Raw genomic sequence first — 112097 nt, 5'->3', positions numbered from 1 at the left:
TTCATTCAAGACAGGCCCCGACGAAGAGGGCATGTTCGGCATTTTCGGCGGACGGTTCGTTGCCGAAACCTTAATGCCGCTCATTCTTGAATTCCAGCAGGCCTATTATGGCGCAATGAATGATCCGTCCTTCAAGGCCGAGCTTCAGGAACTCTCGACCCACTATGCCGGACGGCCCTCAAAGCTCTATTATGCGGAAGGCCTGACCAAACATGTGCGTCAGCTGGCCAAAGATCAGGGTCTGGATGGCGGCGCCAAGATTTACTTCAAGCGCGAAGACCTGAACCACACGGGTAGCCACAAGATCAATAATTGCCTCGGCCAGATTCTTCTTGCCAAGCGTATGGGCAAGACCCGTATCATTGCCGAAACTGGCGCTGGTCAGCACGGCGTTGCTTCGGCGACCGTGGCCGCGCGGTTCGGCCTGCCTTGTGTGGTGTATATGGGCGCGACCGACGTTGAGCGTCAGAAGCCAAATGTCTTTCGCATGAAACTGTTGGGCGCCGAGGTCAAGCCCGTATCATCAGGTCATGGCACGCTGAAAGATGCGATGAATGAAGCCCTGCGCGACATGGTCTCCAATGTCGATGACACCTATTACCTGATCGGCACTGCGGCAGGTCCCCATCCCTATCCCGAACTCGTGCGCGACTTCCAGTCGGTTATCGGCACAGAAGCCCGCGAGCAGATATTGGAGCGTGAAGGCCGCCTTCCCGATACGATTATCGCAGCTGTTGGCGGTGGTTCCAATGCAATCGGGCTGTTTCATTCATTCCTTGACGACAAGAGCGTTGAGATTATCGGCATTGAAGCAGGTGGGCGCGGATTGGACGGCGAAGAACATTGCGCATCAATGAGCGCAGGCCGGCCGGGCGTCTTGCATGGCAATCGCACCTATCTGTTGCAGAACGCCGATGGCCAGATTCTCGATGGCCATTCGGTTTCCGCCGGTCTCGATTATCCGGGCGTTGGTCCTGAACATTCATGGCTGCGTGATACCGGCCGGGTTTCCTACGTTCCGATCCTCGACAATGAAGCGCTGGACGCCTTTACGCTGACAACCCGGACGGAAGGCATTATTCCTGCGCTGGAATCGGCGCATGCGATTGCCCATGCGGTGAAGATTGCACCCAAAATGGCTCAGGATAAAATCATGATCGTCAATCTTTCGGGCCGCGGCGACAAGGACGTGCATACTGTCGGCCAATTGCTTGGATTAGAGTGGGGGTATAGGCCACGGTGAGAGGGGCCTCAAGCGCGGGAACGTGGCTGGCGGCCGAGGTCAAGGCCATGGTCATGTCGTTGATGGAGCGGATGCTGGCCATGCCATAGCTGCGCGGACAGCAAACTCTCTGTGTTCGCAAAATGGATAAAATGTTCGAGATGGACGAAGTCTTGCCAGACGCTGGCTGTTGGCTCGGCCGAATAATCAGCCACATGCGCTACTCCGTGGCCTCGCATGTGAAGTAGATCAAATCCTTTTTTGTGATAGCTCTGCGACAGCTCCCCTGCGAGGAGAGATCGACATGTCTTCATCTTCTGGATCGGTCTCCAGTCCCTGTAATATCGGACAATGCGGGCGGCGGTCACCATGACAAGCATTCACCAGCATTGTGAGCGTGTTGGACATCTCCTGGAGACCCCTTATCTTCTTTTCCAGTTCTTCGATGTGACCTTGCGCCAAGCGTTTTACTTCTGCGCTTTGCCGGGTATCGTCACGCCACAGCCCGAGAAGATCGCTGATCGCGGCAACCGAAAAACCGAGGTCTCGCGCCCGGCGGATGAAGCGCAGCATATGGACATCGGTGCTCGAGTAATCGCGATAGCCGGAAGACTTTCGGTCCGCCGCCGGAATGAGGCCTGTCTGTTCATAATAACGAATCATCTTGGCCGAGACGCCCGATGCTTTTGATGCCTGTCCGATATTCATAAATTCTCTCCTTTAAAGAGCCGCGGTCGATCAAGATATGGGATCGACCGCTGTGGTCTGTTAGTCAGCCACTTTGAACGTGCGCAACCGAAGCGCATTGCCCAGCACGAACACACTCGAAAAGGCCATCGCGCCTGCGGCAAAGACTGGCGACAGCAAGATGCCATAGGCCGGATAAAGAAGACCCGCTGCAACCGGAATCAGGGCCGTGTTGTAGGCAAACGCCCAGAACAAATTCTGCCCGATGTTGCCGATCGTCGCCTTTGACAGCGCGATCGCGTTCGGTACTCCCTGCAGGCTGCCCGACATCAGTACGACATCCGCCGCCTCGATCGCAATGTCCGTACCCGTGCCGATGGCAAGCCCCACATCAGCCTCCGCCAAAGCCGGGGCGTCGTTGATGCCGTCGCCGACAAAGGCGACCTTGCCGTACGTCTCCCTCAGGCGGCCGACCGCATCGACCTTGCCGTCAGGCAGTACTTCCGCCACCACTTCATCAATGCCCAGCCGAGCCGCTATAGCCTTGGCCGTGCGGGTATTGTCGCCGGTGATCATCGCTACCTTGAGGCCGAGATCATGCAGGGCCTTGATTGCCGCAGGCGTGCCGTCTTTGATCGGGTCGGCAACGGCGATGATCGCCGCGAGCTTGCCGTTGATTGCGGCATACAGGGGCGACTTGCCCTCGTTGCCCAGACGCTCGGCAACCTTGGCAAACGCTGCCACGTCATAGCCGAGTTCGACCATATAGCGGTCTGCGCCGATCTCGACGCGTTTGCCGTCGACCTTGGCCTTGACGCCGAAGCCCGTCACCGATTCGAAGTTCGTCACGGCCGGCAGCGAAATACCTTCCCTGGTGGCGGCGTCCACGATCGCGCTGGCAATCGGGTGTTCCGACTTGGCCTCGACAGCAGCGACAAGACTAAGAACAATCGAGCGATCGAAGCCGGCGGCCAGTTCCAGATCAGTCAGGGCAGGCTTGCCTTCGGTCAATGTGCCGGTCTTATCTAGCGCCACAACCTTGGCGTCCTTCAGCAACTGGAGCGCTTCACCCTTGCGGAACAGAACACCAAGTTCCGCACCGCGGCCGGTTCCCACCATGATCGAGGTCGGCGTCGCCAGACCCATGGCGCACGGGCAGGCGATAATTAAAACAGCGACAGCATTGACCAATGCGAAGGTGAGCGCGGGAGACGGACCGAAGGTGAGCCATGCGGCAAAGGTCAGCGCCGCTACCGCGAAGACGGCCGGTACAAACCACATGGTGACCTTGTCAACCAGCGCCTGAATTGGCAGTTTGGAGCCTTGAGCTTCTTCAACCATGCGGATGATCTGCGAAAGCACAGTATTGCCGCCGACCGCCGTTGCGCGAAACGCGAATGCGCCCTTCTGGTTGACTGTCCCGCCGACGACTTCACTACCCACCGACTTTGAAACCGGAACCGGCTCCCCTGTGATCATCGACTCGTCTACATAGCTGTTGCCTTCGACCACCTCGCCATCGACGGGCAGACGTTCTCCGGGGCGAACCTCGACTATATCGCTGGTAACGACCGAGCCAATAGGCAGGTCGACCGTCTTTCCCTCCCTGCGGACGCGCGCTGTCCTGGCTTGAAGGCCTGCCAGGCGCTTTATCGCTTCTGAAGTCCTTCCTTTGGCACGTGCCTCAAGCAGGCGGCCGAGCAGAATAAGCGTAACGATGACCGCGGCTGCTTCAAAATAGACGTTGATCGTACCGGCTGGCAGAAACCCAGGGGCAAAGGTTGAGACCAGTGAATACCCATAGGCAGCAAGTGAGCCAACGGCCACAAGTGAGTTCATGTCAGGGGCAAGACGCCAAAGCGCCGGGAGGCCCTTTTCATAGAAACGAATGCCTGGAATGAAGAGCACAAGCGTTGTCAGTGTAAACTGGATGTACCAGCTCCACTGCATGCCGATCGTTGATTCGATGAGGCCATGCACGCCAGGAATGAGATGGGACCCCATCTCAATCAGAAAGATCGGCGCGGTAAGCACTGCAGCGATAATGAAGTCACGGGTCAGCTCGCGGCGCTCTGTTTCTTTCTTCTCTGCGCGGTCCGCGTTATCGTCTTCACCGCTCTTGCTGTCTGTTCCGCCGATGACCTGCGCCTCGTAACCAACAGCCTGGATCGCCGCGATCAGGTTCGCTGTATCTGCTGTTCCCTTGACCGTCGCGCGCTCCGTCGCCAGATTGACCACAGCCTCAGTCACGCCGGGAATAGCCTTCAGCGCCCGCTCGACCCGGCCGACGCAGGATGCGCAGGTCATGCCCTCAATGGATAGCTCTATCGAACCAGCCAAACTTAATGACTTTTCCGGCACGGAATAACCAACGTTTTCGATAGCCTCGATAAGCTTTGCGCGAGGGACGGCTGATTCGGTTGTGATGCTCGCACGTTCCGTCGCCAGGTTGACCGACGCGGCATCTACACCGGGGACTGCTTTCAAGGCTCTTTCGATACGGCTGACGCAGGACGCGCAGGTCATACCCTCGATAGGTAGCGAAATCGTCCCGGATAAGTTGGTCGTTCGAACGGGGGCATTCATAGCCGCCTCCTTTTTGTTCCGAAATTCAGGTTCGGACTCAAGATGGGGCTTCCAACCATGGGAAGGTCAATAGCAAAAATTCGACGTCGGTGCCCTTGACCTTGCCATGGTTGGAAGCCCCATTTCATGATCATGGCACTCAGGCCAAGGAGAACTTCTATGGAACTCAGAATTGAAAGTATGACTTGCGGGAGTTGCGCAAAATCCGTCACCAAGGCGATTCAGTCAGTCGATCCCGATGCCAAAATCGAGACCAATCCCGGCGCGCGCCTGGTCAAGGTCGAAACGTTTGCTACTTCGGCTGCCCTTCTAAGCGTTCTCGAAGAAGCTGGCTATCCAGCAGTCGTGAACTGAAGCGAAGCGCGATCATGAACAGGCTCACCCCCATCTTCATCGCCGGAGCGCTCGCCATCAGTGCCAGCCTAGCGATCGCACAAAGCCAAATGAAAAAGGACAATGCCATGCAAGATCATAATATGCCGGGAATGAACATGTCGACCTCCGGCAATCCGTCGACGAAAGCTTACATAGCCGTCAACGACGGAATGCATAAGGACATGATGGTCGAGTACACCGGCGATGCCGACATCGACTTGATGCGCGGCATGATTCCGCACCATCAGGGCGCGATCGATATGGCAAAAATCGTGCTTGAACATGGAAAGGATCCCGAGGTTCGCAAACTAGCCGACGAAGTAATCAAGTCCCAGGAAGGCGAGATCGCCATGATGAAGAAATGGCTCACGGCACGCGACGAGTAAGATCCGACATGTGACTATCAGCGTCGCGTTTGACAAAGAAAAACCGAAAGACATCGTCGAGCGGTCTCGCCGTAGACGGTCGAATAACTGAGAGGAAGAGGACAAATGCATCGGCGAACTTTTCTGGCGAGCCTTACGGGACTCGTTGTTGCCGGGCCTGCGACTGCCCAGATGAAGCATGATGTGGGTGGCATGAGCGGCCATGGTGATCACAATATGCCCACAACGGTCGCCAATCCCGTTTTGCCGGAGGGGCAGGCGCTGAAGGAGTTGCCACGTCTGGTCAATCAGTCGGGTGTGCCCGGACTATTCAAAGCTGAGCTCGTAGCAGAACCAGGCGTGATGCGGTTCGTTGAAGGACTTGATACGCCTGTTCTTCTTTATAATGGTACAAACCCTGTCGTCGAGGCAAATGAGGGCGATAAAGTCGAGATCATCTTCAAGAACAGGATTCCTGATCAACCCACAACGATCCACTGGCATGGCATGCCGGTCCCAGCCGATCAGGATGGTAATCCCGGTGACCCTGTTACCTCTGGTGGTGAGCGCATCTATGCGTTCGAACTGCCAGAGGGCAGCGCAGCTTCTTATTGGTTTCATCCCCATCCGCATGGTTTTACAGCCGAGCAGGTCTATCGCGGACTTGCCGGTATCTTTCTGGTCAAACCAATGGATGATCCTGTCCCGCCGCACTACGGCGACACGATCCTTATGCTCACCGACCTGAGGATCGCCGCGGACGGAACAATGCCGGATAGTACCATGGCCGATTTTATGAATGGCCGCGTCGGCGACCATGTGCTGGTAAACGGACAGAAGAACCCGACGATGACCGTAGCGCTTGGCGAAAAGCGCCGCTTGCGTCTCTTTAATGCGACGAATGCCCGGTTCCTGCGGCTCAAGTTCGAGAACGCCAGCATGACCATTATTGGAACAGATGGCGGCCTCATCGAAATGCCTGTCGCCGTCGACGAACTGCTGCTCACGCCGGCCGAACGCATTGAATTGATCGTTTCCTTCGACAAACCGGGAGCAGCAAAGCTCACTACGCTCGAATATGAGCGCGGTTGGATGGGATCCGGCAAGCCGAATGAGGCCGGCATGATCCTGCTGACGGCCAACGTATCAAATGAGGCGGTGGCTGCGACGCCGGCCATACCGGAAAAGCTGCGCTCGATCGAATTGCTCGGAAGCCCCGTTGTCACACGCCGTTTTGCGCTGACGGAAACGATGGGCGGAATGGATCATGGCAGCATGCCGATGCAGGGGATGGATCACTCCAACATGTCTATGCCTTCCGACAGCATGGAGATGAAGTTCCTGATCAACGGTGTCAGCTTCGACATGAACCGCATAGACGAAGTATCAAAAGTCGGGCAGGTCGAGCTCTGGGAAGTCGTCAATCAGGCGGATATGGATCATCCATTCCATGTGCATGGGACGCAGTTTCAGATCATGGAGCACGAAAAGGATGGGAAGGTCACGAAGCCATCCTATCGCGCGTGGAAGGATACTGTAAACATCGTGGCTGGCGAAACGGTGCGGATACTGCTTCGTCAAGACCTGCCGGGGCCGCGCATGTATCACTGCCACATCCTTGAGCACGAACAGCTTGGTATGATGGGTACGGTCGACGTGCAGGCCTAGTCTGTATCAGGCAATGAAATAAAGGCCCGCCGCGATTATATTCGCGGCGAGTCTTTGTCATTCCGCTCGAGTAAGGACCTTATTGCCCGGGGGCAGCACTACTAGGCCGGAATTGGCGTCGGCAGCTATTCCGGGGTAAAGAACACGTCGGCATGCATGTCTTCCTTGCGCAATCCGCGCGCAAAAGCGACCTCCATTGCCGCGTCTACCATCGGTGGGGGACCAGAAACGTAGGCCTTCCAGCCGTCGAGATCGGAAAGATCTTCTGCCACGGCCTGCGTGACGAACCCTCTTCTGAATTGAGTGGACTGCGCCTCGGACAGTACGGGTGCGAAGGTTAAGTTGGGATGCCGTCTGGCGAGGGCGGTAAAATGCTCGACAAGATAGAGATCGCGCTCGGCCCGGACGCCGAAGTAGGCATGGATTGGTTGCTTCATGCCATGGGCGAGAGCAGTTTTCACAATTGATTTAATTGGCGCTATCCCGGAGCCCCCCGCGATGCACAGGATCGGGCCGGAATGATGCTGGCGTAGGAAAGAAGAGCCAAGGGGGAACTCAAGCGTTGCTTTATCGCCGATAGTCAACGCGCTATGCACATGCTCCGAGGTGATGCCGCCGGGAACACGCCGAATGTGGAACTCCAAGCCATCATCGCCATGGCAGTTGGCCATGGAGTAGCTGCGGAGAGGGACTCCACTGAATCCCACCTGGGCATACTGGCCGGCGACAAACAGCAAAGGAGCGCCATCTTCGGGCGCAATCCGGACCAGTTTGATGTCGTGGGTGAGATCATCAAGGCAGGTCACAACGCCGTTAAGGCGTTGTGGAGGCGGGACCTCGTCGTCGTTGCCGAGCCATGCAACCGCCGCATCAGTCTGAGGCAACGCTCGGCAAGCCAGGATAAACCCGTCTTTTTTGTCCTCATCGGTTAGCGCGAAGCGCGAATGCTGAAGCAGTTCCACAGAACCCTCGATCAACCGGGACTTGCAGGAGCCGCAGCGTCCGGATCGGCATCCATCCGGATAGGGAATGCCGGCGGCAAGTGCTGCGTCAAGGATGGTCTGACTGTCCTGGACTCCAAAGGTGATTCGAGACTGGCGGATCTGAACGAGTTTGGCGGTCATGCCCGCTTCTCCACACGTCCTTGCGTCAATCCAAGCGCTCTGATGATACCCGGCTTCTGATTCTGGAATGTTCCGTAAAACATTTCGGAACCGACGATTGTGATCGGCGCTACCCGCACGCCAGTCCGCTCTTTTGCCTCCGCGGCGATCTGCGGGTTGGTAAGATCGCGTTCCTCGTAGGCGATTTCTTGCTGGTTAAGCCACTGCTTGAGTGCATGGCAATCTGGACAAGTTGGGGTCGTATAGATGAGAATGCTCCGTATGCTGACTTCCGTCATGTTCTTGCCTTCTATGAAACTGATGCGGGTTCACTCGCGCCGACCGTGTGGAGATCTGCCGGGTAGAGCACAGTGACTAGAGGGTGCGGCTTCCAGCGCTTGTAAGGTCAAGGGCTGTTTCAAAAGGCATTTGGCCAGTCCGGGAATATCGGGAGTGAATCGAGAGCTGGCCGGCCGGGAGGCACTTGCTGACGCATTGCGATTGCTCGTTCTTCCTGTAATGGTATTTCATTATCATGGTGGGCTGCGTCTCACTGTGAACAATTCAGCGAGCATCTTTTCTGTACAGGTAGTTTGAGCCCCATGACACCTCTTAAGCCTAAAGCCCACAAAGTGAAACAGAACGACATTGAAAGCTCCGCGACCGCCGGGGTGCCCGTTCAGTCGCTGGATCAATCCTCTTTATCTCCGAACGAAATTACGATTCTGGCGGAAACCTTTCGCCTGCTCGGCGATCCGTCTCGTTTGAAGATAATTTTGAGCTGTCTGGCCGGCCCGATATCTGTGAGCGAGATTGCAGAAAGATTGGATCTGTCCTTATCCCTTGTCAGCCATCACCTTCGCCTTTTGCGGGGAGCACGTCTCGTCAGCGGCGTACGTCAGTCAAAGCAGATTTTTTACGAGATAGCCGACCAGCACGTCAGCCAGGTGCTACAGGACATGGCGACGCACATCTCGGAAGATCATGCGGACGAGTGATCAGGGCGGACACCTGTGCTTGGGGCTTGACCTATTCCTGAACAGTCTGCGAACGTCATTCTCGATCGTGGGGTGCTGTCCAGACATACACGCGGACAGACCAGAGATATTTCGAATACCAACACTTGAATAGTTATTCATGTGTTGGTATTGATTCCCATTGAAGCCATGCAGGTCCCTAAAGGCGATACGCCCGACTGCTCCGGCGAGAAGGAGAATCAGAATGACGAAAAAACTTTCAACGGCGGGAGTAGGGGAACGGCTCGGCTTTCACGTCGACGGCATGGATTGTGCAAGTTGCGTCGGGAAGATTGAAACTGCGTTGGGTCGTATGGGTGGAATTTCAGACGTGGCCGTCAACTTCGCCACCGAGACATTGTCTTTTTCGCGAGACCCTGCCAGCAAGACGACAGCGAAGGACATTGCCAAGAAGATCCGTTCGCTGGGATTTGACGTTACGGCATTGCCGGCATCCGCCACGCCTTTAATGCAAGCCGAGCGCGGACACTCCCATGCCGGAGGATGCTCCGGCAACCATGATCATGACCACGACCAGGGAAAGAAGGACCCATCGTCCGGGTGTGGAACCGACGGCCACAAGCACGACCATGATCACAACCACGAGCATGACCACCACCATGGGCACGATCATGATCATGATGGGGGTGACTGCAGTGGACACAGTCACGCTGCGCAAGCACCCGTTCCTCACACGGACGCGAACTCCCTGCCCAATGTTTCGATGCGGATCGAGGGTATGGATTGCGCCAGCTGCGTCGGCAAGATTGAGGTTGCGCTGGCCCGCATCAACGACGTTTCGGACGTTCGCGTGAATTTCACGACAGAGATGCTTCAGCTTACGCTTGCTACCAATTCGGTCACGAAAGTCTCCGACATTGAGAAGATGATAAAAAGTCTCGGCTTCGGGGTGTCGGAAACACGCCAGCTATCATCATCATTTGATGCCGGCCACGACGTCGAACTTGAGGCGGCCACTGTACCGCCGATGCGCAATCAAAGCTGGTGGCAAACGCGTAAGGGCAGGCATGTTGTCGCTCTCGGCCTGCTGATGGGCTCAGCTTATGCGATCGCCCAGTTCATCCCGCTCTATGCTGAATGGATTTTTGCCGCTGCCGTCGTCGCAGGAGTCATCCCGTTCGCCCGCAAGGCTTTCGCGCTCGCAGTCTCCGGATCTCCGTTCTCGATAGAAACACTGATGTCGGTAGCTGCCGTGGGCGCTCTTGTTATCGGTGAAGCGGAAGAGGCGGCCGCGGTGGTATTTTTGTTCGCCGTCGGCGAGCTTCTTGAAAGTGTAGCGGCAGGTCGGGCGAGGGCAGGCATCAAGGCACTTGCGTCACTCGTACCCAAGACAGCGGTTCTACTCGACCCCAACGGCGGCCAGCGCGGCATTGCTGCGGCTTCCCTCCGCGTGAACGATCTTGTGCTGGTGCGTCCGGGCGATCGCGTACCCGCTGACGGGCAAATCATTCTGGGAACTTCCAGCCTCGACGAGTCTGCTGTTACCGGAGAATCCATGCCGCGGGAAAAAGCAAAGGGCGACAGCATATTCGCTGGCTCTATCAACGTCGACGGTGTCCTCCAGGTTCGCGTCGAGAAAACGGCGGCCGACAACACGATCTCGCGTATCATCCATCTCGTTGAACAGGCTCAATCATCCAAGGCACCAACGGCCCGATTTATCGAGAAGTTCAGTCGCTACTATACGCCTGCGGTGATGCTGATGCTGCTCTGATCATCACAGTGCCACCAGTAGCCATGGGAGAAGATTGGTACACCTGGCTTTATCGCGGTCTCGCGCTTCTGCTGATCGCCTGCCCCTGCGCGCTGGTCCTATCCACGCCAGCCGCGATTGCCTCTGGTCTGGCGGTCGGCACCCGCCGCGGCCTCCTTATAAAGGGAGGCCATGCGCTCGAAATTATAGGCAAGGTGACTGCCATAGCCTTCGACAAGACAGGCACGTTGACCGAGGGGAAGCCGCGCGTAACAGAAGTGTTTGCATTCGGGAAAGGTGACGAGATGAACGTCCTTGCCCTCGCCGCGGCAGTGGAGAGCGGTTCGAATCACCCGCTCGCGAAAGCGATCATAGGACATACGGAAGCCGCCGGGATCGCTATCCCACCCGCAACCGACGCTTCCGCCACAGCTGGCAAGGCGGTGCATGCCACAGTGAAAGGCCTCCGCCTGGCGGTCAGTTCGCCTACCCATGCCGCACAAGTGGCAAACCTCGGACCATTGGAACGCAAGACCATCGAGAAGCTCGAGGAAAGCGGAAATACCGTCGCCGTTCTGTTTGACGAACAGGCGAGGGAGGTGCTCGGCCTCGTAGCCTTGCGCGACGAACCCCGACGTGATGCGCGTGAAGGTGTTGCCCAACTCAAGGCAATGGGGATTCGCTCCGTCATGCTGACCGGCGACAATCGCCGAGCCGCGCAGTCCATCGCCAAGGATCTTGGGATCGACTGGAAAGCTGAGTTGCTGCCACAGAACAAGCTCGATCTCGTCAATGAGATGAAGCGGAAGGCCAAAGTGGCAATGGTTGGCGACGGCATTAACGATGCACCTGCTCTTGCGACCGCGGATGTCGGCATCGCTATGGGCGGTGGAACCGATGTGGCTATCGAGACGGCGGACGCTGCCCTGCTGAAAAGCCGCGTCACCGATGTCGCTCACCTGGTGGCACTTTCGCGCGCTACAATGGCCAACATTCACCAGAATGTTATTTTTGCGCTGGCGCTCAAAAGCCTGTTTCTCATCACAAGCATCCTCGGGATCACGGGGCTGTGGATCGCCGTGCTTGCCGACACCGGCGCGACGGCCCTCGTGACGCTGAACGCGCTACGACTACTCCGCTTTAAAGGCGCGAAACAGACCGGCAGTGGCACGGACGAAGGCAAGTCTTCGCGCCCCTTGGTTCCAGCCGAGAGCCATTGATTGGAGCCGATAAGCCCGGCTGCTCCCTCATTGCTGGTTCAGGGAACACCAATTCACGGTGTTCCCTGACACGAACTTCCTCGAACCGTATTGGCGAAATGGGTCACGTGCCGTCCGCTGCCGCGCATGACGACGTGTAAGGGTACCCTGTGGGAAAAAAACTTCTCAATGGGCTTGACCTTTCCATCGTTGGAAACCGCACCTTCGCAATAACCGAGCGCACTATCTCCCGCAAGTCTGGATCGCGCGCCTCCTACAAAGGTAAACGAAATGAATAAGAAAGCCGCCCTCCTTCTGGCGGGTGTTGTCATTGCCGCCGGCACTCTTGCCTACGTATATCGCGACGAAGTGGAGCCTTATACCAGCCGTACTCTGGGGCATGAAACGAAGGAACCCGTGTCCAAAGCTGCTGCCTCACCAGGCGAAATGCCAGCCCCGCAGGTGCCGGTGGCAGAGGTCGTCACGCGCAAAGTGGCGCTTGCCAGAGAGTTCACGGGTCATTTCAAAGCAACCAAGTTTATTGAACTTCGTCCACGGGTCGGAGGGGTTATTGACACGGTGACGGTTCCTGAGGGCGGACTGGTGCGCGCAGATCAGCTCTTGTTCCAGATTGATCCCCGACCATTTCAGGTTGCCGTGGACGCGGCAAAAGCTCAGTTGCAGCAGGCGGCTGTCATGCTCGATCAGGCAAAGATTGATTTCAAGCGCGTCGAAACACTGGCACCTAACGGGACGGTATCACGCAAGACTTTTGATGATGCCCAAACTGCGCGCCAACAGCGCCAGGCCCAGGTTGAGATAGCGGCCGCGGCGGTGGCCGCTGCCGAGCTCGATCTTTCCTTCACGCGCGTCACTTCTCCGATCAGCGGGCGAGTCGATCGTGTGCTCGTCAATGAAGGCAACCTTGTCGCGGGTGACAAGGCTGGAGCGGCGACAATACTCACCACGATCGTCTCGACCGATCCTCTTTATGTCTATTTTGATATTGACGAAGCGACCTATCTGGACCTCGTGGTACGGGCGCGGTCAATCGAAACCGGAAAGACTTCCGGCAAAATGCTGGTGCATGTGGGGCTGATGACCGACGCCGGTTTCCCGCATTCCGGAGAATTCGATTTTCTCGGCAACCGCGTAGACCGGAGCACCGGAACGATTCGCGCTCGGGCTGTGGTAAACAACCCTGATGGTCGTTTGGCACCTGGTCTTTTTGCACGCGTTAACCTCGTTACCGCCGAACCGGCCCAGACGGTGCTCGTCGATGATCAGGCGATCGGCAGCGATCAGGGACGCCGTTACGTGCTGGTACTCGGAGCTGATGACAAGGCTGAATACCGCCCGGTGGAAATCGGACCCATGATTGATGGTCTGCGTGTTGTGTCAGCCGGGCTTAATCCAGGAGACAAAATCATCGTCAAGGGGCTCGTCCGTCCAGGTATGCGAGTGGTGCCGCAAATAATTTCGATGGTGACGGGGCAATCCGCCAGTGTCGAACCATCCGCGACGATTACGCAGGAGGCGCGTCGATGAATATTCCTCGGTTTTTCGTCGACCGGCCGATTTTTGCGGTTGTTTTGTCTGTCCTGATGCTGATTGCCGGCGGTCTGACACTTTTGAAGCTGCCGCTGAGCGAATATCCACAGGTTACACCGCCAACCGTGCAGGTTACGGCGAGTTATCCGGGAGCAAATCCCGAGGTGATCGCTGAAACAGTTGCTGCACCGCTCGAGCAGGCCATCAACGGCGTTGAGAACATGCTTTACATGAGCTCGCAGGCTGCGACGGACGGACGTATGACACTTACGGTGACTTTTCAGCAGGGCACCGATCCTGACATGGCGCAAATCCAGGTACAGAACCGCGTCTCGCGGGTTCTCCCGCGGCTTCCGCAGGAAGTGCAGCGCATCGGCGTTGTGACCCAGAAGACATCACCCGACATTCTGATGGTCGTGCATCTCGTCTCGCCGGACGAACGCTACGATCCTCTCTATCTTTCCAACTATGCCCTTCTGCAGGTGCGCGACCAGCTCGCACGCTTGCCGGGTGTAGGTGACGTGGTGATTTGGGGTGCTGGGGAGTATTCGATGCGGATCTGGCTTGACCCGGCCAAGGTGGCGGCGCGCGGTTTGACAGCTTCCGATGTGGTGGCGACGATCCAGGAGCAGAACGTTCAGGTGGCCGCCGGCTCGGTCGGTCAGCAGCCTGATACCTCGGCAGCATTCCAGGTCACGGTTAACACCCTTGGCAGGCTTTCAAACGAAGAGCAGTTCGGCGATATCGTCGTCAAGACGGGAACCGACGGCCAGGTCACCCGTTTGCGGGATCTTGCCCGGATCGAACTTGGCGCGGACGCATACGCTCTTCGCAGTCTTCTTGATGGCAAGCCGGCACTGGCGATCCAGATCATCCAGAGCCCGGGTGCGAACGCGCTCGAAGTTTCCAGCGCCATTCGCGACACCATGGAAGAGCTACAGAAAGGTTTTCCTGAAAGTATAGAGTACCGCATTGCCTACGACCCGACGGTATTCGTCGAGGCTTCCCTCGAAGCCGTGGTCATCACACTGCTCGAGGCTATCGTACTCGTCGTGATCGTTGTCGTCCTCTTCCTTCAGACCTGGCGTGCTTCCATCATTCCTTTGGTTGCTGTGCCGGTGTCGTTGGTCGGCACATTCGCCCTGATGTATATGTTCGGGTTTTCGCTGAACACGCTGTCATTGTTCGGGCTCGTGCTGTCGATCGGTATCGTGGTTGACGACGCTATCGTGGTCGTTGAGAACGTAGAGCGTCATATTGCACTCGGCGAAACGCCAAAGGAAGCAGCACGCAAGGCCATGGATGAAGTGACCGGACCGATTATCGCCATTACGTCGGTGCTGTCGGCCGTGTTCATTCCGTCAGCTTTCCTGTCCGGTTTGCAAGGAGAGTTCTACAGGCAGTTCGCCCTGACCATTGCAATCTCGACCATCCTGTCGGCGATCAACTCTCTCACCCTTTCTCCTGCGCTTGCGGGCGTACTCCTGAAACCGCACCATGGCGACGTGAAGCGCGATCTGCTGACCCGCCTGATTGACACTCTGTTCGGATGGTTCTTCCGATTGTTCAATCGTTTTTTCGACAGCGCCTCGAATGCCTATGTCCGGTCGGTGCGCCGGGCTGTCAGGTTCAGCGGGCTCGTCTTGCTCATCTATGCCGGTCTGGTCGGAATGACATGGATGGGTTTCCAGGCTGTCCCCAACGGGTTCGTACCGGCTCAGGACAAGTATTATCTTGTAGGTATCGCTCAACTGCCGAGCGGAGCCTCGCTTGATCGCACGGAGGCGGTCGTCAAGAAAATGTCGGAGCTCGCGCTTGCCGAGCCGGGCGTAGAAAGCGTCGTCGCGTTTCCGGGCCTCTCGGTTAATGGCATGGTCAACATCCCCAACGCTGCCGTAATATTCACGATGCTCAAGCCGTTCGATGAGCGTAAGGATCCTTCCTTGTCCGCCTTTGCGATTGCAGGTCGTTTGATGGGCAAGTTCAGTCAGATACCCGACGGTTTTGCCGGCATCTTCCCGCCACCACCTGTTCCCGGCCTTGGTGCAACGGGCGGGTTCAAGTTCCAGATCGAGGACCGGGCGGGGCTAGGCTTCGAGGCACTCGCGCAGGCGCAGGGCGCATTTATGGCCAAAGCCATGCAGGCACCCGAACTCGCTGGCATGCTTGCTAGCTTCCAGGTGAATGCGCCCCAGGTGCAGGTGGACATTGACCGCGTTAAGGCGAAATCGCAGGGCGTGCCGCTCAACACGATCTTCGAGACCTTGCAGGTCAATCTTGGCTCACTTTATGCGAATGACTTCAATCGGTTCGGTCGCACCTACCGCGTGATGGTCCAGGCGGACGCGAAGTTTCGAATGCAAACGGAGGACATAGGGCAACTTAAGGTGCGGAATGCTGCGGGTGAAATGATCCCGTTGTCAGCCTTGCTGACCATCAAACACAGCACGGGACCAGATCGGGTCATGCATTATAACGGTTTTCCGTCGGCCGATATCAGCGGTGGCCCGGCAGCCGGATATTCGTTCGGGCAAGCGACGGCAGCTATAGAACGGATCGCTTCGGAGATATTGCCACCCGGAATGGCTTTCGAATGGACGGACCTCGCATATCAGGAGAAACAGGCGGGGAATACGGCCATGTACGTCTTCCCGCTGTCAGTCCTGCTCGCGTTCCTAATTCTTGCTGCGCAATACAACAGCTGGTCGTTGCCGTTCGCGGTATTGCTGATCGCGCCGATGGCGTTGCTTTCCGCAATCGCAGGTGTCTGGTTTACGGGAGGCGACAACAACATTTTCACGCAGATCGGCTTCGTCGTGCTTGTCGGTCTCGCCGCCAAAAACGCGATCCTGATTGTCGAGTTTGCGAGAGCGAAAGAAGATGAAGGTATTGACCCGCTGAAAGCCGTACTTGAAGCGGCCCGGCTTCGCCTGCGGCCAATCCTGATGACCTCACTTGCCTTTATCGCCGGTGTTGTCCCGCTTGTAATCGCTACCGGAGCGGGGGCAGAGATGCGCCATGTGATGGGTATCGCCGTGTTTGCCGGAATGCTCGGTGTCACTTTGTTCGGCCTCGTGCTGACGCCGGTGTTCTACGTTCTGGTGCGCCGCATGGCGATAGCTCGCCAGAAGCGGAGCGAAACCGCAGCTTTGGGATCATCACCCATGGCAGAGTGATGGAAGGCGGTGGCGCAGAGGAGACAATCTTCGCCACCGGTCGACGCGACCTGATCAAATGACAGGCGCTCTCCCTGTAGGGGATGGTGACAGAGCGTCAACACCGACGCGAATGGCTTGTATTGAAATTACAACGTCGAACCGATTGGTTCGGTCTGATATTGAGACATGAAGGGGTTTATAGTGTTCATAGCGGGTAAGCGATTACTGACCGCAGCGCTGATGTCAGCCACGGTACTATTGTCTTACCGACTGTTGTGAGGGACCAGTTATCACGAGCGTCCAGAGAAGCCTCCAACTGGATTTGCACGGATGCCTTATTGGTTAATTTGCATTAACTATAAAGTCCTTGACGCGACTCGGATATTCCAGCACCCTTGTTACGGTTTTTAGGGGTTTGCGGCAAAATAAACGTTACCAAGTCTATGCGGTGTTAGTGCTGGCTTACAACGTTATTTCTCTAACTGGCGTTACCCCTTTGGTTTTTATGTCGAATCGGCGCATGTTGTTATTGCGCTGAGGAATGACCTAGCGGGCGTACAGGAATATCACCTTGACTATGATGCATGCAGCACAGGCAAATCACCCCGACCCATCTTTGGTGGGCGATGCTTCCTTGCCTGTTGCTTTGCCAGCCGACAGGGCAATCGCTGCCGATGCGGAAATGCTTTCTGCGCAGCTTCAGGCCATGCGCAACCGGCTTTTCCCGCCGACCGCCATGAAAACATTGCGCAAATTCACCAGCGGCGAGGCTGCAAAGCTGATTGGTGTTTCCGATGGCTATTTGCGCCAGCTTTCAATAGCAGGTGAGGGGCCGCAGCCGGAGACGGGTAGCGGCGGGCGGAGGCTCTACTCGCTTGCCGAGATCAATGCATTGCGTCGTCATCTGGCTGAAGCCGGTGGTGCCAAGGCAAAAACCTATCTGCCGCATCGTGATCCTGCCGCCAATGAACATATGCAGGTCATCGCGGTTACCAATTTCAAGGGCGGCTCCGGCAAAACGACGACCAGCGCGCATCTGGCCCAGCATTTGGCTATGTCCGGTTTTCGTGTGCTTGCCGTTGATCTTGATCCACAGGCATCCATGTCGGCACTGTTCGGCTATCAGCCGGAGTTGGATTTGACCGGCAATGATACGCTCTATGGCGCAATTCGCTATGATGGCGAGCGGCGTCCGCTGCGTGATATTATTTGCAAAACCTATTTTGACGGATTGGATCTCATTCCCGGCAATCTGGAATTGCAAGAATTCGAACATACAACGCCGCAAATGCTGGCGGACCGGCAGCATGGGGCGGCGCAGACTGTCGAACAGCAATTGTTCTTCGCCCGCGTTCAGGCAGCCCTTGATACGGTGTCTGATGATTATGATGTTGTGGTCATCGATTGTCCGCCGCAACTTGGCTTTCTGACTCTCTCGGCGCTTTGTGCGGCAACGTCGGTGCTCGTGACGGTTCATCCGCAAATGCTTGATGTTGCCTCGATGAGCCAGTTCCTGTTCATGACGGCGGATCTGCTTGCTGTCGTGCGTGAGGCTGGCGGCGAACTCAATTTCGATTTCATGCGCTATCTGATTACACGCTTTGAGCCGAACGATGCGCCCCAGCAGCAAATTGCCGGGTTTCTGCGTTCGCTGTTTGGCGACCGGGTGCTGACTTCATCGGTGGTCAAATCCACGGCGTTTTCCGATGCTGGCCTCACCAAGCAAACACTTTACGAAGTTTCCCGTGACAGCTTCACCCGCGCGACCTATGACCGCGCGATTGAATCGCTGACTTCCGTCAACTCCGAAATCCAGGGCTTGATCTACAAGGCCTGGAAGAGGCCGGTGTGAGGGCGCGATGATGACTGGCAATAATCGCAGAGATCAGCTCAAGGCACTGTTCGGAACGGTGGAAAACATTCCGGTTCCCGAGCAAAAACCAATTGAGCCCGTAGCGCAACCGATCATCGGCAATGAGGCAAACAAGCCCCGCGCGGCATCAGGCGCAGTCAAGGCTATGGGGCTTTCGCTCGGTGGCATGTCGCGCGAAATTGAGGATGCGCGCCGCCTGAAGGAAAGTCTGGAAGGTGTCGAGCGTGTGGTCGAACTTGATCCTGCGCTGGTCGAGACCTCATTTGTTGAAGATCGGCTGAGCCATGCGACGGGGCTCGATGAGGATTTTGAAAATCTCGTGGAAAGCATCCGCCAGAATGGCCAGCAGGTGCCGGTTCTGGTGCGCCCACACCCGGAAAAGCCGGGACACTATCAGACGGCCTATGGTCATCGCCGTCTGCGTGCCGCTCAGCGCATAGGCAAGCCGGTCCATGCCATTGTGCGTGAACTCAGCGATGTGCAACTGGTGCTGGCGCAAGGCAAGGAAAACACCGAGCGCCGCGATCTTTCCTTTATTGAGCGTGCATTCTTTGCACGAAATCTTGTTGAGCGCGGCTTTGAGCGCGGGCTCGTTCAGGATGCGTTGTCGATCGACAAGGCTGAAATGACCCGCTTCCTGCAAGTTGCGGCCGCGGTGCCCTATCCAATCGTTCGGGCGATTGGTCCGGCCCCGAAGATTGGACGGCCGCGTTGGGTGAGGTTTGCGGAACTTCTCAAAACCAGCGAAGCACAGGCCGCCGCACTTAATGAGATTACGCTGGAGCCATTTGGAACAGCGGACAGCAATATGCGCTTCAATCGTATTTTCGAGCGATTGCTCAAGCGCGTAGAGCCGGTTGTTCTGGCTCCGCGCAATGCTGCGCCTGCTGTGGATAAAAAGAATACTGGTGCAAGCGCGATTGCACATCTGGATTCGAGTGATGGAAAGCAGGTTCTGACCTTCGCCGATCATATACCGCAAGGGTTTGCGGCATTTGTGACGGAGGAGCTGGAGACCTTGCTCGCCCGTTACAACAGCCGGACAAGTGAGAAATAACGTGGTGACTTATCCACGTGTCCACAAAGCCGGATAGTGTGCGTAAGCGTTAAGTAAGCCGGTTCGTAGCGAGCCGTACCAAAGGACCGAAAGAGAAGGAAACAGCGGCAAGAAAAAAGGCCCCCAGAACGTCACCGCCCCGGAAGCCCTCTTCAATGTAGCAATTTTAGAGAATCACTTCCACCCTGACTTGTCAAGAGTCGGACGCGTTCCGGCATACCTTTTCATTGCCTCAAATTGAGGTGAAAGAACATGACCGATCGTTTTGCAACGTCGCCATTTGGCGGGCGATCGCTGTCGCATGCCATATTTGCAGTGCAGGAAAAGACAGCGCGAGCCCGAGAGAAACTGAACGAAACCGGCGGAAGTCTACCGGAAAAATGGGCGCTTTTGCGCTCATTAACCGAGGCGCGTGCAGCGTTTTTCCTTTCAGACCGCACGATTGCAGTGCTGGAAGCGCTGCTGAGCTTTTACCCGGAAACCATGCTTGACGGCAGCGCGCCGCTGATTGTCTTTCCATCCAATGCGGAGCTGTCATTGCGCACACGCGGCATGTCTTCCGCGACAATTCGCCGACATCTGGCAGCCCTGGTCGAGACCGGATTGATCATTCGCCGCGATAGCCCAAACGGCAAGCGTTATGCCCGGCGCGGTGAAACCGGCGAGATCGAGCATGCGTTCGGCTTCGATCTGTCACCGTTGGCATTACGCGCCGATGAAATTGAAGCTCATGCGATTCAGGCACGCGATCTGGCGCGAGCGATCCACCGCGTTCGCAGTGAGATCACCATACATCTGCGCGATGTATCCAAAACGATCAATGCGGGGCTCAGCGAGGAGCGTCCAGGCGATTGGATGGGATATGCGGACGAGCTTGCGGCGTTGTCCGGACGAGTGAGCAGGCATTTGCCACTGGAGGTCCTCAAGGTGCGTTGTGATAGCCTGGCGAAGCTTCGTGCAAAGGTCGAAAAAGCCTATCTCGACACATTGTCAGATAAAGAAATGAGCGGCACTGACTCTCCTTTTGAGCACCATATTCAGAATTCAAATATAGACCCCAATATTGAAAGGGCCCAAGAAAAGGGCCAGCGGCAAAACCGCGAACCTGTGCTGGCAACCAATATGCCTGGACGAACGGTGGCAATGACGAAAATGCGGCAAAGGCTTGATAACGCCCGCCGGACTATGAAAACCGTCGGAACCGAGGGCGATTGGCCGAGGCTGGAAACGAAGTCGATCCCCATGCCGCTGGATGCCGTGCTGTCCGCCTGTCCGCAAATCCGCGATTATGCCCGCGACGGCATTCAGGACTGGCGTGATTTGATGCAAACGGCGGGATTGGTCCGCTCAATGCTTGGCGTTTCGCCCGATGCCTGGGAAAGAGCACGGGACGCCATGGGCGACATCAACGCTTCGATTACGATTGCTGCCATTTTGGAACGCGTCGGTGAAATCCGCTCGCCCGGTGGTTATTTGCGGGCTTTGACGGATCGCGCCGAGATTGGCCAGTATTCCGTCATTCCGGTGATCAAGGCATTAAACGGGGAGGGGCGAGCTTGAGCCGGGTCATTATGCTTGGGAATAGATGCAAGGTGCTTTCTGGCCGCATGATTGCGCTTGGCCAGCATCGATTTGTTCCGGATGGAAAAGGGCGCCGAAGCGCCCAATTGCTAGTGTTGAACAGGTTGTCCTACCTGGCAATCCAAGAGCACCGGTCCTTTTATGGTGATCATTTGTTGTATGGCATCGTCAAGAGCCTCTGGCGCATCGCAGCGAATGCCAATTGCACCAAAGGCTTCCGCCAGTTTAACAAAATCGGGAAGCGCTTTCGCATAGGAGCGGTAAACCGGGTGCTCACGATGCGCGCCGTGGATTAAACTCATTCGGCCAGTGTTCAGGATGAAAACTTTGACAGGAGCTTCATATTGAATTGCGGTGGAAAGCTCCTTCATGCTGGCCTGGGCGGATGACGCATCGGAAATGTCGATCACGAGACTTTCAGGATGAGCAATTTGCGTGCCGATTGCGGCCGGTAACCCATATCCCATAGTACCGAAGCCACTTGGTGCAATCCATCGGTTTGGATGTTCTACATTGTTGAACCGGGAAATCCAAATCTTATGCTGGTCCATATCCGTCGTTATAAAGGGCGAATGATTTCGGGTCAGGGCATGAAGGCGTTCAAGTGCATAGCGCGGGGAAATGGTCTTCTCGTCCATCTCTTCAGCAGGCATTTCGAATGATGGTAGATGATGATTTATTTCCTCGTGCCTCTCACTGTAGATTTCGCTCGAGGCAACAGCGCTTGGAGCCCTATAATAGCTGCTTTGAAGAAGTATATCCTTTGGCATGTCGACGAGAACCGGCCCGGGTCGGTCTGACTGCGCCAGATGAAACGCTTTGTGAATTGTGGCGGCGAGGTCCTTTACGTCTTTAACCAGCCAACTATGTTTGGTGCAGGGCCGTGTAATGCCAACAGTGTCGCATTCCTGGAAAGCATCCGAACCGATCAGATCGGTCGCGACTTGTCCCGTTAGGCAGACAATGGGAACGCAATCTGTCATGGCATTTTGCAGTGATGTCACCGCATTTGTTGCTCCGGGACCTGACGTGACCAGCATGACGCCGGTTTTGCCGGTGGAACGGGCATAGCCTTCAGCGGCGTGACCGGCGCCCTGTTCATGGCGAACCAATATGTGCTTTATATCAGTCTGCTGGAAAATTTCGTCATAGATCGGCAGCACCGCAGCGCCCGGATAGCCGAAAATGTGTTCTACGCCATTATCGCGTAGCGCCTGCAGAACGATTTCAGCGCCGGTGATTTCAAGACGTGCGGGTTCGTTAGTGTACTTGCCTGTCATGGCAGTTCCTTTGTGCAATGTTTGGAGTTGTGGTTGTGACGGAGCAGCGTGGGAACTAAATTCCGGGCATAAAAAAAGCTCCGTCAGGAGCTTGTTTTCCGCGCATGGGTGCTAATGCCGGATGGTTAAACCATCCTGCCCATGCGCGAACCCACCACCACGAGAACCATTGCAATTTTCATGACCGGATTCGTAACCGCTATTGATTGCCCGGTCAACACCATGATCCGCATAAGAAAAAGGGGCGCCAAAGCGCCCCGATCCTTCAAGCACTGGATTTTCGGATCAACGTGATGTGAGATCGTCCGGCAGGTCGCGGTGCTGATACTTGCGGAATACGTCGCGCAGTGTCCCATTGTCGAAATTGGTCTTCACCCATGTGTTGAGCCAATCCTGCAATGGCTTTTCGCCCTTTGGCAATGCAATGCCGAGATTGGTCTCGGCTTGCGTGAACTTCACCTCCAGCGGTTCCTTGCCTGCGCGTTTGGCATTGATGCCGCCAAGAACTGCCGACTGGCTGGAGATGATGTCGAGCTGTCCCGTAACCGCAGCAGTGATGAGCGTCGCGTCATCTTCGAAGCGGACGATCTGAGCGCCGGGCGCATTCTTGGTGATATCCATATCGTTTGTCGTTGCGCGCGTCACGCCGATGCGCTTGCCGGCAAGATCGTCATAGCTCTTGATTTCGATTTCTTTCGGCGCGATGACAATGATGCTGAGTGTTGCATAAGGCACGGTATAGTCGACGGCTTTCTTGCGCTCGTCGGTGATGCCGAGTGCCGAGACCAGAATGTCAGCCTTGCCGGTCTGAATGGTCGGAACGCGTGCGGCATTGGTAATTTCGATCAGGTCAAGATCGACGCCGAGATCCTTGGCGATGAGCTTTGCGGTTTCCACGTCCGAGCCTGTCGGTTTCAGGTTCTCGTCAACATAGGAATATTGCGGAATGCCCATGGCAACAGCAATGCGAACCTTGCCGGCCTTCTTGATGTTCTCAAGTGAATCCGCGTGAGCGGCCGATGCCAGCATGAGCAAGGCTGCACTTGCCGCGATGCCGAATTTTGTAAGAAGTCTCATTATTCTCTCTCCCTTTTTGATTATGAGATTGGTTGTCAGAGGTCGTTCGACAGAAAATCCTTCAGCTCCTGGGTTTGCGGACGAACGAGCATTTCTCCGGTTCCGGTCTCCCAGACCCGGCCGGTATTCATGTAGATGACGCGGTTTGCCACCTTGCGGGCAAAAGCCATTTCATGGGTGACGACGATCATGGTCATGCCGCCCTTGGCAAGATCTTCCATGACGCGCAGAACTTCGCCCGTCAGTTGGGGATCAAGCGCTGATGTCACCTCGTCGAAGAGCATGACCTTTGGCTGCATGGCGAGCGAGCGGGCAATTGCCACACGCTGTTGCTGTCCGCCGGACAATTGTTCCGGATAGGCATCAATCTTTTGCAGCAGGCCGACCTTCGAGAGCACTGCCTTGGCGGTTTCCATTGCTTCGCTGCGTCCGATGCTTTTGACGCGCCGCAGTGCCAGCATAATGTTTTCGGCGACATTCATATGCGGAAACAGATTGTAGCTTTGGAAAACCATGCCGACATCCTGCCGTAGCGCGCGGATGTCGAGGCTGGGCGAATCCACCTGGTGCCCGCAAACCTCGATTGTTCCGCCCTGAATGGTTTCGAGCCTGTTGATGCAACGCAGGGCCGTGCTTTTGCCGGAGCCTGATTGGCCGATCAAGGCCACAACTTCACCGGCTTCGATCTCAAAGGAAACGCCCTTGAGCACCTCGACAGTGCCGAAGCGCTTGATGACTTCATTGAGCTTAACGGCGGCCGACATTTAATTTCCTCTCAAGCGAACGGCTCCAGACCGAAAGCGGATAGCAGACGCAAAAGTAAAAGGCGGCTGCGATACCGAAGACGAGAAACGGCTGGAAAAGCGAATTGTTGATGACTTGCGCAGCGCGTGTCAGTTCGACGAAGCCGACAACGGAGGCAAGTGATGTGTTTTTGATAAGCTGCACCATGAAACCCACGGTTGGCGGTGTCGCAATGCGCAGCGCCTGCGGCAGGATCACGTCTTTCAGGGTCTGCCAACGGGTGAGGGCAAGGCATTCAGCGGCCTCGAACTGCGTGCGGGGCACAGACTCGACGCATCCGCGCCAGATTTCGCCAAGATAGGCGCTGGAATAGATCATCATGCCAATGCCGGCAGCCGCCAGCGGCGGAACCTCAATGCCGACCACGCCGAGGCCAAAATAGATGACAAACATCAGTATCAGCAGCGGCATGCCCTGAATGAACTGGACATAGAAAAGCGACACCCGCCGCAGCCAGCGCATGGTCGACGTGCGCGCCAGCATGACAAAGAATCCGGCAACACCGCCGAGAAGAAAGGCAAGTGCCGAGAGTATGACAGTCCAAAGCAGACCGTTGAGCAGATATACAAGATGATTTGTGGTGAAACCGCCGGTCATGTTCTCATCCTCACAAGGGTGTGCCGAGACGGCGGCGGCGTGGGAATATTCCAAGCGCAATGAGATGGAAACCGGCCCGTAAGAGATAGGTGATTGCGAGATAGAGCAGAGCGATGACGATGTAAGTTTCGAATGAACGGAACGTGTATGACTGGATATTGTTGGCGACGCCGGTCAACTCTTCTGCGGAAATCTGCGAGGTGATCGATGTCGACAGCATCATCAGAATGAACTGGCTGGTCAACGCCGGATAGACCCGCTCGATTGCAGGCATGAGGATAATGTCGCGATAGATCTGGAAGCGGGAAAGGCCAAGCGCTTCCGCCGCTTCGATCTGGCTTGGATGCACAGCTTCCATGCCTGCCCGAACAATCTCTGCCGTATAGGCTCCAACATTGATAACCATCGCGAAAACGGCGGCAAAGAAGACCGGCATAGTGATGCCGATGGAAGAAAGACCGAAGAAAATAAAGAAGATTTGCACGATGAAGGGCGTGTTGCGTACCATCTCGATATAGATGCCGACAATCAGGCGAAGCCATGCATAGGTGCTGCGCCGGGCGACAGCACAAAGCACGCCGATAACCAGTCCGATCGCCACCGCGACGACAGTCATTTGGACTGTTGTGATCGCCCCGGTAAGAAAATCTTTCCAATAAGGCAGGAGAGCAGCGAAATCGAATTGGTAATTCATGGCTTACCTATCGTAAGCACCAACTTACGCTCTATGCGGTTTTTCATCGTGCAAGCCAACCGCCATCGACAGGCAGAACTGTGCCGTGCACATAGTCGGAGGCTTTTGAGGCAAGGAAGACCGCAGCGCCGCCAATGTCAGAAGGCTCGCCCCAACGGGCTGCGGGAATGCGCGCCAGAATTTGCGCACTGCGGTCCTGATCTTCCCGCAAGGCTGTTGTGTTGTTGGTCACGAAATAGCCGGGCGCGATAGCGTTTACATTGACCCCCTTGGCGGCCCATTCGCAGGCGAGCAGGCGGGTAATACCGGCAAGTCCACTTTTCGATGCCGTATAGGAAGGAATGCGGATACCGCCTTGAAACGATAAAAGCGAGGCAATGTTGATGATCTTGCCTTGCCCCTTGCCGATCATGTGCCGTCCGGCTGCCTGCGAGAGAAAGAATGCTGATTTGAGATTGGTGTCGATCACCGCATCCCAATCCTCTTCAGTGAAATCCACGGCGTCATTGCGCCGGATAATTCCCGCATTATTAACGAGGATATCCAGACGTTCGAAGGATTGAAGCGTTTCTTCGATGATCCTGCCAACCGGCTCTATCGAGCCGAGATCGGCCTTGATCTCGATGAGTTGCGCACCCGCTGCTTCTATCAGATGGCGTGTATCATCCATGGAAGAACGCCCGACGGCGGCGATGGAAGCGCCCGCCTGTGCAAGCGCCAGGGCAATGCCTTGTCCAATGCCGGTATTGGCACCGGTGACAATTGCCACCTTGCCGTGAAGGTCGAAAAGATTGTTCATCGCAGCACACTCATCGGTACGTGATCCATGTCGGTAAAGCTCTTATTGTCGCCGCCCATTGCCCAGATGAAGGCATAATTGGCCGTGCCCACGCCGGAATGGATCGACCAGCCGGGCGAAAGGATTGCCTGTTCATTTGCCACGATCAGGTGGCGGGTCTGGGTTGGCTCGCCCATCATGTGAAAAATGCGGGTATCGGTGGCAAGGTCGAAATAGAGATAGGCCTCCGAGCGACGGTCATGCGTATGGCACGGCATGGTGTTCCACATATTGCCGGGTTCAAGCTGGGTCATGCCCATGACGAGCTGGCAGCTCTCGCAAATATCCGGGTGGATATATTGGTAAAGCGTCCGCTTATTGGCGGTCAGCTGATCGCCGAGAGTCAGTTTATTGGCTTGTTCAGGCTTGATAAGCACATTTGGATGTGAGGCGTGAGCAGGTGTTGAGAGCAAATAGAACTTGGCGGGATTTGCCGCGTCGACGCTTTCAAAGATCACATTGACGACGCCCTTGCCGATATAAAGACAGTCGCGGGTGGCGAGTTCATGCACAGTGCCGTCAAGTGATACGCGGCCAGCCCCGCCAATGTTGAAAACACCAAGTTCACGTTGCGCAAGAAAGAAATCCTGTCCCACGGCGGTCGGTGCCGTCAGCGTCAGGGGCATGGAGGCGGGCACTGCACCCCCAATGATCAATCTGTCAATATGACTGTAGGTGAGGGTGATCTCATCGACTTCGAAAAGATTTTCCAGCAGAAAATGACGACGCAAATCCTCCGTGTCAAAATTGCGTACGGCATCGGGATGGCAAACCTGTCTCACTTCGATCTTCATTTCAAAACCTTGCATGTCTGTGTTTTTGCCGCTTTGAAAGCGGTCGGTCAGTCGTCGTCGATGAAGAATGCCGGATCGACATTCTTTGCGTCTTTCACCTCGCTCAGCATTTGCCCGAGGTGAAAGCCCATTGCCTCTGTTGCATGCGCCACATCATGGCGGCGGATGCCATCAAGAATGGCTTCATGTTCGCTAATCACGCGGGTGAGGCGTCCGCTCATTGGCAATGTCAGCCGCCGGTAGCGGTCAATCTGCATCTTCACCTGCTGGATTACATTCCAGATGCCGGGAAATCCGGCGATTGAATTGATGGCCAGATGGAAATCAGTATCGGCGGCGTGAAAACGTTCATTGTCGCCAGATGCTTCGGCCGCCACGAGGTCAGCAATTGTTCGTTCAAGCTGGGCAATATCGGCTGCCTCAGCCTGTTCCGCAGCCAGCTTCACAGTTGTCTCTTCAAGAGATTTGCGAATGAGAATTGCTTCATAAAGCGCGCGTCGCGGTATGCGCGAAACGAAGGTTCCTGATTGCGGAAAAATATCGATCAGCCCGTCATCGGCGAGACGCAAAACCGCTTGATGGACAGGCGTGCGGCTGACGCCAAACTGCGCAGCGATTTCCTTCTCGAGGATGGGTTCCATTGGCTTGCGGCGCAGTGAAATGATGTCATCAAGCAGTTGCTTGTAAATATGGGTTGCAGCCCGGGGAGTGGCTGCCCGCTGCTGCGCGTAATCCGTATTGGATGTCGCAAGCGGATGCGTTCGGTCGCGCTTGCGCTCCGGGGAAATGGCAGGATTGTCTGTCACTGAAAGCTGCAATCGCCCGCAAGACGGGCTGTTTTCAGCGAAAACTGGAACTTTCGATATCTCATTGAAACCTCCTCCCAAAGGATTTGAAATATAAATATTCTAATATTTTAGTTTTGACAAGGGCTGCATTTGAACCTGATGCAAGGGTGCAGTATTGTTGTTGGAAAGGCGTTGCAATTATGCGTTGCACCGTTTACGCATATACACCGAAACGAGATTGTGGCCGGTTGTATTAACGATGAAGTACAATTTTTGGCTGCCACTGATATTTGACTTTATTGCAGCGTGCACGAGATTTCGATAAGAACGGGCAGGTCGTTCAAGACTGATAAAAAGCTTTGTGATATTAGGGCCAGAACCTATATGCCTTTAGGTTCATCATCAGGTAAGTATTGACGGCATTAGATTGCTCGTAGACCATTTCATTATCGATATTGTGCGTTTTTGGAAAGTTCCACGATTATGGAAACGGAATCTAGCAGATCACAGGATACAGCCCGTCAACGTATTTTTGGCGTTCCCGTGGTCGCGGTTATTGGCCTTCCACTTTTAACGCTTCTGATTGTGCTGTTCTTGGGGTTCGGGGTGATCCTGCAGAACCAACGTTCCGAATTGACAAAGACCTATGCGGAAAGGACAGCCGAATTTCTGGCCAGAGATATCGCCAATCAACTGGGCGATCTTGTCACACCGCTTGAGGACTATGCTGACAATCTGGCGGCGCGTGTAAAAGCTGCCGGATGCAACAATGCCGACTGTGTTTCTTCTTTTATCGAGGCGGATCAAGCCTCTGCCGACCGGATTCCCGAGCAGGTATCGGTTCTCCGTTTCGGTGCAACCAATGGCCACCTCTTCGGCATATTCAAAATTCAAGAAACGGATCGGGATTTCAAGGGCCTTGCGACCTCACAAGCGGATAACCCATCGCGTGTTGTTGTAAAGAGGCCTGACAGGCCCACCTATGAAATTGACTTCAATCTGTTTGAGCGAGGCTGGTATAAGGGTGGCATGATCGACAAGGCACCGGCCTGGAGCGCACCCTATGTGGTGAAGAGAACCAGCGATCTGTGCGCTTCCACGCAAGGCAGCGAATGGACCATGACCCGGGTGCTGCGCATTGATGGTCCCGATCGCAAGCCCTTAGGTGTCCTGTCACTGGACATGTGCATTAGTCGAATTGCTGCATTCCTGCAGGGGATGACAGGGAAAACTGTTCATGAAATCGGCATTTTCATGCCGTCGGGCGAAGAGCTGCTGGTTTCAGGTGGCCAGTTCAAGATGGCGTTTGATACCAGTAAAATCTCGGCGACGTTACAAAATGCCGTATCTCTGGACCGATTTGATCTTGCTGGCTGGCGTGTGGTCGCCAAGCTGGGCAACGAATTGTCAGCGCAGGCTGATTGGGACTGGTACTACACGGCAGTATGTCTCATTGGACTTCTGATCAGTATTGCCCTGACCGCCTGGGCCGCCAGTTTTGTCGTCAATCCTTTGATGCGGCTCTCAAAGGCTGTGACAGATGTTGGTAATCTCAACCTTGACAAACCGATCTCCGTTCCAACCGGCATCAAGGAAATTGGCCTGCTGGCCTCGGTGATTGAACGAATGCGTCTCGTCCTGCATCGCAATCAGACCCGGCTCGAATTTCTGGCCTATCATGATCCTGCCAGTGGTTTTCTCAATCAGGCAGGGCTGGCAAGAGAATATGACTTGCTGGCTGCCAGGGGAGGTCATATCGATCTCATTCTCATAAAAATATGCAATTATCATCAGATCGCCAGCATTTTTGGGGATGAGGTTCTGGCACGTTTGATGGCCAACAGGATCGAAACACTTCAAGCCGCGCTTGAAGGAGGGGTCGTTGGATGTCTCAACAATAATCTGATCGCCTATATCTACCCGAGCGATGAAGGCGTGGAAATCCCGCATATACAGAAGATGCTTGCAACAATACGATCGCCTTATGAAAATGAAGGCATCCGTATCTCGCCGGTCATTGCCTGCTCGGTCGCCCAGAAACAGGGGCAGATAGAGCAATTCGCATCACTGTTGCGCAGAGCCAACGGCGCCATGCATCATGCGGAGGACACGAAGAGCGAAGATGCGGTCTGGCACAATTCGGCGCTTATTCAGGATCTCCGCGCTACTCTTGATTTTGGCGGGGATATTACGCGAGCCATAGGGCGAGGCGAATTTTCAGTCAGATATCATCCGGTTGCAGACCTTCGGACAGGCCGGATTTGCGAGGCGCATTCGAGTGTTATCTGGCATCACCCGGAGTTTGGGGATATTAAATCCTACAGATTTACTCCAATTTTGGAACAAAACGGCTCGATTCGACATCTTGGACTTTTCATCATGTCCCGCTCATTCGAGTTTCTGCATCATTTCAAGGAGCGTTATCCCGACAATAAATTGCTGATCGGCGTCAATCTTTCCTTCGCACAGCTTATGGACCCGCTTTTCTTGGAACGGGTCAGGGAGTTACAAGCTGAATGGGGCGTCAATGCTTCGGATGTGAACTTCATCATTACGCAAAATGTTGCGATGCTTGAAGATCAGCAGATTTTCCGTGTCATGCGCAAGCTGCGCGAAATTGGCTACCGGCTGACGATCGATCACTTTGCCATGGCACATGCGACGGTAAACGGAGCAACCGCGCTGCAATATGATGCAATGATGATCGGGTCGGACGTATATCGGGGCATTGAACAGCCGGGCGTAGAGCGGATCATTCTGTCCGCGGCGTGCGAACTGGCGCGAAAACTGGGCATGGAAAGGATAGCCGTTGGAATTGATAACCATGCCATTATTGAGCCGCTTATAAAATGCGGCTGCAATTTTGGGCGAGGGCCATGGTTTGGCAAATCAGCGCACGAGCAGGAATTTTTGTCGCGGTATGATGAAAACGCTGCCATGTTCGAGCCCGCTAACGAGGAGATGCAGCAGCTCTAATCCACCCGCCCGCGTGCCGCCACAGGCGCAATCTCCACAACAGTGTCACCCGAAATCAGGACAACGCTATCAAAAAGGTTTGAGACGACACAAGCATGGTTGGGAATGATGCGAATGCGCTCGCCCACCTTTGGCTTTTTCTTGCATGAGGACAGGTCGATTGTGCCATGCTCTTCACTCAGCGAGGAAATGACGGCATCAGGATATTCGACCACCCGGCCGAAACCTTCCATGCCGAATGTGTCGCTTGAAAGCGCTTTTGAACCCGCATCAACAATGGCACGGTTTTCGGTGGGGCAGCTCACGACTGTGGCAAGAACTGTCAGCGCGCAATCATCCCAGGTTCCGGCGCCTTTAGCCACCTGAAAGCGGTCCATATAGATATAGGTGCCCGGCCGGTGTTCAGTCGCGCTTTTGACCTCATGCGCCCGCCACATGTCTGGCGACCCGCCATTGGAAATAGTGCGCGGATCAAGCCCTGCTGCAATCGCCAGCGTTTCCGCTTCCGCAAGAAAGGCCTCGGTAGCCTCGACTGCGCCAGTTTTTGGATAGGTCATGAAGCCGGCAAAGGTTAGCCCCTTTGACGCGTCGATCAACTTGGCCAGAACGACCGCTTCCTGCGGGGATTGAACGCCGCAACGGCCCATACCCGTATCGCATTCGACCAGAACGGTCAGCGGCTTGTCGCGCCCGGCAAAGGCTTCGGCATAGCCGCGAATGGCCGTTTCATTGTCAGCAGTCACGCTGACCGTGATGCGCTCATTAAGCTTGGCCAAGCGCTCCAGCTTGGCCTTGCCGATAATGTTGTAAGGAACAAAAATATCGCGCAGCCCTGCATCTGCCATAACTTCGGCTTCGCCAAGTTTTTGGCAGGTGATCCCGATAGCGCCCAGCTCCACGGCTCGTTTGGCAAAGCGCGGTAGTTTGTGCGTCTTGATATGCGGGCGCACGGTCAAGGAATGATTGTCGGCATAGGTCTGGAACTTCTGCAGATTGGCCTCGGCGCGGTCCGCGTCAATCAGAACAGCGGGTGTATCAATATCGTTCAGCTTCAATCTCAGTCTCCGAGCGGTAATGTTGTCGCGTTATTGGCATGCATGGCTTGCAGGTTCTTGATGCGGCGCATCCGCTCGACCGCTGGCGCGCCGATCTTTTCAGCAACAGTCATTGCCAGCATATCGGTGAGCGCGAGCAGGGCATAGCGGGCAGGCGAGGGCCGGTAGACATTGGTGCCTTCATCAATGTGAAAAGGCATGACAAGTTCTGCGGCGGCTGCCAGCTTGGTGCCGGGTGCCGTGAAGGCAATTGTTTTGGCGCCATAGCGCCGCGCGATCGTTACCGCCTCGATTAAGGGTTTGATCTCGCCGGAGAGCGAATAGGCGATGATGACCGTGTCCTGGTTGCTGGTCGCTGCTGTCATCTGCTGCATCTCGCCGTCAATATGCGATGAGGCGGCAATGCCCAGCCGGAACAGACGGTTTTCCATTTCGGTTGCTGCCATGGACGACGACCCGCCGGAGCCGAAGGCGCGCACCATGCCGGCCTTAACAATAAGCGAGGCGGCAAGTTCCAGATCGTCTCTGTTGATCAGATTGCACACCGTTTCGACCGCATCGATGGCACTGCGCGCGATGATCGATGTCACGCCGCTGCCGTTTTCATCCTGTGCAGGTCTCGGCGTTATGAATCGTCCGGCGATAGCCAATGACTGCGCCAGTCTTACCTTGAAATCCCGCGTACCCTCAAAACCGAGCATGCGGCAAAAACGGGTAATGGTTGGCTCGCTTACCCCTGCCTTTTCAGCCAGCTTGTTAATAGGCGCATGGGTAGCGAAATCCGCATCAGACAGGATCGCTGCTGCAACCTGACTGTCGGAGTGCTTGCCTGTATCGGCAACCTCTCTTAGCCTTGCAACGATGTCGAAATGCGGTGATGCCATCTGCGTGCTTTATCCAGTTTGTTTGCAATTCGAAGGACGAACCACGCACTATGTCAAATTCTGTTTCCGGTTTTAGCGTCAAAGACATGCACTTTTGACGGGTCAATCGTCAATGCCAATTGAGTCCCGGGCTCGGGGGACAGCCGGTCACGAAAGACACAGCGTACGCCGACACCGGAAATCGTGCCGAACAAATGCGTTTCAGAACCTGTGGGTTCCACAACCTCAACATTATAGGCAAATCCATGGCCGTCAGGTGCCAGGCGATAATGTTCCGGACGAATACCGATCTCGACAGGCTGGCCGGATGCCGCTGCCGTGTCGCCGACTTGTATGGTCACCCCGTCAGCCGTGCGAACCTTCGGGGGCCCATCGCCGCGCTCCAGAGTTCCGGGAATGAAGGTCATGGCAGGCGAGCCGAGGAAGCCTGCAACGAATTTGTTGACCGGCTTGTCATAAAGTTCAAGCGGCGAGCCTGACTGCTCGATACGCCCGCTATTCATCACCACGATACGGTCAGCCATGGTCATCGCCTCGATCTGGTCATGGGTAACATAGACCATCGTTGTCTTTAATTGCTGGTGCAACGCCTTCAACTCCGTGCGCATTTGCACGCGCAGTTTGGCATCCAGATTGGAGAGCGGCTCGTCAAACAAAAACAGATCCGGCTCGCGCACGATCGTACGCCCCATGGCGACACGCTGTCGTTGTCCACCGGAAAGCTGGCGCGGCACACGATCGAGATAGTCATGCAGGTTCAGCGTCTGCGCAGCCTTGCCCACTTTGGCGTCAATGGACGCTGTCGTTTCACGCCGGATTTTCGGGCCAAAACCAATATTTTTACGCACATTCATATGCGGAAACAGAGCATAGCTCTGAAATACCATCGAGATATTGCGCTGTTGCGGTGGCAGACCATTGGACAGGCGATCACCGATCCATAACTCGCCCGACGAAATATCTTCCAACCCTGCAATCATGCGCAGGAGCGTTGATTTTCCGCATCCGGACGGCCCGATCAGGACCAGAAATTCGCCGTCGCGCACGTCAAGATCGATCCCATGCAGGATATTCAGGGCACCATAGGATTTGACGAGTTGCTTGATCTGAAGTCCAGCCATATCACTTTTCTCCGGCAAGCACGTCATTGATGAAATGGAGATTGCCCGCCGTCAGTCCGCCATCGACGGTCAGCGTTGCGCCGGTAATTCCCGATGCAGCGGCGGAACTGAGGAAGAAGGCCGCTTGTGCCACTTCGCCGGGAGTGACGAGACGCCCGAGCGGATAATGCGGCAAAACCTTTGCCAGAAGCTCCGGGTGTTTTTCCAGACGATGATCCCAAGCGCGTGTGCGTACGGAACCGGGGCATACGGCATTGGACCGGATACCGAAGCGGCCGCGCTCGACTGCGAGTGCCTTCATATAGGCGATCATCCCGGCTTTCGCAGCTGAATAGGCAGGGTTGCCGAAATGGCTCAGCGCATTGACCGAGGAAATGAAGACGATATTGCCACCGCCTTTTGCGGCCATGGCATCGGCAATAGGGGCGGTGACGTGAAATGCGCCGTTTAGGTTGGTGGCAATCTCGCTTTCCCACACATCGCCATCCACCTGATCGAGGATTTCGCCACGGGTATAACCGGCATTGTTGATCAACACGTCCGGCGTGCCATGATCGGCTATAAATTTGCTGATTGCGTTGTTTGTCTGTGTCTTGTCGTTGATGTTGAAGACAAGGCCGTTTGCCAGAGGCAGTCCCGAAAGCAGGCTTTCATCCTGATCGGCGCCGGATACAACGGCACCCGCTGCATTGAAGGTTTCAATCAGCGCCTGGCCGATGCCGCCTCCTGCGCCCGTAATGAGGACCTGTTTGCCGTGCAAACCCAATACCCCGTACAATGTCTTGGAAGTCATATGGCGACCTTGTTTTGCAATGTTCCCGTATTTTCATTAAGAACGGTGTATGAAAAAAAGCAACATAAAACTGGCTTAACCCTTCATTTTTCGACTTGCATGAAATTAATTTACATAGAATGATGCTGAAGGTTTTAAAATTACGCCGGTGGGAAACAACGGCGTCTAAACAAGGGGAACATCATGACCATCAGCCGTAAACTGGGTCTGCTCGCGGGCCTTAGCCTTCTCGCTTTTTCAAGTGGCGCATTGGCCGATACCGTTCGCGTTACCATTGCGGAATACAGCAAGGGCACCGGGCCATATTTCGAAGAGGCGGCCAGAGCCTTCGAAACGGCGAACCCCGACACAAAGATCCAGATTGAAGTTGTCCCGTGGGACAACCTGCAGCAGAAGCTGACGACAGATATTTCCGCCGGTGCCAATGCCGACCTTTCCATCATCGGCACACGCTGGCTGCTCGATTATGTCAAGGAAGGCATTATCGCGCCGCTTGACGGGAACATCACGCCGGATTTCAAGGCACGCTTTATCGATACATTCCTGACCCCATCAATCATGGACGGCAAGGTCTACGGCCTGCCCATCGCTGCCTCAGCCCGCGCCATGTATTACAACAAGGACATCTTCGCCAAGGCTGGCATTGAGACGCCGCCAGCGACGTGGGCGGATTTCAAGACCAGTGCCGAGAAGATCAAGGCGCTCGGCACCGAGACCTATGGTTTCGGCTTGCAGGGCAAGGAGATCGAGACGGATGTCTATTTCTATTATGGTCTTTGGGCCAATGGCGGCGAGATCGTCAAAGATGGAAAATCCGGTCTTGATTCAAAAGCGGCCATTGATACGGCCACGCTCTACAAGAGCTTTATCGATGGCGGCCTGACCCAACCGGGTGTGACCTCCTACAGCCGCGAAGATGTGCAGAACCTGTTCAAGCAGGGCAAGGTTGCAACCGTCATCACCGCGCCATTCCTTTCCGGCCAGATCAAGACGGAAGCGCCAAATCTCAACTATGGCGTGGCACCTATTCCGGCTGGTCCTGATGGCGGCAAGGGCACGTATGGCGTGACAGACTCCATCGTCCTGTTCGAAAATTCAAAGAACAAGGAAGCGGCTTGGAAATTCCTCGACTTCCTCTTCACGACGGAACAGCGCACAAAATTCGACAAGCTCGAGGGCTTTCTTCCCGTCAATGCCGAAGAAGCCAAAGATCCGTACTTTGCCGATAATGCCGATCTGAAAGTGTTCACAAGCCTTCTTCCGGATGCGCGTTTTGCACCGGTCATTCCGGGCTGGGAAGACATTGCCCAGACAACCTCCAACGCCATCCAGAAGATTTATCTGGGGCAGGGCGAGATCGAGCCAACACTGAAAGAAGCCGCCGCCAGGATCAATGAAACTTTGAAGTAGTTTGTGGCAACTGCGCTCAGTTATCTCCCCCACAAGGGGAGAGATAATCGGCATGTTCACTCGAAGCTTCAATATTTGTGCTACCAAAGGTAATTCCATCGATGCAACGGGCTTCAGTCCCCTATTTCCTCATCTTGCCGAGCTTTCTTCTGGCGGCTGCCATCATCCTTTGGCCGCTAAAGGAGATCATCTCGCTATCGCTGCATGATGTGAACCGCTTTGGCATGTTGAAGGATTTCATCGGGTTTGAACATTATCGCAGTCTTTTCGCCAATGCGGACTTCATCGCTGCGACGTGGCGCACTCTGTTCTGGACTGCCGCCGTTGTTATCGGGACGTTGATTGTTTCCGTTCCTATCGCGCTCATTCTCAATGAGGATTTTTACGGCCGCGGCATTGCGCGCATTCTGATCATGCTGCCTTGGGCCATCTCGCTGACCATGACGGCGATTGTCTGGCGCTGGGCGCTGAATGGCGAAAGCGGTATGCTCAATTCGGCGCTGCGCGGTCTTGGCATTATCGACACCAATATTCAGTGGCTGGCAGAAGCCTCAACCGCCTTTCCCATGCAAATACTCATCGGCATTCTGGTCTCTGTGCCTTTTACGGTCACGATCTTCCTTGGCGGCCTGTCCTCGGTGCCGGAAGATCTCTATGAAGCCGCCGCAACAGAAGGCGCAGGGCGCTGGGACCAGTTCCGCCTGATCACGCTGCCCCTGCTCAAGCCCTTCATCAATATCGCCTTCGTGCTGAACACGATCTATGTGTTCAATTCCTTCCCCATCATCTGGGCGACGACACAGGGCGGCCCGGCCAATTCCACCGATATTCTTGTAACCTATCTTTATAAAACTGCTTTCCGCATGGGTAGGCTCGGCGAAGCCGCCGCCGTATCGCTGATCATGTTCGCGATCCTCATTGTCTTCACCATCATCTATGTGCGCCTCGCCATGCGGGAGGAAAAGCAATGAGCAAGAAACTCAAGCGCTCAATCCTGTTCTGGCTGTTTCTTTCGCCAATTGTCGTGGTGATCCTGTTTCCCTATGCGGTCATGGCCATAAGCTCGCTGAAATCCGCTACCGAGGTGCTCAACCCGACATGGTGGCCGGATGAGTTGCACTGGCAGAACTTTCCTGAAATGTGGCGCACCTCCGGCATAGCGCCGGCTCTGGCCAATTCGCTCTACGTCTCCGGCATGTCCACGGCCCTGACGATCCTCGTTTCCATTCCCGCTGCCTATGCGCTCAGCCGCTATCAATTTGCCGGACGCAATGTGTTCCGCCAGTTCCTGCTCATCTCGCAAATGCTCTCGCCCATTGTTCTGGTCATCGGGCTTTTCCGCCTCGTTGCCGGGGCGGGTATGATCGACAACCTCAATGTGCTCATCCTCATTTACACGGCCTTCAACATCGCCTTCAGCGTCTGGATGCTGCAAAGCTATTTCTCCACCATCCCGCGCGATCTGGAAGAGGCGGCATGGATGGAAGGCGCAAGCCGCACGCGCACGCTCTTCACCGTGTTTCTGCCGCTGGCTGTTCCGGCCATGGTGGTTACGGCGATTTTCACCTTCATTAATGCGTGGAATGAATTCGTTATCGCCCTGACTATGCTGCGCACGGAAGGCAGCTATACTTTGCCGATCCGCGTTTTCTCGCTCGTTGCGGGGCGCTATACGGTCGATTGGCACTATGTTATGGCCGCTGCCTTCGTGGCTTCGGTGCCGGTCGCCATACTTTTCGCCTGGTTGCAACGCTATCTGGTGCGCGGGCTTTCCATCGGCGCAGTGAAATGAGCAATTCCAGGAAAAGTGTGAAGCGGTTTTCCGTCCGGAAATGCGATAGAAAGGAAACAGACCATGACAAAACAGCATTTCGGCCAGTCGCATGTGCCATTATCGCCCGCTGTGCGGGCAGGGGATTTCATCTATATTTCCGGTCAGGTGCCGGTCGGCGCGGATGGGACTGTCATCATCGGCGGCATTGAAGCCCAGACGCGGCAGGTCATGGAAAATATCAAATCGGCGCTTGCTCTTGCCGGTGCCGAGCTTTCCGATGTGGTCAAGACATTCGTCATTTTGGAAGATGCACGCGAGTTCGCTGCCTTCAACAAGACCTATGCCACCTATTTCCAGCAAAACCCGCCCGCCCGCACAACAATTGAATCGCGGCTGATGATCGATATCAAGATCGAGATTGAAGCGGTGGCTTATAAGCCGCTTTAGCGCTGCCGTCTTTATCTCTCCCCCAGATAACCCGTATTGAACTGCCCTAACCACCCAACCGAAAGCATAAAATGCGCATTTTCACCGCGTCCTTCGCTACCGAAACCAACACGTCCTCGCCCGTGCCGACAGATCGCGCCAGCTTTGAGATGGCGTTTTATGCCGGCCCCGGCGAACACCCCGACACGCCGACATTATGCTCCGCGCCCATGGTGGTCCTGCGCCGCCGTGCGCGTGAAGAAGGTTTCGAGCTGATCGAAGGAACGGCAACCTGGGCAGAGCCTGGCGGCTTGTTGCAGCGCAAGGCCTATGAAGATTTGCGTGACGAAATTCTGGGGCAACTCAAGGCGGCAATGCCGGTCGATGGCGTTATTCTTGGCCTGCATGGTGCCATGGTTGCGCAGGGCTATGATGATTGCGAGGGTGATCTCTTGGAGCGCATCCGCTATCTCGTCGGGCCGGATGTACTCATTGCTTCCGAGCTTGATCCGCATAGTCATCTGACGAAAAAGCGCGTGGCCAATTCGGATATACTCGCGGCGTTTCTCGAATTTCCCCATACGGATTTCTACGAGCGCGGCGAACATGTGGTTGACCTTGCCCTGCGCACATTGCGCGGCGAGATCAAGCCTGTTATTTCAACTTTCGATTGCCGCATGATCGGCGTCTATCCCACAAGCCGCGACCCGATGCGCTCCTATGTGGATCGCATGAAAGCCCTCCACGGCAAGGATGGCATTCTTTCGGTCTCGCTCATCCATGGCTTTATGGCAGGCGATGTGCCAGAGCTGGGAACGCAGCTGATGGTGGTCACAGACAATGATCCGGCCAAGGGGGCTGAACTGGCGGAAAAGCTCGGCATGGAGCTTTTCGCCCTGCGCGGAACCACGGCCATGCCGATGCTCGATACGGAGGCCGGACTTGATGCAACCATGGCGCTTGTCGCCACGCGGCCAGGCAAGCCTGTCGTTGTTGCCGATGTCTGGGACAATCCTGGAGGCGGCGTCGCGGGCGATGGCACGCTGATCCTGCATCGTATAATCGAGCGCGGCATCGGCAATGTGGCCGTGGCAACCATATGGGACCCGATAGCTGTTACCTTTTGCCTCGCGGCAGGCGAGGGCGCGTTCATCCAGTTGCGGTTTGGCGGCAAAGCTGGGCCCGATGGCGGTGCGCCCATTGATGCGCGCGTTGAAGTGGTAAGAGCCGTCGAGGAAGGCTGGCAAAGCTTTGGTAAGAGCCGGGTTACGCTTGGACCGGCAGCGCTGATCCGTCTTGAAGGCACGGATATTGAGGTGATCCTCAACACAAACCGGACACAGACTTTCGAGCCTGACATCTTTTCCAATCTTGGCATTGATCCGTTGTCAAAAGATATATTGCTGGTCAAATCCACCAATCATTTCCATGCGGGATTTGTGCCGGTTGCTTCCGAGATCATCTATATTGATGCGGGCGCGCCCTATCCTTCAAACCCGAAAAAGACCGACTATCGCAAGCTCTCGCGGGAAATCTGGCCGAGAGTGGAAAATCCGTTCAGTTAGGCGGATATTTTGGTCGCTCATTTGTCTTCTCATCTGGAACCAAACGGGTAGTTCGCATGTTGGGTTGGGAAACCCGAAGCACCGGACCGAAAAGTGAATCCGATGCGAAGTCAAAAGATAGATCGCTTTTGCGCGCTTGAGGGTGTCTGGCGATCTGGAGCGAGGATTTCCCAATGGCGAAGAATGAAAGTTTCGATGTCAGTTATGGCAAGGGCGGCGAACTGCATCAAAAAGTCCCGCAAAGCGGAGCGATGAATCCGGAGGATACCCTGACCACAAATCAGGGTATTCGGGTCGTTGATAATCAGAACAGTCTGCGGAGCGGCGATCGCGGCCCGACACTGCTGGAAGATTTTGTTCTGCGCGAAAAGATCTTCCATTTTGATCATGAGCGCATACCCGAGCGTATTGTTCATGCACGCGGTTCTGCCGCGCATGGTTATTTCGAGCTGTATGAATCGCTTTCCGATATCACCAAGGCAGACATATTTCAGCGGCCCGGCGAAAGAACGCCGGTGTTCACACGCTTTTCCACCGTGGCGGGCGGTGCCGGTTCCGTTGATACGCCGCGTGATGTGCGCGGCTTTGCTGTCAAGTTCTATACAAAGGAAGGCAATTGGGATCTTGTCGGCAACAATATACCCGTGTTCTTCATTCAGGATGCCATCAAGTTTCCGGATCTCGTTCATGCGGTGAAGATGGAGGCAGACCGCGCCTTTCCGCAGGCGGCCACCGCTCATGATACATTCTGGGATTGGGCTTCGCTCATGACCGAAAGCACCCATATGCTCATGTGGGCCATGTCTGACCGCACCATTCCGCGTTCCTTTCGTATGATTGAGGGCTTTGGCGTTCACACATTCCGGCTTGTCAACGACGCGGGCAAATCCACCTTCGTCAAATTTCACTGGAAGCCGAAGCTTGGGCTTCAATCGACCGTCTGGGATGAAGCGCTCAAGCTTCAGGCAGCGGACAATGATTATCTCCGGCGCGATCTTTGGGAAGCAATCCACACTGGAAATTTCCCGGAGTGGGAACTGGGACTGCAGCTATTCGATCAGGAATTTGCCGATGCCCAGCCCTATGATGTTCTGGATGCTACAAAGATCATCCCCGAAGAGGTCATCCCGGTCCGGATCGTCGGCCGTATGGTCCTCGACAGAAACCCGGACAACTTCTTTGCGGAAACAGAACAGGCGGCCTATTGCCCTGCAAATATTGTTCCAGGCGTCGATTTCAGCAATGATCCCCTGCTACAGGGTCGGCTGTTCAGCTATCTCGATACACAAAAGTCCCGGCTCGGCACGGCCAATTTTCATCAACTGCCGATCAACGCCGCCAAATGCCCGGTGATGAACTTTCAACGCGACGGCCATATGCAGATGAATGTGCCAAAGGGCCGTGCCAATTATGAACCTAACAGTCTTGCTGCCCATGGCGAAGAGGGTGGGCCGAGAGAATGTCCCGTTACCGGCTTCAAGACTTTCGAAGGCAGACCAGACCGTGATGAACAAGGCGACAAGCTGCGCGTCCGTGCCGAGCTTTTTGCCGACCACTACAGTCAGGCGCGCTTGTTCTGGCGTTCACAGCAACCGGCCGAAAAGGCACATATCGCGTCGTCATTCGTGTTCGAACTGTCGAAAGTGGAGTTAGAGCAGGTGCCGCCGCGCATGGTGGCCAATTTGCGTAATGTCGATGAAGAACTCGCCAAGCGCGTGGCCGATGGTCTGGGTATTGAATTGCCTGCCAAGAGAGAGGCGGCCCGCGTGCCGTTTGACATGGAGCCATCTGCGGCCTTGAGCATCCATGCCAATATGAAAGCGACTTTGGAAGGCCGTAAGGTCGGTATTCTCATCGCCGACGTCAGCGATGCAGCCGCGCTGAAATCCCTGCAAAAAGACATTGCCGATGCGGGAGGCCAAAGCTTTATCGTTGCTCCGAAAGTGGGCGGGGCAAAGCTATCGGACGGCAAACTGTGCAAGGCCGATGGCCAACTGGCAGGTTCGCCTTCACAACTTTTCGATGCTGTGGCAATTCTCCTCTCGGCAGCTGCAACGCAGGCTCTCCTCAAGGAAGGGGCTGCTGTGCAGTGGGCGATGGATGCTTTCGGCCATCTCAAGGCGATCGGCTATAATGAAGAAGCAAAACCTTTGTTGGACAAGGCAGGGGTCGAACCGGATGATGGTGTTACGTTGCTAAGCGATAACTTCGTTGCAAAAGCATCCAGGCGCTATTGGGCGCGCGAACCAAAGGTGCGCATGCTCGCCTGATAGTGGCGTTGTGCGTGGTTCGCCCACCGACATGCTCAGGACGCTCACCATGAGGTAGGTGGGATTGTGCGGGAAAAATGATACATCGCCGTCACCCAAACTCTGCAACCCACACCCTCCCTCATTCTGAGCTTGTCGAAGGGCGTACGGCAGCGGCTCGGCCATCGAGATTATCCGTTGGGGCTGAATGCATTTGGAAAAAAACTTCAGGCCTAACCATGTAGTCCGACTCGATTGCGTGTGTTTCAATTCCAGCTCATGAAAACCCGCTTGCTTCCAAAAGCGGGTCGCCCAAGCGCAGTTCTTTTGAGCCAGACGGGCCAAAAAATCCCGAGAGGGTCAAGCGATTTCCCCGGGCCGGCAAAACCTCATGGACATTCGTGGATCTGAAGAGCAAGAGGTCGCCTTGTAGAGGAGCGTTGCGCGTGCTTTGTGTTGTGGTCGAAATGGCGTCCACATTGCTTTCATTATAAAAAATTGTCTCACCTCCCTCTTCACCTGACTTCAGATACACATTCCAGGCGAGTTGGTCTGTAATATTGTTTGCGAACGACAAGATGGTATTTTCGCCGGGCATCCAATCGCGATGGGGTGGTGCACTCGGCAGATCCCGAATGGTGCAGGACATCATTTGTTGGTGAGAACATCGACATCCTTTAAGATCAGGCTTTCAAATAAAACGATATCCACGCTTTGCCCTCTGGAAATATTCGTCAGGATTATCCTTGAATCGGAAAAAATTGGGGCAGATCTTGCCTTTTCGAGCTGATCGATCAAGCTTTGTCGAGGCTTGTCAAGTGCGCTGCGAAATCCTGACCGGCCTTATCATCTGACTTGACCGTGTCGATGCCTGCCCCGGGTTTGCGTGGTCTGAATCATCATCAAGCTAGATTGTCACGTCTGTTTCGGAGGCTTCGTTTACCCACGCGCTTCGATCAGGCAGTCAGCGAGCGCCTTGACGGCAATGTCGGGCCTTATTTTGCTCAGCATGCCGATCCCGCGGGTCAATCTGTGTTCTCCTATGGGGATCGTGCGCACGCCTGACGGTAGCGGCATATTGGATTCAGTAACAGGCAGAATCGCAACTCCCAGCCCCTTCTCGACAAGCGTGAGCATTGCCTGCAAGTCGTCGACCTCTATCGACTCCTGAACGGAGAAAGACTGCGACTTCAAGAATCGGTCCACCTGCCGTCCGCCAAAAGACGTTCGTTCGTAGCGGATGAACGGTTCCTGCTGAAGGATTGAAGTCCAGTCCTTGGTATCGAGCTCAAGGGGTACAGCCAAGACGTAGGGTTCCTCAACCAGTGGCGTCCACAGCAGCTCCTTCGGCACGCCATGGGAAGGTTTGATAACAACAGCAAGATCAAGCTCGCCGGCGTCGACCTGGTCGAACAGATTAAGCGATATACCTGGTTCGATATGAAGACGGTGCCTGGGGAAGCGAGCCCGAAACGCAACAAGAGCGCGGGCAAGCAGAGTCGACTGAACCGAGGCGATGGCGCCTATCCTAAGGTGGCCCGCCATCTCGTGTTCGCCGGGATTAGCAAGTTCGTCGAACATGGAGATAATTGCCTTGGCTTGTTCAAGTACCCGCAAACCTTCGGCGTTGATGACGGCGGATCGCCCGGTGCGTGTGAACAAGGCGATACCCACCTGCTCCTCCAGACGCTTAATCTGACCGCTCACTGCCGCTTGGGTAAGCCCTATTCGGTCACCTGCCGCCGAAAAGGTGCCGAACCTAGAGACTGCGACGAGAGTTTTCAGTTCCGGAATCATGATTCATAATTATTCCTGTTGCTCAGCCTCATATTATACAGTTTTTCATAATTTTCTACATGGCTTACATGTGGTTCGTCGCAGACAACCAATGGAGAACGACGAATGACCACTGCACCTCTTTACCCCTTCCATCTGGCTTTCCCCGTCAACGATCTCGCGGCAGCCCGCGCGTTCTATGGTGAGCTTCTCGGATGTTCTGAAGGCCGCAGCTCGCCTGATTGGATCGACTTCAATTTTTATGGCCATCAGGTCGTTGCCCATCTCGCGCCTAGTGAAACGGGGGAAGCCGCCACGAACGCCGTCGACGGTCATGGTGTGCCCGTCCGTCACTTCGGTGTCGTCTTGCCGATGGACGACTGGAACGCCGCTGCGGAAAAGCTCACCAAAGCCGGCATCGAGTTCGTCATCAAGCCCTATATCCGTTTTAAGGGTGAACCGGGTGAGCAAGCCACTATGTTTTTCAAAGACCCGAGCGGCAATGCCGTCGAGATGAAGGCGTTCGCCAACATAGAAAGCCTCTTTGCCAAGTAACCACCTAACCGTGGTTCAGGTAACATAAGCTTACGGCGTGACCACTGGACCTGAGGCAGCCGGTCACGCCAATGATAATGGCGACGGCGTTGGTGCGCGGATAAGGAAGGAGGCGCAATTCGATCTTTGATGCCGTCTGTTATGGTTGTCTTTTTTTGCGGCGGACGGAATCCGGGCGTCCGGTTGCCAGCATGCGGTTGAGAACGGCGCAACCGATGGCGACTTCAGTCTGCTAAGCCTTAAAACACCGTGCACGCAGACGCGGTCCGATCAGTGCCTGTAGCGCCCCATGGTGGTCTCGATCCGGGCGCGTTTGCCCTAGCCAGTGCAGCCGTCCCCGTTCTGCGATCATAGTGATGTGGCTGTCCCGCTGGCCGGGTGGTCCCGTATCGCCGCTTTGTACCGCCGTTGAGCGTGGTGGGATGACAACCTGCGCGGCATCGCTATGGCGCAGGACAGTCCGATATGTCGGCACGCCATCATAGGCCCCATCTGCGGTGAACTGACCAATCTCACCATCGATCTGATCGAGCAGGGTGCCACCTGCGAGGGATCGTCAATGTCCTGATCCGTGAGCGTATGGGCAACGATCCGGCCACTGTCAGCATCCACCGCCAAGTGCAGTTTGCGCCAGTTGCGGCGCGACTTCGCGCCATGCTTCTCCTGTAACCACTGCCCGGCGCCATACACTTTCAATCCCGTGCTGTCTGCCAGCACATGCAGCGGACCATCCGGCAAGCAGGATCGTATTCTGGTCGGTTGCTTCTGTGCCCGGCGGCTGAGGGTTGTGTGATCGGGAACAGGCAATCCAGTCCCATCAGGTCGATCACAGAATTCATCAGCCCTTCGGTCTGGCGCAGACGCAGCATTCCAAAGGTGCAGCCCCGCATCAGCGTTGTCTCGATCGCGAGATCGGAATAGCGGGGCTGCCCACCTGGAGTTGTGCGCCGGGGCGCACGCCATTTTGCAATGCTTCTGGCGTGATCCATAACGTCAGGCTCCCACGACCACGCAAGCCTGCTTCGTATTCCGCCGTTCGTCACCCGGAATTTCATCTTCGCGATGTGATGACGGTGAGCGGCATTGTGTTTGTTCGGCATGAGACCACGATTGAGATGGGAACTGCTCCTCCATCTATCGCGAGACCGTTCACAAGTTATCTACGGACCAACGCCGTACGCTGGGCATCTCGCCGACCTATAACGCCATTTCGAATATCTTGGCAGAGCTGCAACTTGGATGGTGTCGAGTGCCGACGGTATGGACCGCCTGATTTCATGAGCCTTCTCCGTTTAAGGCCCAAACAACGTATCAGTTTTTCCGTGTCCCCGTGGTCCAGCTCCAAGGGTTCACTCCAATACCGGGTCAGTTCCGAGCGGAAATCAACACCCAGACTACGACGATTTGTACCCAGCCTTCACCTTGTAAAATTCATCATATAACAAACAAAAATTTGTATATTGACATTATTTTCTAACATCCATATCGATGTTTGCTGCGGGAGTGCCTAGAAACGGGTGCATGTGCAGGAAATCTTCGGGAGGAGACCGGCTCAGCGACGTTTCTCAAGCTGGAATGCGCTTGGCTGGCATGTGCCCGCGAATAAAAGGGGAGGACGGAGTATGTATATTTCCAGATTGACGACTCTAGCTTTTGCAGTTGGATCGTTGCTTATCGGTTCGGCAGGTGCGCAGACGCAGTTGCGTTCAGCTGACACCCATCCAGATGGCTATCCAACCGTTGAAGCGGTCAAGTATTTGGGTGAGCTTATCAAAGAACGGACCGCCGGACGTTACGCAGTGGAGGTCTATCACTCAGCTCAGTTGGGCGAGGAAAAGGATACAATCGAGCAGACGCAGGCTGGAGTGATCGACTTCAACCGTGTGTCGATGGGGCCTTTCAATGGCATTGTTCCGGTGACACAGGTGCCATCTCTTCCTTATATTTTCCGCTCGACTGATCATATGCGCCGTACAATGGACGGACCTGTTGGCGAAGAAATACTTAAGGCATTTGAGGCGCACAATCTTGTTGGTCTGGCGTTTTACGACTCCGGCGCCCGCTCGTTCTACAACACAAAAAAGCCTATCACCTCCCTCGGTGATCTGAAGGGAATGAAGTTTCGAGTTATCCAGTCAGATGTCTTTGTGGATATGGTCAACGCACTTGGCGCCAATGCCACGCCGATGGCCTATGGCGAGGTGTATTCCGCGCTGGAAACGGGCGTTATCGATGGAGCGGAAAACAATTGGCCGAGCTTTGAGTCAGCGAAACACTATGAAGTTGCCAAGTACTACACGATCGATCAGCACCAGATTGTGCCGGAAGTCCTTGTCATGTCCAAGTCCAGTTGGGACAAGCTTACACCGGAAGATCAGGCGATTTTCCGCCAGGCGGCAAAAGACAGCGTCATCAAGATGCGTGAACTTTGGGATGCGCAGGAAATGAAATCACGAGAGATCGTCGAGGCAGCAGGTGTAAAGATCAATGAGATCGATAAGCAGCCGTTGATTGATGCAGTGAAGTCTGTCCATGAAAAGTATCTGTCAACGCCAGAACTCAAAGACGTGGCGGCTCGCATTCAGGCGACCGAATAAGCTGATGGCGTGGAGAGCGTAGAGCTCTCCACGCCATCAGCAGAAGATTAGCCGGAGTGGGGATTTACTGATGGCGAACATAAATGCAAGGGAAGGCAAGCAAGCACCTTCTGAAAATCGTGAGCGCCTTTTACGCTGGAGTGCGGTGCTTGCGAAAGTAAATGATTGCGCTCTTTACTTGTCAGCGTTTGGGCTTGTGCTCATGACAGCGCTGGTGGTCTATCAGGTCTTCTCAAGGTTCGTTCTCAATTCGTCGCCCAGTTGGACAGAAACAAGCGCTATTATGGTGATGAGCTGGTTTATCTTTTTGGGCGCGGCCATCGGTGTGCGCGAGAAATTTCACCTGGGTTTTGATGTCCTTCTGTACGTCCTGCCGAAGGGCAGCAAGGTTGCATTGCGAACAATTTCGGATGTTGTCGTATTGTCATTCTCGCTTGGAATGGTCTGGTATGGGGGCAAACTCGTCGCTCTTACCTGGAAGTCGACAATTCCATCCCTCGGACTGCCGGGCGGGTTCGATTACTTGCCCCTGGTTGCCGGTGGATTGCTGATCGGCCTGTTTTCGCTGGAAAGAATTGTTCTACGTTTTGCCGGTGTCGCCGTCGACAAGGACATCAACCTTGAAGACGTGCCGGACATGCCCGCTGTGCAGGAGGCATAGGATGGATCTCTGGATATTATTCGGTGTTTTTGCGCTTCTGATGTTTATCGGAACCCCGATAGCATTTTGTCTTGGCGCTGCAAGCTTTGCGACAGTTGTTTATCTCGGGCTACCGCCTCTCGTCGTGTTTCAGCGGCTGAATTCAGGAATGAGCGCGTTTTCCCTTATGGCGATACCGTTTTTCATCTATGCGGGTGATCTGATGGTTCGCGGCGGTATTGCGCAAAGGATCGTTTCATTCGCCGGGTCATTGGTTGGGCATTTGAGGGGCGGCCTGGGACAGGTCAACATTATCGCCGCGACGCTGTTTGGCGGCGTTTCCGGTTCCGCCGTTGCAGAAGCTGCAGCGGTTGGCGGGCTCATGATTCCGCAAATGAAGGCGAGGGGTTACGGCGCAGACTATGCTGTTAATGTAACTGCGATGGCAGCGTTAATAGCACTGCTTCTTCCTCCGTCACAGAACATGATCATCTATTCCATCGCTGGTGGGGGTAAAATTTCCATCGCTGATCTGTTTACGGCCGGTATTATACCCGGACTGCTGCTTGCCGCTTCCTTGATGGTGGCCGCTTACTTTGTAGCACGCAAACGCGGCTATCCCGTCGAGAAGTTCCAAGGTTTTGCCCGCGCCGGTCAGTTAGCAATAATAGCTGTTCCGGGTCTGCTGCTTATCGCTATTATTTTCGGCGGTGTACGCTCGGGTATTTTCACGGCAACCGAAAGCTCCTGCATAGCGGTGATTTATGCATTGCTCGTTACGGTTTTCGGTTACAAATCCATGAAATGGGATGATTTTGTCCATGCCACCATGGGCGCCGTCCGCACGACAGCGATGGTGCTTGTGATCATAGGCACTGCAGCCTCATTCAGCTGGTTGATGGCCTATCTCAAGGTGCCCTTGGCGTTGATTGCCGGAATGAATGCAATCTCTACGGATCCATTGATCGTTCTTTTGTTGCTTAATGTCCTTATGCTGCTTCTGGGCACATTCATGGATATGGGCCCGATGATCGTCATTTGCACGCCGATCTTCCTGCCAATTGCAACGCATTATGGCGTTGATCCCGTTCATTTCGGCGTCATTATGATCCTCAACTTGGGCATCGGATTGAACACGCCGCCAGTAGGAACCGTGCAATTCGTTGCATGTGCCGTTGGCAAGATAACGGTGTGGAAAGCCATGCGCTCCATATGGCCGTTCTACGGAGCCGGAATTGTGGTTCTGGGGCTTGTCACCTATATTCCCGCCATCTCGCTCTGGCTTCCGAGCGTCTTCAAATGAAGGTGGCATCTATATGGATATCCTGACTGATCTGAAGGTCGAAAGAAAGCCGAAGCTTTCCGAATCGGTTGTCGTGGCTATCCGCGAACAGCTACAGGCGGGGCTGATCCAACCCGGCCAAAAGCTGCCGACGGAAGGACAGCTTACCGAGACTTTCGGGGTCAGCCGCACAGTCATTCGTGAAGCCTTGGCGCAGCTTGCCGCCGCGGGTCTGGTCGAGCCACGGCAGGGAGCGGGCGTCTTTGTCATTGAACAGCTCTCGACTGCATTTGGTGCGTTAACTTCCGAGATGGGCACCAAAAATTCCATCGCTCTGAATGTGCTTGAAGTGCGACTTGCGATTGAAATTGAATCAGCGGGGCTGGCCGCCATTCGCCACAATGCTGCCCAGGAAGCAGAAATTCAGGAAGCGTTCTTTGAATTCGACATGCTGCTGTCGAAAAATCAACCCACCGGACCAGCTGACCTTGCCTTTCATCGCGCAATTGCGAGCGCAACAAACAATCCATTCTATGTCGAAATGCTCGATGTCCTCGGGCGCCGCGCCATTCCTTGTGACGTTACTTCACCATGGTCAACGGAAGTGGCGCAATCAGAGGACTATCAGCGCGGGCTGCAGCGCGAACATCTGGCCATCCTCAATGCAATTTCAGCAGGCGACGCTGAGGCGGCGCGCGGTGCAATGCGTGCGCATTTGTCTGCTAGCCAGCAACGATATCTCGGAAGAATCCAGGCGCGTCATGGATTTTATGAAGCCGGTTCCCGCAAGGAACCACAATCTAATCAGGAATAGTTTCAGGATAGCATGACCCAAGATCATATCGAATACAGTTCACGTTACGCCATCGATCCCGTGGCAGCTTCCGCGATGGGAACGGATGAGTTGCGCCATAATTTCCATATAGGCAATCTTTTCGAACCAGATAAAATCAACCTCACCTATACGCATTACGATCGCATGATCGTAGGCGGTGCGATGCCAGTTGATGGAAGGCTCATGCTCGAAGCAATCAAGCCGACCGGCACGAAGAACTTTCTCGATCGCCGTGAACTGATCATCGTCAATGTGGGTGGCAAAGGCATAGTGATTACCGCAGGGCAATCCCATGAACTTGCCGAGCGTGACATGCTCTATGTCGGCATGGGCGTCGAAGCAGTATCGTTTGAATCAGCGGACGGTCAGCAACCAGCAAAATTCTATCTGCTCAGCGCTCCTGCCCACCAGACTTATCCAACCCGGCACATCCGTATCGGCGATGCCAAGCGTGTCGATCTTGGCATTCATGCAACATCGAACGAACGCTCGATTTTCCAGTTCATCCACGCAGATGGTGTGAAAACCTGCCAGCTCGTCGTCGGCATGACGCAACTCGCGCAAGGCTCGGTATGGAATACTATGCCATGCCATGTGCATGACCGCCGTATGGAAGCCTATCTCTATTTCGATCTTCCGGAAACCGCCCGCGTTTTCCATTTCATGGGTGAGCCCGACGAAACCCGCCACATTGTCATGCGCAATGAAGAGGCAGTGCTTTCGCCCGGCTGGTCGATCCACTCCGGATCAGGAACGTCAAACTATGCGTTCATCTGGGCTATGGCCGGTGACAATATTGATTATACGGATGTTGACCCTGTTATCATGGATGATCTGAAATGAGCCGGGCAATCGGAAGCGGTATCTTTGTGGCTGCTGAAGACAGTATCTGGGAAAATACCGAGCCGGGCGTGAGGCGCCGCATCATGGCCTATCTCGATGAGATGATGATGGTGGAGGTTCTTTTTGAGAAAAACGCCGTAGGCAGCCTGCACTCACATCCGCATATTCAGGCAAGTTATGTTGCACAAGGCCGATTCGAAGTCACCATTGATGGCGTCACCAAAACGCTTGAGCAAGGCGATAGCTTCATCGTTCCAGGCAACCTCGTGCATGGAGTCCAAGCACTTGAGGCTGGTCGCCTGATCGACTCATTCACCCCGCACAGGGCAGAGTTTCTCAAGTAGTTCAGATTACCTTCCCGGGATTCATGACCCCGTTGGGGTCGAGCAGGACTTGAGCGAGAGCATCAAGTCCACGGCGGAGAACAGCGAAACGAAATGCTGTAAACCTCCGATTGAACGAAAGCCCTGGCGCATTCTCTCCTGTTTTCGAAACGGCAGATGCGAGTTCTCGGCTCGATTGTTCAAGCCCTTGTGCGAGCGATGCTCGACGCCTGGAATGATCTGACGCCTTGCCGCACCGTATGAGCCCAACTTGTCCGTGATCATCCGCTTCGGCAACATAACCTGCTTCTTCAGCAGGCGCATCAGCAAACGTCTGGCAGCCTTGGTGTTGCGGCGGTTCTGCACGATCTCGTCAAGAACACAACCATCTTGATCGACAGCCCGCCACAACCAGCATCGCTTGCCATTTATGCGCACCGCAACTTCATCGAGGTGCCAGATATCACCGCTGGAAGCTTGTTTTCGGCGAATGCGCCGAACATATTCCGGGCCATGTTTTCTGCCCCATCGGCGGATAGTCTCGTAGGATACTGCGATCCCGCGTTCAAGCAGCATTTCCTCAACGTAGCGCAGACTGAGCGGAAAGCGATAATAGAGCCAGTCAGCGCGAGCTATAATCTCTGGCGGGAAACGATGGTTCTTGTAATTGGCGACGGGCTGGCTCACGCCAATGATCAATATCGACAATTCATTAAGCCAACAAGGTGACAGCTCACGCCGGGGTGATTGGTGCTGAAGCCGCGCGAAGAGCGGCGTTGTTAACCACTGGTATCGATGACTTCGCCAGAGTGGCTTGCTCCGGACTTATCAAAAGGAGAACCGCTTGCTCGTAACCGTCAATCGGATTGGTCGCCAGATTGAGAAACGACGTCATGCCTCGACATCGAATGCCATCGAGCGAACCTGGTCGTCATCTCGCGTCAATGGCTTGGGGGAAGCATTTAGGCGAATGCAATATCGCTACGGGCATTCATCTGGTTCATTGTGTTGTGTGGGCGGCTTCGCTATCGAGAGCGGCGGATCTGGGTAAGGAGGGTTAAATGAACGATGGATATAACTTGCCTTTGCTGATTGGTGCCGGGCTGAGCCTGGCCGCCTCCTTGCTGCATCTCGGCGTCATTGCGGGCGGGCCCTCCTGGTATCGGCTGTTCGGAGCAGGGGAAAAGCTTTCCCGTGCCGCCGAGGCGGGGCGTCTTTACCCGACAATAATAACCATTTGCATCGCCTCGGTGCTGGCAATCTGGTCAGCCTATGCGCTGTCTGGCGCCGGGGTAATCCAGCGCCTACCACTGCTGCGTCCGGCCTTGTGCGCGATTACCGCTGTCTATCTTCTGCGCGGTATCGCTGGCCCTTTCATGCTAGCGGGCACCGGACACAGCCGCCGGTTTATCATCGTCAGTTCCGCTATTTGCCTGGGTTTTGGCTTGGTGTATCTGCTGGGGCTCATTCAAATGTGGAACAGGCTGGGTTGAAGTCCTGACCCTGCTTCCAGTCGAATTTCATCAGGCCTCTTGCAATTACTAGACGACTGGTCTATTATATCTTTATGAGCAAGATCGACACACGAGCAGTTTTGATTGATGAAGGCCTGAAAGCGCTTTTGTCCCATGGCTATGAGGGGGCTGGAATCGGCCCCATCCTCAAGTCAGCGGGCGTGCCAAAGGGTTCGTTTTATCATTTCTTCGCAAGTAAGGAAGAGTTTGCCTCTGCGGTGCTCTCGACCTATTGCGGTAACAATCAGAAGGTGCGCACGCGCCTTTTGCTGGAAGACAAATCGAAATCGCCGCTCCAGCGTCTGCGTGATTATTTCGACTATTACGAGACAATCTATAGCAGCGGAGATCCAACCTGCGGTTGTCTTCTTGGCAATCTGGCCCAGTCCATTGCGGCCCATAGCGAAGTGCTCCAGCGCGAGATACATCGCTCGTTCGCCGCTTGGCAGGAAGATTTCAAGACGGTGTTGCGCGAGGCGCGCGATGCCGGAGAATTGCCGGATCATCTTGATCCGGATGAGACTGCCGCCTTTCTGATCGATGCCTATGAGGGCGCACTGGTCAGAATGAAGGCAGACGCAAGTATCAAACCACTGCAGCGGTTCAGCACAATGGCGCTGGATGGTCTGCTGACACGCAAATCATAGGAGCATTTATTATGGCTTATGCAGAGACGACTGGTCTACTAGAAATTGATCGCAATTATCGTACAGGCCGCAGCTATTCTTTCAGGAATGCGGACAAGGCTGGTTTGCTTGAACGTTTTGTCGAAAGAGTACGCAGGAGCTTTGCCTCCGGTGGGGTGGTCGGTCCTGAAGATGCGCCTCTGGCACGCCTCAGCGACCGGATGCTTGACGATATAGGCCTGACAAGAGCTGAAGCTATCGAGTTGGATCGTCGGGCGAGAAAGGCGCGATGAATTTTCATGCTCACTTCAATGCGAGCAATGCTTCACCCGCAGCCACCAATGGCATCACGGTCACTTCATCCCACAGCGGAAAAGTCTCGCTGCCGGGATAGACCACGATGCGCCGTGCGGGTTGGAGGTCCTCACATGCCTGATAGAAGCCTCGCTCCGGTTTTGGGCTAAGACTGCGTTTGATCTCGATTGCCCAGACTTTCTGCCCGGGAAGTGTAAGCAAGAGGTCGATTTCAGCCCCTGTGGCTGTCCGGTAAAAGTTTGCTTGGGTCCCGTGCGGTGCGGCGGCCAGCAGCGTTTCGATCACAAAGCTCTCCCAGCTTGCCCCGGCCACCGGATGCCCAAGAATATCGTCAAGCGTGCCAAGGCCAAGCAGCGTATGGGTAAGTCCACTATCGCGCACATAGATACGCGGTGATTTCACCAGCCGCTTGCCCATATTGGCGTGCCAAGGCTCCAGCCTGCGCACCAGCAGCAGGTCAACCAGCAAATCAAGGTAGGATGCAACGGTCTTGCCGTCCACGCCAAGCGCACGGGCAAAATCTGCAGCGTTCAGCAGGCTGGACTGATGGTGGGCGAGCATGGTCCAGAAGCGCCGCAAGGTTTCAGCGGGGATGCGCGGCCCAAGGAGAAGAATATCGCGTTCAAGATAGGTGCGAATAAAATCCTGCCGCCAGCGTTGGCTCGCCCGATCGCTCGCGGCAAGAAAACTGTCAGGAAAGCCACCACGTACCCATAGCCGGTTCATATCCTCCCGCGGCACTTCCAGCCCGTCGATTGGCTGCATTTCGAGATAGGCGATACGCCCTGCAAGCGTTTCGCCCGACTGCTTCAACAGGTCGATGGAAGCAGAGCCAAGCAGCAGGAAACGGCCGGTTTTGTGGCCCTTGCGCCTGCCCCGATCGATCAGTCCCCGCAGGTTTTGAAACAGGTTTGGAAGCCGGTGAACCTCATCGAGAATGACCAGCTTGTCCTCGTGTTCGCCAAGATAAAGCTCCGGCTCGGCCAGCTTTGCCCGGTCAGCGTCGGATTCCAGATCAAGATAAATGGATGGTCGCTGCGCCGCTATGTCGAGGGCGAGTGTAGTTTTTCCCACCTGGCGCGGCCCAATCAGGGCGACAGCGGGGGAAGTATCCAGAAGTTCAAATAGGTCAGCTTCGATACGGCGCTTAATCATCCTTGTAATTATGGAGTCTAATTCCATAATTACAAGGATGATTTGCGAGTATCCAGCTAAAAAGAGTTATGTCGATAGGCGGAGTCTATGGCATCAAACATGTAGGCAATCGCTGGCATAATCCCGCAACTCAAGGCATCCAGTCGATTGTCGGCCATTCCTGTGTAGTTTCTGCCTGTACGGGCCGCTCAAGATATGTTGACAGGACAACATAGCTTCGTGTCGCCTTGACGCCGGGCGCTGCATAAAGCTGTGCCAGCAGGTGTTCGAGGGCCTGTGTTCCATTGGTGCGCACTTTTAGCAGCATGCAGGCGTCGCCCGCCACAGAATGAATTTCTTCCACTTCAGGATATTGGCGGATTGCCAGAAGCGCGGGGGTCTTTCCCCAGCCAGCCGTATCAACATGGACAAAGGCCAGAAGCGGTTTGTCCACGCTGGCCGGATCGATCAGGGTAGAGACAGTTTTGATTGCGCCGCGCTGGCGAAGACGCTTGACCCTTTCATGGGCTGCGGGCGCGGAAAGACCAACTCTCTTGCCAAGTTCAGTGTAGCTCAGCGTCGCATCCTCGACCAATTGGCCTAACAGCTTTCGGTCCATAGGGTCGGTGGCAGGCGTCCTGTTGCTGCCCTGCGGAATGCCATCTGTTTTTTTCATGCTTTTCTACTCTCCTATTGATACAGAATGTCATTAGCGTATTTTATGTTTATGCAGAATAACATAAAGCAAGATGATAAAGAAACCATATCAGCATTTCCACTGATCGTGTGGATGCTGACTGGATCTATCGGGCTGATCGGGTCAAACTCACTTGCTTTGGGACCGATTGCCCCGTCCATTGCCGCCAGTTTCGGCACGGAAATTCAGCAGGTCATGCTGGCCTCTGCCGCTTTCGGCCTGGGCACCGCGCTCGGCGCGCTTGCTTTGGGGCAGGTAATTGATCGAGTAGGCCCACGCAGAACACTGGCCTATGTCATGGTGATTATGGCCTTTGGGTTTTTCGGTTGCGGCGTGGCAAATGGCACAATGGGTCTTGTTGCATCGCAGTTTCTCGTGGGCCTGTCGGCGGGAGTTGCCCTGCCTGCCATCTACACACTGGCGGCAGTCGTCGCATTGCCCGGGCATGAAGGACGGACTATCGGCATCGTTTTGACCGGCTGGACAATCAGCATGGTGGCTGGCGTACCGCTTTCAACGTTGATTGCCGATAGTTTTGGCTGGCGTATGTTTTATTTCATGATTGCAGCGGCAGCTCTGGCTGCGGGTCTAGGCATGTTCCTCAACGGACGTAAACAGGAACAGCGCGCAGGGGCGGCGGCGGGCAGCCCGGTCACAGCCCTGGCGATCAAGGGAGTCTTGCCGCTATTGGCTGCTTGCGCCTGTTTCATGGCCGCTTTTTACGGCGTCTATGCCTATGTGGGCAATCATTTGCATGTCAATCTGGCATATCCGGTTCGGGCCAATGGACTGGCGGCGGTTTTCTACGGCCTCGGTTTTGGCAGCGCGGTGTTTCTGGACCGCCATATGGATGCCCATAGTGGCCGCCATATTCTTCTGCCTTTGCTCTTTCTCGTCGTTGCACTGGTTTTTGTCCTGATGGCATTGCTGTCGGGAAGCTATATCGGCATGCTTGCGGTCATGGCGATCTGGGGACTTGCGAACCATTTCGGGTTGAATGTGCTCATCATGCGTCTGACCGCGCTTGAACCGTCGCAGCGCGGGGCGATCATGGGCCTGAACAGCGCAGTGACCTATCTTGCGCTGTTTGCGGGAACCATTACGATGGGCAAGGTCCATGCGGCGGAAGGATTTGTTTTCCTCGCCCTTTGCGGTGCCGTGCTCAGCCTGTTGGCTAGTGCCTTTGCCCTGTTTGCGGCCAGAGCGCAGACAGGCATAAGGGCCTCAGCCTGAGGTGCCTTAGCCCAGTTCATTCCTCCATGGCGGGTTTGCGCCTGCACGTGAAACAGTCACTGCCGCTGCCTTGGCGCCGAGTGTCAATGCCGCGCTGATCTGCGCTTGCGTCAGCGAGGGGAGGGCCGCTTTCGTCAAAAGTCCACCTTCCTGTAAGAAGGCCAATACGCCGGCGGTAAATGTATCGCCAGCGCCGACCGTATCCACGACCTCGACACGCTGCGCATCGACATGCACGGCCTGATCCTGCGTATAGCCGGTAACGCCATCGGCGCCGTGGGTAACGAGAATAAGCTTCGGCCCCTGTTGACCAGCCGGAACGATCCAGCGTTTTGCAATCTCGTCCATTGTGCCCGCCTCGCCGAACCACCGCATATCCTCATCGGAAATCTTGACGATATCGGTCATCGCGATCATGCGGCGCATGCGGGCGAGATGCTTTTCCTTGTCCGGAATGAAGCCGGGGCGGATGTTTGGATCAAGCACGATGACACGCTTTTCGTGTTCGCGTGCCATCAGCGCTTCATAGGTCGCGCCGCATGGTTCGGGGATAAGGCTGATTGCGCCAAACTGCACTGTGGTGACATTGTCGTCCAGAACCGGCAAATGGTCTGTGGTCAGGGACCGTCCCGCACTGTTTTCATCGTAGAAAATATAGCTCGCCTGCCCATCAACAAGGCGAACGAAAGCCAGTGTCGTTGGCTGCGGCGAAATATGCGCATAGCGCGTGCCGACATGGTTTTGCGCCAGGCTGTCACGCAGCATCTGGCCAAAGAAATCCGAGGAAATGCCCGAAAAGAATTCGGTGGGAACACCAAGCCGCCCGAGCGCAATTGCCGTATTGAAAACAGCGCCGCCAACATAGGGAGCAAAAGCAGCTTCTCCGGCGCTGGTCTCGCGCGGCAGCATGTCGATCAGGGCTTCACCACAACATAAAATCATCGAATATCTCTCTGGAGTCAGGACTTCTTGGGATAAATCACACCCTTGCGGATGATGATATTGGCGTAAAGTCGAGGTTCACTTGTCGCAACGATGGTGTGAGCCTTTTTGATACGCGCATAAAGCGCCTCACCATTTAGCGCAACGAGTTCAAAACCGGGAGCCCGCTTTGAACAGACCGCCTGCATTTCGTGATGAATGGGGTCGGCGCGGTCAGCATCACCCATCACCGAGGCGCGAAACAATGCCTGCGGCACGAAATCATCAACAGGCAGCACCTGCAAAATGGCATCGAGCAACGGAATCAGTGGCAAACCGTCGGCTCGGATCAGCCGCCGTGCATCTTCCTGCGCCGGATAATTGCCATCAACGAGCGCAATCTCGTCGCCATGTCCCATGGCGCGCAAGGTGGCCAGCAGTTCCGGCCCCAGCATGGGGGAAATTCCAATCAGCATTTCTAAATTTCTTTCCTGAAAATCTTCTGGCCCAGCAGAAAGCGATCAGCCAGTGGCAGGCTGGCGGCGCCGAGGGAACGGGCATGAATGCCAACAGTCCCTGCAAGAATGGAAGGAAGCGCCAGCCCCTCCAGCCGGAACGTGCTTATATGTTGTTGCACAGCTTCCACCACACGGACGCGAACATTCTGCGGCATCCAGCCATCGATGATTGCGGCCTCAAAATCGACAACCGAAGCCGATGCCACGACGGCTTGGGCAATCGCCTTGCCGGCCGTGTCGATCCACGCGTCAAGTTCGGGTCCCATCGGCCCCCAATCGTCAGGCGATGCCCAGAGCGGGGAAGGATCGCGGCCAAGCGCGGTGACGACCCGCTCAAGGCCAGTGATTGAAGCCATGTCGATGAGCTGGCATATCTTGCCGTCATTTCCAAATACCGGCATAGAGCCGAGCGCACCTGCATTGCCGCTGCGTCCCGGATAAAGACTGCCATTGATGACGATCCCGCCACCAATGAATGAGCCGATGTAGAAATAGACGAAATCGTTGAGGTCTTTGGTTTGGCCAAAGACAAGCTCTGCGCCACAGGCGGCGGTCATGTCATTTTGCAAGTAGGCCGGGAAGGAGCACAGCTCCTGAATGCGGGCACGGATATCGCAGTCGCGCCACTGGTCGAGAACGTCCTGCGGCGCGCCGATGGCATCGGCCCATTTCCACAGCTCGAACGGAGCGGCAATGCCTATACCGGCAACCTTTTCGCGCTGTTTGGGCGTCAGTTCGGCCAGCATTTCCTTCATGCCGACAGCGGCGATGCGGAATATCGGGTCCGGGGCGAGATAATCATAAGGCGCATGGCGCATGGAACGGATGCGTCCGAGAAAATCAATCAGCACGAGATCCGCGCTGCGTCGGCCGATCTTGAAGCCAAAGAAGAATGCGCCTTCAGGATTGAGCGCCATGGGAATCATGGGCTGGCCGATCCGCCCGCGCAAAGGCTCTTCGCGGATCAGCAGTTCTTCGGCTTCCAGCATGCGCATGATGATTGAACTTGTCTGGGCGGAAAGGCCGCTCATCCTTGCTATGGCAGTCTTGGCAAGGCTCCCGTGCTGACGCAGCAGCGAAAGCACCACGCGCTCATTGTGATCGCGCATGCCGCTCTGGTTCGTACCGTGATGATGCGATGGCCGCGCTGCGGCGTCTCGCTCCGATACCCGAATGACCAACGAAATTCCTCCCGATTTCAAAACGACAATGGATCGGGCCCTGCCATCTGTCAATATTAAATCACAGTGATTTATTAATGTTGACAGGTTGCGGCGAGTGGTATTTGTTTGTGCGAGCACTTGGCCGGGAGGATAACTGTCCGAGATGTTTGAGAGAATTGAATAGGGCTCAATGCGGATGAATATGCGCTTGCCGCGCCCATAGGAGGAAGTCACATGCCTAAGAATCTCTATTTGAAATCCACGGTTTTCGGGGCTGCAGCTGTTGCTCTGGCCGCGTTCGCCGCGCCTGCTCAGGCTGCGGATGTCCGCGCTTGCCTGATCACCAAGACAGATACCAATCCCTTTTTCGTCAAGATGAAGGAAGGTGCTCAGGCCAAGGCCAAGGAGCTTGGCGTTGAGCTGAAGTCCTATGCCGGCAAGATCGATGGCGACAGCGAAAGCCAGGTCGCAGCAATCGAGACCTGCATCGCCGATGGCGCCAAGGGTATTTTGATCACGGCATCCGATACGGCTGGTATTGTTTCTTCGGTCAAGCAGGCGCGCGATGCCGGCCTGTTGGTGATCGCGCTCGATACGCCGCTTGATCCTGTCGATGCTGCCGATGCAACATTTGCAACAGATAATCTTCTGGCCGGCGAACTGGTCGGCAAGTGGGCCGCTGGTACGCTTGGCGACAAGGCAAAAGATGCAAAGATCGCTTTCCTGAACCTTACCCCTTCGCAACCATCGGTTGACGTTCTGCGCGATCAGGGCTTCATGAAGGGCTTTGGTATTGATGTTGCTGACATCAACAAGATCGGCGACGAGACGGATCCGCGCATCGTTGGCCACGACATCACCAACGGCAATGAAGAGGGCGGCCGCAAGGCCATGGAAAGCCTTCTTCAGAAAGATCCGGATATCAATGTTGTCCACACGATCAATGAACCTGCCGCTGCCGGTGCCTATGAGGCCCTGAAGGCTGTCGGCAAGGAAAAGGACGTTCTGCTGGTTTCCATCGATGGTGGTTGCCCGGGCGTGAAGAATGTCGAAGCCGGTATTATCGGTGCGACATCGCAGCAATATCCACTTGCAATGGCGGCTCTCGGCATCGAGGCTATCAAGAAGTTTGCTGATACCGGTGAAAAGCCAATGCCAACCGAAGGCAAAACCTTCTTCGATACGGGCGTTTCTTTGGTCACGGACAAGCCAGTCGATGGTGTTGAATCCATCAGCGTCAAGGACGGTCTGGCCAAGTGCTGGGGCTGATTTGAGCGGTCTTACCCTTCCCCTTGTGGGGAGGGACGGAGAGTAGCGACGGGGAAGGGTTTTTTCACTTTGCAAAGACCTCTTCCGGCTGCTCCGCAGCTTCCCTCCCCATAAGGGGGAGGGTCAGCGTCGCGCCAGCCTTTTGTTTCAAACAGAATTCATTACCCTGTTCTAGGGAGGTCACATTATGACAGACACAGAGCGAACACCGCATAAAGCGCAGGAGTTCGAAAGCGTGCTGACGCAAAGCGCGACGACCGTCGCCAGCTTTGACGGCGATGACAAGAGTGCGCTGGAAAAGATACGCAATTTCCTGCATTCAAGTCCGGCAGCCGTACCCCTCATTGTTCTGATCCTGTCACTGATCATCTTCGCGGTGCTGGTCGGATCGCGTTTCTTTACGCCATTCGCGCTGACGCTGATCCTGCAGCAGGTTGCGATTGTGGGCATTGTCGGCGCGGCACAGACCCTCGTCATTCTCACCGCCGGTATCGACCTTTCCGTCGGCGCCATCATGGTGCTGTCTTCGGTGGTCATGGGGCAGTTCACTTTCCGCTACGGCTTGCCTGTCGAGGTGGCTGTTGCCTGCGGCCTTGCGCTCGGTGCTTTCTGCGGCTTCATCAATGGTGTGCTCATTGCCTATGTAAAACTTCCGCCATTCATCGTCACCCTTGGCACCTGGCAGATATTCCTCGCCACGACCTATATTTATTCCAACAATGAGACGATCCGCGCACAGGAGATCGAGCAAAACGCTCCCTTGCTGCAATTCTTCGGTGACAAGATCAATCTCGGCGGCGGCGCTATGTTCACCTATGGCGTATTCGCCATGATCCTGCTGATCGCGCTGCTCTGGTATGTTCTGAACTATACCGCCTGGGGACGTCATCTTTATGCGATCGGCGATGATCCGGAGGCCGCACAGCTTTCCGGCGTGCGCACCAAGCGCGTGCTTGTTTCGGTCTATGTGCTCGCGGGCCTCATCTGCGGACTGGCTGGCTGGGCGCAGATTGGCCGCAACGGCTCCGTTTCACCGCAGATCGGTCAATTCGCCAATATTGAATCCATAACGGCTGTGGTTATCGGGGGCATGTCGCTGTTCGGCGGGCGTGGCTCCATTCTTGGCATGCTCTTCGGTGCGCTCATCGTCGGCGTTTTCTCCTTCGGTATGCGCATGTATGGCACGGATGTGCAGTGGACCTATCTCATGATTGGTGTGCTGATCATTGCAGCTGTGGCAATCGACCAGTGGATCAGAAAGGCGGCAAGCTGATGAGCACGACACAAACTTCTGCGACCCCGCTTTTGACCGCACGCGGTCTGGTCAAGCGCTATGGCCGTGTAACGGCGCTGGACCATGCCGATTTCGACCTTTACCCCGGCGAAGTGCTGGCGGTCATCGGCGATAATGGTGCGGGAAAATCCTCGCTCATCAAGGCGATTTCCGGTGCCGTGCATCCCGATGAAGGCGAGATCAAGCTTGATGGCAAAGTCATCAATTTCCGCTCGCCAATGGAAGCGCGCGATGCAGGCATCGAGACGGTCTATCAGAACCTTGCTTTGTCTCCCGCACTGTCCATTGCTGACAACATGTTTCTTGGTCGCGAATTGCGCAAACCCGGCATTGCCGGCAGCCTGTTCCGCATGCTCGACCGCAAGGCGATGGAAAAGATGGCGCGCGACAAGCTCAGCGAGCTTGGCCTCATGACCATCCAGAACATCGGCCAGACAGTGGAGACACTATCCGGCGGTCAGCGCCAGGGCGTTGCGGTGGCACGTGCGGCGGCTTTTGGCTCCAAGGTCATCATCATGGATGAGCCAACAGCTGCACTTGGCGTCAAGGAGTCGCGCCGCGTTCTGGAACTCATTCAGGACGTAAAAAAACGCGGACTGCCAATTGTGCTGATCTCGCATAATATGCCACATGTTTTTGAAGTGGCAGACCGTATCCACATCCACCGGCTGGGAAAACGCTTAACCGTTATAGACCCCAAGGAATATACGATGTCGGATGCCGTTGCCTTTATGACCGGAGCAAAAACGCCGCCGGCAACGAACAATTAGTACATTGCAGCAAAAGGACTTTTTGAGAATGAAGCGTTCCGAAATCAATGCGATCATCCGCGAGAGCGACAAGTTCATCCGCTCGTTCGGCTATGTCATGCCCCCCTTCGCCTACTGGTCGCCGGAAGAGTTGAAAGCCCGTACATCGAGCGATGCAAAGGCAATTCTCGATGCGCGCCTTGGCTGGGACATTACCGATTATGGTCAGGGCAAGTTCGATGAGCTTGGGCTGTTTCTCTTCACCACCCGGAACGGCAATCAGGAAGACCTGAAAATGGGTGGCGGCATGCTTTACGCGGAAAAGATCATGATCAGCCGCGAGAAGCAGCTGTCGCCCATGCATCGTCATATCGTCAAGGCGGAAGACATTATCAATCGCGGTGGCGGCACGCTGGTGTTGGAGCTGTTCAATTCCAACGAAGATGGCAGCGTTGATGAAAAGACCGACGTTGAAGTTGCCACCGATGGCCGTATCGTCCGCCAGAAGGCGGGCGGGCTTTTGAAGCTTCAGCCAGGTGAAAGCGTGACGTTGCTGCCGGGCAATTGGCATGCGTTCTGGGGTGAGGGCGGCGATGTGCTGATCGGTGAAGTCTCGACAGTCAATGACGACCTGACCGACAATATCTTCCGTGAGCCGATTGGTCGCTTCTCCAATATTGAAGAAGATGAAGCACCGCTGCATCTGCTCGTTTCCGACTACGACAAATGGCTGGCCTGACCCTATTGGACCACGGGCAGGAAGTCGTGACCACTCAGGAGTTGGTTACGGCCATTCTTGCCCGGGCGGCAGATACAAAGCGGCTTGTCGTGGCGATTGCCGGCCCCCCGGGTGCCGGAAAATCCACGGTTTCCGCTAAGCTCTGCGCTGCCATTAACGAGCGCGATCCGGGTGCGGCCGTTGTCGTGCCGATGGACGGGTTTCATCTCGACAATGCCATTCTCGATGCGCAAGACATGCGCAAGCGCAAGGGATCTCCGCCCACATTTGATTGTGCCGGTTTCGAGGTCATGCTGAAGCGGCTTCGCGAGGGCGGCGAGGATATCGTCATCCCGCTTTTTGATCGCAAGCTTGATCTGGCGCGGGCAGGAGCAGATATTGTCAGGGCCGATCAGCGAATCCTTCTTGTGGAAGGCAATTATCTTCTGCTCGATCAGGCTCCTTGGGATCGTCTGGAACCATTGTTCGATCTGACGGTATTTTTGCAGGTGGATCAACTTGAGCTGGAAAACCGGCTGGTGCAACGCTGGCTTGGCTTTGGCTACAACGTCGGCTCGGCACAGGCGCGGGCATTGTCCAACGATATGCCCAATGCCAACCTCGTCCTTGAGCATTCGCGGCCTGCGGATTTCATTTTGAAGAATTAAGAGCTTTTCTGACGCCGACCGATGGGGTAGTTCGAGCAGTGGCGGATGACATGACAATTGAAAAGGGCGGCGTTGGCCGCCCTTTTCGCATTGAAGTGGATTCTCAGAACTTCACAGTCAGATCGGCTTTGACTGCATTGTCTCTGGTGTCGCCGGAGAACTGGCCGGTATAGGCGAGGCCGAGCGTTGTACGCTTGCCGATGCCGACATCGAACCCGGCTTCCACCGCAAAGGCATCCTTGGCAATCGGCAGGCCTTCAATGGAGAAGGGTGCACCGCCTGCAAAGGCGAGGCTTCGTTCCGGTGTCACATCGCCAAAGGCGTGGTTCCAGCCCAGCATGCCGCGTGCTGTCAAGACGGTGGTCTCGCTGAGCGCGAAGTTCCGCGAAAGCCGAAGGCCGAGCGTTGTGGTGGTAACATCGCTGGAGCCGGAAAGGCCGGTCAATGCGCCATCGCCGCCATCTTCCTGGAAGCTGTCGGTTTTCAGATGCGTATAGCGGGCAGCGGCAAAGGGTTCGAGCGCGGCATATTGCGTGTCGATCTTGTAGCCGAGTTCGCCGAAGACCTGCACGGTTTTGGCATCATAGGATGCGTTCTGGCCGTTGGTAACACCGCCAAGCACCACATCGCGATCCGTGTCGATCTCATGATGGCCGAGATTGGCACCAAGGCGAAGCCCAAGCGCATCCCACTGCGTACCGGCATAGGCACCGATCTGATAGCTTTCGACATCAGCCTTGGCCCCGCCACTATGCAGGGATGTGTTGCCATAGCTTGCGAGCAAGCCAAAGCGCCATGTTTCGGCAATCACGCCATCAAGGCCGGTGACGAAGCCGCCCGTGTCGCGGCTATAGCCGGAGGCATTGCCGTCGCCGTCGGCATGGGCCCAGGCACCATAGGCTTGACCCCACAGGGCAGGGGCAAGATCAGCCGGAGCGACGTCGGCAAAGGCTTCGCTTCCCGCCGATTTGCTGTCCGGACCATAGGCGAGCGGATTGATTGTCGCCTGCGGGGTGACCGCCACGCCATCAAAGGCGGCGCGAAGTCGGTCTGTCGCCGCCTGACTGATGAAGTGCCCGTCCTCGATCAGAACACCGTCCAGCGTTGCATGGATTTCGCCGGTCAGGGACTGGTACGTGCCAGCAAGATCATCGAACACAGTGCTGGTTGCAATGGTGTCGTAAAGCATGCCGCCAGCACCCAGGGACTCAATGGCATTGCCAACGGCTCGCTGGTTGCGTGTTGCAGCATAATCGCCGAATCCAACCCCGTTGCGGTAGAAGCTCGCCTCAATTGCCGTCGGAGCATAGGCAAGGTCGGCGTCATAAAATGCAAAGGAGGAAAAGGTATCCTTAAACTCACCGCTGATGCCGCCCGCTGAGGTCAGGAACGTATAGGTCGCGTTTTCGAGGGCATTACGCATCTCCTGCGCGTTGATTTTTTTGCCGTCATCAGATTCCGGTGTGATCAGGACGGTGCCGCCGAGAAGAGACGTCTCACCATTGACAACAAGCCTGTCTGCTGCACCGGGTTTGACTTCAATGTGCAGGATAGAATCCTCCATGAAGGTTACATCACCATTGGATGTCAAAGTGCCTACCGAATTACCGGGGGCGACCGCACCCCCGCTACGGACGCGGATATCACCCACTGAGCCCACACCGCCAAGCGTACCGGAATCATTGATGTCAACGTTGGAAACGATGGAGCCGTCGACCGCAAGCAATCCGCCATTGATGATCGTATAACCCAGATAAGTGCTATTGCCTGTTAGCCGAAGTGTGCCTTCTCCGGATTTGGTCAATCCGCCATAATAGCTGTCCGGATCATTCAGTTTTTCGGTCAGTGTCGGAACAAGCGCTTCATAGGCAGTAAATTCCTTCAATGCTCCGGCAATGCGGTCATCAGTAATTGTCCCGCGAATTGTTTCGGCGCTGGCGTCGGACGTAGCCGAGAAATCGACAAATTGCTTCTCGCGTGAAATACTGGTGTTTGGTGCCGTTGCCACGAATGCGTTCCACAGGGCTGTTGCTGCCGGATCGGCCAACATCTTGGCATCAGCCGCTTCAAAAGCTGCATTGGCAGCCTCAAGCTGCTCATCAGTCAAAGGCGGGTTTTGAGGCAAGGTAATAATATCGAGCGCCGCATAGCGATCTGCCACCAGTTTGATTGCTGCCGGGAAGCTGGAATCCGGGAATTCTGATGTGACCTGCTGCCGGATATCTTCCTTGCTGGCTTCCGTTATACCGTTCTCCCAGCCATTGTTGATCTTCTTGGTTTCCCAATCAATGATTGTCTGCTGGTCTTCAAGGAACCGCTGGTTCAGCGCGTCCTGTGAGATATCATTGCTCCAGACCTCTTCATTGGCGCCGCTATAAGATTCGGGCAGATTTGCCTCGACCCGGCTCAGGAACTGGCCGGGGCCTTTCATCGCCTTGTCGAGATTGATCAGACCCCAGCCGAACACATCATCAACGCCGGCTTCACCAAGATCGGTGGATGTCGTCTTGAGGATTTCGTTGATGTCGCCGTTTGAAAGATAGGGGAAGCGTTGCTTCAGCACCATGAAAGCGCCGGTGGCAAAAGGGCCGGCCATGGATGTGCCGCTGAATTCGGCATAGTCGGATTTGAGCTTGCTGTCGTCGATCACGTCGCCGGGGTTCAGACCGGTGATGTCGCCGGTCGGTATGCTACTGTTGATATTGGTGCCCGGAGCGGCCACGCAATGATATTTTGAGTAGCCGCAAATGCTGGAAAAGCCACTTCTCGAATAGCCGTCCGGATTGGTCTCGTCTGCCACGACGCTCATTGTTGTCAGCCAGTTTTTCTCCAGTTCCGGGCGAAAGGTTGCAAGCCCGGCAAGTGCATCGGGCTCCAGCCCGCCATCATTACCGGCCGAGAATTCGACGACAATGCCGCTTTCGGCGGCCTTGATCGCGCCGTTATAGGCACCACCTTCGGGCGTTCCGAGAATGGCCTCGATCTCCTGATATTGCCCATATGCTTCGCCATAGCTCCAGGATGAGCTTGAAAGGCCAATACCCCAGCTATTGGTGATGATCGAGACGCCGCTATTGATCATGGCATCCCATGCTGCGCCATAGACCGCGCCGTCATTCCCCAAAACAACGCCATCTTCAGGACCTGCATCATAATTGCTGGCTGCGAAAATTGTGGCGTCGAAGGCTGCGCCCATCATGCCTTTGCCGTCGCGGTTGGCGGCGGCGATGCCCGCGACATGCGTGCCATGGTCGGAAATGCCGCCATAGCCGTCAATATACTGCCTGCCATCGGCCACGAAAGGGTCGCCGGCTTTCACAGGAATATAGGGGTCTGTGTAAAGGCGGGTGCCTTCGGTCTTGACGAAGTTCATTTTGCCATCACCGGCAAACTCCGAGTGGCCAGCATAGACCGGCTGGTCGATAACACCGAGTTTGGTGTCCTTGCCGGTGAAGCCCATCGCATAGGCGGCGTCGGCATTGATTGCCTTCAGGCCGTCATTGCCGTTGAACTCGGCATCATCGCGCCAGCTTTTCTTTGCGGCTTCGAAATCATCGGTTCGTGTGCCGTCGGCATTGTAGTATCTGGGCTGTTGCTGAGCGATCGCACCTGCCGTTGCGGCGGTGAGCAGGATGGTTGTGAAAACTGTTGTAACGAGATGTTTACGGAACGTTTTGAGATGATTTTTGCGGGCGGAAGCTGCCGCGCGAGAAACATAAAAAGACATATAATATCCCTCCGATACTCGGATAGACTAATCCGAAAGTATTAGGAGATTGAAGTTTATCGGCATCTTACGTCAAGTGTGGAAAAGGCCAATTGTGGAAACTTTGTGGTATCTTTTTGATTTTTATGACAGAAATTTGTCGGCAGTGATGCTCCGCATTGCAACGAAATTAATTCAAATTTTTCAGTATCTTAGCTACGTGGCGAGAGTTGTGTTCCCATGCTGGACATGATCGCGGATGCGGTATCGCGGGTGATATCGGCCCATGAAGCAAGCATTTCGGGCGTCACCCGGTAGGCAGGACCAGTCACCGAAACACTGGCGGTAAACAGCGGGTCTGTGCGAGACATGATGGGCGCTGCAACGCAGGCAATTCCCGTTTCATGTTCCTCCCGGTCATAAGCATTTCCGGTGCGTCTTATTGTGTCGATCTCAGATAAAAGGGCATCGACGTCAGCCAGGGTGTTTGGCGTAAAATGCCTGAATTCGATGCGCTTGACCCGTTCGCGCAATTCAATGTCGGGAAGCGCCGAAAGTGCGGCCTTACCAACCCCGGTGCAAAAGGCGGGCGCTGTGTTGCCGATCTGCGAAACCATGCGAATATTCCGGCGGCTTTCGATCTTGTCGAGATAGATCACCTCAATGTCGCGCAATATGCCGAGATGCACTGTTTCGCCTGTCGCCTCATGCAATTTCTGGATGTGAGGGGCGGCGACATTGCGAAATTCATTACCAGCCCACGCTTTGGATGCAAACTGCAACAATCTCAACCCAAGCGAATAAGAACTGTCTTTGTTGACGGCGATGAGTCCTTCTTCGATGAGATTTGAAATTTGCCGGTGGAGAGTGCCTCGCGGTTGGTCGGAGCATTGCAAGACATCGGTGAAACGGAGCGGCTCGGATGCGCTGGCTATGATGTCGAGCACGCTCATGGCTTTGCCGAGCGTGCCAGTGCCCTGACTGCCATATGATTTTTTTCCGGCACTGTCTTCCAATCGTTGCAGTTTGCTCATGCTTGCACCGTTCTCAAAGTGGTTGGGACGATTTTTCCACTTTCGCAGCGAACTGAAGCAACATGGCAGAAGAATCGTCTATTTTTCGGGTAAAATTTCAACCGCCAATAGAAATTTAATTGTACGAGATTGAAACTTCCGCCCATGCGCATTCCTCTTGACTTCTTGAAGCATAGGATGACAATTCAACATAGTCAAACACAGTTCCAAATAATGGAACTATCCTAATCCTGCGAGAATCCTGTCATGATGCCGTCCGCTATTTTCCCCGACCTGAAAAATCGATCTGTGCTCATCACTGGCGGCGGCTCTGGCATCGGTGCATCGCTCACAGAGGGCTTTGTGCGTCAGGGTTCGCGCGTTGCCTTTATCGATATTGCCGATGAACCTTCCAATGCTTTGGTCGAGCAGATGGAAGGCCAGTACGGAAACCGTCCGCTGTATATCAAGGCCGACCTTTCCGACGTGGCAGCCCTGCGGGCGGCAGTTTCGCAAGCTATTGAAAAAATTGGTATAATCACTGTTCTGGTCAACAATGCAGCTTGGGATGATCGTCACGATATTGATGATGTGACGCTGGAATATTGGGACAGGAATCAGTCCATTAACCTGCGCCCGCAGTTTTTCGCTGCACAGGCCGTCGTGCCTGGCATGCGCCAAGCGGGTGGTGGTTCAATCATCAATTTCACGTCGACTTCGTTCATGATCAACCATGGAGAAATGCCTTCCTACACGGCTGCGAAAGCTGGAATCATCGGTCTTACGAAAGGGCTGGCGGGGAGACTGGGACCGGAGAAAATTCGCGTTAATGCCATCGCTCCGGGCTGGGTCATCACCGAGCGCCAGCGGGAATTATGGGTTTCGGGAGACCGCCTGAAACACCATATTGAGCGGCAGGTTTTGCGTGAAGAAATTCAGCCTGGCGACATGGTTGGGCCTTGTCTTTTCCTCGCGTCCGATGCAGCGCGCATGTTGAGCGCACAGACCCTGATCGTTGATGGAGGCTATCTGTGAGCAAGGCCCCTGTCTATGCTCTAAGTGATTGGGGAACAACGCGTTTCAGGCTTTGGCTTGTCGATGGAGCGGGCAATGCTCTTGGTGAAAAGCGTTCAGATGACGGGCTTGATGTGTCACGTTCAAAGGGCTTTGCCTCTGTGCTTGAGGGGCATCTTGCAAGCCTTGGCGCGCCGTCCGATCTGCCAGTGGTTATTTGTGGCATGGCCGGGTCGCGTCAGGGTTGGGTCGATGCGAACTATGTGCCGGTTCCTGCCGATCTGAATGCTATTCTTGTTGGTGCCGTCAAGCTGCCGGATATGGCGCGCGACGTGCGGATTATCCCCGGGCTTTGCCAGTCGGATGATGCGCCAAATGTCATGCGCGGTGAGGAAACCCAACTGCTTGGCGCTATTCTTGATAAAAATTTATCCAATGGAATCATAGCGATGCCCGGCACCCACTCGAAATGGGTAGAGTTGGAAGAGGGCAGTGCAAAGTCATTCGGCACCTATATGACCGGTGAGCTTTATGCGCTTGTCAGCGGGCAGTCTATCCTGCGTCATTCCATTCAGGATGCAGCAGAATTGGCCTCGGCGGATCATCCGGAATTCATTGCAGCGCTGAAGTCCATGCTCGACGGAGGCTCACTCCTCGAACATTTGTTCAGTATTCGCGCGGCCATGCTCCTGAATGATTTGAAGCCGGAGGGGGCAGCCTCGCGGCTTTCGGGCCTGCTTATCGGAGCAGAGATCGCCGGGCAAAAATCCATATCAAACAATAAGATAACGTTAGTCGCGTCCGGTGCAATGGCCACTCTTTATGGCAAGGCGTTCGATATTGCCGGACTTGATTTTGATCTGGTCGATGCTGATGAAGCCGTACGCAAAGGACTGTTCGTTGCTGCTTCCGGAATCTGGCCTATCGCCAAAGGAACCCTTTAATGCCCCTTTCTTCTGCTCCATGGCCCAAACTCAAACGCGATCTGATTGCGATCTTGCGGGGCGTCCGCCCCGATGAGGTTCTTGCAATTGGCGAGGCGCTTGTTACTGCGGGAATTGATGTCATAGAAGTGCCGCTCAATTCCCCCGATCCGTTCCAGTCCATTGAATTGCTTGCAAAAAATATGCCGAAGCATGTTCTTGTTGGTGCTGGAACAGTGCTTGATGCAGCTGACGTAAAGCGGCTTGAGGATGCTGGCGGACGTCTTGTCATTTCTCCGAATATCGATCCTTTCGTGCTTGCCGCCGCTGCCAAGGCGCAAATGGTGTCCATGCCTGGCGTCTTCACGCCGACCGAAGCGCTCGCTGCTTTGAAAGCTGGGGCATCCGGGTTGAAGTTCTTTCCAGCAAGCGTTCTCGGCCCTGACGGGATAAAGGCGATAAGTGCAATTCTGCCTAAAGGAACAATTATTGGCGCTGTTGGCGGTGTCGATGAAAACGGTTTTGCGTCCTATGCAAAAGTTGGCGTGCGAACATTCGGCCTGGGCTCCAGCCTCTACAGGATTGGTGCCACAGCAGGTGAGGTTGGTGATCGCGCAAAAGCAACAATTGCGGCGTATGACCGGGTTTATGGGTAGATTTGATGATAGATCAGCCAAAAATCAGCGTTTTCTATGATGTTCCGTGCCAATTGGGCGAAGGTCCGGGCTACGACCCGCTAACGAAGAATGCCTGGTGGTTTGATATCGTAACGGGGCGCTTGTTCGAAAAACCGTTGGCCGGTGGTGATGTTGCAATCCATCAACTCGGCCAGATGGCGAGCGCACTGGCGGTGGTCGATGAGCAGTATCAGTTGATTGCTACGGAAACCGGGCTTGTGCTTCGTAACCGCCGCTCCGGCTTGCTGGAGATGTATCAACCGATTGAAGCTGATAACCCGCTTACGCGTTCCAACGACGCGCGTGTGCATCCGGCTGGAGCTTTTTGGATTGGCACAATGGGCAAGAAAGCAGAGGAGGGCGCAGGCGCAATCTATTGGTATCGAAAAGGAGAATTGCGTAAGCTATTCAGTAACATATCAATTACAAACTCGATCTGTTTCTCGCCTGATGGCAGTATCTCCTATTTTGCCGATACCGGCAAAAATGTAATATGGCGGGTTGATACCGACCCTGAAACCGGGCTTCCCACTGGCGAGCCGACCGAATTTTATCGCCATCATGAAAAGGGCGGCGTTGACGGTTCGGTTGTCGATAGCGATGGCAATCTGTGGAATGCCTGTTGGGGCCGTTCAGCCGTAGATGTCTATGCGCCCTCCGGCAAACGTATAAACTCCATTAAAATGCCTGTTAAACAGCCTTCCTGTCCTGCTTTTGTCAGCGAGGAGACGGCCAGCATAATTGTCACAACGGCGTATCATGACATGAGCGAAGCCTATCACAAAACTGATCCTGATGCGGGCAAGGTCTACTTGCTTGAGCTGGCTGGAAAAGGCCGTTTCGATCCGCCTGTGCAATTTTAGGAACCATTGCCGAGCATCCTCGTTACTTCCCTGTAACCAAATATCAGTGACCGCAAACGCAAGCCGATGGCTGCGAGTGATGGTCTGTGACTGAAATCAGGGAGAATGAGTATGGGATTTTTTTCCAAGGATATCAAATCGATGGACGATTTGTTCGTCCACACGCTCCGCGATATTTACTATGCGGAAAACCAGATCGCAAAAGCTTTGCCTGAGATGATCGACAAGGCCAAGGATCAGGCTCTGAAGGACGGTTTTGAGAAACATCTGCAAGAAACGCACGGGCAGATTGACCGTCTTGAGCAGGTTTTCGCCCAGCACGGCGTGGAAGTTAGCGGGGTGAACTGTCCGGCCATTGATGGCATTCTTGAAGAGGCCGATGATGTGGCAGGAGAGGTCGATGATGACCGTGTTCTCGATGCGGCGTTGATTGCTGCGGCTCAGGCTGTCGAACATTATGAAATTACCCGCTACGGCACACTCGTCGCATGGGCGAAGCAGCTTGGCCGCCCTGATTGTGCTGCCCTGCTTCAGCAAAATCTTGATGAGGAAATGAAAACGGACAAAGCTTTGTCCGGGATGGCAGAAAGCCGCATCAACGCTGCAGCAGCGTAGGTTCTTATGAGCCCGTTGGACCAGCCCTGCCGAGCCTACGTTTGAACGGGCTGGTCGCAACTTTCATGAATGAGGAAGTACAATGACCAAGAGGATCGAAGCGCAAAAAGCCAGGCAGGGCGAGAAAGGCTATCCGGTTCTTGTAGTCCTGGTTGTATCGCTCGGGCTCGCTACGCTCATCTGGTTGGGCGTAGAGGTTTATAGTCAATATATTGCCAGTGGCGGATAAACACAGAACAGTTCTACTGGCTTGCGGATCATGGCTGCAACGGAGTAACAAGGCTGGTGTTTGCCGTAAAGCAGGAGCGCAGCCCACAGCATGAACCAAGGAAAAACGTCCGATATCAAGTCAAGCTGGGCGGTCGGTCTTATGACGGGAACTGTTCTGGATGGTTTTATCGATATTGCAATGATACGCAGCGATGGCGAAACCATCGACGAATTCGGCCCTTGGGAACTTGCTCCCTATCCAACTGATATTCGCTCAGTGTTAGTGCAGACTCTTGAAGAAGCCCGTGAATGGCAATTCAAGGGGCCTGAGCCGGAAATCTTTCGCAAAGCCGAGATGGCACTGACCGAAGCTCAATCACAAGCCGTCAATCTGTTTGTTGAAAAGCATGGCTTCCGGTCGTCGGATATTGCGGCCGTTGGCTTTCATGGCCAGACGGTTCTTCACGCCGCACCTCAAGGCGGGAAACGTGGCTTCACACGGCAATTGGGCGATGGAGCACTCATGTCACGCATCGTTGGAACGGATGTGGTTTACGATTTCCGCTCTGCGGATGTGGAGGCCGGCGGGCAAGGTGCACCGCTTTCGGCGATTTATCACAAGGCTATGTTGCACAAGATCGGTGCTGGCGTTGACTATGCCATACTCAATTTGGGCGGCGTCGCCAATATTACATGGTGCGGTTCAGATGATATGATCGCATTCGATACCGGACCGGCCAATGCTCCCGTCAATGACTGGATACGCGCCAAAACCGGCAAGGAAATGGACCGGGACGGAAAGATTGCAGCAAGCGGCCAAGTTGACGAAGAGCGCTTGCTCGCGCTTCTCAGCCATCCGTTTCTCTATGCGCCATACCCGAAATCGCTTGACCGTTTTGATTTCCCGGCATCCATGGCTGACGGGCTAAGTCTTGAGGACGGCGCTGCAACTTTGACAGCATTTACTGCGGGTGCCGTTGGTAAAGCGCTGGATCTTCTGCCGGAAAGACCCAGGAATATTGTTGTGTGCGGTGGTGGCCGCAAGAATCCTGTGATGATGAAGGAAATTGCAAAGCGTGCCTCTGTCGAGGTAACACTTGCTGACGATATTGGTCTGCGTGGCGATGCGGTCGAAGCGGAATGCTTCGCTTATCTTGCAATGCGTTCACTCCGAGGCCTGCCGCTGAGCTTCCCCCACACAACAGGTGTCGCCAAACCGCAGACCGGCGGCAGAATTGCTCGAAGACCCGCATAATCGAGTTCCATAGATTACATTTTCGGCATTGTAGCTGGTGAGTGGTTAGGAGATTAGGATGTTGAGTTTCGCGTGAATTTGAACCAATTTTCCATTTCGTCCGGACCCTACTGCAAGTGCGAACTCGAAGTGCTTCCAAGAACTTACGTTCGAGTAACCGGATCACGGGTCAAGCGGAAAACTGGGTTAATTGGTGCCGCAAATCAACAGGAACAGGGCTCGGACATTCGTGAAACCCCCTTTTTTGCCGTACTCTACTATTTGGAGGGCGGTATCCCTGCCGGAATTCTGATCGACATCAAGTTCGAGGTCAAAGCTGTCTATCCGAGGCAAAAATCTGTGCTTCAGCAACAAGGGCTTTTGCGATAAATATCGCTTGTGCTCCATTGAGGAAGAAATGAATGAGCATCACGCTTGATGACGCAATTGCCAAGATGCGGGCGACTGGGGACTGGGAACACGAAGAAGGCACGCAGTGGTCTGACAAGGATATCGCCAACTTCGAGCGTGACACTGGCCTGCAGATTCCCGAACAATTGGTCCAGGTACTGAAACGATATGGATGGAACGGCTTCGGACGGCCCGACAAGAACGCCTTGTTCGTCGCTGCATTCGAGGATGATACGCGTTCGACTCACGAGGTTCAGATTCTGGTCTCTCCGCAGGAAGATATTCGCCAAAGCCACCGGATGTTCATTACCAATCCCCACTGGCGGGATCAGTTTACACTGCCCATGATTTTCTTCGGGACGGCAGACGGCGGCAACTCCCACCTGGTCATGGATGGTCGCGACCAGGCGAACAACAGGGTCTGGTTGTGGGAACAAGCTTCCGATCCCTTTGGTACCGGAAATAATGCACGGGGCTTGGGTCTGGCCGCGCCTTCCCTGTTTGAATTCTTCTATAACTTAAAGAAGGCGGACGAGATTTGATTGCAGTCCTGCCAAGGACACGAGCTGTTGGCGCTCGTTCTCAAAGCTGCCGCAGAAAGTCTCCCGAATTTTCGATGTCGGCAACATAGGTTGATTTCAGCACATTTGCCGGAGAATGGTTGCGGGATGCAGTCGAAAAAAGAGGATGTGTTGAACAAAGGTAAACTTGCCGTCCTTGCATTCTTGTTTTGTTTGATAGCGCTCGCCGTCGCCGTCGCCGTCGCCGTCGCCGTCGCCGTCGGATCGAAGGATCTGGCATCCGCCTCTTTACGGGATAGTGCTGTCCTGACGAGGGTACTTTGTGGCATGTTCGCTATTCTGTTGGCTCTCCGGATGAGCGGCCGCTGGACTGCTGGCAAAAGCTGGATGCTGGACGATACGCTTGTCACGACCGACAACCTAGCGACTGAGTTGGACCGGCTTTCGCGTGGCGACCAGAACCAGCGTGTGGTGGTACGTGCCCAAACAGAAGCAGGTTGGGATTCCATGATGTCGGCAATGAAAGCCCTGCGGGCTGCCGGCTATTTCAAGGTGGCGATCATTGCCCTGGAGACTGGAATGAGTCGTTGACAGATCGCGCCCCTAGCCACATCGAGATCGATGGCCGCTTGCGCTATGAGCGGTTACGGGACGTGACATCAAGTTTAAACACACGCAACCTTATTGAACGGAGGGATTCGTATGACCTATCGACTGCAGCGATGGATGACACGTGATTTCGTTTTCACCGCTCCGCCTGCTTTTCCCCATGGTGTTGCAGTCCAACCGGAACGCTTCGTCCTCCAACCGCATCCCGACAAGCAGCTTCCTTCGCTTTTCGTTCTCGCACTTGACCAAGTTCAGCCATGGTCTCTCGACGGGAATTTCTCGTCCATAGCGGCAGATCTCATCGGAGTAGACGATTCAGGCGGCTGGCCTCTGGTCGCCGTTCAACTCTTTGGACGCGAGGGGCGATACGGAACAGGAAGCCTAACCGCCGCCGCGGGGAGCGAAGAGGCTGCGGGCCTGGTGCTGGTGCGGGGTCGGAGGGATCGCATTTGGGCGTTCGGCTGGCGCGCGGCTGCAAACAACCGGCAAGCGGTCGAAGGAGAGTTCGGCATGATGATGCAAGGACTCCAGGCCCGCGTCGATGATGTCGGCGAAAAAACGCTGTTGTCGCAGTTTCACGGCCAGGAGAAGAAGCGTCGCGCGACGATCGAGGGAATCAATGCGGGGAATGCTGGCAGCGATGCCGAACTCGATCCGCACCACAAAGAATGGGATTACAGGTTTGCAGCGGCCTTGGGAGACCGTGATTCCTCTGCGGCCGAGCAATTCTTCGCACCGGCAATAGCATTGCTAGAAGAACCGTTTTCTGAAGAGGTACCCTTAGGTGCCAGCCGAATCGGCGGCGGTCCTGACCTTCCACCGGGCGCGTGGCCGAGCAACGAGCACGGAATGCGCCACCCGTTCCTGTTGCAGATAGACCTCGCTGAGGTCACGGCGGTGTTTGGGTCGACTGGCCTGATACCGGATGATGGTCTTTTGTCACTTTTCGTCCACGACGACGCTCTACTGGTCGATGTCGTCTATACTCCTCCAGGCACTTCTCTTGTCCGTTATCCGATGACCGAGGCTATCATTGAAGCTTCATCCGCTGCGATCAAGACCTCTAAGGAACTCGGCGCGAATACGTCTGCGGGACCTTTGCCGCATACGGAAGGAGATCTGGTAACGGCGGAATTGATGGTGGATGGGACGCTGCAGTTTGCCCATACACCGGATCCGGTCTGGGCGGAAGGCGAGCCAGGGGCAAGGTTCGAAGCACTCTCGGACGAGCGATGGGCCACCGCCACATATGCACGTCTGCGGCCCCTACCAACCCGAACGTTCGATGTCTCGGCTGCGGAAGTGCAAATCGACCAGACTGGCATCGGCTCGTTTGATGATCTCGTTGAAATCTATGAGGCCTTCGAACATGCACAGGCTGGACCGCATGCAGGAGCCGGGACGCCCCAGGTCCATCAGATGCTCGGCCACGCAACTATCCGAGGTGGGCAGGACTGCCGCAAGGAAGCGGCGGAAATGGCCGAATCCGCAGGTTGGAGCGATCTGGGTAATCCGGACGCCTGGATCGTCCTCTTTCGACTCCGTGCTGGCTCAGCAACAGGTCTCCTGTTCTGGGACGCCGCCGACCTCGTGATCATGGCTTCTGCTATCGACATGGCAGCCCGACGCTTCGAGCGCCTTCTACTTCTGTCGGGCTAATTGGAGCACCCGCCGGTACGCATGAGGCAGACACAGATACCGTGATTTCTTGGCTGAAACACGGTTCGGTCGGATGCGGCTGGAGGCGCCAGGCAAAGCTTGGACGCTCCACGAACTGGCGAGTACCGCATACTCCTCCCGCGCCAGTCTCGTTCGTATCTTCCGAAAGTCAGCGAAGGTGGCACAGCTGGCATTTTTGTCCGAGGTCCGGCTCGAGCTTGCCAGACGCAAACTGGCAGGTTCAGGCCGCCCTCTGGCCGACATCGCGGCTGAGGTCGGCTACCAATCCGAGAGCGCTTTCAGCCGCGCGTTTCATCTCCGTTATGGGAAGCGGCCAGGCGAGGCTCGACATGGTCTCTTGAGCCACGATTTCGATACCGGCTGATTGACCACTCATGAATATCGCAACCTTAGGCAGATGCCTTTAATCCGGTCTGGCGGCAAACAGCCGTTGCCACTCGCTGCCCACAGAGCGCTAAAGCTAAAATACCTTGGCAAAAAGGGTAAGCTTTTGACCAAAAATGAAATTTATCGTGGCCAGTGACAATTGTTGACGTTTGCCAAGGTATTTTATCCTCGAACGGCCCGCGATTGGTGGAAAGCTTCCTGTCCGCTTCAGGATTGGTATCAGAATCCGCCGTTGGCGGAGTTCCGCTACTTTTCCCGCAGACGATCAAGTTTCAAGAATCGACTCCGACGCTTGGCCAAACCTTCACGCCCTGCATGCTCGAAGCGTCTCCTTGAACAATTCGAATGCCGTCGTACCTCGCCGATCGGGGTAATAGAGGTGGTAACCTGCGAACGGCTCGCACCACGGCTCCAGCAGTCGCGTGAGACGGCCATCGGCAATCGGCGCCGCGACCAGATCCTCCAGGATGTAGAGGATGCCGAGACCCTCAAGAGCGGCGGCTACCAGCAGGTCGCCGTCATTGAACACCGGCCCGCGGCCTGGCGTGACCGTCACCGCACGGCCGTCGCGCTCGAACGACCAGGGAGACAGGTCGCCATGCGCGTCGCCGTAGGCGATGCAGCGATGCGCCGTGAGGTCGGAGGGCTCCATCGGCGCCGGATGGTTGCTCAGGTAGCTGGGAGCGGCCACCACCGCGACGCGAAGTGGGGGCCCGACCGCCAGGGCGATCATGTCCTTCTCCAGTCGTTCGCCGATCCGAATGCCCGCATCGTAGCGGCCTGCTACGATGTCAGTCATTCCGCCCTCCACACACACCTCCACCTCGATGCCCGGATGGCGGCGCATGAAGGACGGGAGCATCGGCCACAGCACTGTGTCCGCGGCGTGTTTGCCCGTCGTGATCCGGACGGTGCCGATCGCTGCCCCGCGTGCCTGCGACAGTGCCTCGATCTCGTCGTCCAACCCTGCCAGTGCAGGCGAGAGGGTGGCCAGCAGGCGCTCGCCGGCAGCGGTCGGGGCGACGCTGCGCGTCGTGCGGGAGAGTAGGCGAAACCCAAGTTGGCTCTCCAGCCGCTTCATTGTCTGGCTCAACGCCGATTGCGTGACTCCGAGCCGCCTCGCGGCACGCGTGAAGCTGCGGTCGGAGGCGATCGCCGCGAAGACGGCGAGGTCGCCGAGCTGATCCGGACGCATTGATGATTCCCGCTACTGGGCCCTATTAATAATTAGGCCATTATCTAGATTGATTAGCATGGCTACCTAGTAAGCAACAGTGGAAAAAACGAGGTGCAGGCGATGGGCAAAATTTGGCTGGTGACGGGCGCAAGCCGGGGACTTGGACGCGAGATCGCCCGCGCGGCACTCGAGGCGGGCGAAACGGTAGTGGCAACGGCGCGGTCCGTGGACGCCGCGCGCAGTGCCTGCGGAGGCGAACACGGCCGCCTGCACGCCCTCGCGCTCGATATCACCGACGCGGAAGCCGCAAACTCGGTCGCCGCCGAGGCCGTCGAGCGGTTCGGTGCGATCGACGTGCTGGTCAACAATGCCGGCTATGCCGAACTGGGTTTCTTCGAGACCTTCACCGATGCCGCGGTGCGGCGTCAGTTCGAGGTCAACTTGTTCGGCACGATGAACGTCGCGCGTGCGGTCGCCCCCCACATGCGTGAGCGTCGCTCAGGCCTCATTGTCACCATCTCATCCGTTAGCGGGTTGGCTTCCAATGGAGGTGGGGCGGTCTACTCGGCTTCAAAGTTCGCGGTCGAGGGATGGATGGAGGGCTTTGCGCAGGAGCTGGCACCGTTGGGCGTCCGCTCGCTCCTGGTCGAGCCGGGTATGCTGCGCACCGACTTCATAGATCGGAAGTCGGCGAGCTTCGGCAGCATCGACATTCCAGACTATGCAGAGGCGATTGCGCAGTATCGATCGTGGGTAGACGAGGCCAACGGCAACCAGCCGGGCAATCCGAAGCTGCTCGCCGCGCGGATCGTGGCGCTTGCTTCGCAGAGCGAGACGCCATCGCGGCTCATCTTCGGTGACGACGCCCGGCAGTGGGCTGGCGCGAAGGTCGACCAATTGCGACAGGAGATCGCCCAGTCCGCCGATCGTTGCTGACACGACAGACCTACGTACAGGCAAGGGAGGTGATTAGTCGGCCGGGCCAGACCGAAAGCATCACCGAAGCGGCCCTTCGGAGGAGACGTCGAAGGCCTCGGAACGGCGTGAATGGGGTCGACACCGGACATTCAACCGGGGGAGGGCAAAGTCACCGTCCCTCCGCGGTTGGCATTCAGATCAGAGATCACATGAATGCTCCCACACCGCGACCCCTTCACCGTCGCTGAGCGCGCGAGATTTCATGCAATCCCATAGCCGCTACATTTCCTTGACGGTTCAGGGTCCGATAGACGGTCGGCTGCGAGATCGAAATCACCCCGGCACGGTTGCTGATCGAATATTCGCCGGTGTCATGCATCCGGCGCAGCACCTTTTGCTGGCGATAGGAGAACCTCGGCTTCTTACCACGCAGCTTTCCTCCGGCGCGCGCAAGCGCCATTCCCTCGCGCGTCCGCAGGTTAGCAAATCTCGTCAGGAATAAAGCCACCGGTCTGGCGTCTCCACAAGCGGTGATGTTTAAACAATAGAGTGGCCGTCGTACTGTAGCGTACAAAGACAGGGAAACGGCGGGGTAGCAGACCTAAGCCTCAACCATCATTAGCATATTGTTGGTGCCCAGAACACATACACCCGCGCATCGCAATCGCGATGAACTCCCGAGCTATGCCGCAGGCGCGGTAAATGTGTCGGGAAATGCGCCGAGGACACAACTTCGAAACCAGCGCTGGGCAGGATGCGTATCATTTCGGCGGTGCCAGGACATCACGAACTGAACGGGCTCTAGTTCAAGCGGCAACTTCGACACCGCCAGCTGGTCTGCATGACCGGATGCGGACACGACACCCTCCATGACGGTGGCGATCATATCGGAAGACGCGACTAGCGCAGGTGCGGCGTACATATTTGGCAGCGTCAGGGCCAAGCGCCGTTTGAGGCCCATTTTCGCCAACGCGACATCAACAACGCCAAAGCGCTCGTTTTCCGGCGAAACGAGGAGGTGCGACAGCGACAGGAAGTTTTCGAGGCTGAGCACGGCGCCAGCCGCAGGATGGTTCCTTCGCATGATGCAGACAAAGCGCTCATCGAACAGGCGAACGTTGAGGATGCGACCCGTTGGAGTTGGCGGTACGCCTATTGTCAGGTCGACTTCGCCTCCATCGAGCCTGGCTATCGCGTCGTCGCGATTGGTGAAGTTACGGACTTGCAGGGTAGTGCCCGGCGCCTTGTTTCGGAGTATCGCGACTAGGCGAGGAAGCAGAAGGAATGTCGGGTGATCCGACAAGCCGATGGTCAGCGAGATTGTGGACGTCGATGGATCGAACTCATGGGTGAATTCCAAGGTTCGCTGAATCTCTCCTAATGCGTGCGCGATCGGTTCGGCAAGATCGAGGGCGCGCGGCGTAGGTTGCAGCCCGTTCGGGCTGCGCACGAATAATTCATCGCGCAGGAGCGTGCGAAGGCGTGAGAGCGCGGCGCTCATAGCGGGCTGCGTTCGCCCGATGCGCGCCCCGGCGCGGGTGACGCTACGTTCCGCCATAAGAGCATCGAAGGCGACGAGGAGATTGAGGTCGATACCGTATAGATCCATTCTGTGAATGTTGCCACATATCGCATATCGATTTCAAGTATGCGCGGCGTCAACGTATTTTCAGGGTCACTCAACTCAAGAGGTCACCCTGATGACAATGGAACAAGAGGCCGTGGTTTCGGGCCTAACAGCGGAGGAACGCACCGCTGTCGAGACCTTCTACAAGGCGTTCGAGGGCCAGCCGGAGCTTCTCAACGAAGCGGTCACAGAGGATTGGCGAGACATTCCGCTCGCTCCCGGTCAGCAGTCTGGGCGTGAGGGCATGAAGCCCCTGATCGACGGCTTCAAGGCCGCATTTCCCGACACGAAAGTTAAGGTGCATGAGATCATTGGCGCGGGCGGCCGCGTCGCTGTGCGTGCATCGATTTCGGGAACGCATCTCGGCGACTGGTTCGGCGTGGCAGCTACGGGCAAATCCTTCGAGATGCCCATCCACGAATTCCATCACATCACCGATGGGAAGCTGACCCATACATGGCATCTGGAAGACTGGCTTGGATGGCTCTTCCAAGTTGGCGCGTGGCCGGCTGGCAAGCAGGAGACGGTGTGATGAAGGCTGTGCGTATCAGCGGCTACAACGCCGCTCCGTCGCTCGAAGAGATCGCCAAGCCTGTCCCTGCCGCCGGCGAGGTGTTGATCCGAGTCAAGGCTGCCGGTCTCAATCCGCTCGATGTCAAACTGCATCGCGGATATATGGAGCAGTTCTTTCCTCTGCAGTTTCCGTACACGCTCGGCACCGATCTGGCCGGTAGCATCGAAGAAATCGGCCCCGATGTCTCGGGGTGGTCTGTCGGCGATCAGGTAATCGCGAGAACGGACCCAACGGCAGGCGGCGCGATAGCTGAGTATGTCGTGGTGCCCGCAAGTTATCTGGCGATGGCGCCGTCTAGCGTTCCGCTCGACGATGCTGCTGGAATCCCTACTGCGGCCGGCACGGCGTGGCAGGCGCTGTTCGAAAGCGTCAATCTGGCAAGCGGCCAATCTGTGCTGATCCATGCGGGCGCAGGTGGCGTCGGAAGTTTCGCGATCCAATTCGCTCGCGACGCAGGCGCCCGTGTGTCTGCCACTGCTTCAGGCGACGGGGTCTCCATTGCGCGGCAACTCGGGGCGGACAAAGTGATCGACTATCGATCCTCCGATTTCACGAAGAGCATCTCCGATGCTGATGTCGTGCTCGATACGATCGGCGGCGATACGCAGCAACAGTCCTACAGCGTGCTCCGCGTGGGTGGGAATCTTCTCGCCATCGCCATGCCGCCGGACAAGACGTTGGCGAAGGCGCATAAGGTCGAAGCCGGCTTTGTCTTTCACGCTTCCGACGGCGAACGTCTGCGGCGTGTGGTGGAGGCGATCGTCAAAGGCGATTTGACGATCCTGATTGACCGCAAGGTGCCTTTGGATCGCTTCGCCCAAGCATTCGCGCACCAGGCATCTGAACGTGCACGCGGCAAGATCATCGTCGAAGTCGACGCCTGATTTTCAAGGTTGGCAGCTGGCATACAGCCGGCTGCCAACTCGATCATCCGGTCAAAGGCAAATCCGCTCAGTGGCCGAACCAACCGGCAGTGACCGCTAGGCCAAGAGCGCGGAACACAGGAGATATGTGATGGAGACTGAACGCAAATTGCATGCAGATAGGCGCGATGTGCTGAAGGCGATGGCTTTGGCTGGACTGGTCGGTGGTGCCTCATTCCCCGCCAACGCTCAGCAGCAAGAGGTCAGTTTGAAATTGGCAACCCGTCCGTTGCCGGAGGTAGACACGCGATATCCCGCCGAGATAGCGCCGGGCGTCTTTCTTGTTCCCGATAAGCGGATTCCGCTGGTCCCCAACATCGGGATTATCGTTGGCACAGAAAGCGTACTTGTGGTCGATTGCGGGCTTGGTGTGGCCAGTGCCGAAAATGTGCTGCGACTAACGCGGGAGCTCGCGCCCCGGCGAAAGATTGTTCTCACCGTTACACACGCCCACCCCGAGCATGGGTTTGGTGCACAGGTATTCCGGAATGATGCGCGCATTTACTACAATAGTGCACAACGCGATTACTTCGCGCGGTCAGGGCAAACTTTGCTTGAAGGATTTAGGGCCGGCGTCTTGCCGGAGGGGCAGAAACACTTGCTGGATGGCATCGTCCTCATGCCACCGCATGAAACCTATGACACGCCGGAATCGGCTCTTGACCTCGGCGGTCGCACAGTTCGCCTGAAGACATGGGGCACCGCTCATTCTCCGGGAGACCAGATTGCTTTCCTGCCGCAGGAGCGCGTTTTATTCGGCGGCGATCTGATAGAGGAACGAATGTTCCCGATCGTGCCATACTTCCCCCCGATGATTGGCGCGGGAGACATCGATTTGGAGCGATGGCGAGTCGCACTCACCGATATCATCGGGTTGCAGCCACGAATAATTGTACCGGGTCACGGCAATCTTGGGGGGCTCGAGATTCCTGAGTCAATCCTGGACTATTTCCAATCACTCAGTGCCGCTGTGCAAGGTTCGAGCAGGTCGGATGCCGACGTGGAGCGCCTTCTACGAGATCAATATGCCACGTGGGAGAATCCCGAGTTCATAATGCCCGCGGTCAGGTTCCTTCGGCAGCGCGGATAGGCGCCTTGGGATAGAGCTAGGTGCCGGATCTATCGCTTGACCTCCGATACCTGAAATATGCGATCCTCGTCGCGGAGCATGGCAGCTTCAGGCGCGCTGCAGAGATTCTCGGTCTCTCTCAATCGACTGTGAGTCGTCGGGTTCAATTACTGGAAAGGCGGCTCGGCGCTCCGCTTTTCGACCGCGACAAAAGCGGGGCGCGTTTAACGCCCGTGGGCGCTCGCTTGGCCGATGCCCCTCGATCCGCCTGTAACAACGGCACTTTTCATGGCTTTCACCCGAGTTGTTGAATGCTCGGATCAGCCTAAGTACGCACAGCACATTTCAGTAATCGATAATTAATATGCTCAGTCATTAATGTTGTTTATGAATGTGGATCCTTTGCATGTGCGAGTGATGGACTGCCTGTTGGTAGGAGTCGGAGCCTGGGGCTGCGCTTAGTGAGTTGCTGCATTAAGTCAGCCATTCCCCGAAGGCGCACAGGTAATTAGGGAATAGGGGTTTAGCGCTGTTGAGTTTCGCGTGAATTTGAACCAATTTTCCACTTCGCCCGGACCCTACTGAAAGTCCGAACCCGAAGTGCTTCCAAGAACTTAAGTTCGAGTAACTGGATCACGATCAAGCGGAAAACTGGGTTAATTGATGCCGCAAATCAACACGCAGAGTATTTTGTCCCAGTAAACGCAGACATCGGATCAATCGAACCGGGCTTCATCGACGAGCCTGATTTCAAGATCAATCGAACAGGCGTCAAAGGGCTCGGCGAAATGGTAATGACTGGGGTCGCGCCAGCGATTACCAACGCCGTCTATCACGCGACCGGCATTCGCCCACGTCATCTTCCTGTGCGACTGGAGACGATGCTGAGGCCGTCGACGTGACAACAGAACGCTTCGCCCGGACCGAAGCAGATGCGGTACGAAAGAATCCCAATTCTTACCAAAAGGTGCCTACTTTCTAAAAGAGAGTGAAGCGCATATAAAGATAGTACATCTTCCAAACAAGGGATCTCAGATGGATTTTACGAAATCAACTATCCTTATTACTGGTGGCAATTCCGGGATTGGCCGTGGCATTGCGGAATCACTCTCGGCACTTGGGGCGCAAATTATCATCACCGGTCGCGACATCAGGCGGATCGGTGAGGTTCTCCAGGCCAACCCAGGCATGGCGGGCTATGAACTGGACATCAGCGATGCCGCGGATATCAAAAGTTTTGCAGCTCTGGTCACTGAGCGCCACCCGCCGCTCAACGCCGTGATTCACAATGCGGGTATCATGTTCATAGAGGAGGTTCTCGCCGAGTCCTATGAACTCGATATAGCGGAAAAAACAATCGCCACGAACCTCCTTGGGCCCATCCGTCTCACGGCGGCATTGCTTCCCCATCTTCGCGCTCAACAGGAGGCTGCAATCGTAACAGTTTCATCGGGACTTGCCTTCGTGCCGCGTGCCGACGCGCTGACCTACAGCGCGACGAAGGCGGCCGTCCATTCCTGGAGTCTGAGCCTTCGCCACGAGTTTCGGAGAACGAGTATTTCGGTTGTGGAGATCGCTCCGCCACTGGTGGCGACAGGTTTGACGCCTGGCCAAGAGCACAACCCACGTGCCATGCCGCTCACGGACTTCGTTGCCGAGGCAGTAGACCTCTTGTGTGCCAAGCCGACACCCACGGAAGTCCTGGTCCAGCGTGTCAGGCCACAGCGATTCGCGGAACAGTCCGGAGATTTCGACAAGGTCTTCGCCATGATCAACCATGCCTGAGCGATCGGGTGGAAAGCTTGCCGGAATTGAATGACCTCTTTTTTAGTAGGAGCAGTCTACAGTGACCAAATCTCATATCAACATCGTGTCGATCGCCTTGCTTACGGGCGTTGCGATAGCTTTTGTCTCCATCCCCTTGGCAACGGCCCATCACGGATTTCAGGGTAGATACGATCTGAGCAAGCCCATTTGGCTCGAAGGGACGGTCGTTCGATCGTATTTCGGAAATCCGCATTCGGTACTGACTGTCGAGATCGCCGACACATTGACAGAACCCGAACCGCATCCGGATCTCGGCCCTGCAGCGTCTTTCCTTGACCAGAACGCGCTTTCTGCCTCAGTTGACCTGCATGGCAAAACGGTACAGGTCGAGTTGCCTCCGACCAGCCAATATTCTCGACTGGGTGGCAGGATCGCCACCGGTGACCGGATCGCAGCGGTTGTCATCCGCAACTGCGAACCGCCCCACCAGCTGAATGCCCAGTGGCTTCGGCTTGCCGACGGAAGCGTCGAAAGTCGCCAGGCAGCAATGATCTATATGGTTGAGGCATGCTGACCGAATGGCTTGGCGCCATCGAGGGTATCGCTTTTGTTGGCCAGATACGGTCCTCGACCTTTGTCTACGCTGCAATCAACGGACTGCATATCCTTGGTCTTTCGCTGCTGGTTGGTGCGGTGCTGACATTCGACCTCCGGGCATCCGGACTTTGGAAATCGACGAGGTGGCGCGAGGGGCTTGAGGTGGCGATCCCGGTCGCAGGGGCTGGTTTGGGACTGGCCATCGTCACCGGCAGTTTGCTGTTCGCCGTTCGCGGGACGCACTATGCCAGCCTCCCGGTGTTCGCGGCGAAGATGGCATTTCTGATGCTCGGTATGATCAACATACTGGTCTGCCATGCGTTCATCAGGCGCTGTCAAACCGAGAGACCCTCCGGCCCCGTCCGGATCTGCGGCGCATTGTCCGCGGCGATTTGGCTGGGAGTCTTGTTCACCGGGCGATGGATCGCCTTCTCCACCTGACTTGGGAAAGGATTACAAGGTGCGACCTACGAGACGCTCACTCCTTCTGACACTGATGGCCGCTCCGCCATCACTGTTCATGCTGGGCCGCCGGTCCGCGGCATCGACTATTAAACGCACGCTGGCCCCGACGCCAAGTTGCAGTGGTGACGCCGTCGAAACACCACAGCAGACGGTGGGTCCCTATTACCGCCCTAATGCCCCTCGGCGCTCGACCCTGGGAGCGCCGTCCATCGACCAATCCGCATTTACTCTTTGTGGGTTCGTTCTCGATACAGACTGCGAGCCCATACCCGAGGCTGTCGTGGAGATCTGGCACGCCGATCACAGGGGAGCCTACGACAACCAAGATTTTGGGGGACGCGGCTATCAGTTGACTGACACCGGTGGGCGCTGGGGTTTTGATACGATCACCACCCATCACTATGCCTTCCGAACTGCGCATTACCACTTCCGGATAAAGGCTCCAGACAGTCCCGTGCTTACTACCCAGCTCTATTTTCCCGATCATCCGCGCAACGCCGACGACCCCCTTTTCGACGCCCGACTGGTCATGACGGTCTCCTCCGACCGCAGCATCGGGCGATACGATTTCGTGCTGCCCTCTGGAAGCTGATCTCGGAGAGCACTCAGCCTTTCTCGTCGAAGTCGTGACGGGCGGTACGGACGGCGTCGTGATTTTCCGCTGCCCAGATCCAGATGTTGCAGAAGGCAGCGCCGAGGCTCAATCCAAGCGGCGACAGCCTATATTCCACTTTGGGCGGAACGCATGCATAGACCTTACGAATTACGAGCCCATCACGCTCCATTCTGCGCAACGTCTGGGTCAGCATTTTTTGGCTAATGTCACCGATATGGCGCGCGAGGTCAGAGAAGCGCAACATTCCCTCATCCCACAACGTGTCGAGTATGATCACGGTCCATTTGTCGGCAAAGCCGGCAACGAGCTCGTGCGCGAAACCATCCAACTCGGGACCGACATTCTTGGGATATTCTTTTGCCTTGTATGATTGCGCGCGCGCGATTTCCTCAGCGGAGAACGCCGAGTTGTCGATCTTCCCCATTTCTCTCTCCTAGGTTACTACAGTACTTTTAGGTGCCTACTTTCAAAAATAGAGTATGTCAATATATTGGTTCTGCCAAGACCACGATGCTGATGAAACCGCCTCCATCCAAATCGGATGGTCTTGTTCCCTATGCCGGTCCGCAGGCCGCCATTGGGCATATGGACGAACAGGCGTTGGACGGTGTCGTCGACCCGGCAGCGCGTCAACTCACACGGCGGATACACCGGCTCGGTTTGCCGGCCGGCTTTTGACCAAGAAGGGAAACGATCATGAATACTGAAACGGAAAAGACTGTCTTTTCGCGCCGAAACGTTCTCGCTGTAGCAGCGCTTGCGCCTGCGGCACTATCCATCGGCGCCGCGTCAAATGCGCAGGCCCAGCAGTCGCAGGCTACCGCAAAGGTTGCCGTCATCACTGGTTCGTCGCGCGGCATTGGCGCCGCTACTGCGCGGCGGCTCGCAAAGGACGGCTATAGGGTGGCCGTCAATTGCCGCGTCAACCGTGACCTTGCTGCCGCAGTCGTGCGTGAGATCGAAGCGGAGGGAGGGATTGCCATCTGGGAGCAGGCGGATATTCGCGATCCAGTTGCCGTGCGCCGGCTCTTTGACTTTGCGGAGAGGGAACTCGGCAAAATTGATGTGGCCATTGCCAATGCTGGCGTCATGCAGTTGGCCCCTTTTGAAAACATGTCTGACGAGGATTTCGACCTGATGGTTGATACCAACGTCAAAGGCAGCTTTTACACGCTGCGGGAGGCAGCGAAGCGGGTCAAGGAAGGCGGAAGGATCATCACCACTTCGTCCAGCATCGTCCAATTGCGCACACCGACATATGGTCCTTACGCCGCCACTAAGGGATCGATGGAAATATATGCGAACGTTCTCGCTAAAGAGCTCGCTGGACGCAAGATTTCTGTCAACGCAATCGCGCCAGGTCTGGTAGCCACCTCGCTTTTCTTAGATGGCAAGACAGATGAGCAGGTGGCCGGCTTTGCAAAGCGTACTCCGCATGGTCGCATCGGCGAGCCCGCAGACATCGCAGAGACGATTGCGTTTCTTTGCAGTCAGGGCGGCTGGTGGGTCAACGGACAGACGATCTACAGCAACGGCGGCGTTGTCTGACAGCCTGGCTCCGGCCGTTCGGTCCGGCCGGGCCTCACCCGTATCATGCATCGTCGTGTTGCATGCGGAGGTCACTGCAATGGAACAGCCACAGTCCACGAAGCGCACATTTTCGCTTGCGGTTTCACTGCCCATCATCCTCGTCTTGCTTGTGGCGGCGCCATTGGCGGCAGCAGGAGGCCTCAGCTATTTCGTAACACGCCAAAGCTTCGGAGAAATGCTGCGAGATCGCAACGAACTGTTGATCGACACTGTGATCCAGCGCGCTCAGGCCCTTATTGACCCTGCACTTGAGGAGCTTCGGCGTTTGGGCGAAGGGCCGACAACGGGCGCCTTGGATATCAACAATTCTTCTGGCCTGCAGGATGCCTTGCGTGGTGCGATGTTGGCAACGCCACAAATATCGTCAGTTTCAGTCACTGGCGGGCAGAATGAAGAACACATTCTCCGTCGGACACCCGAAGGCAACTTTGTTCCCGAAATCAGGGCCACGCCCAGCGCCCAGCAAACGGATGATACCCCCGGAATATACATTGCAAGCGTCGCGGCTCGCGACGCGGACTTTCCCGCATTACTGTCGATCTCCTCAGGCATCAAGATCGACGAAGTTGCCTCCACTCGCATAACCATCCAACTGTCCATAGAGGTACTTGCTGCCTATCTCGAGGCCCTGCCGAATTATGGACATCAGACAAGCGGGTTCATTTTGCTAGGCAATGACGTGGTAGCACAACCGCTCTTCTTTCGGGATGGAGACATAGGTCCCACGCAACGGAACGGAGATATTGATCTTCTGGTGCGCACTTTCTTGCAAGGGGAACGGTTTCCGCTGAGTTCCGCTGCCTTCCGACGCGCCTCGGGCCATTGGTCGTTCGTTGGGAGCGAAACCTATGCCTTCGTCTATCGCGACGTTTACACCGGTTTAGGCCCACCGCTTACCGCTGTCATCTATTATCCAGGAACGGAAACCCGGACAGAGCGATGGATTGCACCCGCGATGGGTATCTTGTTCATCGCTGCGCTTATCGGCGCGGGATGGGTTGCATTGCATCTCGCGCGGATGCTCGATGGCCCCACCCTTGCACTGGCGGATGCGGCACGGCGGATTGAACGGTTCGATTTCAGCAGTGACACGGCGTTCGTGCCGAGCCGGTTTCGAGAGTTCAATGAGACTGGATCGGCGTTCTTCAAAATGGCCAGCACCCTGCGGATGTTCCAGGCCTACATGCCCAAGGCGCTGGTGCTAAAGCTCTATCAACGAGGCGTCATGCCGGCTGCAGAGTTGCGAACAGTAACGGTCATGTTCGCAGATCTGCAGGGGTATACTGCCTATGCGGCCTCCCGGTCTGCGAAAGATGTCCTTGATTATCTAAACAGCCTCTTGTCCGTGATCGGGCCGGCAATCGAAAGCCATCAAGGTACGATCGACAAGTACATCGGCGACGCCGTTCTCGCATTCTGGGGGGCGCCGGATGACAATTGCCACCACGCCGCATCGGCATGCGATGCGGCTTTGGACATCATGGAAGCCGTGCGCGCCTTTAATGAAGCGAAACTGGCAGCAGGGCAGGATGTCTGTGCATTGCGAATTGGGATACATAGCGGAGAAGTGATCGTGGGAAACGTCGGCTTCGAGGGGAGGATCAATTACACCATCGTTGGCGATGTTGCTAACCATGCACAACGGTTGGAATCCGGGGCTAGGCAGGCGCTCGGCGATAGGCAAGCGGTTACCCTCGTGAGCTACGCGACCGTGGAGGCGGCCGAAGACCGTTTTGAATTTACCGATTTGGAGATTGTGGGTCTGCAAGCTAAAGTTCTTAAAGCCAGAGCTCGGCATAGTATCGGGTCCGGGATAAGTACGTGATCTGCATGTCGACACGCTAATGGTCAACCGGCTCGACGGTTATGCCTTGGAACTCTTTCACAAATGTTTCTTCGAGCTCAGGCAATGATGGCTTGATCAGCTCATGCGGGGGCGACCGGGCCTTGCGACGTAGATGAGGAAGGTCCGAAACAACGCATCGGAAAGCCCTTCGTTATCGTAGAGCAGCTTCACGTCGAAGAGATCGCGCGGGTGCTGACAGTCCACGGCGGCATGAAGCTTGTCACCAAACAGATCCTCGAATGACACGACCTGCATTTCCACAAAGCCAAACGCCTCGGCCACTCCATCCGTTACCGCCCGCAGCTCTGGAGGGTGCATCGTTCCACGCACGACCGGCGAGGTCTCGATCTGCGATCTGTTGATATGCTTGTGCCACGCATGCGCGTGCTTGTCGGCATAGACGAAGAAAAGGCGTTTCACCTTTACGCTGCGACATGGCAAGGTCGGCCTTGAGTGCATCGATCCGAGCGAGATTGGCAAAGGTCTGCCCACCGTCCATCATTACCTTGAACTAGGAGGCATCATGGCTTCGCCAACCTCGCTCAAGCTCGATGATGAGCTGAAAGGGCGTGTACAACACCTCGCCGAAAGCAGGCGCCGCACGTCACACTGGATCATGCGCGAGGCCATTGCGCAGTACGTCGAGCGCGAAGAAAAGCGCGAGGCCTTTGCGGACGTTCAACGGCTATACCGCTTTCTCACACCAAAGGACACTGACGCCGCCCGCCGCGCGGTAAAGGCTATCCGCGCTGGGGTCAAAATCCTGGCGCATCAGCCGCGCATCGGACGGCCAGTCGAGGACATGGATCCCGAGTTTCGGGAATGGCTGATTGAGTTTGGGAACAGCGGTTATGTCGCGCTATACCGCCTCGATGCTGAGGCCGTGAGCATTCTTTCGGTGCGGCACCAAAGGAGATGGGATACTGAAAATGGTGACTATTGAAGACCCCGAACAGTATTTGGGTCATTTCATATTGGATGAAACCCGAAAGAATGGATGCCAGCGAAGCTGGAAATCGAAATCACATTGTTCCTCGAGAAGAGTGACTCCCCACAATTTACGGTTAACTGTTTGATTTCAATGGGTTGGTTCCATAATATGCATTATCTGATTTTTTCATGTAGCAGGGTGGGTTCAAGGATGAAGTGCGACTTGCAGCGCAGGCAGCATAAGCGAAAACCGTCGGCCAGATTTTGACCAGTATCATTTAACTTTATGGTGCCAGGTATGCTGTTCAGTTCCGGGCCTACGACATTGTGACAAGCTAGCCCCCGCACGTGCCAAGTATCGGCGTCATCGTTTTTAGATGCGTGTCGATCCGCTCAAGCACCTTTGCTGGAACGACCTCGCGCTCTGGCAACGACCACCAAATCTGATTCACGCGCTCAACTGTTTCGGTCACCGCTTTGAGAACGGCAGCTTCCGGCAGACGCGTGCGATTGGCAAAGGCTTTCCAACGCTGCGCGTTCATCGCTTTGAAGGAGCGCTCGCCAGCGAGCGACAGCGCCATGGCATCTGCCGGGATATAGGGTATGGTCGAGAGTACATCATAGACGGGCGCGAGTGCCGGCTTGTCCCCTACGCCACGATAGATCAGCGACCAGTTCTTGAGGTGCATGTCCCCATTGCCGGTGATGGCCGCCAAAGCCAGTCGACGGACGAATTCAATCGCGGCCGCGGACGATACGGCGATGCCGAGAGCAGCGGCGATATCGTGATAGGCTGCACCTTCGTACTTGCGCGAAGGATAGATGCCGAAGACCTGAGCGAAATCCTCGATATGGATACGCTTACCGCCAGCGCCGCGATCGAAGCGTTTGACGAGGAGGACTTTTCCATCCGATAGCGTCTCGAGTTCCTCAGGAATGCCCTTGAATTCCGATTGTTCGACAAGTTCACGTTCCGGCACGTCCATGCCGATCGCTTCCGCCAGAGCAAGATTGGCATATTCGTTTTCCGAGACACCGGGAAACGATGTCAACGGAAATTTGGCAATATAGGAGCTCTGCTCATCTCCCACTGGCAGTGTAAGACCACCACCCTTTCCTGTATCCTTGATGACAGAAAGCTTCATCTGCACGCCAGCAAGCGAAAACCGGGCCTTCGGTTTAAGGTGTGGCGGATTGTCGAGACGAAAAACCGTCCCTTCGCTTGGTACGGTGCGGACAGCACCCGGCAGATCCGACCCGAGCGCGACGAGCAAATCGAAATCGTTCCCGGCGCGAACGCTATCGACGTGGTGCTTCTCCATCGCCTCGCGCAGCTTGTCCTCCGGAAGAAGATTGGCAAAAAAGGCGGGCAAGGCTCTGGCAACGGGCTTGGGGTCTTTGCGCAAACCTCCGGTGGCCGCGCGGAAGGACAAGCTCAGAACAGGAAAGCCACCCGTCGCGCGGTAGCTATCCTCGAAGCTGAACGCATTGAAGTCGCCGGGCGTTCTGACAATCGTGCCGATCGTCAAGTCGTTCAGTACCACGTCAAGCGACGAGATGGATTTCGGATCAAGATACTGCTCAGGCATCTGTGCCACCATCCGGGCTGGCGATGAAAGCGGGAATATCATCGTCATCATCGTGCGGTTGCAACAGAGCATCGACCGCCGGGATCATCGCCTGAGGGATGAGCATCAGTTCAAGCCCGAGCGCCCGCGCAATATTGATCAGGGTTGTCGTGCGGGCAGCACTGCTTCCGGCTTCGATGTCGCGATATCGGGGACGCGATATGCCAGCCATATCGGCGACCTGTTCTTGAGTGAGAGCGAGCCCCTTCCGCGCCGTCTTCAAAAGGCGACCAATCTCCACCAATGAATCTGTTTTCGACTCAATATGAAACCTAAACATATCTTTTACTCTATAATGATACGTTAAGGTACCTTTGTTTTGTGACGATATCAAGAGATATGAATAAGGATCATTGTCCATTTTTTGATCTGGTTACAGATCATTTATAAGGCAATCACGGAAGTTGCCCGCGGCCGCGGCTACCGGCTGCCCCATTGCCCAAATTGAGTACTATGTGCATCATCAACAGGAGGCTTTGCCGATCGGTTCGGACGCCGATCAAAATGTAGTCGAACCCAAGGAAAAGCAGTCAATGAAGGTGTTTTACTCCTTGAGTTCTTTCATTGGAGACGATCATGTCTTACGACAAAGTAGATTTTGCAACTCCTCAAGTTGTTGATCGCGCCACGTTTCAAGCAGAATTGGACGCACTGAGGGTTCGAGAGAAGGCCCACACAAGAGAGGGTGATGCCATTGCGGCCGCCCGCCGACGGCTCTCCATGGTCGAGGTAGATGGTGCGACACCGCTTATGGGCGAAAATGGCGCGGTGACGCTATTGGAGGCGTTCGAGGATCGCCGGATGCTCATCGCCTACTACTTCATGTGGCACACCGGCAAACCTGCGCCTGAGCAGTGTGAGGGTTGCACCTTCTTTACCTCGCAGGTGCGCGAGCTGTCCAACATTCATTCCCGCGACGTGACCTACGCCACGCTGTGCCAAGGCCGTACGAAGAAAGCGTCCGATATCGCGATTTCATGGGCTGGGAGATGCCTTGGTACTCGGCGCAGGACTCGCTCGACACTCTTTTGGTCGGACGCCAGGTCGGCATGATGCACCTCATTTGCTATCTGCGAAATAGATCCAGGGTATTCGAGACCTACTGGACGTGGATGCGCGGCGTCGAGACGATGGACAACAGCTACCGATTGCTCGACCTGACCGTCTACGGGCGGCAGGAGGCCTGGGAGGACTCACCGGACGGTTGGCCACAGCAATCGGAAGACCAGCACCCTTTCCGTACCGGTGAACGCCCCATAGCCCAATGGGCACGCCTCAAGGCCGGATATTCGGATGACTTGGGAACCGGCAAGCGTCAGCGATTAGATCGTCAGTAACAGCCTTTGGCGCGTCAGTCGTTCAAACAACTTGACAGCGCCTCAACAGATAGGCGTCGTGATTATTGAGAAAGACCTTGAGGCGATCCGCATAGTCAGCCGTGACGGCTGCCTGCACGCTCGGCCGTTCTGCAAGTGCCCGACGCCAGTCGGACACGCGAGACAGCCCCGTGAATACCGCCGTTGGTGCAATGGCATCAAACACGTCGAAATAGCGGAGGATCGGCGCGAATACCGCATCAACCAGACTGAACCGTTCGTCGGCGAAAAACGGACCTTCGCCAAGCTCGGACTCAACGCGAATAAATTTGTCGCGCAGCGCCGCGTGCTTGGTTTCATAGGTCGTCGAATCCTTGGCCGTCTCAAAGCTCCAAAGGTCCGAGAGAATGGAGGAACCGAATTCGATCCAGCCGCGATGCCGTGCCCGTACCAGTGGATCGGCGGAATGGAGCAGAACGCCCGCCTGGGTTTCTTCGAGATACTCGCAAATGACTGCACTCTCGAAGATCACGGCCTCGGCGCCGTCGTCCTGGCGAACAATCAGCAATGGCACCTTGCCCAGCGGCGAGATAGACGTAAACCAGCCGGGCTTGTCTGCAAGGTCGATATAGACCCGATCAAACGGGACGCCCTTTTCCACTAGTGTGATCGCTGCACGCTGTACATAGGGGCAGAGGTGATGACTGACCAAGGTCAGTTTGGCGTTCGACATGATGAAATCTCCAGCTCTTGAACCTCAGCGCGAGGCAAGCGTAGTTGGCATGGGGGACCGGCGAAGGGGGCGAATGCCGTCGCCGAACAGAAACTGCGCGACTGATAGAACGATCAGATAGAGGGGGTATTCCCAGCCACCGTTCGGAGCATTGAATATCCAGCCATTGGCGCCATGTGCCCAAATGATCGCGCCGAGCAGTGCGGGAATCAGGGCAAGCGCTACCCATCGGGAATAGATGCCAAGGACGAGCATGCTTCCTTCGGCTGCTTCGCCCGCGAAGGTGACGAAAGCCAAACAACCTGGCAGACCGATGGATTCAAAATAGCCCGCTGTTCCGGCAAGGCCAAAAGTCATGAGTTTCAGTACGACGCTATGGGCGAGATACATGACGCCGAGGCTCACTCGCAGCAGCGTCACGCCATAGGCCGTCAGCCGGTCCTGGGCCATTTCCAATGGTCTCCATCTATATAAATGCAATTGCATCTATATAGGCCCTTGCATCTCTCGTCAAGATAGATGTAACTGCATTTATGCCAGATCGATCGCAGCCCCCCGCAGGAAACCCGTCTCCATCCGTCACACGCGCATGGGTGCGTCTAATGCGTACCCAGCAGATTGTGCTGGCGGCAATTGAACAGGATCTGAAAAGGGCTGGCCTGCCACAACTGAGTTGGTATGATGTTCTGCTAGAGCTATCGCGAACCGGCGACGGACGGTTGCGTCCGTTTGAGATCGAACAGCGAACCTTGCTTGCCCAATATAATCTGTCCCGCCTGCTCGACCGGTTGGAACGGAAAGGCCTCGTTCAACGTGAAGCGTTCGGTGATGACGGCCGCGGTCGCTGGGTCGTCATCACCGAGGAAGGCCGTGCCATGCAGAAACGCATGTGGAGCGTCTATGCGGCCGCTCTCCAGGCCCATGTCGGAAAGAAAGTGGATGATGAGACCGCCAATCTGCTCGCTGATCTGCTCGCTAAACTAACGCGCGATACCTAACTGTGGTGCAGGAATGACCACCCTCCTCCTTGGGCTTCTACCTCAACGTTCCGTGGCCCCGACAAGCGCGGTGGCGCGAACGTTGCGCGTATTCGCCTTGCGCCGCAAAAGGACTGGAACGTCAATGAGCCCGCCCACTTGGCGACGGTTCTTCAGAAACTCAAAGCGATCCAGAAAGAGTTCAATGCTTGGCAATCCGGGGACCGATTTGCCATGGAGCAGCGGCTGGCCCAAGGCGACGCGCCCAGAAAAAGCACACCCAGACCAAGAGCCTTCGGGGGCGACGCTGGTATTGTAGCTATAGGTTAGGCGGGCCGCAGACGGTTTGCTCAACAACGCAGCCATCTGCCATTAAACTATGCCCCCTAATCGAGCGCGCTGAATTTCAATATCGCGCTTCCGTCAGAATCCATAAGAACGAGTTTGGTGCCGTCTAGTTTCCACTTTTCAACCTTCTCAAGTGCACTGAAAAACTTCTGCTCTTGATCCATAACCGCAGCCGCACAAGCCATCTTCGTTGACATTGCGGGGCCAATTGAAACGGTGTCGCCTTCCACCTTGATTGCCGCGCTATAACGGTTGCAGCCGCCTCTGCCACTCGCGCGACTGTCGGCAATTTCCAGGGTGGTTTGTAAATTATCGACCACACCGCGACCACCAATATCCTCGGCAAGCCACTTACCTGCTGGACTAGGTGGCGCATCGGCAAAGGCTGGTACCATTGAAATGGTCAGCATCGAAATAAGGGCGAGCCCCTTCAAAGTGCGGTCTTTCATCGTATCCCTCGTATCAGCAAAACGTGGGTCGCATCCTATCGGCGACAAGATGAACGCCAGATGACCGCCCGCACTCAACACTGATTCAGGCCGTTATCAAGGGGCGACGCATAACATTTGTGATAGATTCTGAACATGTGCCCGCCTTTGAAGCGTTTACCCGAGAATCTGTGTATGAGATGTTGCATAGGAACGGAACGCGCTAACGAACTGCGCCATCCTGGAACCTGAACTTCGAGTGTTGAGTGCGATTGGGAACCAATCACTGAGGTTTTAATTATCTCCAGAACAGGAGGTAACGAACAATGACAGACGATAAGTCGAAGCAAGACAATCGCGACCGTTCGAAGGTTTCTGCAAGCGAAGACTATGAGATCGAGTATCTCATGAGCAAATTCGATATCAGCAGGAATATTGCATTGGAATTGGTCACCAAACACAACGGCAACCGCAAGAAGATTGAGGGCGAATTAAACTCTGTAGATATCTAAAGCCTAGCGTGGTCACTACGATTTGACCGGAACTTTACAGCCTCGTGATGAGATAGCCAATGTTAAAGATCCTTGGTGCGTTGTTGTTGATAGGCGGTGTGCTGTTTGCCGTTTGGACCGCGCTCAGTCGTCGCAAGCTCAGCCAGCCGCCGCACCAATCCGCGCGCAATGAAAACGAAGCTTCATTGGAACCGCCCAGACAAGGTCTACGGTTTCTTGGATTGACCAGAAACCTGCCGGCCATTGTGCTGGTGGTGACTGGCGCTGCTCTTCTCCTCTACGCACAGTGATTGGAAGCAGTCTAATACGTTCATCGAAAAATGCCGCCCCTGACAGGAGCGAATGGGAAGGGCCCTGTCGTTGCGTTGAAGGAACGTCGCCCGAGGAATTAACTGGCTGCCCGTTTTCAGAAGTGCTCGTTGCTGTCTGCCCGTTTGCCGAGGGCCAAGGCGGCAATGAGGCCAAGCGTCACTCCAAACATGACATAATAGGTCGGTGCCATGGGCGATCCGGTTTTCTGGATCAACCACGTTACGATGAACTGCGCAAAGCCACCGATCAGCATGACGGCAACGTTATATGAGATCGACAGGCCGAGAGATCTCACGCGTGTTGGAAAGAGCACAGCCATGACTGTACTGAACACAGCAAAGAATGCTGCCGCGCAAAGACCGGTGGCCAGCTGAACAACGATAAGTCTGCCGATTGTTGGAGCGGCTGTCAGCCACGAATAGAGCGGAAACAATATGGCAAGGTATACTGCCAGGGAGGTGATGAGTAGCTTGCTTCGACCGATCCTATCAGCAAGAATTCCCATCAATGGCGTCAGAACAACGACCCAGAGCGCTCCGAGCATCTGCACTTCGAAAGTTTCCTGAAGTGGCAGTTGAAGGATTTTCGTCGCAAAGGTTACAAGATAGGTGAAGGTTATGTAAACCGTGACCGTTGCAGCTGCGACGAGCCCGATACCCAGAATTGTTTCGCGCCATGAGTTTGCAAGCAATTCTCCAATGCTGATGTGAGTACCTTTAACTGCCTCTTCCCGTTTTGCGTTGCGAAATACTTCGGTTTCATCAAGGCGTTGCCGGATATAGACCGCAACAGGAATGATAATCAGACCGAAGAAAAATGGAATGCGCCAGGCCCATGCCTCGATTTGTTCCTGCGTGAAATAGACTGTCATCAACGTGCCAGCGGCGGCGCCGATCAACAGACCGATCATCTGGCCTGTCATTTGCCAAGAGCCGTAAAAGCCACGCTTTTCGCGGGGCGCCATTTCGATGAGCAATGCCGTTGCCGCGCCAAATTCGCCGCCCGCCGAGAAGCCTTGTATCAGGCGCGCAACAAGGATCAGCAATGGAGCCAGAATGCCCGCAGCCTGATAGGTTGGAGCGAATGTGATAATCGCCATTGAGACTGCCATGAGCGATGTGATCAACACCATGGCCGCCTTGCGACCATGCTTGTCGCCATAGAGACCAAGAATGATGCCGCCCAAAGGACGCATGAGGAATCCGACGCCAAAAATTGCGGTGGTCATCAGGATGGCATTCAGGTCGCCGCTTGGTGCGGAGGGATCGACTGGGAAAAACAACCGGGCGATGATGGGCGTCATAAAGGCAAAAACCAGGAAGTCATACCACTCGAGTGCATTGCCGATAACAGCAGCTGCAAGATTCCGCACCGGCACTTTGTGAGGCTGCTGCATGATTATTCCTTTTTTTGTCGGGGTTTTTCGTCAAGGGACTCGCATCTGGGGTAGTTGAACCTCTGGTGCCGGACTGGTCCAGTCCTAAAGAAACTTTTCCCCATGAACCAATCCTGAGTTGCAGAAGCGCCTTCGATATTGCGCCGGGCTGAGACCGGCATGACGCTTGAAGATGCGTCTGAAAAAGGAGGAATCTTCATAGCCGACCTCGGCTGCAATATCGTCTATTCCCCTATTGCTCGTTTCGAGCATCTGCCTTGCTTCTTCGATACGCAGTGCCTGAACATAATCGACCGGCGTATAACCGGTTGCCATTTTGAAACGACGCTTGAAAGTTCGCTCGGCCAAGCCCGACCGTTGCATCATACGCGTGACGGGTGTCGGTTCGGCATAATGGTAGGCGATCCATTGCTGGCAGTCTGCAATGGCGACATCCTCATGTTTGCGGGGGCGAGTCATTGCAGCAAAGGGCAATTGTCCCTCACTCCGATCACCGATCACAAAAATCTTTGCAGCGCGGACAGCCTCTTCAGCTCCGCAGAACCGGCCGATCAGGTAAAGCGCCAGATCTTGCCATGATGAAGCCCCACCCGTCGTAATCAATGTGCCGTTCTGGTTGGTTTCGCACAGAATCCGTTCAGGCCGGAACTTTACCGCGCTGTAACGATCCCGGAACAAGGCAGCTGCGCTCCAATGAGACGTTGCCTCCTTGCCGTCCAACAACCCCGCCTCAGCCAAAAGAACCGAACCGCTGCATGTCGAACAGATAACGGCACCTCTTTCCATCTGACCAGATATCCAGGAAATTTCTTTCCGCCAGCGACCATCCGGGCTGCCCTTCAGCGGCAGTTCAATGTCACAGACAATGACTACATCCGGATGCAGATTGTCGCCAATAGCCGCATGGGGAACAATGGGTATCCCGATGGCAGACATGACGCCCTCTGCATGCTGCGCTACGATTTTCGGCTTTATCGACCGGACATTTGTGGTTTCGCCGGTAAGCAGTGGCCAGATTTTGCCAACCGATCCCAGCACCTCAAACAAACCGAACACAGCCATAGGAGCCGTTTCTGGCAGAACCAGAATGCTGACTTTAAGCGGCGGAACTGGAATGTTTCTCGGGAGCATCCGCTTACGATGGCATGAATGCCCCGTTTTTGTCCATCTTGCCTCTAATGACGAGCAGGTTTAGGCGCTAATCTTGTGCCTGAACCACAGGAGGAACCGTGATGTCTCATGCAACCATAAGACATGCTACACTGAACATCGAACGCCGGATTGCGGCGAGTATCAAAAAAGTATTTGCAGCTTGGAGCAGGAAGGATGCAGTTCTCGATTGGAGTGCACCTGGAGACGGCTGGGAAATGTCAAACAGCGATTTTGATTTCCGTGCAGGACATAGGGATATCTGTACATTTGGACCCATCGGCGCGACGCCCTATGTCAACACTGTTCATTATGAAGAGATCAAGCAGGATAACCGGATCCTCTACAGTGCCACGATCTCGCATGATGGAATACTCATCTTCGTCGGCGTTGTCGCTGTCACATTTAAAGCAACCGGATATGACACACTGTTGCAATTGACCGAAACAGGCTTTTATCTCGGTGATGCAGACACTCCCGAGGGGCATGAAGCCGGGTGGAGCGCGATGCTTGAAAACCTTGCCAATTATGTGGAGCTTCCAGCTTCAGGTCAAAGCGAGAGGGCATAACCATGAAGTATTTCTATTCTCCCGATACCTGTGCTTTGGCCGGGCATATCGCCCTTGCGGAAGCAGGCCATACACCGCAGCTCATCAAAGTGGATGTGTTCACGCGAACGATCAAGGAACCCGGCGATTACAATGAGATAAATCCTAAAGGCTATGTACCCTTGCTGAAGTTTGACGATGGCCGGCAACTCGCAGAGAATGTTGCAATTCTTAACTGGATTTCACGCAACTCGGCTCGCTTTTCTGAAGGCGAACAGCCAGATATTGACAGGCAGACCGAGATGCTGGCTTTCATTTCGAGTGAGATTCAAAAGCCTTTTGTCTTTTCCTTTTTCCTTCCGGGTGAGGAAGCCAAACGTGATCTGAGCCAGATGGTTGCCGGACGGTTCGTGTATCTCTCCAACGTGCTCGACAAACCGTTTCTATTGGGCAGCGACTTCAGTGTGGCCGATGCATTTCTCTATGTCATGTTACGATGGGCGCGCATGTCAAACATGGATGTGTCACCGCGGCTTGTGGAATATCGGGATACGATCGAACGCATGCCGTCAGTACAACGAGCTTTGACCGAAGAAGGACTGGCGGCCTGAAAAGAATTCTCGTTTCCTGTTTACGAAGTCTCATACTATTGCGACCAGAATAATAGGTTCTGACCCTACACAGGCAAGTCTTCAGAATAATGAGTGTTGATCAACTGCCGGTTTTGTACATGTTGAGAATGAAATGGAATTAAGCATACTGGCAACGGGGATTGTGAGGATACTGGGCATAACTGCGCTCGTTATCCTTTCCTATTCAATAGTCATTCGTAATTTTCCGAACGGTTGGAAAAAGGGCGCTGCCGTTGGCATCCTGTTTGCAGTCGGCTCCATACTGTCGATGAATGATCCGCTCACGTTAGCCCCGGGCGTATTCTTCGATGGGCGTACAGCCTTGCTGGCAATTGTCTATCCCTATGGTGGACTTATTGGCACAGTCATTGCTGCATTTTTGATCGCTGCCTATCGCATATGGCTTGGCGGCATTGGTGTCGCACCGGCGTTGATGTCCATCCTCATACTGTGCTGTATCAGCTATGCCACAACACGTGTTTCGGTCAGAAAGATTCCGGTCGGTTTTGGTCGTTCCGTGCTGGTTGGCTTGGCTGCGTCGCTGTCGACCCTTTCGTTTGTGCTGCTGCCAGATGAGGTCGTTGCAACAATTATCGGCACCCCATTGATTGCAGTCACACTGGCCAATGTCGCCAATGTGGTCATTATCGTTGACTTCCTGGAAAGGGAAAAATCGCGCTTGAGAATTATCCGGGCGTTGGAGCACGAAGCTTCTGTCGATCCACTGACAAAGCTCCAGAATCGCAGGGCCTTCGATAAAGCGGCTTTGAGGGCGATGAATGACAATCGGGCCAAAGCAACCCATTGCTCCTTGATCATGATTGATATCGATCACTTCAAGATAATCAATGACAGGCTTGGCCATTACACTGGTGACACAGTGCTTGCTGATGTAGCGGCTATCATTCAGAAGAATGTGCGCCTTGGCGATGTTGTTGTCCGGTACGGCGGCGAAGAAATATTGCTGCTGCTCGCCAATACAGAACAGGATGCCGCCAACGCATTGGCGGAACGGGTTCGTAGCGAGATTGAAAGCACGGATTTCGTCTCGGGGACAGAAAGCGTCAATGTCACGGTGAGCGCCGGCGTTGCCAGTCTGGGCGAGAAATATGCAAGCATGGAAGCCTTGCTCAAGGCTGCCGACAAAGCACTTTACCATGCGAAACTCAGTGGCCGGAATCGCGTTGAGGTTGCTTAAGTTCGCTGCTTTAAATACCCTCGCCGTGCATATGGCCTTCATGGGTCAGCGTGGCAATGAAACGCTTTGTACGTTCATGTTTGGGTTGAGTGAAAATATCGCGTGAGGAACCCGTTTCAACAATTACGCCGCCATCCAGCACGATCACCTCATTGGCGATGCGTGAAGCAAGCCGCAAATCATGCGTGGCCATGACCATTGTGGTACCTTCTCGCGCCAACTGCGCCAAAACATCAACCACCTCGCCGGATAATTCCGGGTCGAGGGCAGAGGTTGGCTCATCACAAAGAAGAACTTTTGGTGATGGTGCCAATGCACGGGCAATTGCCACACGCTGCTGTTGACCTCCGGAAAGTGTCGAGGGCCAAACCTCCGCTTTGTGGGCAAGTCCGACTTTTTCCAAAAGGGCCATTGCCCGTTCCCTCGCCTTCTCTTTCGGCCATTTGAGAACAGTGGTCAGTCCTTCCGTGACGTTCTCGATAACTGTCCGGTGCGGGAAAAGCTGGAAGTTTTGGAAAACCATTCCGGTGTGACGTCGCAGCAGTTGGATTTGCTTCATCGAAGGCTTGATGCCTGGTTGAAATTCAAGACGATCGCCCGCGATTTCGACGCTGCCGGCAGTGGGTATCTCAAGCAGATTGATACAGCGCAGCAATGTGCTCTTGCCACCACCTGAAGGGCCGACAAGGGCCATGACTGCACCCTCCGCAACGTCCAGCGAGACATTCTTCAGGACTTGGAGATCGCTAAAATTTTTCTCGATATTTTTGAGTTGGATCATCATGAGCGAGCCTCCAGAAAGCCGCCGTAGCGATTGAGACGTGTTTCCAGTCTTGCCTGCAATGATGAGAGAACCGAGCTTAAAATGAGATAGATGATTGCAGCTTCAATGTAGAGTATGAGCGGCTCGTAGGTGGTTGCGACGATCCTCTGCGCCGCCTGGAATAGCTCTGGCACAGTGATGGCGGCAGCAAGAGAAGTGTCCTTCACTAACGATATGAATGTATTGGACAATGGCGGCACTGCCACACGTGCAGCCTGTGGCAGGATCGTGCGTCTCATGGCCTGTGACCAATTCATGCCAATGGAATAGGCCGCTTCCCATTGTCCTTTCGGCACGGAAGAAATGACAGCACGGAGAATTTCTGAGGTATATGCGCCGATGTTAAGGGTGAAACCGATAAGAGCCGCAGTGAAGGCGTCAAGAACAATTCCGGCACTTGGAAGGCCATAGAAGATCAGGAAAAGCTGGACCAAGAGCGGCGTGCCCCGGATGATCCAGACATAGAATTTGACGACGGCAGCGAAGGGTGCGGGAGCGAAAAGCCGTACAAGCGCTGCTATGAGGCCAACTGTCAGCCCCAGCACAAAGGACAAAAGCGTCAGTGGAATGGTGAAGATCAGGCCAGCCCACAAGAGTGAGGGCAAAGATTCGAGCATCAAACTAAGCCAGCTGGGCACGGCCTCTTCTCCTTAGAAAAATAAAAGGCAGGGGAACAGGCCCCCTGCCCTGTTAGAGCGTAAATTCTGTTTGCCGTAAACGGTGATTACTTGGAGACGTCCTGACCGAAATATTTGTCTGCGATCTGTTTGTAAGTGCCATCGGCCTTGATTGCTTCAAGTGCCTTGTTGATTTCTGCCAGAAGTTCAGGCTCGCCTTTGCGAATAATGATCCCGGAGAAGTCCGCATCGGCCTGTTCAGCTGCAATTTTCACATTGGCATCAGGCTTGCGCTTTTTGAAGTCAAGGAAGGAAAGGCTGTCATTGACTGTCGCGTCGGCGCGTCCGCTCAGCAAAAGCTGGATGGACTGGTCGAAGCCATCAGTGCCGATAAGCTCCGCACCATTGCTCTGGGCGATCTTGCCGAAATTGCTGGAGAGAGATTGCGCAGACTTCTTGCCTTTCAGATCGGCAAAGCCCTTGATTTCATCATTGTCGCCCTTGACGATGAGAACGGCCTTGGATGCGATATAGGGTTCGGAAAAGTCGTACTTTGCCTTGCGCGCTTCGGTAATGCCGACCTGATTGATAACAGTATCGTAGCGCTTGGCATCAAGACCCGCAATCAAACCATCCCATTTGCCTTCCAGAAATTCTGCCTTCACGCCGAGCTTCTTGGCAATGGCTTCGCCGATTTCCACATCGAAGCCGACCAGCTTGCCAGCGGCATCATGATAGGTAAATGGTGCGTAAGTACCCTCGGTACCGATCTTGATAACACCAGTCGATTTGATGTCTTCAAGGTTTGAGCCTGCGAATGCATGCACTGGCGCGATTGCCAGAGCACCGATAACGACGATTGATTTCAGCCAGTTCATTTTTGTTTCCATCCGATATCTTGGCGCCGCTGCGTGTCAGTACGCATCTGGGCTATTGATTGGAAAATGTCACTTTGCAGACCGCCTGTATAGGCATTCATGCGCGGTGATTTCAATTCTTGACGAAATCGATACCACATTATGGGCGATATCAGGAATAATATTCCGTCACCGTTGTTTTCTGCAATTGTTTACCTTTACATGAATGAGGGAACAACAGTTTGAACCTTTTTGCATGCCTGTTCTGCGCCCTTCGACAAGCTCAGTATGAGGGAAGTTGGAGATTGCAGGGATCTTGATTTGAGACCTCGCATATGGCTCTTTGCACGGGACTTGCAGCCAACCGACTCCCTCATGGTGAGCTTGTCGAACCACGCAAACACCTATGCCTCTATATGGTTTACCCGATCCGCAGTCCGGTTGTGCCATGGAAAAGATGGACATTGTCCGGCTTGATGCCAAGCCCGATCATATCTCCCGGATGCCGATCTGTTCGGCCCATTGCGAATATACAAGTTTGATGGCCGGACAGCTTCGTATAGAACTGCGTTGACAGGCCAAGAGGCTCGATCACCTCTATTTGAGCCTTGAGGCCGGTTCCTCCGCCAACTTCAATATTCTCCGGTCGAATGCCAATCGTCACTCTCTCGCTATCCGCAATCTTCAGTTCCGGCAACAGCTCAATCGTTTGGCCATCGCTCAGTTCTGCCCAGGCTTTATCGTCCTTCCGGCGAATGACAGCCGGCAGGAAATTCATGCCTGGTGAACCAATGAATCCGGCGACAAAAATATTGGCCGGATGATCGTACAGTTCCAAGGGCGTGCCGACTTGCTGGATAACCCCGTCATGCATGACCACAATACGATCTGCCATCGTCATTGCTTCCACCTGATCATGGGTTACGTAAACCGATGTTGTTTTCAACTGCTGATGCAGCGCCTTGATTTCCGTGCGCATGTGCACGCGAAGCTTGGCATCCAGATTGGAGAGCGGCTCGTCAAAAAGAAACACTTTGGGATCACGTACTATGGCCCGGCCCATGGCAACACGCTGGCGCTGCCCGCCGGAAAGCTGGCGCGGAAGACGCTGTAGGAGCACATCCAGACCCAGTCTCTTGGCGGCACTGCCAACGCGATCCAGAACAAGTTCCTTGGCCGTCTTCCGCAGCATGAGGCTGAAGCCCATATTGGAGGCCACATCCATATGCGGATAAAGCGCATAGGATTGAAACACCATGGCAATGTCACGATCCTTGGGCGCCACATCATTGACGACGCGGTCGCCGATCCTGATCTCGCCTGCGGAGATTTCTTCCAGTCCGGCAATCATGCGCAGCAGGGTGGACTTGCCGCAGCCGGACGGCCCGACAAGAACAACAAATTCGCCATCCGGGATATCGAGATCAACGGCTGAGAGCACATTCATCGCACCGTAGCTTTTTTGGACGTTGGTAATAGTGACAGAAGCCATATTGTTGAATCCTTTTTAGCCCTTCACCGCACCGGCCGTGAGGCCTGTGACGAGGTATCGTTGCAGGAAGGCGAAGAATAGACATGCAGGTATCAAAGCCAGAACGGAGGCAGCCATCATCTGTCCCCAGTCGACCGCAAATTTGCCAATGAATGTCAGCAAGCCGACTGCGAAGGTTTTCTGGCTGTCGCTGCTGATGAGCATCAACGCAAATAGCAATTCGCTCCATGCCGCAGTGAACACGAAACCGAGCGTTGCTCCCATTCCCGGCAAGGTCAGAGGAATGATAACGCGGCGCAAGGCTTGGCTGCGATTGCAGCCATCAATCATTGCGGCCTCTTCAAGGTCTTTCGGAATGCCGTCGAAGAACGATTGCATAAGGAATGTTGCGAAGGCGATGTTGAATGCCGTGTAGATGATAATGAGACCGGTCAGACTGTCCGTCAGGCCGAGTTGACCCATGATACGGTAGATCGGCGGTATCACCATCACCAGAGGAAAAGTCTGGGTCAGCAGCAGCGTGACAGCGACCGTTGTCTTTCCACGGAATGAAAAGCGCGACATGGCATAGCCTGCCGCAGAGGCAATGATTGTGACCAGCACTGCCGTGATAACAGAGACGATAACGCTGTTGACGAAGTAGCGCGGAAAATCGGTGGCCCGCAGAACGGTCTTGTAGTTCTCCCACGTCGCTGACGAAGGCCAAAGCGTTATGCCCTCCGAATAGAGAAGGGATTGTGGGGTTACTGATATTTTCAGGGTCCAGAATAGCGGGAAAAGAGCAAAGATCACATAGGCTGCGACCGCGCCATAAAGGCCAATCCCGCCGAGAATCCTGGTATTGCGTGAGCGACCGGCGATCATCAGGAATACCTCACGAGAGATTTGCGAATGCGGATCAACATGATTGCGTAGAGGATCAAAAGTGCAAGCAAGAATACTGCAACAGCCGAGGCGTAGCCCTTGTCCAGCGTCTTGAAAGCGCTGACATAAATATAGGTGGCAACTGTGTTGGTGGACCCGGCCGGACCGCCTTCTGTCATGACGTAAATCAGGTCGGCAAATGTGGCGATCCAGATGGTGCGCAGCATGACGGTGATCGCAATGGTGGGGGCAAGGAAAGGCAGGGTCACTTTCATGAAGCGCTGCCACGGGCTCGCCCCATCAATGGCCGCAGCTTCATGCAGTTCACCCGGAATGGATTTCAACGCAGCCAGCAAAGTGATGGCGAAAAACGGCACCCCGAACCAGACATTGGCGATGATCGGTCCCCACATGGCCGTTGCGGGATCAGCCAGAATATTGGTGGGTTCCGACATGAGCCCCAAAGCGAATAACCAATGTGGCAAAGGTCCGACGATAGGATTGAAAAGCCACGCCCATGTAAGACCTGAAAGGAAAGATGGAACCGCCCAAGGCAGGAATACAATGGCCTGAACCACTTTCTTGCCGTGAAAATTGCGATCAAGAAGCAGTGCCAATCCGAGGCCGAGAAAGAACTGCAAAACGAGGCTTGCTACAGTCCACCATAGCGTATTCATCAGTGCTTGGCCGAGATTGGCATCGTGCAGCAAGGCTTCATATTGGCCAAGACCGACAAATTCGGATTTGAAGGCCGAAAATTTGCGGAAAGAATAGCTGATGCCGAATATCAGTGGAACGACGAGCACGAGCAAAAGCAGAACAAGTGCGGGGCTCAGATAGAGCCATGGTTCGAAAACAGCGGTAAAGCGGCGCTTGCCAACTTCCCTTCCATTTCCCTGCGGCAGACCTGCCGCTGTTGATTGCATGACCATGTACGGGGCCCCTCAATAATGGAAATGCTCCGGCACAGCGCACCGGAGCATTCATTCAATTCAATTTACTGCTTGTTCTTGGCCATCCAGGCTTGCTGCTGTTCGGTAAGGAAAGCGGCCCATTCGTCAGCAACAGCTTTTGGAGTCTTCTGGCCCAACAACACTTCCTGAAAATTCTTGACTGAAACGGAGTCGTAAAAATTGCCGAGATTTTCCAGATGGGTTGGCGGCGTGACCAGTTCGAAGGTTTCCGGGTCGTTGATTTCCTCGAACCAGCCCTTGAAGGCTTCGGCGCCGAAATATGGGTCTTTGTCCGCACCATTATGGATCGGCAAGACGCCAACATTTTTGGCAAACTCAATATTGTCTTCAGGCGAAAGCAATGTTGCCATCAGTTTCCAAGCGTCGTCCTTGACCTCGGAGTCTGCGAACATGGCCCAGCCTGCATAACCCAAAGTCGGGTAGGATTTTCCATTCGGTCCCGTCGGCAAAGGTGCGACGCCGAAATCTTCCGCTTTCATCTTTTCAGCAATGCCAATCAAAGCGTCTGGATCTTGGTCCAGCATCGCACATGTGCCAGAGTAAAAGCCGGTGACAATCTCATTGAAACCCCAGCTAACGCTGTCCTTGGGTGCATAGCCGTTTTTGTAGATGTCAGCCAATAGTTCCAGACCCTTCACCGAGCCTGCTTCATTGATTGTGGCTGTACCATCGGCATTGAAATAGCCGCCCTTGCCATTGGCAATGTTCATGAACATCTGAACGCCGTTGAAACCACCTGGCCCACCGCGCAGGCAATAACCGTACTTGCCCTTGATCGCTGAAATCTTCTTGTTGGCTTCCATGAATTCATCGAGCGTCTTCGGCGCTTCTTTGAGGCCTGCCTCGGCGAAGAGCTTCTTGTTCCAGAACATGGCCCGGATGTAATAGCCGTAAGGGATCATGTACTGCTTGTTATCGACAACCGAACCGAACTGCTTGGCGCGATCACCAAGCGTACCGGCATCTTTCCATTTGGCGAGATAGGGGCCCAGGTCTTCAAGCTGGGCGTTATTGGCGTAAAGACCCATCCAGCGCTCAGGCATTTCAACAATATCGGGGGTATCCCCGGCCTGAACCATGGTCAGGAATTTCTCAAATGCCTGTCCCCAAGGCAGCGAGACCAGTTCCACCTTTATGCCGGGGTTGGCCTGTTCGAAGCTGGCGATCTGCTTTTTCAACAATTCAGTGCGAGGCGGGCTGGTGATGACCTCGACCATTTTGATTGTCGTGTCGGCAAACGCCGCCGATACGGTCATGGACAGTGCTGCGATTGCGCTGGCCAGAAATGTTCCCATTCTCTTTTGCATTATATGCTCCCTTTTTGTTTTGGTTCAGCGTTTTGCCGCGGTGAATGCGTGGGCGAGATCGGCCCAAAGCTCCTCGACATTCTCAAGTCCGACATGCAGGCGGATCGTTCGGGGGCTGACGCCAAAGCGCCCGATCGAATTTGCGTCCGGCGTTTGCTGCAATGAAGCAAGTGCCGGAACGACGAGGCTTTCATGACCGCCCCAGCTGACGCCGATGCGAAACAACTTCAATGCATCGACAAAGGTGGGTACGTCGATATCGTCGGTGACTGCGAATGAGAACAGCCCTGAATAACCAGTCAGTGTGGCTTTGCCGGGGTGGTTGGAATAGACCGGATGCATGACCCGCTCGACATTGCCGTGGGCTTTGAGCCTTTCAGCAATGATAAGGCCGCTCTTCATATGATGCGGCAGCCGCAATGTCAGCGTGCGCAAGCCACGCAACAGCAGCCAGGCCTCAAATGGCGAGAGCTTTGCGCCGAGATAGGAATAGGTGCGGCCATTGATCCGATCGATCATTTCGCGCGAGCCCGAAACAACACCGGCCACCGTATCGCTGTGTCCGCCGAGATATTTGGACGCGGAATGCATAACCAAATTAATGCCATGGCTGATTGGTTTCTGGAAAAGCGGCGTTGCCCAGGAATTGTCGATCGTGGTTACAACGCCATGTTGTTTGGCAAGGCGAGCATAATGGGCGATGTCCTGCAATTCGAACATCATGGAACTGGGGCTTTCGAGATAAAGCAGTTTGGCACCCGGCAGAGCAGCGGCGACTGCGTCAGGATCGGAGCCGTCAACATAGTCCACTTTGATGCCAAGGTGAGGCAGCAGCCGCTCGAACAGGCGGTAGGCATCGCCATAACAATTGCGAACAGAAACAATACGTTCGCCAGCCCCGACAAAGGCGAGCACCATAGCGCTGATCGCGCCCATTCCACTGGAAAAAGCCCGCGCCGCCTCCGCGCCTTCTAGCGCTGCAATCTTCTTTTCAAACTCCATGACGGTCGGATTATCGCCGCGGGAATACATAGGCTGGCGCTTGCGACCGGCAAAAGCATCGGCCATTTCGGCATAATTGGCAAAGGTGAAAAGCGAAGTTTGATAGATTGGTGGCACGACAGAACCGCCCGGAAACGGATCGTCATGCGCAAGCAACGTTGCGGCCTGCGCCATGACTTCCTGATCGTGGAAAAAGGGATTGTCACTCATTCTAGGTATGAACTCGGTTTTTTCTGGGTTTGTTTTTTCAGGTTGGCAGCGCCGCGTTTCAGGTCATCCTCGACCGTGGCTATGAGCTTCAATGCTTCCGCTCTGGCAGCGATGGGATCGCGCGCGGCTATCGCATTGTACAAAGTGCGGTGATAGGGAAAGCTGGCATGACCGAAGTCACGAACGCCCAGAGGATGCTCCCAGAAGCGGTGAAACATCTCATACATTGCAGCGATAATCTGCTCGAACAGAGGGTTGCCTGACGTGCGAAATACGGCCAGGTGGAAGTCCCAATCTTCATCGGCGGACATGCCGTGCCGCTCATGAAAAGCCTCTTCCATCCTGATCAGCTTCTGCTCGATCATGGCGATATCCGCATCGCTGACGCGCTCGGCAGAGAGAGCCGCAGCCTCCGCTTCAAGGCCCCGGCGAATTTCAAGCGTATGCATCAAACTGTTGAAATCATTGCCGGAAGCCAGCGTCAGAGGCATATGCAGCATATTGCGGGTAACGGCGGCTTTCAGGTAAGTGCCACTACCCTGCCGCCGCTCCACGAGCCCCAATTCCTGCCAGCGTGTGAGTGCTTCACGGACGGTTGTTCGGCTTACTTTCAGTCGTTCGGCAAGGACACGCTCAGTTGGTAACCGGTCGCCCGGAGCCAGCCCCTCCTCGGTCACAAAACCCACAAGCGCCTGCAACACCGCATCATCCCGCGAATGGGTATGTACTGGAGAAAGAATTGGACTGATCAAGCGGCGCTCTCTCTAAATTGGTTGGACCATTGTGCCAATTGAACACGAAAGAAACCGGGAGTCAAACGGCAATGTCGGCGACGCCTATCGCAATCTACCCATGCGTTTTT

General features: G+C 55.2%; 111 protein-coding genes and 6 pseudogenes. 66 read left to right on the top strand and 51 right to left on the bottom strand.

Annotated features, from left to right (window positions below):
• Window positions 1-31 precede the first annotated feature (31 nt).
• Complete coding sequence (trpB, locus tag ACYJL1_RS20250; protein WP_460899178.1) at window positions 32-1243, top strand: tryptophan synthase subunit beta; 1212 nt, start codon at window positions 32-34, stop codon at window positions 1241-1243.
• Window positions 1244-1471: 228 nt separating this feature from the next.
• Here trpB and cueR read toward each other — a convergent pair whose 3' ends face one another.
• Window positions 1472-1930, bottom strand: coding sequence for a Cu(I)-responsive transcriptional regulator (gene cueR, locus ACYJL1_RS20245; RefSeq protein ID WP_460898811.1), 459 nt, complete (start codon window positions 1928-1930; stop codon window positions 1472-1474).
• 60 nt (window positions 1931-1990) lie between these two features.
• Window positions 1991-4495: a heavy metal translocating P-type ATPase gene (locus tag ACYJL1_RS20240; protein ID WP_460898809.1), complete on the bottom strand. Its 2505-nt coding sequence runs from the start codon at window positions 4493-4495 to the stop codon at window positions 1991-1993.
• Window positions 4496-4654: 159 nt separating this feature from the next.
• Here ACYJL1_RS20240 and ACYJL1_RS20235 point away from each other — a divergent pair, with 159 nt between their 5' ends.
• From ACYJL1_RS20235 to ACYJL1_RS20225, 3 genes are all read left to right on the top strand, one after another.
• Window positions 4655-4849 (top strand): heavy-metal-associated domain-containing protein, encoded by a 195-nt coding sequence (locus tag ACYJL1_RS20235; protein WP_460898806.1) that lies wholly within the window; start codon window positions 4655-4657, stop codon window positions 4847-4849.
• 14 nt (window positions 4850-4863) lie between these two features.
• Window positions 4864-5256 carry a CopM family metallochaperone gene (gene copM, locus ACYJL1_RS20230; RefSeq protein ID WP_460898804.1) on the top strand — a complete coding sequence of 131 codons (393 nt, stop codon included), beginning with the start codon at window positions 4864-4866 and terminating at the stop codon, window positions 5254-5256.
• A gap of 105 nt (window positions 5257-5361) precedes the next feature.
• The gene (locus ACYJL1_RS20225) at window positions 5362-6903 is read left to right on the top strand and encodes a multicopper oxidase family protein (RefSeq protein WP_460898802.1); all 1542 of its coding nucleotides are present in this window, start codon (window positions 5362-5364) and stop codon (window positions 6901-6903) included.
• A gap of 125 nt (window positions 6904-7028) precedes the next feature.
• On the opposite strand, the gene ACYJL1_RS20220 is transcribed toward ACYJL1_RS20225, so the two are convergent.
• Window positions 7029-8027 carry a 2Fe-2S iron-sulfur cluster-binding protein gene (locus ACYJL1_RS20220; protein WP_460898800.1) on the bottom strand — a complete coding sequence of 333 codons (999 nt, stop codon included), beginning with the start codon at window positions 8025-8027 and terminating at the stop codon, window positions 7029-7031.
• Window positions 8024-8305 (bottom strand): glutaredoxin family protein, encoded by a 282-nt coding sequence (locus tag ACYJL1_RS20215; RefSeq protein WP_460898798.1) that lies wholly within the window; start codon window positions 8303-8305, stop codon window positions 8024-8026. Before ACYJL1_RS20215 ends, ACYJL1_RS20220 begins: the two co-directional genes overlap by 4 nt.
• A 303-nt stretch (window positions 8306-8608) precedes the next feature.
• Here ACYJL1_RS20215 and ACYJL1_RS20210 point away from each other — a divergent pair, with 303 nt between their 5' ends.
• From ACYJL1_RS20210 to repC, 8 genes are all read left to right on the top strand, one after another.
• Window positions 8609-9004 (top strand): ArsR/SmtB family transcription factor, encoded by a 396-nt coding sequence (locus ACYJL1_RS20210; protein ID WP_460898795.1) that lies wholly within the window; start codon window positions 8609-8611, stop codon window positions 9002-9004.
• A 223-nt stretch (window positions 9005-9227) separates the two neighbouring features.
• Complete coding sequence (locus tag ACYJL1_RS20205; RefSeq protein ID WP_460898793.1) at window positions 9228-10757, top strand: heavy metal translocating P-type ATPase; 1530 nt, start codon at window positions 9228-9230, stop codon at window positions 10755-10757.
• 8 nt (window positions 10758-10765) lie between these two features.
• Window positions 10766-11956, top strand: a complete 1191-nt coding sequence (locus ACYJL1_RS20200) for a heavy metal translocating P-type ATPase (RefSeq protein WP_460898791.1) — start codon at window positions 10766-10768, stop codon at window positions 11954-11956.
• 270 nt (window positions 11957-12226) lie between these two features.
• The gene (locus ACYJL1_RS20195) at window positions 12227-13483 is read left to right on the top strand and encodes an efflux RND transporter periplasmic adaptor subunit (RefSeq protein ID WP_460898789.1); all 1257 of its coding nucleotides are present in this window, start codon (window positions 12227-12229) and stop codon (window positions 13481-13483) included.
• Window positions 13480-16662: an efflux RND transporter permease subunit gene (locus tag ACYJL1_RS20190; protein ID WP_460898787.1), complete on the top strand. Its 3183-nt coding sequence runs from the start codon at window positions 13480-13482 to the stop codon at window positions 16660-16662. The genes ACYJL1_RS20195 and ACYJL1_RS20190 overlap by 4 nt, the downstream gene beginning before the upstream one ends.
• Window positions 16663-17215: 553 nt before the next feature.
• Window positions 17216-18496, top strand: coding sequence for a plasmid partitioning protein RepA (gene repA, locus ACYJL1_RS20185; protein ID WP_460898784.1), 1281 nt, complete (start codon window positions 17216-17218; stop codon window positions 18494-18496).
• Between the two features lie 10 nt (window positions 18497-18506).
• On the top strand, window positions 18507-19574 hold the full coding sequence (gene repB / locus ACYJL1_RS20180; RefSeq protein WP_460899177.1) for a plasmid partitioning protein RepB: 1068 nt from the start codon (window positions 18507-18509) through the stop codon (window positions 19572-19574).
• Between the two features lie 252 nt (window positions 19575-19826).
• On the top strand, window positions 19827-21134 hold the full coding sequence (repC, locus tag ACYJL1_RS20175) for a plasmid replication protein RepC (RefSeq protein ID WP_460898782.1): 1308 nt from the start codon (window positions 19827-19829) through the stop codon (window positions 21132-21134).
• A gap of 110 nt (window positions 21135-21244) precedes the next feature.
• Here the strand turns inward: repC and ACYJL1_RS20170 are convergent, their stop codons facing one another.
• From ACYJL1_RS20170 to ACYJL1_RS20135, 8 genes are all read right to left on the bottom strand, one after another.
• Window positions 21245-22435 (bottom strand): thiamine pyrophosphate-binding protein, encoded by a 1191-nt coding sequence (locus ACYJL1_RS20170; protein WP_460898780.1) that lies wholly within the window; start codon window positions 22433-22435, stop codon window positions 21245-21247.
• Window positions 22436-22720: 285 nt separating this feature from the next.
• A complete protein-coding gene (locus tag ACYJL1_RS20165) occupies window positions 22721-23512 on the bottom strand; it encodes a transporter substrate-binding domain-containing protein (protein WP_460898778.1) in 792 nt (263 codons plus the stop codon).
• Window positions 23513-23547: 35 nt separating this feature from the next.
• A complete protein-coding gene (locus tag ACYJL1_RS20160; RefSeq protein WP_460898776.1) occupies window positions 23548-24276 on the bottom strand; it encodes an amino acid ABC transporter ATP-binding protein in 729 nt (242 codons plus the stop codon).
• Window positions 24260-24913, bottom strand: coding sequence for an amino acid ABC transporter permease (locus ACYJL1_RS20155; RefSeq protein ID WP_460898774.1), 654 nt, complete (start codon window positions 24911-24913; stop codon window positions 24260-24262). Before ACYJL1_RS20155 ends, ACYJL1_RS20160 begins: the two co-directional genes overlap by 17 nt.
• Before the next feature lie 10 nt (window positions 24914-24923).
• Window positions 24924-25607 (bottom strand): amino acid ABC transporter permease, encoded by a 684-nt coding sequence (locus ACYJL1_RS20150; RefSeq protein WP_460898771.1) that lies wholly within the window; start codon window positions 25605-25607, stop codon window positions 24924-24926.
• A gap of 43 nt (window positions 25608-25650) precedes the next feature.
• Window positions 25651-26406 (bottom strand): 2-dehydro-3-deoxy-D-gluconate 5-dehydrogenase KduD, encoded by a 756-nt coding sequence (kduD, locus tag ACYJL1_RS20145; RefSeq protein WP_460898769.1) that lies wholly within the window; start codon window positions 26404-26406, stop codon window positions 25651-25653.
• Window positions 26403-27239 (bottom strand): 5-dehydro-4-deoxy-D-glucuronate isomerase, encoded by an 837-nt coding sequence (gene kduI / locus ACYJL1_RS20140; RefSeq protein ID WP_460898767.1) that lies wholly within the window; start codon window positions 27237-27239, stop codon window positions 26403-26405. Before kduI (ACYJL1_RS20140) ends, kduD begins: the two co-directional genes overlap by 4 nt.
• A 47-nt stretch (window positions 27240-27286) precedes the next feature.
• Window positions 27287-28045 carry a GntR family transcriptional regulator gene (locus ACYJL1_RS20135; protein ID WP_460898765.1) on the bottom strand — a complete coding sequence of 253 codons (759 nt, stop codon included), beginning with the start codon at window positions 28043-28045 and terminating at the stop codon, window positions 27287-27289.
• 465 nt (window positions 28046-28510) lie between these two features.
• Here ACYJL1_RS20135 and ACYJL1_RS20130 point away from each other — a divergent pair, with 465 nt between their 5' ends.
• On the top strand, window positions 28511-31003 hold the full coding sequence (locus ACYJL1_RS20130; RefSeq protein WP_460898763.1) for an EAL domain-containing protein: 2493 nt from the start codon (window positions 28511-28513) through the stop codon (window positions 31001-31003).
• Here ACYJL1_RS20130 and ACYJL1_RS20125 read toward each other — a convergent pair.
• From ACYJL1_RS20125 to ACYJL1_RS20110, 4 genes are read right to left on the bottom strand one after another with little or no spacing between them, the layout of a single operon-like run.
• Complete coding sequence (locus ACYJL1_RS20125) at window positions 31000-32058, bottom strand: D-TA family PLP-dependent enzyme (protein ID WP_460898761.1); 1059 nt, start codon at window positions 32056-32058, stop codon at window positions 31000-31002. The genes ACYJL1_RS20130 and ACYJL1_RS20125 overlap by 4 nt on opposite strands.
• A 2-nt stretch (window positions 32059-32060) precedes the next feature.
• Window positions 32061-32942 (bottom strand): MurR/RpiR family transcriptional regulator, encoded by an 882-nt coding sequence (locus ACYJL1_RS20120; RefSeq protein WP_460898759.1) that lies wholly within the window; start codon window positions 32940-32942, stop codon window positions 32061-32063.
• A 53-nt stretch (window positions 32943-32995) separates the two neighbouring features.
• A complete protein-coding gene (locus tag ACYJL1_RS20115; protein WP_460898757.1) occupies window positions 32996-34063 on the bottom strand; it encodes an ABC transporter ATP-binding protein in 1068 nt (355 codons plus the stop codon).
• Window position 34064: 1 nt separating this feature from the next.
• Window positions 34065-34856: an SDR family oxidoreductase gene (locus ACYJL1_RS20110; RefSeq protein WP_460898755.1), complete on the bottom strand. Its 792-nt coding sequence runs from the start codon at window positions 34854-34856 to the stop codon at window positions 34065-34067.
• A gap of 183 nt (window positions 34857-35039) precedes the next feature.
• On the opposite strand from ACYJL1_RS20110, the gene ACYJL1_RS20105 reads away from it, so the two are divergent.
• From ACYJL1_RS20105 to ACYJL1_RS20080, 6 genes are all read left to right on the top strand, one after another.
• On the top strand, window positions 35040-36266 hold the full coding sequence (locus tag ACYJL1_RS20105; protein WP_460898753.1) for an ABC transporter substrate-binding protein: 1227 nt from the start codon (window positions 35040-35042) through the stop codon (window positions 36264-36266).
• A 101-nt stretch (window positions 36267-36367) separates the two neighbouring features.
• Complete coding sequence (locus ACYJL1_RS20100; protein WP_460898751.1) at window positions 36368-37237, top strand: carbohydrate ABC transporter permease; 870 nt, start codon at window positions 36368-36370, stop codon at window positions 37235-37237.
• Entirely contained in the window at window positions 37234-38058 is an 825-nt protein-coding gene (locus ACYJL1_RS20095) for a carbohydrate ABC transporter permease (protein ID WP_460898748.1), read from the top strand. Before ACYJL1_RS20100 ends, ACYJL1_RS20095 begins: the two co-directional genes overlap by 4 nt.
• Before the next feature lie 63 nt (window positions 38059-38121).
• Window positions 38122-38487, top strand: coding sequence for a RidA family protein (locus tag ACYJL1_RS20090; protein WP_460898746.1), 366 nt, complete (start codon window positions 38122-38124; stop codon window positions 38485-38487).
• A 71-nt stretch (window positions 38488-38558) separates the two neighbouring features.
• Window positions 38559-40031: a M81 family metallopeptidase gene (locus tag ACYJL1_RS20085; protein ID WP_460898744.1), complete on the top strand. Its 1473-nt coding sequence runs from the start codon at window positions 38559-38561 to the stop codon at window positions 40029-40031.
• A gap of 173 nt (window positions 40032-40204) precedes the next feature.
• Entirely contained in the window at window positions 40205-42301 is a 2097-nt protein-coding gene (locus ACYJL1_RS20080) for a catalase (protein WP_460898741.1), read from the top strand.
• Window positions 42302-42557: 256 nt separating this feature from the next.
• Here ACYJL1_RS20080 and ACYJL1_RS20075 read toward each other — a convergent pair whose 3' ends face one another.
• Window positions 42558-42929: a 2OG-Fe(II) oxygenase gene (locus ACYJL1_RS20075; RefSeq protein WP_460899176.1), complete on the bottom strand. Its 372-nt coding sequence runs from the start codon at window positions 42927-42929 to the stop codon at window positions 42558-42560.
• Window positions 42930-43219: 290 nt separating this feature from the next.
• Window positions 43220-44077 carry a LysR family transcriptional regulator gene (locus ACYJL1_RS20070; RefSeq protein WP_460898739.1) on the bottom strand — a complete coding sequence of 286 codons (858 nt, stop codon included), beginning with the start codon at window positions 44075-44077 and terminating at the stop codon, window positions 43220-43222.
• A gap of 105 nt (window positions 44078-44182) precedes the next feature.
• On the opposite strand from ACYJL1_RS20070, the gene ACYJL1_RS20065 reads away from it, so the two are divergent.
• Window positions 44183-44611 (top strand): VOC family protein, encoded by a 429-nt coding sequence (locus ACYJL1_RS20065; protein WP_460898736.1) that lies wholly within the window; start codon window positions 44183-44185, stop codon window positions 44609-44611.
• A gap of 139 nt (window positions 44612-44750) precedes the next feature.
• Here ACYJL1_RS20065 and ACYJL1_RS20060 read toward each other — a convergent pair.
• A pseudogene (locus tag ACYJL1_RS20060) lies at window positions 44751-45711 on the bottom strand (IS5 family transposase).
• 522 nt (window positions 45712-46233) lie between these two features.
• Here ACYJL1_RS20060 and ACYJL1_RS20055 point away from each other — a divergent pair.
• From ACYJL1_RS20055 to ACYJL1_RS20030, 6 genes are all read left to right on the top strand, one after another.
• Complete coding sequence (locus ACYJL1_RS20055; RefSeq protein WP_460898734.1) at window positions 46234-47208, top strand: TRAP transporter substrate-binding protein; 975 nt, start codon at window positions 46234-46236, stop codon at window positions 47206-47208.
• 70 nt (window positions 47209-47278) lie between these two features.
• On the top strand, window positions 47279-47869 hold the full coding sequence (locus ACYJL1_RS20050; protein WP_460898732.1) for a TRAP transporter small permease: 591 nt from the start codon (window positions 47279-47281) through the stop codon (window positions 47867-47869).
• Window position 47870: 1 nt separating this feature from the next.
• The gene (locus tag ACYJL1_RS20045) at window positions 47871-49151 is read left to right on the top strand and encodes a TRAP transporter large permease (protein ID WP_460898730.1); all 1281 of its coding nucleotides are present in this window, start codon (window positions 47871-47873) and stop codon (window positions 49149-49151) included.
• 13 nt (window positions 49152-49164) lie between these two features.
• A complete protein-coding gene (locus tag ACYJL1_RS20040) occupies window positions 49165-49944 on the top strand; it encodes a FadR/GntR family transcriptional regulator (protein WP_460898728.1) in 780 nt (259 codons plus the stop codon).
• Between the two features lie 12 nt (window positions 49945-49956).
• The gene (gene kduI / locus ACYJL1_RS20035; RefSeq protein ID WP_460898726.1) at window positions 49957-50808 is read left to right on the top strand and encodes a 5-dehydro-4-deoxy-D-glucuronate isomerase; all 852 of its coding nucleotides are present in this window, start codon (window positions 49957-49959) and stop codon (window positions 50806-50808) included.
• Entirely contained in the window at window positions 50805-51152 is a 348-nt protein-coding gene (locus ACYJL1_RS20030; protein WP_460898724.1) for a cupin domain-containing protein, read from the top strand. The genes kduI (ACYJL1_RS20035) and ACYJL1_RS20030 overlap by 4 nt, the downstream gene beginning before the upstream one ends.
• Window positions 51153-51221: 69 nt before the next feature.
• Here ACYJL1_RS20030 and ACYJL1_RS20025 read toward each other — a convergent pair.
• Window positions 51222-51839: pseudogene (locus ACYJL1_RS20025) on the bottom strand (IS6 family transposase); the annotation flags it as partial.
• Between the two features lie 353 nt (window positions 51840-52192).
• Here ACYJL1_RS20025 and ACYJL1_RS20020 point away from each other — a divergent pair.
• From ACYJL1_RS20020 to ACYJL1_RS20010, 3 genes are all read left to right on the top strand, one after another.
• Window positions 52193-52624 carry a hypothetical protein gene (locus ACYJL1_RS20020; protein WP_460898722.1) on the top strand — a complete coding sequence of 144 codons (432 nt, stop codon included), beginning with the start codon at window positions 52193-52195 and terminating at the stop codon, window positions 52622-52624.
• A gap of 74 nt (window positions 52625-52698) precedes the next feature.
• Window positions 52699-53292, top strand: coding sequence for a TetR/AcrR family transcriptional regulator (locus ACYJL1_RS20015; RefSeq protein ID WP_460898720.1), 594 nt, complete (start codon window positions 52699-52701; stop codon window positions 53290-53292).
• Between the two features lie 11 nt (window positions 53293-53303).
• Window positions 53304-53564: a DUF1127 domain-containing protein gene (locus tag ACYJL1_RS20010; protein ID WP_460898718.1), complete on the top strand. Its 261-nt coding sequence runs from the start codon at window positions 53304-53306 to the stop codon at window positions 53562-53564.
• A gap of 10 nt (window positions 53565-53574) precedes the next feature.
• Here ACYJL1_RS20010 and ACYJL1_RS20005 read toward each other — a convergent pair whose 3' ends face one another.
• Both ACYJL1_RS20005 and ACYJL1_RS20000 read right to left on the bottom strand, forming a co-directional pair.
• Window positions 53575-54741 (bottom strand): ATP-binding protein, encoded by a 1167-nt coding sequence (locus ACYJL1_RS20005; RefSeq protein WP_460898716.1) that lies wholly within the window; start codon window positions 54739-54741, stop codon window positions 53575-53577.
• Between the two features lie 130 nt (window positions 54742-54871).
• Window positions 54872-55396, bottom strand: coding sequence for an Lrp/AsnC family transcriptional regulator (locus ACYJL1_RS20000; protein WP_460898715.1), 525 nt, complete (start codon window positions 55394-55396; stop codon window positions 54872-54874).
• A 51-nt stretch (window positions 55397-55447) separates the two neighbouring features.
• On the opposite strand from ACYJL1_RS20000, the gene ACYJL1_RS19995 reads away from it, so the two are divergent.
• The gene (locus ACYJL1_RS19995; RefSeq protein ID WP_460898713.1) at window positions 55448-56650 is read left to right on the top strand and encodes an MFS transporter; all 1203 of its coding nucleotides are present in this window, start codon (window positions 55448-55450) and stop codon (window positions 56648-56650) included.
• A gap of 6 nt (window positions 56651-56656) precedes the next feature.
• Here the strand turns inward: ACYJL1_RS19995 and ACYJL1_RS19990 are convergent, their stop codons facing one another.
• Genes ACYJL1_RS19990 through ACYJL1_RS19980 form a run of 3 tightly spaced genes read right to left on the bottom strand, consistent with a single transcriptional unit; the run spans window position 56657 to window position 59198 of the window.
• The gene (locus ACYJL1_RS19990) at window positions 56657-57592 is read right to left on the bottom strand and encodes a carbohydrate kinase family protein (protein ID WP_460898711.1); all 936 of its coding nucleotides are present in this window, start codon (window positions 57590-57592) and stop codon (window positions 56657-56659) included.
• Window positions 57593-57609: 17 nt separating this feature from the next.
• Window positions 57610-58047, bottom strand: coding sequence for an RbsD/FucU family protein (locus ACYJL1_RS19985; RefSeq protein WP_460898709.1), 438 nt, complete (start codon window positions 58045-58047; stop codon window positions 57610-57612).
• Between the two features lie 2 nt (window positions 58048-58049).
• Entirely contained in the window at window positions 58050-59198 is a 1149-nt protein-coding gene (locus tag ACYJL1_RS19980) for an ROK family protein (RefSeq protein WP_460899175.1), read from the bottom strand.
• A gap of 306 nt (window positions 59199-59504) precedes the next feature.
• On the opposite strand from ACYJL1_RS19980, the gene ACYJL1_RS19975 reads away from it, so the two are divergent.
• The 5 genes from ACYJL1_RS19975 (at window position 59505) to ACYJL1_RS19955 (ending at window position 63950) form a co-directional block, all read left to right on the top strand.
• Window positions 59505-60521, top strand: a complete 1017-nt coding sequence (locus tag ACYJL1_RS19975; RefSeq protein ID WP_460899174.1) for a substrate-binding domain-containing protein — start codon at window positions 59505-59507, stop codon at window positions 60519-60521.
• A gap of 187 nt (window positions 60522-60708) precedes the next feature.
• Complete coding sequence (locus ACYJL1_RS19970) at window positions 60709-61794, top strand: ABC transporter permease (protein WP_460898707.1); 1086 nt, start codon at window positions 60709-60711, stop codon at window positions 61792-61794.
• Window positions 61794-62585, top strand: coding sequence for an ATP-binding cassette domain-containing protein (locus ACYJL1_RS19965; RefSeq protein WP_460898706.1), 792 nt, complete (start codon window positions 61794-61796; stop codon window positions 62583-62585). Before ACYJL1_RS19970 ends, ACYJL1_RS19965 begins: the two co-directional genes overlap by 1 nt.
• A 28-nt stretch (window positions 62586-62613) precedes the next feature.
• The gene (locus tag ACYJL1_RS19960) at window positions 62614-63303 is read left to right on the top strand and encodes a D-lyxose/D-mannose family sugar isomerase (RefSeq protein WP_460898704.1); all 690 of its coding nucleotides are present in this window, start codon (window positions 62614-62616) and stop codon (window positions 63301-63303) included.
• Window positions 63291-63950, top strand: coding sequence for a nucleoside/nucleotide kinase family protein (locus ACYJL1_RS19955; RefSeq protein ID WP_460898703.1), 660 nt, complete (start codon window positions 63291-63293; stop codon window positions 63948-63950). Before ACYJL1_RS19960 ends, ACYJL1_RS19955 begins: the two co-directional genes overlap by 13 nt.
• A 103-nt stretch (window positions 63951-64053) precedes the next feature.
• Here the strand turns inward: ACYJL1_RS19955 and ACYJL1_RS19950 are convergent, their stop codons facing one another.
• A complete protein-coding gene (locus ACYJL1_RS19950) occupies window positions 64054-67677 on the bottom strand; it encodes an autotransporter domain-containing protein (protein WP_460898701.1) in 3624 nt (1207 codons plus the stop codon).
• A 191-nt stretch (window positions 67678-67868) separates the two neighbouring features.
• Entirely contained in the window at window positions 67869-68690 is an 822-nt protein-coding gene (locus tag ACYJL1_RS19945; RefSeq protein WP_460898699.1) for an IclR family transcriptional regulator, read from the bottom strand.
• A gap of 246 nt (window positions 68691-68936) precedes the next feature.
• Here ACYJL1_RS19945 and ACYJL1_RS19940 point away from each other — a divergent pair, with 246 nt between their 5' ends.
• From ACYJL1_RS19940 to ACYJL1_RS19890, 11 genes are all read left to right on the top strand, one after another.
• Complete coding sequence (locus tag ACYJL1_RS19940; RefSeq protein WP_460898697.1) at window positions 68937-69704, top strand: SDR family NAD(P)-dependent oxidoreductase; 768 nt, start codon at window positions 68937-68939, stop codon at window positions 69702-69704.
• Window positions 69701-70627: a 2-dehydro-3-deoxygalactonokinase gene (locus tag ACYJL1_RS19935; protein ID WP_460898696.1), complete on the top strand. Its 927-nt coding sequence runs from the start codon at window positions 69701-69703 to the stop codon at window positions 70625-70627. Before ACYJL1_RS19940 ends, ACYJL1_RS19935 begins: the two co-directional genes overlap by 4 nt.
• Entirely contained in the window at window positions 70627-71262 is a 636-nt protein-coding gene (locus ACYJL1_RS19930) for a 2-dehydro-3-deoxy-6-phosphogalactonate aldolase (protein WP_460898694.1), read from the top strand. The genes ACYJL1_RS19935 and ACYJL1_RS19930 overlap by 1 nt, the downstream gene beginning before the upstream one ends.
• Window positions 71263-71267: 5 nt before the next feature.
• A complete protein-coding gene (locus tag ACYJL1_RS19925) occupies window positions 71268-72146 on the top strand; it encodes an SMP-30/gluconolactonase/LRE family protein (RefSeq protein WP_460898692.1) in 879 nt (292 codons plus the stop codon).
• 111 nt (window positions 72147-72257) lie between these two features.
• Window positions 72258-72761, top strand: coding sequence for a YciE/YciF ferroxidase family protein (locus ACYJL1_RS19920; RefSeq protein ID WP_460898690.1), 504 nt, complete (start codon window positions 72258-72260; stop codon window positions 72759-72761).
• An 82-nt stretch (window positions 72762-72843) separates the two neighbouring features.
• Window positions 72844-72990, top strand: coding sequence for a hypothetical protein (locus tag ACYJL1_RS19915; RefSeq protein WP_460898688.1), 147 nt, complete (start codon window positions 72844-72846; stop codon window positions 72988-72990).
• A 114-nt stretch (window positions 72991-73104) separates the two neighbouring features.
• Entirely contained in the window at window positions 73105-74226 is a 1122-nt protein-coding gene (locus ACYJL1_RS19910) for an anhydro-N-acetylmuramic acid kinase (protein WP_460899173.1), read from the top strand.
• 401 nt (window positions 74227-74627) lie between these two features.
• A complete protein-coding gene (locus tag ACYJL1_RS19905; RefSeq protein WP_460898685.1) occupies window positions 74628-75158 on the top strand; it encodes an SMI1/KNR4 family protein in 531 nt (176 codons plus the stop codon).
• Window positions 75159-75185: 27 nt separating this feature from the next.
• On the top strand, window positions 75186-75728 hold the full coding sequence (locus ACYJL1_RS19900) for a biopolymer transporter ExbD (protein WP_460898683.1): 543 nt from the start codon (window positions 75186-75188) through the stop codon (window positions 75726-75728).
• A 111-nt stretch (window positions 75729-75839) separates the two neighbouring features.
• Window positions 75840-77405 carry a DUF1963 domain-containing protein gene (locus tag ACYJL1_RS19895; protein WP_460898681.1) on the top strand — a complete coding sequence of 522 codons (1566 nt, stop codon included), beginning with the start codon at window positions 75840-75842 and terminating at the stop codon, window positions 77403-77405.
• Between the two features lie 73 nt (window positions 77406-77478).
• The gene (locus ACYJL1_RS19890) at window positions 77479-77790 is read left to right on the top strand and encodes a helix-turn-helix transcriptional regulator (protein WP_460899172.1); all 312 of its coding nucleotides are present in this window, start codon (window positions 77479-77481) and stop codon (window positions 77788-77790) included.
• A gap of 327 nt (window positions 77791-78117) precedes the next feature.
• Here ACYJL1_RS19890 and ACYJL1_RS19885 read toward each other — a convergent pair whose 3' ends face one another.
• The gene (locus ACYJL1_RS19885) at window positions 78118-79008 is read right to left on the bottom strand and encodes a LysR family transcriptional regulator (RefSeq protein WP_460898679.1); all 891 of its coding nucleotides are present in this window, start codon (window positions 79006-79008) and stop codon (window positions 78118-78120) included.
• A gap of 102 nt (window positions 79009-79110) precedes the next feature.
• Here ACYJL1_RS19885 and ACYJL1_RS19880 point away from each other — a divergent pair, with 102 nt between their 5' ends.
• The gene (locus ACYJL1_RS19880; RefSeq protein WP_460898677.1) at window positions 79111-79926 is read left to right on the top strand and encodes an SDR family NAD(P)-dependent oxidoreductase; all 816 of its coding nucleotides are present in this window, start codon (window positions 79111-79113) and stop codon (window positions 79924-79926) included.
• A 217-nt stretch (window positions 79927-80143) separates the two neighbouring features.
• On the opposite strand, the pseudogene ACYJL1_RS19875 reads toward ACYJL1_RS19880, so the two are convergent.
• Both ACYJL1_RS19875 and ACYJL1_RS19870 read right to left on the bottom strand, forming a co-directional pair.
• Window positions 80144-80389 (bottom strand): annotated as a pseudogene (locus ACYJL1_RS19875) (hypothetical protein); the annotation flags it as partial.
• A gap of 201 nt (window positions 80390-80590) precedes the next feature.
• Window positions 80591-81517 (bottom strand): LysR family transcriptional regulator, encoded by a 927-nt coding sequence (locus ACYJL1_RS19870; RefSeq protein ID WP_460898676.1) that lies wholly within the window; start codon window positions 81515-81517, stop codon window positions 80591-80593.
• 91 nt (window positions 81518-81608) lie between these two features.
• On the opposite strand from ACYJL1_RS19870, the gene ACYJL1_RS19865 reads away from it, so the two are divergent.
• From ACYJL1_RS19865 to ACYJL1_RS19850, 4 genes are all read left to right on the top strand, one after another.
• Entirely contained in the window at window positions 81609-82067 is a 459-nt protein-coding gene (locus ACYJL1_RS19865) for an ester cyclase (RefSeq protein WP_460898673.1), read from the top strand.
• Window positions 82067-82993, top strand: coding sequence for an NADP-dependent oxidoreductase (locus ACYJL1_RS19860; protein ID WP_460898671.1), 927 nt, complete (start codon window positions 82067-82069; stop codon window positions 82991-82993). Before ACYJL1_RS19865 ends, ACYJL1_RS19860 begins: the two co-directional genes overlap by 1 nt.
• Window positions 82994-83123: 130 nt before the next feature.
• Entirely contained in the window at window positions 83124-84122 is a 999-nt protein-coding gene (locus ACYJL1_RS19855; RefSeq protein ID WP_460898669.1) for an MBL fold metallo-hydrolase, read from the top strand.
• 20 nt (window positions 84123-84142) lie between these two features.
• Window positions 84143-84412, top strand: a complete 270-nt coding sequence (locus ACYJL1_RS19850) for a LysR family transcriptional regulator (RefSeq protein ID WP_460898667.1) — start codon at window positions 84143-84145, stop codon at window positions 84410-84412.
• A 405-nt stretch (window positions 84413-84817) separates the two neighbouring features.
• Here ACYJL1_RS19850 and ACYJL1_RS19845 read toward each other — a convergent pair whose 3' ends face one another.
• Window positions 84818-84961 carry a hypothetical protein gene (locus ACYJL1_RS19845; RefSeq protein WP_460898664.1) on the bottom strand — a complete coding sequence of 48 codons (144 nt, stop codon included), beginning with the start codon at window positions 84959-84961 and terminating at the stop codon, window positions 84818-84820.
• A gap of 175 nt (window positions 84962-85136) precedes the next feature.
• Between ACYJL1_RS19845 and ACYJL1_RS19840 the strand changes: the two genes are divergently transcribed.
• The 4 genes from ACYJL1_RS19840 (at window position 85137) to ACYJL1_RS19825 (ending at window position 87522) form a co-directional block, all read left to right on the top strand.
• Window positions 85137-85886, top strand: coding sequence for an SDR family oxidoreductase (locus ACYJL1_RS19840; protein ID WP_460898663.1), 750 nt, complete (start codon window positions 85137-85139; stop codon window positions 85884-85886).
• A gap of 61 nt (window positions 85887-85947) precedes the next feature.
• Window positions 85948-86442 carry a DUF6152 family protein gene (locus ACYJL1_RS19835; RefSeq protein WP_460898661.1) on the top strand — a complete coding sequence of 165 codons (495 nt, stop codon included), beginning with the start codon at window positions 85948-85950 and terminating at the stop codon, window positions 86440-86442.
• Window positions 86436-86906, top strand: coding sequence for a hypothetical protein (locus ACYJL1_RS19830; RefSeq protein ID WP_460898659.1), 471 nt, complete (start codon window positions 86436-86438; stop codon window positions 86904-86906). Before ACYJL1_RS19835 ends, ACYJL1_RS19830 begins: the two co-directional genes overlap by 7 nt.
• Before the next feature lie 55 nt (window positions 86907-86961).
• Window positions 86962-87522: a dioxygenase family protein gene (locus ACYJL1_RS19825; protein WP_460898657.1), complete on the top strand. Its 561-nt coding sequence runs from the start codon at window positions 86962-86964 to the stop codon at window positions 87520-87522.
• Window positions 87523-87535: 13 nt separating this feature from the next.
• Here ACYJL1_RS19825 and ACYJL1_RS19820 read toward each other — a convergent pair whose 3' ends face one another.
• Entirely contained in the window at window positions 87536-87970 is a 435-nt protein-coding gene (locus ACYJL1_RS19820; protein WP_460898655.1) for a winged helix-turn-helix transcriptional regulator, read from the bottom strand.
• A gap of 92 nt (window positions 87971-88062) precedes the next feature.
• Here ACYJL1_RS19820 and ACYJL1_RS19815 point away from each other — a divergent pair, with 92 nt between their 5' ends.
• The 3 genes from ACYJL1_RS19815 to ACYJL1_RS19805 all read left to right on the top strand — a co-directional run bounded on the left by ACYJL1_RS19815 (window position 88063) and on the right by ACYJL1_RS19805 (window position 90961).
• The gene (locus tag ACYJL1_RS19815) at window positions 88063-88224 is read left to right on the top strand and encodes a hypothetical protein (protein ID WP_460898653.1); all 162 of its coding nucleotides are present in this window, start codon (window positions 88063-88065) and stop codon (window positions 88222-88224) included.
• An 18-nt stretch (window positions 88225-88242) separates the two neighbouring features.
• Window positions 88243-89094 carry an SDR family oxidoreductase gene (locus ACYJL1_RS19810; RefSeq protein WP_460898651.1) on the top strand — a complete coding sequence of 284 codons (852 nt, stop codon included), beginning with the start codon at window positions 88243-88245 and terminating at the stop codon, window positions 89092-89094.
• A gap of 79 nt (window positions 89095-89173) precedes the next feature.
• On the top strand, window positions 89174-90961 hold the full coding sequence (locus ACYJL1_RS19805; protein WP_460898649.1) for an adenylate/guanylate cyclase domain-containing protein: 1788 nt from the start codon (window positions 89174-89176) through the stop codon (window positions 90959-90961).
• 25 nt (window positions 90962-90986) lie between these two features.
• On the opposite strand, the pseudogene ACYJL1_RS19800 reads toward ACYJL1_RS19805, so the two are convergent.
• Window positions 90987-91333, bottom strand: a pseudogene (locus ACYJL1_RS19800) (nucleotidyl transferase AbiEii/AbiGii toxin family protein); the annotation flags it as partial.
• 33 nt (window positions 91334-91366) lie between these two features.
• Window positions 91367-91441, bottom strand: a pseudogene (locus ACYJL1_RS19795) (hypothetical protein); the annotation flags it as partial.
• 64 nt (window positions 91442-91505) lie between these two features.
• On the opposite strand from ACYJL1_RS19795, the gene ACYJL1_RS19790 reads away from it, so the two are divergent.
• Entirely contained in the window at window positions 91506-91925 is a 420-nt protein-coding gene (locus ACYJL1_RS19790) for a type II toxin-antitoxin system RelE/ParE family toxin (protein WP_460898647.1), read from the top strand.
• A 322-nt stretch (window positions 91926-92247) separates the two neighbouring features.
• On the opposite strand, the gene ACYJL1_RS19785 is transcribed toward ACYJL1_RS19790, so the two are convergent.
• On the bottom strand, window positions 92248-93501 hold the full coding sequence (locus ACYJL1_RS19785; protein WP_460898645.1) for a type II toxin-antitoxin system HipA family toxin: 1254 nt from the start codon (window positions 93499-93501) through the stop codon (window positions 92248-92250).
• The gene (locus ACYJL1_RS19780; protein ID WP_460898643.1) at window positions 93494-93820 is read right to left on the bottom strand and encodes a helix-turn-helix domain-containing protein; all 327 of its coding nucleotides are present in this window, start codon (window positions 93818-93820) and stop codon (window positions 93494-93496) included. Before ACYJL1_RS19780 ends, ACYJL1_RS19785 begins: the two co-directional genes overlap by 8 nt.
• Window positions 93821-94116: 296 nt before the next feature.
• On the opposite strand from ACYJL1_RS19780, the pseudogene ACYJL1_RS19775 reads away from it, so the two are divergent.
• Window positions 94117-94877 (top strand): annotated as a pseudogene (locus ACYJL1_RS19775) (DUF899 family protein).
• A 22-nt stretch (window positions 94878-94899) separates the two neighbouring features.
• Here ACYJL1_RS19775 and ACYJL1_RS19770 read toward each other — a convergent pair.
• Both ACYJL1_RS19770 and ACYJL1_RS19765 read right to left on the bottom strand, forming a co-directional pair.
• The gene (locus ACYJL1_RS19770) at window positions 94900-95589 is read right to left on the bottom strand and encodes a glutathione S-transferase family protein (protein ID WP_460898642.1); all 690 of its coding nucleotides are present in this window, start codon (window positions 95587-95589) and stop codon (window positions 94900-94902) included.
• Window positions 95590-95613: 24 nt separating this feature from the next.
• Window positions 95614-96039: a DoxX family protein gene (locus ACYJL1_RS19765; protein WP_460898640.1), complete on the bottom strand. Its 426-nt coding sequence runs from the start codon at window positions 96037-96039 to the stop codon at window positions 95614-95616.
• Window positions 96040-96122: 83 nt separating this feature from the next.
• On the opposite strand from ACYJL1_RS19765, the gene ACYJL1_RS19760 reads away from it, so the two are divergent.
• On the top strand, window positions 96123-96587 hold the full coding sequence (locus ACYJL1_RS19760; protein WP_460898638.1) for a MarR family winged helix-turn-helix transcriptional regulator: 465 nt from the start codon (window positions 96123-96125) through the stop codon (window positions 96585-96587).
• 42 nt (window positions 96588-96629) lie between these two features.
• Here ACYJL1_RS19760 and ACYJL1_RS19755 read toward each other — a convergent pair whose 3' ends face one another.
• Together ACYJL1_RS19755 and ACYJL1_RS19750 are read right to left on the bottom strand one after the other, a co-directional pair.
• On the bottom strand, window positions 96630-96920 hold the full coding sequence (locus ACYJL1_RS19755; protein ID WP_460898637.1) for a hypothetical protein: 291 nt from the start codon (window positions 96918-96920) through the stop codon (window positions 96630-96632).
• Between the two features lie 32 nt (window positions 96921-96952).
• The gene (locus tag ACYJL1_RS19750; RefSeq protein WP_460898634.1) at window positions 96953-97363 is read right to left on the bottom strand and encodes an META domain-containing protein; all 411 of its coding nucleotides are present in this window, start codon (window positions 97361-97363) and stop codon (window positions 96953-96955) included.
• A 305-nt stretch (window positions 97364-97668) separates the two neighbouring features.
• Here ACYJL1_RS19750 and ACYJL1_RS19745 point away from each other — a divergent pair, with 305 nt between their 5' ends.
• Both ACYJL1_RS19745 and ACYJL1_RS19740 read left to right on the top strand, forming a co-directional pair.
• Window positions 97669-97854, top strand: coding sequence for a DUF3606 domain-containing protein (locus ACYJL1_RS19745; protein ID WP_460898632.1), 186 nt, complete (start codon window positions 97669-97671; stop codon window positions 97852-97854).
• Between the two features lie 59 nt (window positions 97855-97913).
• On the top strand, window positions 97914-98144 hold the full coding sequence (locus ACYJL1_RS19740; protein ID WP_460898630.1) for a hypothetical protein: 231 nt from the start codon (window positions 97914-97916) through the stop codon (window positions 98142-98144).
• Window positions 98145-98260: 116 nt separating this feature from the next.
• On the opposite strand, the gene ACYJL1_RS19735 is transcribed toward ACYJL1_RS19740, so the two are convergent.
• Together ACYJL1_RS19735 and ACYJL1_RS19730 are read right to left on the bottom strand one after the other, a co-directional pair.
• Window positions 98261-99562: an MFS transporter gene (locus ACYJL1_RS19735; RefSeq protein ID WP_460898628.1), complete on the bottom strand. Its 1302-nt coding sequence runs from the start codon at window positions 99560-99562 to the stop codon at window positions 98261-98263.
• Window positions 99563-99646: 84 nt separating this feature from the next.
• Window positions 99647-100624 (bottom strand): GlxA family transcriptional regulator, encoded by a 978-nt coding sequence (locus tag ACYJL1_RS19730; protein WP_460898626.1) that lies wholly within the window; start codon window positions 100622-100624, stop codon window positions 99647-99649.
• A 170-nt stretch (window positions 100625-100794) separates the two neighbouring features.
• Here ACYJL1_RS19730 and ACYJL1_RS19725 point away from each other — a divergent pair, with 170 nt between their 5' ends.
• The 3 genes from ACYJL1_RS19725 (at window position 100795) to ACYJL1_RS19715 (ending at window position 103089) form a co-directional block, all read left to right on the top strand.
• Window positions 100795-101280: an SRPBCC domain-containing protein gene (locus tag ACYJL1_RS19725; RefSeq protein WP_460898624.1), complete on the top strand. Its 486-nt coding sequence runs from the start codon at window positions 100795-100797 to the stop codon at window positions 101278-101280.
• A gap of 2 nt (window positions 101281-101282) precedes the next feature.
• The gene (locus ACYJL1_RS19720; RefSeq protein WP_460898623.1) at window positions 101283-101870 is read left to right on the top strand and encodes a glutathione S-transferase C-terminal domain-containing protein; all 588 of its coding nucleotides are present in this window, start codon (window positions 101283-101285) and stop codon (window positions 101868-101870) included.
• Window positions 101871-102003: 133 nt separating this feature from the next.
• A complete protein-coding gene (locus ACYJL1_RS19715) occupies window positions 102004-103089 on the top strand; it encodes a GGDEF domain-containing protein (RefSeq protein ID WP_460898622.1) in 1086 nt (361 codons plus the stop codon).
• A gap of 10 nt (window positions 103090-103099) precedes the next feature.
• Here the strand turns inward: ACYJL1_RS19715 and ACYJL1_RS19710 are convergent, their stop codons facing one another.
• The 9 genes from ACYJL1_RS19710 to ACYJL1_RS19670 all read right to left on the bottom strand — a co-directional run bounded on the left by ACYJL1_RS19710 (window position 103100) and on the right by ACYJL1_RS19670 (window position 111987).
• Entirely contained in the window at window positions 103100-103870 is a 771-nt protein-coding gene (locus ACYJL1_RS19710) for an amino acid ABC transporter ATP-binding protein (RefSeq protein ID WP_460899171.1), read from the bottom strand.
• A complete protein-coding gene (locus ACYJL1_RS19705) occupies window positions 103870-104550 on the bottom strand; it encodes an amino acid ABC transporter permease (protein ID WP_460898621.1) in 681 nt (226 codons plus the stop codon). Before ACYJL1_RS19705 ends, ACYJL1_RS19710 begins: the two co-directional genes overlap by 1 nt.
• Window positions 104551-104636: 86 nt before the next feature.
• Entirely contained in the window at window positions 104637-105407 is a 771-nt protein-coding gene (locus ACYJL1_RS19700; RefSeq protein ID WP_460898620.1) for an amino acid ABC transporter substrate-binding protein, read from the bottom strand.
• 400 nt (window positions 105408-105807) lie between these two features.
• Window positions 105808-106878 (bottom strand): ABC transporter ATP-binding protein, encoded by a 1071-nt coding sequence (locus ACYJL1_RS19695; protein ID WP_460898619.1) that lies wholly within the window; start codon window positions 106876-106878, stop codon window positions 105808-105810.
• A gap of 15 nt (window positions 106879-106893) precedes the next feature.
• Complete coding sequence (locus tag ACYJL1_RS19690; protein WP_460898618.1) at window positions 106894-107742, bottom strand: carbohydrate ABC transporter permease; 849 nt, start codon at window positions 107740-107742, stop codon at window positions 106894-106896.
• On the bottom strand, window positions 107742-108668 hold the full coding sequence (locus tag ACYJL1_RS19685; RefSeq protein ID WP_460899170.1) for a carbohydrate ABC transporter permease: 927 nt from the start codon (window positions 108666-108668) through the stop codon (window positions 107742-107744). The genes ACYJL1_RS19690 and ACYJL1_RS19685 overlap by 1 nt, the downstream gene beginning before the upstream one ends.
• Before the next feature lie 71 nt (window positions 108669-108739).
• Window positions 108740-110011: an ABC transporter substrate-binding protein gene (locus ACYJL1_RS19680; protein WP_460899169.1), complete on the bottom strand. Its 1272-nt coding sequence runs from the start codon at window positions 110009-110011 to the stop codon at window positions 108740-108742.
• A 36-nt stretch (window positions 110012-110047) separates the two neighbouring features.
• On the bottom strand, window positions 110048-111235 hold the full coding sequence (locus tag ACYJL1_RS19675) for a PLP-dependent transferase (RefSeq protein ID WP_460898617.1): 1188 nt from the start codon (window positions 111233-111235) through the stop codon (window positions 110048-110050).
• A complete protein-coding gene (locus ACYJL1_RS19670; RefSeq protein WP_460898616.1) occupies window positions 111232-111987 on the bottom strand; it encodes a FadR/GntR family transcriptional regulator in 756 nt (251 codons plus the stop codon). Before ACYJL1_RS19670 ends, ACYJL1_RS19675 begins: the two co-directional genes overlap by 4 nt.
• Window positions 111988-112097 lie beyond the last annotated feature (110 nt).

The sequence above is a fragment of the Phyllobacterium sp. K27 genome (genome assembly GCF_054796155.1).
This window is presented reverse-complemented; position numbering and strand designations above follow the sequence as displayed.

What these genes read in the sequence shown, in the direction of transcription:
- trpB (WP_460899178.1), top strand. Translation starts at nt 32, where the DNA reads ATGTTCGGCATTTTCGGCGGACGGTTCGTTGCCGAAACCTTAATGCCG.
- cueR (WP_460898811.1), bottom strand. Translation starts at nt 1,930, where the DNA reads ATGAATATCGGACAGGCATCAAAAGCATCGGGCGTCTCGGCCAAGATG.
- ACYJL1_RS20240 (WP_460898809.1), bottom strand. Translation starts at nt 4,495, where the DNA reads ATGAATGCCCCCGTTCGAACGACCAACTTATCCGGGACGATTTCGCTA.
- ACYJL1_RS20235 (WP_460898806.1), top strand. Translation starts at nt 4,655, where the DNA reads ATGGAACTCAGAATTGAAAGTATGACTTGCGGGAGTTGCGCAAAATCC.
- copM (WP_460898804.1), top strand. Translation starts at nt 4,864, where the DNA reads ATGAACAGGCTCACCCCCATCTTCATCGCCGGAGCGCTCGCCATCAGT.
- ACYJL1_RS20225 (WP_460898802.1), top strand. Translation starts at nt 5,362, where the DNA reads ATGCATCGGCGAACTTTTCTGGCGAGCCTTACGGGACTCGTTGTTGCC.
- ACYJL1_RS20220 (WP_460898800.1), bottom strand. Translation starts at nt 8,027, where the DNA reads ATGACCGCCAAACTCGTTCAGATCCGCCAGTCTCGAATCACCTTTGGA.
- ACYJL1_RS20215 (WP_460898798.1), bottom strand. Translation starts at nt 8,305, where the DNA reads ATGACGGAAGTCAGCATACGGAGCATTCTCATCTATACGACCCCAACT.
- ACYJL1_RS20210 (WP_460898795.1), top strand. Translation starts at nt 8,609, where the DNA reads ATGACACCTCTTAAGCCTAAAGCCCACAAAGTGAAACAGAACGACATT.
- ACYJL1_RS20205 (WP_460898793.1), top strand. Translation starts at nt 9,228, where the DNA reads ATGACGAAAAAACTTTCAACGGCGGGAGTAGGGGAACGGCTCGGCTTT.
- ACYJL1_RS20195 (WP_460898789.1), top strand. Translation starts at nt 12,227, where the DNA reads ATGAATAAGAAAGCCGCCCTCCTTCTGGCGGGTGTTGTCATTGCCGCC.
- ACYJL1_RS20190 (WP_460898787.1), top strand. Translation starts at nt 13,480, where the DNA reads ATGAATATTCCTCGGTTTTTCGTCGACCGGCCGATTTTTGCGGTTGTT.
- repB (WP_460899177.1), top strand. Translation starts at nt 18,507, where the DNA reads ATGACTGGCAATAATCGCAGAGATCAGCTCAAGGCACTGTTCGGAACG.
- repC (WP_460898782.1), top strand. Translation starts at nt 19,827, where the DNA reads ATGACCGATCGTTTTGCAACGTCGCCATTTGGCGGGCGATCGCTGTCG.
- ACYJL1_RS20170 (WP_460898780.1), bottom strand. Translation starts at nt 22,435, where the DNA reads ATGACAGGCAAGTACACTAACGAACCCGCACGTCTTGAAATCACCGGC.
- ACYJL1_RS20165 (WP_460898778.1), bottom strand. Translation starts at nt 23,512, where the DNA reads ATGAGACTTCTTACAAAATTCGGCATCGCGGCAAGTGCAGCCTTGCTC.
- ACYJL1_RS20160 (WP_460898776.1), bottom strand. Translation starts at nt 24,276, where the DNA reads ATGTCGGCCGCCGTTAAGCTCAATGAAGTCATCAAGCGCTTCGGCACT.
- ACYJL1_RS20155 (WP_460898774.1), bottom strand. Translation starts at nt 24,913, where the DNA reads ATGACCGGCGGTTTCACCACAAATCATCTTGTATATCTGCTCAACGGT.
- ACYJL1_RS20150 (WP_460898771.1), bottom strand. Translation starts at nt 25,607, where the DNA reads ATGAATTACCAATTCGATTTCGCTGCTCTCCTGCCTTATTGGAAAGAT.
- kduD (WP_460898769.1), bottom strand. Translation starts at nt 26,406, where the DNA reads ATGAACAATCTTTTCGACCTTCACGGCAAGGTGGCAATTGTCACCGGT.
- kduI (WP_460898767.1), bottom strand. Translation starts at nt 27,239, where the DNA reads ATGAAGATCGAAGTGAGACAGGTTTGCCATCCCGATGCCGTACGCAAT.
- ACYJL1_RS20130 (WP_460898763.1), top strand. Translation starts at nt 28,511, where the DNA reads ATGGAAACGGAATCTAGCAGATCACAGGATACAGCCCGTCAACGTATT.
- ACYJL1_RS20120 (WP_460898759.1), bottom strand. Translation starts at nt 32,942, where the DNA reads ATGGCATCACCGCATTTCGACATCGTTGCAAGGCTAAGAGAGGTTGCC.
- ACYJL1_RS20115 (WP_460898757.1), bottom strand. Translation starts at nt 34,063, where the DNA reads ATGGCTGGACTTCAGATCAAGCAACTCGTCAAATCCTATGGTGCCCTG.
- ACYJL1_RS20110 (WP_460898755.1), bottom strand. Translation starts at nt 34,856, where the DNA reads ATGACTTCCAAGACATTGTACGGGGTATTGGGTTTGCACGGCAAACAG.
- ACYJL1_RS20105 (WP_460898753.1), top strand. Translation starts at nt 35,040, where the DNA reads ATGACCATCAGCCGTAAACTGGGTCTGCTCGCGGGCCTTAGCCTTCTC.
- ACYJL1_RS20100 (WP_460898751.1), top strand. Translation starts at nt 36,368, where the DNA reads ATGCAACGGGCTTCAGTCCCCTATTTCCTCATCTTGCCGAGCTTTCTT.
- ACYJL1_RS20095 (WP_460898748.1), top strand. Translation starts at nt 37,234, where the DNA reads ATGAGCAAGAAACTCAAGCGCTCAATCCTGTTCTGGCTGTTTCTTTCG.
- ACYJL1_RS20090 (WP_460898746.1), top strand. Translation starts at nt 38,122, where the DNA reads ATGACAAAACAGCATTTCGGCCAGTCGCATGTGCCATTATCGCCCGCT.
- ACYJL1_RS20085 (WP_460898744.1), top strand. Translation starts at nt 38,559, where the DNA reads ATGCGCATTTTCACCGCGTCCTTCGCTACCGAAACCAACACGTCCTCG.
- ACYJL1_RS20080 (WP_460898741.1), top strand. Translation starts at nt 40,205, where the DNA reads ATGGCGAAGAATGAAAGTTTCGATGTCAGTTATGGCAAGGGCGGCGAA.
- ACYJL1_RS20075 (WP_460899176.1), bottom strand. Translation starts at nt 42,929, where the DNA reads ATGTCCTGCACCATTCGGGATCTGCCGAGTGCACCACCCCATCGCGAT.
- ACYJL1_RS20070 (WP_460898739.1), bottom strand. Translation starts at nt 44,077, where the DNA reads ATGATTCCGGAACTGAAAACTCTCGTCGCAGTCTCTAGGTTCGGCACC.
- ACYJL1_RS20065 (WP_460898736.1), top strand. Translation starts at nt 44,183, where the DNA reads ATGACCACTGCACCTCTTTACCCCTTCCATCTGGCTTTCCCCGTCAAC.
- ACYJL1_RS20055 (WP_460898734.1), top strand. Translation starts at nt 46,234, where the DNA reads ATGTATATTTCCAGATTGACGACTCTAGCTTTTGCAGTTGGATCGTTG.
- ACYJL1_RS20050 (WP_460898732.1), top strand. Translation starts at nt 47,279, where the DNA reads ATGGCGAACATAAATGCAAGGGAAGGCAAGCAAGCACCTTCTGAAAAT.
- ACYJL1_RS20045 (WP_460898730.1), top strand. Translation starts at nt 47,871, where the DNA reads ATGGATCTCTGGATATTATTCGGTGTTTTTGCGCTTCTGATGTTTATC.
- ACYJL1_RS20040 (WP_460898728.1), top strand. Translation starts at nt 49,165, where the DNA reads ATGGATATCCTGACTGATCTGAAGGTCGAAAGAAAGCCGAAGCTTTCC.
- kduI (WP_460898726.1), top strand. Translation starts at nt 49,957, where the DNA reads ATGACCCAAGATCATATCGAATACAGTTCACGTTACGCCATCGATCCC.
- ACYJL1_RS20030 (WP_460898724.1), top strand. Translation starts at nt 50,805, where the DNA reads ATGAGCCGGGCAATCGGAAGCGGTATCTTTGTGGCTGCTGAAGACAGT.
- ACYJL1_RS20020 (WP_460898722.1), top strand. Translation starts at nt 52,193, where the DNA reads ATGAACGATGGATATAACTTGCCTTTGCTGATTGGTGCCGGGCTGAGC.
- ACYJL1_RS20015 (WP_460898720.1), top strand. Translation starts at nt 52,699, where the DNA reads ATGAGCAAGATCGACACACGAGCAGTTTTGATTGATGAAGGCCTGAAA.
- ACYJL1_RS20010 (WP_460898718.1), top strand. Translation starts at nt 53,304, where the DNA reads ATGGCTTATGCAGAGACGACTGGTCTACTAGAAATTGATCGCAATTAT.
- ACYJL1_RS20005 (WP_460898716.1), bottom strand. Translation starts at nt 54,741, where the DNA reads ATGATTAAGCGCCGTATCGAAGCTGACCTATTTGAACTTCTGGATACT.
- ACYJL1_RS20000 (WP_460898715.1), bottom strand. Translation starts at nt 55,396, where the DNA reads ATGAAAAAAACAGATGGCATTCCGCAGGGCAGCAACAGGACGCCTGCC.
- ACYJL1_RS19995 (WP_460898713.1), top strand. Translation starts at nt 55,448, where the DNA reads ATGCAGAATAACATAAAGCAAGATGATAAAGAAACCATATCAGCATTT.
- ACYJL1_RS19990 (WP_460898711.1), bottom strand. Translation starts at nt 57,592, where the DNA reads ATGATTTTATGTTGTGGTGAAGCCCTGATCGACATGCTGCCGCGCGAG.
- ACYJL1_RS19985 (WP_460898709.1), bottom strand. Translation starts at nt 58,047, where the DNA reads ATGCTGATTGGAATTTCCCCCATGCTGGGGCCGGAACTGCTGGCCACC.
- ACYJL1_RS19980 (WP_460899175.1), bottom strand. Translation starts at nt 59,198, where the DNA reads ATGCGCGATCACAATGAGCGCGTGGTGCTTTCGCTGCTGCGTCAGCAC.
- ACYJL1_RS19970 (WP_460898707.1), top strand. Translation starts at nt 60,709, where the DNA reads ATGACAGACACAGAGCGAACACCGCATAAAGCGCAGGAGTTCGAAAGC.
- ACYJL1_RS19965 (WP_460898706.1), top strand. Translation starts at nt 61,794, where the DNA reads ATGAGCACGACACAAACTTCTGCGACCCCGCTTTTGACCGCACGCGGT.
- ACYJL1_RS19960 (WP_460898704.1), top strand. Translation starts at nt 62,614, where the DNA reads ATGAAGCGTTCCGAAATCAATGCGATCATCCGCGAGAGCGACAAGTTC.
- ACYJL1_RS19955 (WP_460898703.1), top strand. Translation starts at nt 63,291, where the DNA reads ATGGCTGGCCTGACCCTATTGGACCACGGGCAGGAAGTCGTGACCACT.
- ACYJL1_RS19950 (WP_460898701.1), bottom strand. Translation starts at nt 67,677, where the DNA reads ATGTCTTTTTATGTTTCTCGCGCGGCAGCTTCCGCCCGCAAAAATCAT.
- ACYJL1_RS19945 (WP_460898699.1), bottom strand. Translation starts at nt 68,690, where the DNA reads ATGAGCAAACTGCAACGATTGGAAGACAGTGCCGGAAAAAAATCATAT.
- ACYJL1_RS19940 (WP_460898697.1), top strand. Translation starts at nt 68,937, where the DNA reads ATGATGCCGTCCGCTATTTTCCCCGACCTGAAAAATCGATCTGTGCTC.
- ACYJL1_RS19930 (WP_460898694.1), top strand. Translation starts at nt 70,627, where the DNA reads ATGCCCCTTTCTTCTGCTCCATGGCCCAAACTCAAACGCGATCTGATT.
- ACYJL1_RS19925 (WP_460898692.1), top strand. Translation starts at nt 71,268, where the DNA reads ATGATAGATCAGCCAAAAATCAGCGTTTTCTATGATGTTCCGTGCCAA.
- ACYJL1_RS19920 (WP_460898690.1), top strand. Translation starts at nt 72,258, where the DNA reads ATGGGATTTTTTTCCAAGGATATCAAATCGATGGACGATTTGTTCGTC.
- ACYJL1_RS19915 (WP_460898688.1), top strand. Translation starts at nt 72,844, where the DNA reads ATGACCAAGAGGATCGAAGCGCAAAAAGCCAGGCAGGGCGAGAAAGGC.
- ACYJL1_RS19905 (WP_460898685.1), top strand. Translation starts at nt 74,628, where the DNA reads ATGAGCATCACGCTTGATGACGCAATTGCCAAGATGCGGGCGACTGGG.
- ACYJL1_RS19895 (WP_460898681.1), top strand. Translation starts at nt 75,840, where the DNA reads ATGACCTATCGACTGCAGCGATGGATGACACGTGATTTCGTTTTCACC.
- ACYJL1_RS19890 (WP_460899172.1), top strand. Translation starts at nt 77,479, where the DNA reads ATGCGGCTGGAGGCGCCAGGCAAAGCTTGGACGCTCCACGAACTGGCG.
- ACYJL1_RS19885 (WP_460898679.1), bottom strand. Translation starts at nt 79,008, where the DNA reads ATGCGTCCGGATCAGCTCGGCGACCTCGCCGTCTTCGCGGCGATCGCC.
- ACYJL1_RS19880 (WP_460898677.1), top strand. Translation starts at nt 79,111, where the DNA reads ATGGGCAAAATTTGGCTGGTGACGGGCGCAAGCCGGGGACTTGGACGC.
- ACYJL1_RS19870 (WP_460898676.1), bottom strand. Translation starts at nt 81,517, where the DNA reads ATGGATCTATACGGTATCGACCTCAATCTCCTCGTCGCCTTCGATGCT.
- ACYJL1_RS19865 (WP_460898673.1), top strand. Translation starts at nt 81,609, where the DNA reads ATGACAATGGAACAAGAGGCCGTGGTTTCGGGCCTAACAGCGGAGGAA.
- ACYJL1_RS19860 (WP_460898671.1), top strand. Translation starts at nt 82,067, where the DNA reads ATGAAGGCTGTGCGTATCAGCGGCTACAACGCCGCTCCGTCGCTCGAA.
- ACYJL1_RS19855 (WP_460898669.1), top strand. Translation starts at nt 83,124, where the DNA reads ATGGAGACTGAACGCAAATTGCATGCAGATAGGCGCGATGTGCTGAAG.
- ACYJL1_RS19845 (WP_460898664.1), bottom strand. Translation starts at nt 84,961, where the DNA reads ATGACGTGGGCGAATGCCGGTCGCGTGATAGACGGCGTTGGTAATCGC.
- ACYJL1_RS19840 (WP_460898663.1), top strand. Translation starts at nt 85,137, where the DNA reads ATGGATTTTACGAAATCAACTATCCTTATTACTGGTGGCAATTCCGGG.
- ACYJL1_RS19830 (WP_460898659.1), top strand. Translation starts at nt 86,436, where the DNA reads ATGCTGACCGAATGGCTTGGCGCCATCGAGGGTATCGCTTTTGTTGGC.
- ACYJL1_RS19825 (WP_460898657.1), top strand. Translation starts at nt 86,962, where the DNA reads ATGGCCGCTCCGCCATCACTGTTCATGCTGGGCCGCCGGTCCGCGGCA.
- ACYJL1_RS19820 (WP_460898655.1), bottom strand. Translation starts at nt 87,970, where the DNA reads ATGGGGAAGATCGACAACTCGGCGTTCTCCGCTGAGGAAATCGCGCGC.
- ACYJL1_RS19815 (WP_460898653.1), top strand. Translation starts at nt 88,063, where the DNA reads ATGAAACCGCCTCCATCCAAATCGGATGGTCTTGTTCCCTATGCCGGT.
- ACYJL1_RS19810 (WP_460898651.1), top strand. Translation starts at nt 88,243, where the DNA reads ATGAATACTGAAACGGAAAAGACTGTCTTTTCGCGCCGAAACGTTCTC.
- ACYJL1_RS19805 (WP_460898649.1), top strand. Translation starts at nt 89,174, where the DNA reads ATGGAACAGCCACAGTCCACGAAGCGCACATTTTCGCTTGCGGTTTCA.
- ACYJL1_RS19790 (WP_460898647.1), top strand. Translation starts at nt 91,506, where the DNA reads ATGGCTTCGCCAACCTCGCTCAAGCTCGATGATGAGCTGAAAGGGCGT.
- ACYJL1_RS19785 (WP_460898645.1), bottom strand. Translation starts at nt 93,501, where the DNA reads ATGCCTGAGCAGTATCTTGATCCGAAATCCATCTCGTCGCTTGACGTG.
- ACYJL1_RS19780 (WP_460898643.1), bottom strand. Translation starts at nt 93,820, where the DNA reads ATGTTTAGGTTTCATATTGAGTCGAAAACAGATTCATTGGTGGAGATT.
- ACYJL1_RS19770 (WP_460898642.1), bottom strand. Translation starts at nt 95,589, where the DNA reads ATGTCGAACGCCAAACTGACCTTGGTCAGTCATCACCTCTGCCCCTAT.
- ACYJL1_RS19765 (WP_460898640.1), bottom strand. Translation starts at nt 96,039, where the DNA reads ATGGCCCAGGACCGGCTGACGGCCTATGGCGTGACGCTGCTGCGAGTG.
- ACYJL1_RS19760 (WP_460898638.1), top strand. Translation starts at nt 96,123, where the DNA reads ATGCCAGATCGATCGCAGCCCCCCGCAGGAAACCCGTCTCCATCCGTC.
- ACYJL1_RS19750 (WP_460898634.1), bottom strand. Translation starts at nt 97,363, where the DNA reads ATGAAAGACCGCACTTTGAAGGGGCTCGCCCTTATTTCGATGCTGACC.
- ACYJL1_RS19745 (WP_460898632.1), top strand. Translation starts at nt 97,669, where the DNA reads ATGACAGACGATAAGTCGAAGCAAGACAATCGCGACCGTTCGAAGGTT.
- ACYJL1_RS19740 (WP_460898630.1), top strand. Translation starts at nt 97,914, where the DNA reads ATGTTAAAGATCCTTGGTGCGTTGTTGTTGATAGGCGGTGTGCTGTTT.
- ACYJL1_RS19735 (WP_460898628.1), bottom strand. Translation starts at nt 99,562, where the DNA reads ATGCAGCAGCCTCACAAAGTGCCGGTGCGGAATCTTGCAGCTGCTGTT.
- ACYJL1_RS19730 (WP_460898626.1), bottom strand. Translation starts at nt 100,624, where the DNA reads ATGGCTGTGTTCGGTTTGTTTGAGGTGCTGGGATCGGTTGGCAAAATC.
- ACYJL1_RS19725 (WP_460898624.1), top strand. Translation starts at nt 100,795, where the DNA reads ATGTCTCATGCAACCATAAGACATGCTACACTGAACATCGAACGCCGG.
- ACYJL1_RS19720 (WP_460898623.1), top strand. Translation starts at nt 101,283, where the DNA reads ATGAAGTATTTCTATTCTCCCGATACCTGTGCTTTGGCCGGGCATATC.
- ACYJL1_RS19715 (WP_460898622.1), top strand. Translation starts at nt 102,004, where the DNA reads ATGGAATTAAGCATACTGGCAACGGGGATTGTGAGGATACTGGGCATA.
- ACYJL1_RS19710 (WP_460899171.1), bottom strand. Translation starts at nt 103,870, where the DNA reads ATGATCCAACTCAAAAATATCGAGAAAAATTTTAGCGATCTCCAAGTC.
- ACYJL1_RS19700 (WP_460898620.1), bottom strand. Translation starts at nt 105,407, where the DNA reads ATGAACTGGCTGAAATCAATCGTCGTTATCGGTGCTCTGGCAATCGCG.
- ACYJL1_RS19695 (WP_460898619.1), bottom strand. Translation starts at nt 106,878, where the DNA reads ATGGCTTCTGTCACTATTACCAACGTCCAAAAAAGCTACGGTGCGATG.
- ACYJL1_RS19690 (WP_460898618.1), bottom strand. Translation starts at nt 107,742, where the DNA reads ATGATCGCCGGTCGCTCACGCAATACCAGGATTCTCGGCGGGATTGGC.
- ACYJL1_RS19685 (WP_460899170.1), bottom strand. Translation starts at nt 108,668, where the DNA reads ATGCAATCAACAGCGGCAGGTCTGCCGCAGGGAAATGGAAGGGAAGTT.
- ACYJL1_RS19680 (WP_460899169.1), bottom strand. Translation starts at nt 110,011, where the DNA reads ATGGGAACATTTCTGGCCAGCGCAATCGCAGCACTGTCCATGACCGTA.
- ACYJL1_RS19675 (WP_460898617.1), bottom strand. Translation starts at nt 111,235, where the DNA reads ATGAGTGACAATCCCTTTTTCCACGATCAGGAAGTCATGGCGCAGGCC.